The 115343-nt window shown below is 47.8% G+C and carries 114 protein-coding genes, 1 tRNA gene, 1 riboswitch and 4 other annotated features (1 of these 120 only partly in view); of the genes, 7 read left to right on the top strand and 108 right to left on the bottom strand.

Annotation, left to right across the window (positions count from 1 at the left end; all coding sequences use genetic code 11):
* Positions 1–226 precede the first annotated feature (226 nt).
* Genes yajC through ruvA form a run of 5 tightly spaced genes read right to left on the bottom strand, consistent with a single transcriptional unit; the run spans position 227 to position 4367 of the window.
* A complete protein-coding gene (gene yajC / locus AC4EHB_RS01220; RefSeq protein WP_490980467.1) occupies positions 227–502 on the bottom strand; it encodes a preprotein translocase subunit YajC in 276 nt (91 codons plus the stop codon).
* 37 nt (positions 503–539) lie between these two features.
* On the bottom strand, positions 540–1682 hold the full coding sequence (gene tgt / locus AC4EHB_RS01215) for a tRNA guanosine(34) transglycosylase Tgt (RefSeq protein ID WP_490973775.1): 1143 nt from the start codon (positions 1680–1682) through the stop codon (positions 540–542).
* A complete protein-coding gene (queA, locus tag AC4EHB_RS01210) occupies positions 1679–2731 on the bottom strand; it encodes a tRNA preQ1(34) S-adenosylmethionine ribosyltransferase-isomerase QueA (RefSeq protein ID WP_490980466.1) in 1053 nt (350 codons plus the stop codon). The genes tgt and queA overlap by 4 nt, the downstream gene beginning before the upstream one ends.
* Positions 2732–2746: 15 nt before the next feature.
* The gene (gene ruvB / locus AC4EHB_RS01205; RefSeq protein ID WP_490973773.1) at positions 2747–3751 is read right to left on the bottom strand and encodes a Holliday junction branch migration DNA helicase RuvB; all 1005 of its coding nucleotides are present in this window, start codon (positions 3749–3751) and stop codon (positions 2747–2749) included.
* A 19-nt stretch (positions 3752–3770) separates the two neighbouring features.
* On the bottom strand, positions 3771–4367 hold the full coding sequence (gene ruvA / locus AC4EHB_RS01200) for a Holliday junction branch migration protein RuvA (protein WP_490980465.1): 597 nt from the start codon (positions 4365–4367) through the stop codon (positions 3771–3773).
* 127 nt (positions 4368–4494) lie between these two features.
* On the opposite strand from ruvA, the gene AC4EHB_RS01195 reads away from it, so the two are divergent.
* The gene (locus AC4EHB_RS01195; RefSeq protein WP_490980464.1) at positions 4495–5028 is read left to right on the top strand and encodes a transcription repressor NadR; all 534 of its coding nucleotides are present in this window, start codon (positions 4495–4497) and stop codon (positions 5026–5028) included.
* A 226-nt stretch (positions 5029–5254) separates the two neighbouring features.
* Here AC4EHB_RS01195 and pheA read toward each other — a convergent pair whose 3' ends face one another.
* The 29 genes from pheA to AC4EHB_RS01050 all read right to left on the bottom strand — a co-directional run bounded on the left by pheA (position 5255) and on the right by AC4EHB_RS01050 (position 31620).
* Positions 5255–6124, bottom strand: coding sequence for a prephenate dehydratase (gene pheA / locus AC4EHB_RS01190; RefSeq protein WP_490980463.1), 870 nt, complete (start codon positions 6122–6124; stop codon positions 5255–5257).
* 15 nt (positions 6125–6139) lie between these two features.
* Entirely contained in the window at positions 6140–6592 is a 453-nt protein-coding gene (locus AC4EHB_RS01185; RefSeq protein ID WP_490973769.1) for an ACT domain-containing protein, read from the bottom strand.
* Positions 6593–6619: 27 nt separating this feature from the next.
* A complete protein-coding gene (gene obgE, locus AC4EHB_RS01180; RefSeq protein ID WP_490973768.1) occupies positions 6620–7909 on the bottom strand; it encodes a GTPase ObgE in 1290 nt (429 codons plus the stop codon).
* A 1-nt stretch (position 7910) separates the two neighbouring features.
* Positions 7911–8426 carry a Spo0B domain-containing protein gene (locus AC4EHB_RS01175; RefSeq protein WP_490980462.1) on the bottom strand — a complete coding sequence of 172 codons (516 nt, stop codon included), beginning with the start codon at positions 8424–8426 and terminating at the stop codon, positions 7911–7913.
* 127 nt (positions 8427–8553) lie between these two features.
* Positions 8554–8844, bottom strand: a complete 291-nt coding sequence (gene rpmA, locus AC4EHB_RS01170; protein ID WP_135500681.1) for a 50S ribosomal protein L27 — start codon at positions 8842–8844, stop codon at positions 8554–8556.
* A gap of 13 nt (positions 8845–8857) precedes the next feature.
* Complete coding sequence (locus AC4EHB_RS01165) at positions 8858–9187, bottom strand: ribosomal-processing cysteine protease Prp (RefSeq protein ID WP_490973766.1); 330 nt, start codon at positions 9185–9187, stop codon at positions 8858–8860.
* 3 nt (positions 9188–9190) lie between these two features.
* Complete coding sequence (gene rplU, locus AC4EHB_RS01160; protein ID WP_135500679.1) at positions 9191–9499, bottom strand: 50S ribosomal protein L21; 309 nt, start codon at positions 9497–9499, stop codon at positions 9191–9193.
* A 15-nt stretch (positions 9500–9514) separates the two neighbouring features.
* Positions 9515–9596 (bottom strand) — a sequence feature (ribosomal protein L21 leader region).
* Between the two features lie 291 nt (positions 9597–9887).
* The gene (minD, locus tag AC4EHB_RS01155; RefSeq protein WP_490973765.1) at positions 9888–10688 is read right to left on the bottom strand and encodes a septum site-determining protein MinD; all 801 of its coding nucleotides are present in this window, start codon (positions 10686–10688) and stop codon (positions 9888–9890) included.
* A gap of 1 nt (position 10689) precedes the next feature.
* Positions 10690–11355, bottom strand: coding sequence for a septum site-determining protein MinC (gene minC / locus AC4EHB_RS01150; RefSeq protein ID WP_490973764.1), 666 nt, complete (start codon positions 11353–11355; stop codon positions 10690–10692).
* Between the two features lie 22 nt (positions 11356–11377).
* Positions 11378–11908, bottom strand: a complete 531-nt coding sequence (mreD, locus tag AC4EHB_RS01145; RefSeq protein WP_490973763.1) for a rod shape-determining protein MreD — start codon at positions 11906–11908, stop codon at positions 11378–11380.
* Positions 11905–12792: a rod shape-determining protein MreC gene (gene mreC / locus AC4EHB_RS01140; RefSeq protein ID WP_490980461.1), complete on the bottom strand. Its 888-nt coding sequence runs from the start codon at positions 12790–12792 to the stop codon at positions 11905–11907. The genes mreD and mreC overlap by 4 nt, the downstream gene beginning before the upstream one ends.
* A gap of 15 nt (positions 12793–12807) precedes the next feature.
* Positions 12808–13836: a rod shape-determining protein gene (locus AC4EHB_RS01135; RefSeq protein ID WP_490980460.1), complete on the bottom strand. Its 1029-nt coding sequence runs from the start codon at positions 13834–13836 to the stop codon at positions 12808–12810.
* 89 nt (positions 13837–13925) lie between these two features.
* A complete protein-coding gene (radC, locus tag AC4EHB_RS01130) occupies positions 13926–14618 on the bottom strand; it encodes a RadC family protein (protein ID WP_490980459.1) in 693 nt (230 codons plus the stop codon).
* Entirely contained in the window at positions 14612–15220 is a 609-nt protein-coding gene (locus AC4EHB_RS01125) for a Maf family protein (RefSeq protein ID WP_490980458.1), read from the bottom strand. The genes radC and AC4EHB_RS01125 overlap by 7 nt, the downstream gene beginning before the upstream one ends.
* 275 nt (positions 15221–15495) lie before the next feature.
* A complete protein-coding gene (locus AC4EHB_RS01120) occupies positions 15496–16251 on the bottom strand; it encodes a prepilin peptidase (RefSeq protein WP_490980457.1) in 756 nt (251 codons plus the stop codon).
* 102 nt (positions 16252–16353) lie between these two features.
* Positions 16354–17313: a LysM peptidoglycan-binding domain-containing protein gene (locus AC4EHB_RS01115; protein WP_490980456.1), complete on the bottom strand. Its 960-nt coding sequence runs from the start codon at positions 17311–17313 to the stop codon at positions 16354–16356.
* On the bottom strand, positions 17310–18119 hold the full coding sequence (locus AC4EHB_RS01110) for a PilN domain-containing protein (RefSeq protein WP_490980455.1): 810 nt from the start codon (positions 18117–18119) through the stop codon (positions 17310–17312). Before AC4EHB_RS01110 ends, AC4EHB_RS01115 begins: the two co-directional genes overlap by 4 nt.
* Positions 18120–18121: 2 nt before the next feature.
* Positions 18122–19060, bottom strand: a complete 939-nt coding sequence (gene pilM, locus AC4EHB_RS01105) for a type IV pilus biogenesis protein PilM (RefSeq protein WP_490980454.1) — start codon at positions 19058–19060, stop codon at positions 18122–18124.
* A 27-nt stretch (positions 19061–19087) separates the two neighbouring features.
* Positions 19088–19549, bottom strand: coding sequence for a prepilin-type N-terminal cleavage/methylation domain-containing protein (locus AC4EHB_RS01100; RefSeq protein ID WP_490980453.1), 462 nt, complete (start codon positions 19547–19549; stop codon positions 19088–19090).
* Positions 19550–19681: 132 nt separating this feature from the next.
* Complete coding sequence (locus AC4EHB_RS01095) at positions 19682–20893, bottom strand: type II secretion system F family protein (RefSeq protein WP_490980452.1); 1212 nt, start codon at positions 20891–20893, stop codon at positions 19682–19684.
* A gap of 1 nt (position 20894) precedes the next feature.
* A complete protein-coding gene (locus AC4EHB_RS01090) occupies positions 20895–21941 on the bottom strand; it encodes a type IV pilus twitching motility protein PilT (RefSeq protein ID WP_490973752.1) in 1047 nt (348 codons plus the stop codon).
* A 4-nt stretch (positions 21942–21945) separates the two neighbouring features.
* Complete coding sequence (locus tag AC4EHB_RS01085) at positions 21946–23601, bottom strand: GspE/PulE family protein (protein ID WP_490980451.1); 1656 nt, start codon at positions 23599–23601, stop codon at positions 21946–21948.
* A gap of 22 nt (positions 23602–23623) precedes the next feature.
* Positions 23624–25141 carry a VanW family protein gene (locus AC4EHB_RS01080; RefSeq protein ID WP_490980450.1) on the bottom strand — a complete coding sequence of 506 codons (1518 nt, stop codon included), beginning with the start codon at positions 25139–25141 and terminating at the stop codon, positions 23624–23626.
* On the bottom strand, positions 25131–25625 hold the full coding sequence (locus tag AC4EHB_RS01075) for a hypothetical protein (protein ID WP_490980449.1): 495 nt from the start codon (positions 25623–25625) through the stop codon (positions 25131–25133). The genes AC4EHB_RS01080 and AC4EHB_RS01075 overlap by 11 nt, the downstream gene beginning before the upstream one ends.
* A 46-nt stretch (positions 25626–25671) precedes the next feature.
* Positions 25672–27210: a hypothetical protein gene (locus tag AC4EHB_RS01070; protein WP_490980448.1), complete on the bottom strand. Its 1539-nt coding sequence runs from the start codon at positions 27208–27210 to the stop codon at positions 25672–25674.
* Positions 27211–27229: 19 nt separating this feature from the next.
* The gene (locus AC4EHB_RS01065; protein ID WP_490980447.1) at positions 27230–27706 is read right to left on the bottom strand and encodes a prepilin-type N-terminal cleavage/methylation domain-containing protein; all 477 of its coding nucleotides are present in this window, start codon (positions 27704–27706) and stop codon (positions 27230–27232) included.
* A gap of 19 nt (positions 27707–27725) precedes the next feature.
* Positions 27726–28298 carry a type IV pilus modification PilV family protein gene (locus AC4EHB_RS01060; protein ID WP_490980446.1) on the bottom strand — a complete coding sequence of 191 codons (573 nt, stop codon included), beginning with the start codon at positions 28296–28298 and terminating at the stop codon, positions 27726–27728.
* A gap of 222 nt (positions 28299–28520) precedes the next feature.
* Positions 28521–30224 carry a sensor domain-containing diguanylate cyclase gene (locus tag AC4EHB_RS01055; protein WP_490980445.1) on the bottom strand — a complete coding sequence of 568 codons (1704 nt, stop codon included), beginning with the start codon at positions 30222–30224 and terminating at the stop codon, positions 28521–28523.
* Positions 30225–30432: 208 nt separating this feature from the next.
* Positions 30433–31620, bottom strand: coding sequence for a bifunctional folylpolyglutamate synthase/dihydrofolate synthase (locus tag AC4EHB_RS01050; RefSeq protein ID WP_490980444.1), 1188 nt, complete (start codon positions 31618–31620; stop codon positions 30433–30435).
* Between the two features lie 72 nt (positions 31621–31692).
* On the opposite strand from AC4EHB_RS01050, the gene AC4EHB_RS01045 reads away from it, so the two are divergent.
* Together AC4EHB_RS01045 and AC4EHB_RS01040 are read left to right on the top strand one after the other, a co-directional pair.
* Positions 31693–32556: an ATP-grasp domain-containing protein gene (locus tag AC4EHB_RS01045; RefSeq protein ID WP_490980443.1), complete on the top strand. Its 864-nt coding sequence runs from the start codon at positions 31693–31695 to the stop codon at positions 32554–32556.
* On the top strand, positions 32553–33341 hold the full coding sequence (locus AC4EHB_RS01040; protein WP_490980442.1) for an ATP-grasp domain-containing protein: 789 nt from the start codon (positions 32553–32555) through the stop codon (positions 33339–33341). Before AC4EHB_RS01045 ends, AC4EHB_RS01040 begins: the two co-directional genes overlap by 4 nt.
* A gap of 423 nt (positions 33342–33764) precedes the next feature.
* On the opposite strand, the gene AC4EHB_RS01035 is transcribed toward AC4EHB_RS01040, so the two are convergent.
* The 25 genes from AC4EHB_RS01035 to AC4EHB_RS00915 form a co-directional block, all read right to left on the bottom strand.
* The gene (locus AC4EHB_RS01035; RefSeq protein WP_490980441.1) at positions 33765–36395 is read right to left on the bottom strand and encodes a valine--tRNA ligase; all 2631 of its coding nucleotides are present in this window, start codon (positions 36393–36395) and stop codon (positions 33765–33767) included.
* A 66-nt stretch (positions 36396–36461) separates the two neighbouring features.
* Positions 36462–36682, bottom strand: a binding site (T-box leader).
* Positions 36683–36704: 22 nt separating this feature from the next.
* Positions 36705–37754 (bottom strand): AbrB family transcriptional regulator, encoded by a 1050-nt coding sequence (locus AC4EHB_RS01030; RefSeq protein ID WP_490980440.1) that lies wholly within the window; start codon positions 37752–37754, stop codon positions 36705–36707.
* Positions 37755–37990: 236 nt separating this feature from the next.
* The gene (gene hemL, locus AC4EHB_RS01025) at positions 37991–39277 is read right to left on the bottom strand and encodes a glutamate-1-semialdehyde 2,1-aminomutase (protein ID WP_490980439.1); all 1287 of its coding nucleotides are present in this window, start codon (positions 39275–39277) and stop codon (positions 37991–37993) included.
* A complete protein-coding gene (hemB, locus tag AC4EHB_RS01020; protein ID WP_490973738.1) occupies positions 39278–40258 on the bottom strand; it encodes a porphobilinogen synthase in 981 nt (326 codons plus the stop codon).
* On the bottom strand, positions 40251–40952 hold the full coding sequence (locus tag AC4EHB_RS01015) for a uroporphyrinogen-III synthase (RefSeq protein WP_490980438.1): 702 nt from the start codon (positions 40950–40952) through the stop codon (positions 40251–40253). Before AC4EHB_RS01015 ends, hemB begins: the two co-directional genes overlap by 8 nt.
* Positions 40945–41874 carry a hydroxymethylbilane synthase gene (gene hemC, locus AC4EHB_RS01010; protein WP_490980437.1) on the bottom strand — a complete coding sequence of 310 codons (930 nt, stop codon included), beginning with the start codon at positions 41872–41874 and terminating at the stop codon, positions 40945–40947. Before hemC ends, AC4EHB_RS01015 begins: the two co-directional genes overlap by 8 nt.
* 15 nt (positions 41875–41889) lie before the next feature.
* Positions 41890–42720 (bottom strand): cytochrome c biogenesis protein CcsA, encoded by an 831-nt coding sequence (gene ccsA / locus AC4EHB_RS01005; protein ID WP_490973735.1) that lies wholly within the window; start codon positions 42718–42720, stop codon positions 41890–41892.
* A gap of 84 nt (positions 42721–42804) precedes the next feature.
* Entirely contained in the window at positions 42805–44169 is a 1365-nt protein-coding gene (gene hemA / locus AC4EHB_RS01000; RefSeq protein WP_490973734.1) for a glutamyl-tRNA reductase, read from the bottom strand.
* 455 nt (positions 44170–44624) lie between these two features.
* Entirely contained in the window at positions 44625–45035 is a 411-nt protein-coding gene (locus AC4EHB_RS00995; protein ID WP_490980436.1) for an HIT family protein, read from the bottom strand.
* A gap of 68 nt (positions 45036–45103) precedes the next feature.
* The gene (gene yihA, locus AC4EHB_RS00990; RefSeq protein ID WP_490980435.1) at positions 45104–45685 is read right to left on the bottom strand and encodes a ribosome biogenesis GTP-binding protein YihA/YsxC; all 582 of its coding nucleotides are present in this window, start codon (positions 45683–45685) and stop codon (positions 45104–45106) included.
* Positions 45682–48009, bottom strand: coding sequence for an endopeptidase La (gene lon, locus AC4EHB_RS00985; RefSeq protein ID WP_490973731.1), 2328 nt, complete (start codon positions 48007–48009; stop codon positions 45682–45684). Before lon ends, yihA begins: the two co-directional genes overlap by 4 nt.
* Before the next feature lie 360 nt (positions 48010–48369).
* On the bottom strand, positions 48370–49641 hold the full coding sequence (gene clpX / locus AC4EHB_RS00980; RefSeq protein WP_490973730.1) for an ATP-dependent protease ATP-binding subunit ClpX: 1272 nt from the start codon (positions 49639–49641) through the stop codon (positions 48370–48372).
* Between the two features lie 172 nt (positions 49642–49813).
* On the bottom strand, positions 49814–51127 hold the full coding sequence (tig, locus tag AC4EHB_RS00975; protein WP_490980434.1) for a trigger factor: 1314 nt from the start codon (positions 51125–51127) through the stop codon (positions 49814–49816).
* 102 nt (positions 51128–51229) lie between these two features.
* Positions 51230–52210, bottom strand: coding sequence for a tetratricopeptide repeat protein (locus AC4EHB_RS00970; RefSeq protein ID WP_490980433.1), 981 nt, complete (start codon positions 52208–52210; stop codon positions 51230–51232).
* A gap of 97 nt (positions 52211–52307) precedes the next feature.
* Positions 52308–52706 carry a transcriptional regulator Spx gene (gene spx / locus AC4EHB_RS00965; protein ID WP_135500567.1) on the bottom strand — a complete coding sequence of 133 codons (399 nt, stop codon included), beginning with the start codon at positions 52704–52706 and terminating at the stop codon, positions 52308–52310.
* Positions 52706–53359, bottom strand: coding sequence for a TetR/AcrR family transcriptional regulator (locus tag AC4EHB_RS00960; RefSeq protein WP_490973727.1), 654 nt, complete (start codon positions 53357–53359; stop codon positions 52706–52708). Before AC4EHB_RS00960 ends, spx begins: the two co-directional genes overlap by 1 nt.
* Positions 53360–53670: 311 nt before the next feature.
* Positions 53671–53744: transfer RNA gene (locus AC4EHB_RS00955), tRNA-Arg, on the bottom strand.
* A 107-nt stretch (positions 53745–53851) separates the two neighbouring features.
* Positions 53852–54460, bottom strand: a complete 609-nt coding sequence (locus AC4EHB_RS00950; RefSeq protein WP_490973726.1) for an XTP/dITP diphosphatase — start codon at positions 54458–54460, stop codon at positions 53852–53854.
* Complete coding sequence (gene rph, locus AC4EHB_RS00945; RefSeq protein ID WP_490973725.1) at positions 54457–55206, bottom strand: ribonuclease PH; 750 nt, start codon at positions 55204–55206, stop codon at positions 54457–54459. The genes AC4EHB_RS00950 and rph overlap by 4 nt, the downstream gene beginning before the upstream one ends.
* A gap of 81 nt (positions 55207–55287) precedes the next feature.
* A complete protein-coding gene (gene racE / locus AC4EHB_RS00940; protein ID WP_490980432.1) occupies positions 55288–56091 on the bottom strand; it encodes a glutamate racemase in 804 nt (267 codons plus the stop codon).
* Positions 56092–56109: 18 nt separating this feature from the next.
* A complete protein-coding gene (locus AC4EHB_RS00935; RefSeq protein WP_135500562.1) occupies positions 56110–56562 on the bottom strand; it encodes a MarR family winged helix-turn-helix transcriptional regulator in 453 nt (150 codons plus the stop codon).
* A 74-nt stretch (positions 56563–56636) separates the two neighbouring features.
* On the bottom strand, positions 56637–57104 hold the full coding sequence (locus tag AC4EHB_RS00930; RefSeq protein WP_490973723.1) for an acyl-CoA thioesterase: 468 nt from the start codon (positions 57102–57104) through the stop codon (positions 56637–56639).
* A gap of 241 nt (positions 57105–57345) precedes the next feature.
* Positions 57346–58113: a succinate dehydrogenase iron-sulfur subunit gene (gene sdhB / locus AC4EHB_RS00925; protein ID WP_490973722.1), complete on the bottom strand. Its 768-nt coding sequence runs from the start codon at positions 58111–58113 to the stop codon at positions 57346–57348.
* A 24-nt stretch (positions 58114–58137) separates the two neighbouring features.
* Positions 58138–59886 carry a succinate dehydrogenase flavoprotein subunit gene (gene sdhA / locus AC4EHB_RS00920; RefSeq protein ID WP_490973721.1) on the bottom strand — a complete coding sequence of 583 codons (1749 nt, stop codon included), beginning with the start codon at positions 59884–59886 and terminating at the stop codon, positions 58138–58140.
* Between the two features lie 45 nt (positions 59887–59931).
* On the bottom strand, positions 59932–60546 hold the full coding sequence (locus tag AC4EHB_RS00915; protein ID WP_490975594.1) for a succinate dehydrogenase cytochrome b558 subunit: 615 nt from the start codon (positions 60544–60546) through the stop codon (positions 59932–59934).
* A 196-nt stretch (positions 60547–60742) separates the two neighbouring features.
* Here AC4EHB_RS00915 and AC4EHB_RS00910 point away from each other — a divergent pair, with 196 nt between their 5' ends.
* Both AC4EHB_RS00910 and AC4EHB_RS00905 read left to right on the top strand, forming a co-directional pair.
* The gene (locus tag AC4EHB_RS00910) at positions 60743–61144 is read left to right on the top strand and encodes a DUF2507 domain-containing protein (protein WP_490980431.1); all 402 of its coding nucleotides are present in this window, start codon (positions 60743–60745) and stop codon (positions 61142–61144) included.
* 169 nt (positions 61145–61313) lie between these two features.
* Complete coding sequence (locus AC4EHB_RS00905; RefSeq protein WP_490973719.1) at positions 61314–62306, top strand: glycosyltransferase family 2 protein; 993 nt, start codon at positions 61314–61316, stop codon at positions 62304–62306.
* A gap of 50 nt (positions 62307–62356) precedes the next feature.
* On the opposite strand, the gene AC4EHB_RS00900 is transcribed toward AC4EHB_RS00905, so the two are convergent.
* The 14 genes from AC4EHB_RS00900 to zapA form a co-directional block, all read right to left on the bottom strand.
* The gene (locus AC4EHB_RS00900) at positions 62357–63571 is read right to left on the bottom strand and encodes an aspartate kinase (RefSeq protein ID WP_490980430.1); all 1215 of its coding nucleotides are present in this window, start codon (positions 63569–63571) and stop codon (positions 62357–62359) included.
* Positions 63572–63715 carry a hypothetical protein gene (locus AC4EHB_RS00895; RefSeq protein WP_490973717.1) on the bottom strand — a complete coding sequence of 48 codons (144 nt, stop codon included), beginning with the start codon at positions 63713–63715 and terminating at the stop codon, positions 63572–63574. It abuts the gene before it with no gap.
* Positions 63714–63888, bottom strand: a riboswitch (Lysine riboswitch). It overlaps the preceding gene by 2 nt.
* Before the next feature lie 37 nt (positions 63889–63925).
* Complete coding sequence (gene uvrC, locus AC4EHB_RS00890) at positions 63926–65722, bottom strand: excinuclease ABC subunit UvrC (RefSeq protein WP_490973716.1); 1797 nt, start codon at positions 65720–65722, stop codon at positions 63926–63928.
* Between the two features lie 50 nt (positions 65723–65772).
* Positions 65773–66087, bottom strand: coding sequence for a thioredoxin (gene trxA, locus AC4EHB_RS00885; protein ID WP_135500553.1), 315 nt, complete (start codon positions 66085–66087; stop codon positions 65773–65775).
* Between the two features lie 517 nt (positions 66088–66604).
* A complete protein-coding gene (locus AC4EHB_RS00880; RefSeq protein WP_490973715.1) occupies positions 66605–67570 on the bottom strand; it encodes an electron transfer flavoprotein subunit alpha/FixB family protein in 966 nt (321 codons plus the stop codon).
* 66 nt (positions 67571–67636) lie between these two features.
* A complete protein-coding gene (locus AC4EHB_RS00875) occupies positions 67637–68410 on the bottom strand; it encodes an electron transfer flavoprotein subunit beta/FixA family protein (RefSeq protein WP_490973714.1) in 774 nt (257 codons plus the stop codon).
* 20 nt (positions 68411–68430) lie between these two features.
* Positions 68431–69204, bottom strand: a complete 774-nt coding sequence (locus tag AC4EHB_RS00870; RefSeq protein ID WP_490980429.1) for an enoyl-CoA hydratase — start codon at positions 69202–69204, stop codon at positions 68431–68433.
* 16 nt (positions 69205–69220) lie between these two features.
* Positions 69221–69850 (bottom strand): fatty acid metabolism transcriptional regulator FadR, encoded by a 630-nt coding sequence (fadR, locus tag AC4EHB_RS00865; protein WP_490973712.1) that lies wholly within the window; start codon positions 69848–69850, stop codon positions 69221–69223.
* 59 nt (positions 69851–69909) lie between these two features.
* Positions 69910–71601: an AMP-binding protein gene (locus tag AC4EHB_RS00860; RefSeq protein ID WP_490980428.1), complete on the bottom strand. Its 1692-nt coding sequence runs from the start codon at positions 71599–71601 to the stop codon at positions 69910–69912.
* Between the two features lie 392 nt (positions 71602–71993).
* Positions 71994–72407 (bottom strand): DUF350 domain-containing protein, encoded by a 414-nt coding sequence (locus AC4EHB_RS00855; protein ID WP_490973710.1) that lies wholly within the window; start codon positions 72405–72407, stop codon positions 71994–71996.
* A gap of 22 nt (positions 72408–72429) precedes the next feature.
* The gene (locus AC4EHB_RS00850; RefSeq protein ID WP_490980427.1) at positions 72430–74790 is read right to left on the bottom strand and encodes an endonuclease MutS2; all 2361 of its coding nucleotides are present in this window, start codon (positions 74788–74790) and stop codon (positions 72430–72432) included.
* Positions 74791–74802: 12 nt separating this feature from the next.
* The gene (polX, locus tag AC4EHB_RS00845) at positions 74803–76506 is read right to left on the bottom strand and encodes a DNA polymerase/3'-5' exonuclease PolX (protein ID WP_490980426.1); all 1704 of its coding nucleotides are present in this window, start codon (positions 76504–76506) and stop codon (positions 74803–74805) included.
* A 493-nt stretch (positions 76507–76999) separates the two neighbouring features.
* Positions 77000–77536 (bottom strand): CvpA family protein, encoded by a 537-nt coding sequence (locus AC4EHB_RS00840; protein ID WP_490973707.1) that lies wholly within the window; start codon positions 77534–77536, stop codon positions 77000–77002.
* Positions 77537–77541: 5 nt separating this feature from the next.
* Positions 77542–77802 (bottom strand): cell division protein ZapA, encoded by a 261-nt coding sequence (gene zapA / locus AC4EHB_RS00835; protein ID WP_490973706.1) that lies wholly within the window; start codon positions 77800–77802, stop codon positions 77542–77544.
* A gap of 84 nt (positions 77803–77886) precedes the next feature.
* Between zapA and rnhC the strand changes: the two genes are divergently transcribed.
* Entirely contained in the window at positions 77887–78816 is a 930-nt protein-coding gene (rnhC, locus tag AC4EHB_RS00830; RefSeq protein ID WP_490980425.1) for a ribonuclease HIII, read from the top strand.
* 184 nt (positions 78817–79000) lie between these two features.
* On the opposite strand, the gene AC4EHB_RS00825 is transcribed toward rnhC, so the two are convergent.
* From AC4EHB_RS00825 to AC4EHB_RS00770, 12 genes are all read right to left on the bottom strand, one after another.
* Positions 79001–80470, bottom strand: coding sequence for a hypothetical protein (locus AC4EHB_RS00825; protein WP_490973704.1), 1470 nt, complete (start codon positions 80468–80470; stop codon positions 79001–79003).
* Positions 80467–80946: a prepilin-type N-terminal cleavage/methylation domain-containing protein gene (locus AC4EHB_RS00820; protein WP_490980424.1), complete on the bottom strand. Its 480-nt coding sequence runs from the start codon at positions 80944–80946 to the stop codon at positions 80467–80469. The genes AC4EHB_RS00825 and AC4EHB_RS00820 overlap by 4 nt, the downstream gene beginning before the upstream one ends.
* A gap of 4 nt (positions 80947–80950) precedes the next feature.
* Positions 80951–81412 (bottom strand): type IV pilus modification PilV family protein, encoded by a 462-nt coding sequence (locus AC4EHB_RS00815; RefSeq protein WP_490981477.1) that lies wholly within the window; start codon positions 81410–81412, stop codon positions 80951–80953.
* 219 nt (positions 81413–81631) lie between these two features.
* Positions 81632–84031, bottom strand: coding sequence for a phenylalanine--tRNA ligase subunit beta (pheT, locus tag AC4EHB_RS00810; RefSeq protein WP_490980423.1), 2400 nt, complete (start codon positions 84029–84031; stop codon positions 81632–81634).
* A gap of 15 nt (positions 84032–84046) precedes the next feature.
* A complete protein-coding gene (pheS, locus tag AC4EHB_RS00805) occupies positions 84047–85084 on the bottom strand; it encodes a phenylalanine--tRNA ligase subunit alpha (RefSeq protein ID WP_490980422.1) in 1038 nt (345 codons plus the stop codon).
* Positions 85085–85122: 38 nt separating this feature from the next.
* Positions 85123–85350 (bottom strand) — a binding site (T-box leader).
* A gap of 44 nt (positions 85351–85394) precedes the next feature.
* Positions 85395–86162, bottom strand: a complete 768-nt coding sequence (locus tag AC4EHB_RS00800; protein WP_490980421.1) for a TrmH family RNA methyltransferase — start codon at positions 86160–86162, stop codon at positions 85395–85397.
* Positions 86163–86239: 77 nt separating this feature from the next.
* Positions 86240–86680, bottom strand: a complete 441-nt coding sequence (locus AC4EHB_RS00795; protein ID WP_490975592.1) for a small multi-drug export protein — start codon at positions 86678–86680, stop codon at positions 86240–86242.
* Complete coding sequence (locus tag AC4EHB_RS00790; protein WP_490973699.1) at positions 86680–87180, bottom strand: hypothetical protein; 501 nt, start codon at positions 87178–87180, stop codon at positions 86680–86682. The genes AC4EHB_RS00795 and AC4EHB_RS00790 overlap by 1 nt, the downstream gene beginning before the upstream one ends.
* Positions 87170–87385, bottom strand: coding sequence for a helix-turn-helix transcriptional regulator (locus tag AC4EHB_RS00785; protein ID WP_490973698.1), 216 nt, complete (start codon positions 87383–87385; stop codon positions 87170–87172). The genes AC4EHB_RS00790 and AC4EHB_RS00785 overlap by 11 nt, the downstream gene beginning before the upstream one ends.
* 335 nt (positions 87386–87720) lie before the next feature.
* Positions 87721–88683: a nuclease-related domain-containing protein gene (locus AC4EHB_RS00780; protein WP_490980420.1), complete on the bottom strand. Its 963-nt coding sequence runs from the start codon at positions 88681–88683 to the stop codon at positions 87721–87723.
* 152 nt (positions 88684–88835) lie between these two features.
* Positions 88836–89924 carry a M42 family metallopeptidase gene (locus AC4EHB_RS00775; RefSeq protein ID WP_490980419.1) on the bottom strand — a complete coding sequence of 363 codons (1089 nt, stop codon included), beginning with the start codon at positions 89922–89924 and terminating at the stop codon, positions 88836–88838.
* Between the two features lie 70 nt (positions 89925–89994).
* Positions 89995–90480 carry a dUTP diphosphatase gene (locus tag AC4EHB_RS00770; protein WP_490973695.1) on the bottom strand — a complete coding sequence of 162 codons (486 nt, stop codon included), beginning with the start codon at positions 90478–90480 and terminating at the stop codon, positions 89995–89997.
* Between the two features lie 90 nt (positions 90481–90570).
* Here AC4EHB_RS00770 and AC4EHB_RS00765 point away from each other — a divergent pair, with 90 nt between their 5' ends.
* Positions 90571–90957 carry a sigma-w pathway protein ysdB gene (locus AC4EHB_RS00765; protein WP_490980418.1) on the top strand — a complete coding sequence of 129 codons (387 nt, stop codon included), beginning with the start codon at positions 90571–90573 and terminating at the stop codon, positions 90955–90957.
* Positions 90958–90966: 9 nt separating this feature from the next.
* Here AC4EHB_RS00765 and AC4EHB_RS00760 read toward each other — a convergent pair whose 3' ends face one another.
* From AC4EHB_RS00760 to AC4EHB_RS00650, 23 genes are all read right to left on the bottom strand, one after another.
* Positions 90967–91239, bottom strand: a complete 273-nt coding sequence (locus AC4EHB_RS00760; RefSeq protein WP_490973693.1) for a DUF1294 domain-containing protein — start codon at positions 91237–91239, stop codon at positions 90967–90969.
* Positions 91240–91312: 73 nt separating this feature from the next.
* Positions 91313–91672 carry a 50S ribosomal protein L20 gene (rplT, locus tag AC4EHB_RS00755; RefSeq protein WP_135500315.1) on the bottom strand — a complete coding sequence of 120 codons (360 nt, stop codon included), beginning with the start codon at positions 91670–91672 and terminating at the stop codon, positions 91313–91315.
* Positions 91673–91846: 174 nt separating this feature from the next.
* Positions 91847–92047: a 50S ribosomal protein L35 gene (gene rpmI / locus AC4EHB_RS00750; protein WP_006831131.1), complete on the bottom strand. Its 201-nt coding sequence runs from the start codon at positions 92045–92047 to the stop codon at positions 91847–91849.
* A 27-nt stretch (positions 92048–92074) separates the two neighbouring features.
* Entirely contained in the window at positions 92075–92581 is a 507-nt protein-coding gene (infC, locus tag AC4EHB_RS00745; protein WP_490975591.1) for a translation initiation factor IF-3, read from the bottom strand.
* A gap of 84 nt (positions 92582–92665) precedes the next feature.
* Positions 92666–92801 (bottom strand) — a sequence feature (ribosomal protein L20 leader region).
* A 58-nt stretch (positions 92802–92859) separates the two neighbouring features.
* On the bottom strand, positions 92860–94788 hold the full coding sequence (gene thrS, locus AC4EHB_RS00740) for a threonine--tRNA ligase (RefSeq protein WP_490980417.1): 1929 nt from the start codon (positions 94786–94788) through the stop codon (positions 92860–92862).
* 727 nt (positions 94789–95515) lie between these two features.
* The gene (gene dnaI / locus AC4EHB_RS00735) at positions 95516–96451 is read right to left on the bottom strand and encodes a primosomal protein DnaI (RefSeq protein WP_490973691.1); all 936 of its coding nucleotides are present in this window, start codon (positions 96449–96451) and stop codon (positions 95516–95518) included.
* The gene (locus AC4EHB_RS00730; protein WP_490973690.1) at positions 96452–97822 is read right to left on the bottom strand and encodes a replication initiation and membrane attachment family protein; all 1371 of its coding nucleotides are present in this window, start codon (positions 97820–97822) and stop codon (positions 96452–96454) included.
* Positions 97823–97833: 11 nt separating this feature from the next.
* The gene (gene nrdR / locus AC4EHB_RS00725; RefSeq protein WP_490973689.1) at positions 97834–98310 is read right to left on the bottom strand and encodes a transcriptional regulator NrdR; all 477 of its coding nucleotides are present in this window, start codon (positions 98308–98310) and stop codon (positions 97834–97836) included.
* A 458-nt stretch (positions 98311–98768) separates the two neighbouring features.
* A complete protein-coding gene (gene speD, locus AC4EHB_RS00720) occupies positions 98769–99152 on the bottom strand; it encodes an adenosylmethionine decarboxylase (protein WP_490973688.1) in 384 nt (127 codons plus the stop codon).
* 311 nt (positions 99153–99463) lie between these two features.
* Entirely contained in the window at positions 99464–100480 is a 1017-nt protein-coding gene (locus tag AC4EHB_RS00715; protein WP_490973687.1) for a glyceraldehyde-3-phosphate dehydrogenase, read from the bottom strand.
* 100 nt (positions 100481–100580) lie between these two features.
* Positions 100581–101186, bottom strand: a complete 606-nt coding sequence (coaE, locus tag AC4EHB_RS00710) for a dephospho-CoA kinase (protein ID WP_490973686.1) — start codon at positions 101184–101186, stop codon at positions 100581–100583.
* Between the two features lie 9 nt (positions 101187–101195).
* Entirely contained in the window at positions 101196–102065 is an 870-nt protein-coding gene (gene mutM / locus AC4EHB_RS00705) for a bifunctional DNA-formamidopyrimidine glycosylase/DNA-(apurinic or apyrimidinic site) lyase (RefSeq protein WP_490980416.1), read from the bottom strand.
* Positions 102066–102080: 15 nt separating this feature from the next.
* A complete protein-coding gene (gene polA, locus AC4EHB_RS00700; protein ID WP_490981476.1) occupies positions 102081–104702 on the bottom strand; it encodes a DNA polymerase I in 2622 nt (873 codons plus the stop codon).
* Between the two features lie 80 nt (positions 104703–104782).
* On the bottom strand, positions 104783–105763 hold the full coding sequence (gene hflC / locus AC4EHB_RS00695; RefSeq protein ID WP_490973684.1) for a protease modulator HflC: 981 nt from the start codon (positions 105761–105763) through the stop codon (positions 104783–104785).
* Positions 105763–106722 (bottom strand): FtsH protease activity modulator HflK, encoded by a 960-nt coding sequence (gene hflK / locus AC4EHB_RS00690; protein ID WP_490973683.1) that lies wholly within the window; start codon positions 106720–106722, stop codon positions 105763–105765. The genes hflC and hflK overlap by 1 nt, the downstream gene beginning before the upstream one ends.
* Positions 106723–106893: 171 nt before the next feature.
* Positions 106894–108108 carry a carboxylate--amine ligase gene (locus AC4EHB_RS00685; protein ID WP_490980415.1) on the bottom strand — a complete coding sequence of 405 codons (1215 nt, stop codon included), beginning with the start codon at positions 108106–108108 and terminating at the stop codon, positions 106894–106896.
* A 14-nt stretch (positions 108109–108122) separates the two neighbouring features.
* On the bottom strand, positions 108123–109520 hold the full coding sequence (pnpS, locus tag AC4EHB_RS00680; protein WP_490973681.1) for a two-component system histidine kinase PnpS: 1398 nt from the start codon (positions 109518–109520) through the stop codon (positions 108123–108125).
* Positions 109517–110224, bottom strand: coding sequence for a response regulator transcription factor (locus AC4EHB_RS00675; protein ID WP_490973680.1), 708 nt, complete (start codon positions 110222–110224; stop codon positions 109517–109519). Before AC4EHB_RS00675 ends, pnpS begins: the two co-directional genes overlap by 4 nt.
* 44 nt (positions 110225–110268) lie before the next feature.
* On the bottom strand, positions 110269–110745 hold the full coding sequence (locus tag AC4EHB_RS00670; protein ID WP_490973679.1) for a MaoC/PaaZ C-terminal domain-containing protein: 477 nt from the start codon (positions 110743–110745) through the stop codon (positions 110269–110271).
* Positions 110746–111308: 563 nt separating this feature from the next.
* Complete coding sequence (gene mdh, locus AC4EHB_RS00665; RefSeq protein WP_490980414.1) at positions 111309–112247, bottom strand: malate dehydrogenase; 939 nt, start codon at positions 112245–112247, stop codon at positions 111309–111311.
* A 62-nt stretch (positions 112248–112309) separates the two neighbouring features.
* Positions 112310–113575: an NADP-dependent isocitrate dehydrogenase gene (gene icd, locus AC4EHB_RS00660; RefSeq protein WP_490973677.1), complete on the bottom strand. Its 1266-nt coding sequence runs from the start codon at positions 113573–113575 to the stop codon at positions 112310–112312.
* A gap of 114 nt (positions 113576–113689) precedes the next feature.
* Entirely contained in the window at positions 113690–114805 is a 1116-nt protein-coding gene (gene citZ / locus AC4EHB_RS00655) for a citrate synthase (protein WP_490980413.1), read from the bottom strand.
* A 185-nt stretch (positions 114806–114990) separates the two neighbouring features.
* Positions 114991–115343, bottom strand: the 3' portion of a protein-coding gene (locus AC4EHB_RS00650; protein ID WP_490980412.1) for an FxsA family protein. It continues 31 nt past the right edge of the window; 353 of the gene's 384 nt are visible here — the last part of the coding sequence; the start codon falls outside the window, past its right edge — the gene reads right to left on this strand; its stop codon occupies positions 114991–114993.

The following is a 115343-nucleotide window of genomic DNA, read 5'->3' as shown; positions in this document are numbered from 1 at the left end:
GTCTCATTGCTAAGAACTTTCTGCTTCTGTCTCTGCATCGCTGCGCTAGCTTCGAAGCAAAGGAAATGGGCCAAATTCCATTTGGCCATTTCCTTGCCTAGCCCCTTGACGCGCCATCGCTAAGATATCTCTCGATAAGGAATATCGACGATTGAAATATCATTTAACCTCAATGATTTTTTGACTCAAAAAAAGATCGCCTTCGGTATCGAAGGCGATCTTTTTGTTAGACCGTCGTTTTTACTGCATCCACAACGCGGGCGATTGCCTGACGTTCGAATTGCATGCGCGTGCCGTCTGCAACAGTTATGTAGATTGTTGCATCGTCGACTGCATCAACTGTTCCGTGGAGGCCGCCGATTGTCACGATCCGGTCTCCGCGGTGAAGTTCCTTCTGCATGTTAGCTGTCGCTTTCTGGCGCTTTTGTGCCGGACGGATGATGAAAAACCACATTAACAAGAACATTAATAGTAAAGGTGATAACGCAATAATTGTATCCATTTTTTCAAATTCCCCCCTTCGCTGTCTCTTTTTCTTATTAGAAATTCTTAGCGTTTGGCTTATTGAAACCGTAGGCTTCAAAAAATTCTTCGCGGAAATCTCCCAGGCGGTCTTCGCGTATTGCTTGTCGCACCTGTTCCATTAAGTTTAACAGAAAATGAAGATTATGATAACTAGTAAGTCTGAGTCCGAACGTTTCATCTGCGCGCAGCAAGTGATGAACGTAGGCACGTGAGTAATTTGTGCATGTGTAGCAGCTGCATTTATCGTCAAGCGGACCGAAATCATGCTTGAATTTCGCATTTTTGATGTTCAAGCGCCCTGTGCTCGTCATCAATGTGCCGTTGCGCGCGATGCGGGTCGGCAAGACACAGTCGAACATATCGACACCGCGGATCGAACCGTCGATCAACGAATCCGGTGATCCGACTCCCATCAGGTAGCGGGGTTTGTCAGCCGGCATAAACGGCGTCGTGAATTCCAATACGCGGTTCATAACATCTTTCGGTTCGCCGACAGACAAGCCGCCGATTGCGTAGCCTGGGAAATCAAGTGATACGAGGTCTTGTGCACTTTGACGGCGCAAGTCTTCGAATTCGCCGCCCTGGATGATGCCGAAAAGGCCTTGGTCTTCTTTGCGGGCATGCGCCGTGAGGCAGCGTTCCGCCCAGCGGGAAGTGCGGTCTACGCTTGATTTCATGTATTCATGCGTCGCTGGGTATGGTGGGCATTCGTCAAACGCCATCATGATGTCAGAGCCCAAATCATTCTGGATCTCCATCGCCTTTTCCGGGCTCAAGAATAATTTGTCGCCGTTCATGTGGTTGCGGAAATGGACGCCTTCTTCTTTGATGTTGCGGAATTCGCTCAAAGAAAACACTTGGAACCCGCCTGAATCCGTCAGAATCGGACGGTCCCAGTTCATGAACTTATGCAGGCCTCCTGCTTCTTTGATGACGTCATTGCCCGGGCGCAGCCATAGGTGATAAGTGTTGCTGAGGATGATGCCTGCGTTCATCGCTTTCAATTCTTCCGGTGACATTGTTTTGACTGTTGCCTGCGTGCCGACCGGCATGAAAGCCGGTGTTTCGAACGAACCGTGCGGCGTATGGACGATTCCAAGGCGCGCACCGGTCTGTTTGCATGTTTTTATGTGTTCGTACCATACTGCTTGTGTCATTGTTGTGTCTCCTTTTTCGCTGGTTCAATGAACATCGCATCTCCGAAACTGAAGAAACGGTAGCGTTCCTGAACCGCTTCTTGATAAGCGTTTAAAATGGCACCGCGGTTCGACAATGCGCTGACGAGCATGACCAAGGTCGATTTCGGCAAATGGAAATTGGTGATCAAGCCATCAATCGCTTTGAATTCATAGCCCGGGAAAATGAAAATATCCGTCCAGCCGCTGTCTTCCTGCAATTCGCCGCCGAATTTATTGGCCACGGACTCGAGCGTCCGCGTCGACGTTGTGCCGACTGAAATGACCCGGCCACCGTTGTTTCTCGTGTTGTTGATGAGGTCCGCCGTGTCTTGGTTGATGCGGTAGAATTCCGCGTGCATTTCGTGGTCTTCGATCGAATCAACCGACACTGGACGGAAAGTGCCAAGACCAACGTGCAGCGTGATAAACGCGATGTTGACGCCTTTTCCACGGATCTCGTCCAATAGCGCATCGGTAAAATGAAGCCCGGCAGTCGGTGCCGCGGCACTTCCGCGCTCTTTCGCAAAAACGGTCTGGTAGCGGTCCTGGTCTTCAAGCTTTTCACGGATGTAAGGCGGCAATGGCATTTCACCCAATTGCTCCAAAATCTCGTAGAAAATGCCGTCATAGACCATTTTGAAATGGCGGCCGCCGTGATCCAAGAGTCCGACGCATTCCGCTTTCAAAAGGCCTTCGCCAAAAGAAATAACGGTGCCGATTTTGACTTTTTTCGCTGGCTTGACAAGTGTTTCCCAGACGTCTTCGCCGATTTCTTTCAACAGCAGCAATTCAATGTTCGCGCCGGTGTCTTCTTTGACACCCATCATGCGCGCTGGCAACACGCGGGTATCGTTCAGCACAAGCGTATCGCCGGCATGGAGATGCTCAACGATATCGCGGAAATGGCGATGCGTGACATTGCCTGTTTTTTTATCCATCACCAAAAGCCGGCTCGACGTACGGTCAAGCAACGGCGTCTGGGCAATCAATTCTTCTGGTAGTTCAAAATCGAAATCATTTACGTTCATTTTTTAAAACTTCCTTTATTTAGATTCTGGCATTTCCATCTGAAAATGCTCATAAGCCATTGCGGTCACAACGCGCCCTCTCGGCGTGCGTTGGATAAAGCCGATTTGCAGCAAATACGGTTCGTAGACGTCTTCAATCGTCGTCGATTCTTCGCCGATGCTTGCCGCAATCGTATCAAGGCCAACCGGACCACCACGGAAACGGGTGATCATGCCGACCAGCAATTTATGATCGATGTGGTCGAGGCCGAGCGGATCGACTTGCAGCATTTCGAGCGCCTGGCTCGCCATGTCTTCTGTGATCGTACCGTTGCCGCGCACTTGCGCAAAATCACGCACGCGCTTCAGCAGCCGGTTGGCGATGCGCGGCGTCCCACGGGAACGCCTGGCGATTTCCACCGCAGCGTTCGGCGCAATATCCGCTTCAAAGAGCTTTGAGCTGCGCTCTACGATATCCGTCAGCGATTCCGTGTCGTAATAATCCAAGCGCGCATGCACGCCGAATCGGTCGCGCAGCGGTGCTGACAATGCGCCGGCGCGCGTCGTCGCACCAATCAGCGTGAACGGCGGCAAGTCGAGCCGCACAGATCGCGCAGTCGGCCCTTTGCCGACGACGATGTCGAGGCAGAAATCTTCCATGGCCGGATACAGCACTTCTTCGATCGAGCGGTTCAAGCGATGGATTTCATCGATGAACAGCACGTCGCCCGGTTCCAATGACGACACAATTGCCGCCAAGTCGCCGGGACGTTCGATTGCCGGACCGCTGGTCATTTTCACGCCGACTTCCATTTCATTGGCGATGACTGCAGCGAGCGTTGTCTTCCCGAGTCCAGGAGGCCCGTACAACAAGACGTGGTCCAAGCTTTCCTGGCGCATTTTCGCCGCTTCGATGAAAATCTCGAGGTTGTGCTTGACCTTATGCTGGCCGATATACTGCGACAGGAATTTCGGGCGCAGCGACTGTTCAAAGCGTTCGTCAAATTCCGATATTTCGCTGCCGATTACACGTTCTTCCATGCCGTTCGCCTCCTTTTCATCAAGATTGTTTCAGCAATAATTGCAGAGCTTTCTTCATATAACCTTCGGTGTTCAAATCCAGGTCTTTCAGCTGCGGCTTCACTTTCGTGATTTCACGCTCTGAATAGCCGAGTGCGCCAAGTGCCAGCATCGCTTCTTCCAGTTCGATATCGCCTTCAGCCAACAAGCCTGGCGCTTCGTTCGTCAAGAATGGCGCATCGAAAAACTCCGCCAGCTTGCCTTTTAAATCGAGGATCATTTGGCGCGCAGTTTTTTTGCCGACGCCCGGGAATTTCACCAGATACGACTCATCTTCCCGTTCGATCGCTTCGATGACGTGCTGCGGTTCGCCGCTTGCCAATATCGCAAGCGCCCCCTTCGGCCCGATGCCGGACACCGAAATGAGCTTGCGGAACAATTCGCGCTGCTCCAGCGTCGTAAAGCCGAATAGCAGATGCGCATCTTCCCTCACGTGATGATACAGGAAAACCTGCAATTCCTCAGTGCCGAATGAGTACGGGTTCGGCGCAAAAATCTGCCAGCCGATGCCTTGTTGTTCCACTACCAGATATTCGGGAGTCACACGTGTGACTATCCCTTTTATGTAATCGTACATAGATGTCCGCTCCTCCATTTTAACCTATTGATTATAGCATATTTGTTCGCCTTTTACGAAATAAACCCGTTAGGAAATTGTCCGTGGTAAAATGGATTTATCCTATCCGGAAAGCTGAGGTTGCATAATGAAAAAACTTTACGGAGAACAGCGCCGCCAGGTTTTATTGGAAAAACTGAAAACCGCCGAAGCACCGTTGACCGGCGGTGAGCTTGCCGCTTTCGCCAACGTATCGCGGCAAGTCATCGTCAGTGACATGACGCTCCTAAAAGCGCGCAGCGAGCCGATCATTGCAACGAGCTCCGGCTATCTCTTCCTCGCCGCCAGCGGCTCCAAAGAAGCGAGCAGGCAGATTGCATGCCGCCACCAGCCTAGCGACACGGAAGATGAACTGAAGATTCTCGTGCGCGCCGGTGCCACTGTGAAAGACGTCTCTGTCGAGCATCCCGTCTACGGCGAACTGACAGCCGGCATCCACGTCTCCGATGAAGCAGGCGTTGAAGCCTTCATGAAGCGCGTACGCGACACCGGCGCGAGCTATCTGCTGGAATTGACCGACGGCACACATCTCCACACCATCACCGGGGCAAATGAAAGCATTTTAGACGCAGCAGTAGCTGCCATGCGCGAGCACGGCTTCTTGCTGGAAGATAATGAATAGAACGCAGAATCCTCTTGAGGATTCTGTGTTTTTTATTGGACGGTGTTGTGTTACTTGCGGAATACGGCAGAATACTCGCAGCAAACCGAATTTACTTGCAGAATAACTAGTTTGTTTGCAGAATATCGGATTTGTTTGCGGAATCTTGCACTTTCTTTGCGGAATAACGAATTTGTTTGCAGCACCAATAAAAAACCCCGCAGCCAACACGGCTGCAGGGTTTAACTCAGGAATTCTTATACATATAATACGAGCCAAGCGTTTTAACTTCGCAGCCGATCGCCGCAAGTTCTTCGAGCGCGCCGCGCATCATTGTCGCATTTTCGTCTTCCAGCACGTCGACGATAAAGAAATAATCGCCAAGCCCGGTTTTCAAGGGGCGCGACTCAATTTTGCTTAAATTGAGCTGGCGCCACGCGAAGACGGAAAGGATTTGATGGAGCACGCCGGAACGGTCGTCTTTCGGCGGAGAGATCATCAACGTCGTTTTAATCTCGTTTTCATGCCCCGCGATTTCCAATTTATGATTCGTTTTCGACAGCACGAAAAAGCGCGTGTGGTTGAAATGGAAATCATGGATATCGCGGTGCAGGATTGTCAAACCGTATTTATGGGCCGCGAATTCATTGCCAATCGCTGCAATCGGGCGCTCTGGAAGCTCCGACACCATTTTAGCCGCCGCTGAAGTCGAGCTGTATTGCTCGAGCGGCGTGTTCCGGTACGTATAAAACAGGAATTTATGGCTTTGGGCAAGCGCCTGCGGGTGGGAGTAAATCGCTTCGAACGATTCGGCTTCAGCGTTTTCCGGATGCACCAGGAAATGCTGGCCGATCGGCGAAAGGACTTCCGCCGCCACATACAATTGCGCTTCATGGAATAAATAATCGACCGTCAACGACACAGAACCTTCAAGCGCATTTTCGAGCGGCACGACCGCGTAGTCGACGCGGCCTTCCGCTACTGCTTCAATGCATTCAGGAATCGTGGCAAACGGCACCAGCGTGCTTTCCGGGAACACCCGGACAGCCGCCAGATGGGTGAATGAGGCTTCTGGCCCCAAATACGAAATGCGGTCCTTCAAGTTTTCTCCAGCCATTCAACCACTCCTAAGTTAAGATGATCCGCTTGATACGACATCAGCCGACTCGACAAAATCGAGTTTTTTCAGCTGCTGCAAAAACGCATCCAATTCCAGGTCCATCGCCGTCACATCGAGCGACAGCGTAACGTTCGCACGCCCTTGGATCGGGATGGTCTGGTGGATGGTCAAAATATTGCAGCCGGCTTCAGCAACCGACTGCAGCAAGGTGGCAAGCGTTCCAGAGCGGTCTTCGAGCTGTAAAAACACCGTAAGGATCCGTTCTTTCACAATCGAATGGAATGGAAATACCGCATCCCGATATTTGTAAAACGCACTGCGTGATAGCCCGGCGTGATTGACAGCGTCCAAAATCGACATGCGGTCGCGCTGCAGCAGACGCTTTACTTCAAGCGTCTTTTGCATCGCTTCGGTCAACACGTCTTCACGCACCAAATAATACCGTTGTTCGGATACATCCTTCATTCAATAAACCTCCCAGAAATCTCTCAATCAGTCCATGAATTCAAATTCGAACTCAAGCAGGCGGACCGTGTCGCCGTTTTCAGCGCCGCGTTCACGCAAAGCATCATCAATGCCCATTCCGCGCATTTGGCGGGAGAAACGGCGAATTGAATCTTCACGCGAGAAATCGGTCATCTTGAACATACGCTCGATGGCGTAGCCGGACAAGACGAATGCACCATCGGATTCGCGTGTGATATTGAAGCCGTCTGATTCCTTCTCGTGCTTGTAGAGAACCGTGCTTTCCGATTCGTCCACTTCTTCGTCGATCAACGGGAATTCAGGCGTCACTTCGATAAGATCCGCAATCGCGAACAGAAGATTCGACAAGCCTTGTCGGCTTAACGCGGAAACCGGGAAAATTTGTGCGTCTTCCGGCATTTTTTCGCGGAATTTCTTCAAGTTCTCTTCAGAATCCGGCATATCCATTTTGTTCGCCACGATCAATTCCGGGCGTTCCGTCAAACGCATATTGTATTGTTTCAGTTCTTCTGTAATTGTCAGATAATCATCATACGGGTCGCGGCCTTCAAGAGCGGACATATCGATGACGTGGATGATAACGCGCGTGCGCTCGATGTGGCGCAGGAATTGATGGCCGAGGCCGACTCCTTGGTGCGCACCTTCGATCAATCCTGGCAAATCGGCCATAACGAAACTGCGGTGGTCTTCTGTTTCAACCATTCCGAGGTTTGGCACGATTGTTGTGAAATGATATTCAGCGATTTTCGGCTTCGCAGCAGAAACGACAGACAATAACGTCGATTTCCCGACACTCGGGAATCCGACAAGTCCGGCATCCGCCAACACTTTCAATTCCAGAACGACGTTGCGCTCAAAGCCCGGTTCGCCTTTTTCCGATAATTCAGGAGCTGGATTCTGCGGCGTGGCAAAACGCGAGTTACCGCGTCCGCCTCGCCCACCGCGTGTAATGATTGCTGTTTGGCCTTGTTCAACCAAATCGGCGATCGTTTCACCCGTATCGGCGTCTTTTACGACAGTGCCCGGCGGAACTTGGATAATCGTATCCTGTGCTTTCGCGCCGTGCTGGTTTTTGCTCATTCCGTGCGTACCGCGGTCCGCTTTGAAAATCCGTTTGTAGCGGAAATCCATGAGCGTGCGCAAGCCTTCATCTACCATAAATACGATGTTTCCGCCTTTACCGCCATCGCCGCCCGCAGGACCGCCATTTGGTACATATTTTTCGCGGCGGAACGCTACCATACCGTCCCCGCCGTCGCCACCTCTAACATAAACTTTTACGTGATCGACAAACATATTATCCCTCCATCTGTGGGCGGACGGCCACTTCTATGCCGTCGCTGCCACACTTTATTACTGCTGTGTCTAGCGAACTTTCCGGTAACTGCAGCCCCTGCCAGTCCCCGTTCAATGAAATCTTCATCGCAAGCGACTCGTTTTCATTCCAAATACTTATTGTACAAACATATTCAACAAACGGATCCATTTGAGGCCGGACCGTTTCGCAGAATTTTTCCAGCATTCCGGCAAACGCCCCGTCCAGCTTCGCAATGCCAGCTTCCGCCGTGCATTCGGTTTGGATCGCCAATTCCGGATAGCGCCATTTTGACAATAGCAGCCATTCTTCCGTTATGGGCATACCCAATCCCGCGAGCCGGCTCATGTGCACAGCCGCTTCGGCATGAGAGCGAATCATCGCTTTGGCCTTTTCCGGTTGCCCAAGGTCCAGGTACATGCCGATCAATTGCAACTCATTCAGAAAATCATGCCGCGCATGCCGAAGCGATTGTACCACTGATTTTGACACGTCCATAAGTCACTTCCTATTTCAGCTTCTTTTATCAGTATACCAATTTCGCAGCGCAATTTCCCGGATTTTAGCTGGCTGCTGCATCTATTCAAAATAAAAAGGACTGCCAAAGCAGCCCTTTTCTTTTTTATTAAGCTTCTTGTGCAACTGGGTATACGCTCACTTTTTTCTTGTCGCGTCCGTAACGTTCGAAACGTACGATTCCGTCGATTTTTGAAAATAGTGTGTCGTCTCCGCCGCGTCCAACATTTTCACCTGGATAAATTTTAGTACCGCGTTGACGGTATAAAATTGAACCACCAGTAACTAGTTGTCCGTCTGCACGTTTAGCGCCAAGGCGTTTTGATTCTGAGTCACGTCCGTTTCTCGTTGAACCTACACCTTTTTTGGATGCGAAAAACTGAAGATCTAATCTTAACATTCTGTCCCACCTCCTAAGCTGTGAAGGTTATTTTAATATATTGCCCATAATCGTGCTCAATCGTTTTTAAAGAAACAATCATTCCGCGCACCAGCAGTTGTACCTGCTCGTCCGTTTTTTCATCCAGTCCTGCCGGAAACACGACTTTCAATAAGCCGCTGCTTCCCTGCTCGATGTCAGGTTCGATTCCCGTAAGCTCCATTATGGCATTCACCGCTCCAAATGAGACAGCAGATGCGCCAGCGCAGACGAGGTCTTGCCCGTGTTCGGCATAGTCGGCATGCCCGGACATTTCAAATGACGAAATCCGGTTTGATGTTTCAGTTACGTTTACTCGTATCATGTCTTACAGGTTGATCGCGTCGACAGTCAATTTCGTGTATGGCTGACGGTGACCTTGTTTTTTACGGTAGTTCTTTTTAGCTTTGTATTTGAAGACTGTAATCTTTTTGCCTTTTCCGCTTTTCACGACTTTAGCAGTAACAGTAGCTCCTTCAACAAAAGGAACACCGAATTTAGATTCATCTCCACCTACAAATAGAACTTTGTCAAATGTGATAACGTCACCAGCTTCTCCAGTCAATTTCTCAACATAGATTTCTTGGCCCGCTTCTACTTTGATCTGTTTTCCACCAGTTTCAATAATTGCGTACATATTCTTGCACCTCCTCTTAGAATTAGGACTCGCCTATTCAGGTGATCCGCATTGCTGCCGATTCTTCAACACCTGATTCGAGCGGTTGTAGCACAGGTGCGCTACAAACATAACATTAGAATAATACCACGCCAGACAACCCGCGTCAATAGTTATTCGCAAGTGAGTGGCTGCGGAATAAAACTTGGTGTGGCTTTGTAGTTTTTGCAGTTTCTCTTATGTTCATTTTCCGGTTTACTGATTTACTTGCGGCATACGGTGCGTTGCTTGCAGAATATAAAATTCGTTTGCGCAAACCAGCGGTTTATTTGCAACACGTCTCAGACGCTGCGTCCCCCGAACCCAAAAATAAAACCCCCGCATCGCTGCGGAGGTCACTGGTCCATTCTTATTTCGTAAAGATCGCTTTGATTTTCGAGAAAACGCCTTGGCTCTTCTTGTCCATCGTCATCAACGGCACTGATTCGCCGAGGATGCGGCGGGCGATGTTGCGGTAGCCAAGCGCCGCTGGGTTCGCCGGGTTCATGACCACAGGCTCTCCACGGTTCGAGCTCGTGATGACGCTCTCGTCGTCTGCAACGATGCCGAGAAGATCGATCGACAAATGTGTCGTGATTTCATTGACGTCAAGCGCTTCACCGGCATTCATCAAATGCTGGCGGATGCGGTTGATGATCAATTTCGGCGGTTCGATGTTTTCTTCCATTTCAAGCAAACCGATGATGCGGTCGGCGTCGCGCACCGCTGAAATTTCAGGGGTCGTCACGACAATCGCCTTATCCGCACCGGCAACGGCGTTTTTATAGCCTTGCTCAATGCCTGCCGGGCAGTCGATGATGACAAAATCATAATCTTTCTTGAGTTCCGTCACCAATTCGCGCATCTGTTCCGGGTTGACATCGTTTTTGTCAGCTGTTTGGGCAGCCGGCAATAAATACAGCATGTCTTCAAAACGCTTGTCTTTAACAAGTGCCTGATGCACTTTGCAGCGTCCTTCCAAAACATCGATCAAATCGTAAATGATGCGATTTTCGAGGCCCAGGATGACGTCGAGATTGCGAAGGCCGATATCCGTATCGATCAAGCATACTTTCTTACCCTGAAGGGCCAATGCAGTGCCGAGATTGGCGGTTGTCGTCGTTTTACCGACGCCTCCCTTACCTGATGTAATAACGATAGCTTCTCCCACACTAGCTTCCTCCTTTAAACGTTGAAATTTCCGGCCGTAAGAATCTGAGTTCCTGCAAGCGGTCGATGATGATGCTTCCGTTTTTATGCAAATAAGCGCATTCCATTTCAGGCTGTTCCGATAAGACCGTCAATTCGTCAGTCATGATTTCCAACTCATCATCGATCTGAAGATGCGTCGCTTCAAGCCATGAGGCTGCGATTACAGCTTCCCGGTTGCCGTTCGTTCCGGCATGGGCAATCCCTTTCAGGCGCCCTAACACATATATATTGCCTCCAGCGGCAACGCGGCCGTTCGGATTGACATCGCCGACAACTACTAAGTCTCCGTCAGCTTTCACCACTTGCCCCGAACGCACAATGCCGACATAGGTCTCGGATTGGCGTTCTTGGATGCGGCGATTGCTTTCTTCTACTGTAATGACGTCGCTTCTTACCCGCGAAACGCGCAAATGCTCGTTCTTTTGGATAAGCGCGATGATTTCCTTGATCTGAGCTTCCGTGCAATAACGGTTGCCCAGCTGGAGTTGAACTTCAGCACTGCCGTCAAGCGCAGGATCCGACACCTTCGCCTGCAGTTCCGCCAGCAGATCGGCGTAAGAACACTGGTCATCGAGCTGCAGCACAAGCCCTTGTTTCGTCCCCTTGATATTGACAAGATTCTTCAAAAATGTGTCACCTGCGCTTCCTTTAGTATGCACTTGGATTCTTTTCCCGTTCGATGAGGCGGCCGACGATGACCGACTTGAACGCCCAGCCAAGAACGAACAAGAACAGCGAATTCGCTATCATGGTCGGCCAAAGGCGGGTCGCCAAAAATGTACCGAACGGAACGTCGGTCAGCGAAATCAACGTGAAAAACTGGTACAGCACGAACTCGAAAAGAGCTGTGAGCACCAACGTCAAAAGCGTCGCTACGAATAAATTCCGTTGCACCGTCTTTACCGTGTATCCTGCAACCACACAAATGGCCGGATACAAAAAAGAATATAATCCAATAATATCAATGAAAAAGACATCGTACAAGAGGCCGAAAAATAATCCATAATACATTGCGTGTTTTGTATCAAAATAAACCGATACGAAGATCAGGAACATGATCAAAAAACGCGGAACAATATAATAATATTCGCCGCTCAGCTTGAGCGGCGAAAAAAGGCCGAAGACCGGCTCCATGAAAAACAGCACCAAGCCGATCCCCAGAATCAGGTATCTCATCATGGGGCATCTTCCTCCGCCGTCTCGCCGTTATCCGCGCCGTCCACTTCCGGCATAACCCGGTCGGCGATGACAACGTGATTCAGGAGCGAAAACTCAGCCGCCGGTTTAACGTATGCCAATTTCGTCAAGCCGAACTCGTCAATCGCCACTTCGGTGATTTCGCCGATGATGATCCCTTTCGGGAAAATGCCGCCGAGGCCGCTTGAGATGACTTGCTGGCCTTCTTTGATGTCGATATCTGCATCAATGCGTTTCAGTAAAAGTTCACGGCGTTCGCTGTCATAGCCTTCGATCAAGCCGAACACATCTTTCTTGCCGCCGATGACCATCGCCGAGACCCGGTAATTCGGGTCTTGTGTCGAGATCAATTCGACTGTCGAAGTGAACGGTGTCGTCAGCGTCACTTTGCCGATCAGCCCCTGGGCCGTCATGACCGCCATGTTTTCGAGCACGCCGCTTGACGAGCCTTTATTGATAATGACTTTTTCTTCCCATTGGTCCGGGTTCCGTGCAATGACAGTCGCTTGGATCGGGTTATAATCCCGCATATCCGCTTTTTTGCCGACCAACGCTTTCAATTCGGTGTTTTCCGAGCGCAAGTTCGTCACTTCCGATTGCACCCCGGCGAATTCTTCGAGACGTGATTTCAAATACTTATTCTCCTGGTATGTATTCAAAAGAGAATCGACATTATCAAAAATTCCTGTGACAAAATGGGCGGGTCCGGAAAAGACCATTTGCCCGGCCCCGACGCCATCCTTGATGAGCTGTTCCGGCAGCGACACATTGTCACGGTCGCGCAAGGAAAATGAAATAAGCCCCACAAGGAGGATAACGCCGAGCAGCAGCAAAATCAGCCGCTTGTTTGAAAAAAAGTGGAACATTTGGGGCAATCCTCCTTATTTATGCGATTGCTGGCGTCGAATCTGGTTGATGTTGTCCAGTGCTTTGCCGGTGCCGATAGCGACACAGTCAAGCGGGTTGTCTGCAATAAAGACGGGCATATCCGTCTGGTCAGCGATCACTTTGTCGAGGTTCTTCAACAATGCTCCGCCGCCAGTCAAGACGATTCCGCGTTCCATCACATCCGCTGATAACTCAGGCGGCGTTTTTTCCAGTGTGCGGCGCACGCCTTCGATAATCGATGCAACCGATTCTTTCAACGCTTCAGCAATTTCTTCCGCGGTAATTTCAATCGTTTTCGGCAAGCCAGTCAAAAGGTCGCGTCCACGAATATCCATTTTAGCATTTTTCTCCGCTTCTGTTACTGTGCGCGCAGAACCAATTTCCATCTTAATCGCTTCAGCCGTCCGTTCACCGATTGTCAGGTTATAGGTTTTACGGATGAATTGCGTGATTGCAATGTCCATCGCATCGCCTGCGACGCGGACAGATTCGCTTGTAACGATGCCGCCAAGTGAAATAACAGCCACTTCAGTTGTTCCGCCACCAATATCGACGACAAGGCTTCCCGTAGGTTCCCAAACTGGAAGGTTTGCGCCGATAGCAGCCGCGAATGGTTCTTCGATTGTGAACGCTTCACGTGCGCCTGCTTGGCGGGCAGCGTCAATGATGGCGCGCCTTTCAACAGACGTGATGCCAGAAGGCACACAAATCATGACATTCGGTTTCGACCAAGAAGTGCCTGACGCTTTCATCGCACCCTTCAAGTAATACTGTATCATTGCCGTCGTCGTATCGAAATCCGCAATTACTCCGTCTTTCATCGGACGAATCGCGACGATAGACCCAGGAGTACGCCCTATCATATTACGTGCATCATTCCCAACAGCTACTATTTCATCTGTACTGGTATTTTTTGCCACTACGGACGGTTCCCGCAGGACAATCCCTTTATTTTTAATGAATACCAAAGTATTCGCAGTTCCTAAATCAATTCCAACGTCTTTCGTTCCAATTCCAAACAAGTCAAATCTTCCCTTCTTTATATGCAAAATTGCCATAGAGTAAACACAATACTACTCATTATAGACGATAAAGAAAAAAAGTAACAGTCCTACATGAACCCCTTTTCGTTTAAAGAAATGAATTGATGGTCCCCTATGATGATATGGTCTAAAAGTTCTATGCCGATGATGCTCCCTGCTTCCAATAGCCGTTTCGTGACAGCGATATCCTCAGGTGACGGAGCAGGATTGCCGGACGGGTGGTTGTGGGCGCAGACGATCGATGCCGAAGAACGCCGCACCGCTTCGCGGAAAATTTCGCGCGGGTGGACGATGCTGGCATTGAGGCTGCCGACAAAGATCGTCTGTTTGTGCATAACCTGGTTTTTGATGTTGAGGAACAGGACCACAAAATGCTCCTGTTTGAGCGAAGTCATGTCCGCCATCAAGTAATTGGCGGCATCTTTGGGGGAACGGATGGTGTATTTCGTGTCTGTCTGCTTAGAGGAAAGGCGTCTGCCCAGTTCGACTGATGCCAGTATCTGCACCGCTTTCGCCTGGCCAATGCCTTTGATAGCCGTGATTTCTTCAATCGTCGCGTCTTTTAAATGATGGATTTGTTCAAAGGAAAGCAAAACCCGATTTGCGAGATGCAAAACGGATTCCTGCTTTGTGCCGGTACGCAGCAAAATCGCAATCAATTCCTGATTCGACAAGCTCGTCGCCCCTTGGGAGATGAGCCGCTCGCGCGGACGGTCGGCTGAATGGACTTCGCGCATCATCAGCGCCCCTTCCGTCAGCATTCGACGCGGCTCCTTTGCAATTCGATATAACCGGACAATACGAGCTTCTGCGCAAGCGATGCAATCGGCAAGCCGACGACCGCATTGTAATCGCCTTCGATCGCTTTGACAAACAATCCCGACGCAGTCTGAATTCCATAGGCCCCTGCTTTGTCATACGGGTCCGGCGTCGCGGTATAAGCTTCGATCCATTCCTGCGGCAGATCGTGGAACGTCACACGTACGATTTCATGAAACGATTGCACACTGCCGCCTTTGATGATCGACACGGCAGTGATGACGTCATGCGTTTGGCCGGACAAGCGCCCAAGAAATTCTTTCGCCTGCGCTTCGTTTTCCGGCTTCAACAAGATGTCGCCGTCCAACACGACGACAGTATCCGAGCCGATGACGACCGCTTCCGGATGCCCTTTCGCAACGTCTTTTGCTTTTGCTAACGCGCATTCAATGACATAGCCCATCGCAGTGTGAAAGCTTTCCGGCGTCGGCTCTTCTTTTTGACTCGGCTCTACAGTGAAAGTGATGCCCAGCCCTTCTAGCAATTCACGGCGGCGCGGTGACGCGGACGCCAGGATGATTGGTTGTTTGGCTTTGAATTTCATGGATCGATTCCTCCCTTTTTTAGCATCATACCGAATTTTAGCGCTGTTGAAAATTGTAGCAAAAAAGGAAAAATGATTTTTGCCGGGAATAGCTGCTTCCAAAAATGAGATTTGGCACGGGATTTATCTGAGAATCGAGCCGCTGCGAGGTTTGAATAAATATTTTGTTTTTTCGTTGCGCCCCGTGTCAGCCACATATTATAAACATTTGTTACTTACCCCTGAGCGCGATTAAATAAGGTTTTTTGCAATAAAAAAAGATGAAGCGCAAGGCTTCATCCCCAGAAATTCATATACAAATTTAGTAGCGAGTCGCCCCAGAAATAGACGATGATGGCGCCGAGCGCAATCGACGGGCCGAATGGCACCGGCGTCTTGCGGCCTTGGTTCTTGATCCTCAGCATGATAATGCCGGCAATCGCACCGATCAGCGATGCGAAAAACAAGGTCATTAACGTACCAGACACGCCAAGTACAAGGCCGATGACAAAGAACAGCTTGATGTCGCCGCCGCCCATGCCGCCTTTCGACGCCATAGCAATAAGCAGCAAAATACCGAAGCCAACAACTGCACCAAGCAGCGAATCCCACCACGGATCGAGCGGGATAAACAGCCGCAAAACAAGCAGCAACGCGCCGATCGGCAACAACACTTTGTCTGGAATGAGCATATAAGCAATGTCCGAAACCGTGATGATGACGAGCAAAGACATAAACAAAATCGCAATGATTAGTTCCGGCTCAAAGCCGATCTTCCAGAATGAGATGGCGAACAGCACGCCGGTGACGAATTCCATTAGCGGATAGACCCAGTGGATTTTTTCACCGCAAGAGCGGCAGCGGCCCCGCAGGAATAAATACGAAAACACTGGGACCAAATCTAGAGCTGTCAATTGCCGGTCGCATTTTGTGCAATGAGACGGCGGAAACGCGATCGATTCTTTTTTCGGCACACGCAAGCCGACAACATTATAGAACGAGCCGAAGACGAGCCCGAAGATGGTGAAGAAAACTGTGTATGTAATTGCCATGCCTACCCTCATTTCTTGTGATGTTTTTCAACTGTGCTTAATAAAATTAAGTCTAATTTTATCTTAGCCTAAAAGAAAAAGGGAAATCAATGTGATTTCCCTTCAACGGCGTTCTGGAATGACCAGCGTCGTGCCGGCGATGACCGTTTTGTCGGCCATGCCGTTCGCTTGTTGGATCAGCGCTTCGCCGTCACGACTATTATAGTAGTTTAAGGAAATCGTGTATAAGGTCTCGCCTTTTTGCACTTTATGAAAGCCTGCGGTCTGCGTGCCGGCGACGTCCGGATTCGGTTCGACTGTTACTGCAGCGGAGTCGTCTTCGATTTCGATATCAACGTCGACTTCAACATCCGCGGCTGCTTCATCTGCCGGGACTGCCTCGTCTGGTGCAGTGAGGTCGGTGCCGTCATTCTGGGCGAGCGGGTTGACTTTTCCTGCCGGCGCCGGAGCGTCGACTTTCGGCAACGTATCAAGCAAAGCAATCAGATCCGGTCGGAAATACGCGGAGAAGCTAAGCGTGACATCGAGCAGTTCGCGCTCCTGGTCCGCCGTCGTGACTTCTTCCAATGCACCGAAATCAATCGAATCGACGATCAAGATACGGTCCATCGCTTCGATTTCTTTAATGAACGTCGTGATATTTTTGTAATCTGCGACTTCAATCGACACGGTCGTCTGCACTTCCTGCAAGTTCTCCAGGCCTTCGACCGGCACTGGCAATACGACCGGCTCTTCTGTAATCGCAATATTTGTCACAAGCGAATCCGACAACAATTCCGCCTGTTCAATCTGCAGGACAATCAATTCCGACAACGGTTCAATCGAAACTTTCTGTTGTAATTCGCTGGTGCTGATTTTTTCGCCTTCTGGCAATTCTTTCAGCTGCGTCTGCAATCCCATCAACACATCGCGCTCGGAACTTAATAATTGTTCGGCCTGCAATTTGGCCTCCCGAGCTGGGCTATAAACCATAAAATACGAATATGCGGCAAGCGCCAAGAGAAAGACGATCGCTAAGGCGATCAACGCTTTTTCTTTCTGGCTTTTTGTCATGCTGCTCATTGGCCGTCACCTTCCGTTCCATCTGCCGGCGCCGGAGCTTCTGTCGATGGTGTCGTTGGTGTCGTTGGCACCGTTGGCTCTGTCGGTGTTTCTTGTTCAACTTCAACATTGACGTCTACATCAGCTGTTGGAGCTTCTTCAGCCGGCGGCGTTTCCGCTGCTGGCTCCTCCGCCACAGGTTCTTCAACGATAATTTCGCCTTCTGGCGTCAGCGCAGGAACACGTCCATCGACGAACACCAATGTGTAAGTTGCCAGGTAGCGAGGGTTTAAAACAGGTGCGTCTTCATCGATAATGAACGTACCGTCTTCCACCGTTTCTTCTTCAAGCGCTTCTTGCACCACAGAATCCAATGTTGCCGATTCAAGCAGGCTCGACGTTTTCAGCTGAGCTAGATAATAAGCAGTTTCGCGTGCCGTATCGAACTGCACGCCCAAAGTCGCGACGTCCATGCCGACGTAAGAGAAGCTATCGAAAAATCCGCGCACCGGCAATTTCGATACCAATTCCGAAAGGAGCGGCAATGTATCAAATTGATAGCTTTCCGCCCAATCGACTGTCGCCTTCAATTGTTGTTCTTCGTTCATGCCCTGCACCGCTTCGAGCTGTTCGCGCAGCATCACCTGTTCAGCTTGCACTTGCGTTGTCTGCGCTGCCGCTATTGCCCCTTGTTCTTTGTGGCCGCTGGCGAGAAAGGCGAAAACCGCCCAAATGATCGCCGCCAGCAGTAAAATGGCAATCGCCGCAACGATCGAAGCGGGACGGTCCCGTTCTTTCTGCGGCAATAAATTAATATCAACTAACATCGTCACACCTCTTTCAGCGCAAGGCCAATGGCGCGGTTGAAACGGCCCGGTACATTTTTCGCGTTATCGGAAGGGATGTCTTCCAACACGACCGGTGCCACCGGCAGCGAAAACCGCTCTTCCAGGCGCGCCTTGAATGCCGGCCAATTATCGTATTCGCCGTTGCACACCACTTTCGTGATGCCTTGTTCGCCATCATTCATATTATAACGGTAGAAATTGGCGAGCTTTTCCGCCTCTTCTTCAACGATTTCCATGACCGACGCCGGATCTTCCAGAATCGTACCCGAAACGTCGAATTCCACCGGCCGCATGAACAGCGGAAAATGCTCATGGAAAATCGATACAGTCATTTTTTTCGACTGCAGGTCGATGAGCATGATGTGCTCGTCTTCCGCGAATTCGTGCTGTAGGTAAGCAAGCCTGTACAGCGCAAGCGGCGTAATGTCGGCGACAACCGCTTTTAATTTCGCAGCATCAAGCGCTGACTCGTAATCGTCGATAACCGACTCTTTCGACGCGATGATGATCACTTCCGGATTATCGCTGTCAGCACGATATGGCACCACATCGAAGACGGGATCTTCGAATGGCAAGTAAAGCGTAGAACCGATTTCGATGAAGAAATGGCCTTTAAGTTCATCGGCTTCAACGCCTTCGGGGTAAGGTACTTTGCGGATTGTAACGAATTCGTCAGGGGCGAGGAAGCGGACTGACTTCTTAGAGAGACCCCACTGATTGACAGCCTTACCGAGCTCCGATTCCAGCGCTTCCATGTCAGCCACTTTGCCGTCTTCAATGATGCCCGGCGGCAAAACCATCTCTTCCGCACAGCTCAATTGAAGAGGGGCAATCGACTTCAAGTCGACATGGCGGATCGCATCTTCTTCTATAGTAATGGTTGCGACTCGCGCTTTTCTCGATAAAAACGATAAGGCCATTTTCTCAGCTCCTAAAATTAGTAATTATTATGGTGTTACTACTGCTGCTCCAATTGTAACGCCAGTAAAATCAGCATTATCAATTTCACCTAATTGTGCATTTGTTAGAGGTACAGTAATTTGGTAATCCACTGCAGCATCATCGTCATTATCAGCTGTACCAATAATAGCAATAGAACCTGAGGCGTTTCTTGTAACTTCAACACCAGTCAATGAACCTGGATCTTCAATATAAGGGTCTAAAAGACCTAACTGCACAGTTGCAGTACCCGTTGGCAATGCACCTTCTTCAGTAACATAAAGATTTGCGGCTGCAATCGCTTGTTGGAAATCCGCTTTAACTGCTCCATTGCGACTATTTTGAATAATATTTCCAATCGCAGGAATAGCGATTGCCGCGATGATCGCGATAATGACGATTACAGCCAAAAGCTCGATCAACGTCATCCCTTTCTGGTCTTTCAATTTCTGTTGGATAAATTTCTTCATTTCTTTTCCCCCTCATATTTTCCTTATTTGTACTACGATGAGTACATTCCTATTATATCAATAGTACCAAAATAAACAATAGCAAATTTAGCAATTATTTAGAAAATTTTTCAATATTACTACTATTTAGTCCTATAACTTATCTACATTCTGGAACATTTCAAACATCGGCATCATAATAGCCAGTATAATAGTCCCAACAATGGCGGCTAATACGACAATCATCAGTGGTTCGATCAATGCTTTTAATTTATCGGTTTCGGCATCGACTTCTTGTTCATAGAACTCCGCAACTTTCGCAAGCATGTGGTCGAGCGAGCCAGTTTGTTCGCCGATTGAGATCATGTGCGGAATGAGCGGCGGAAACGCCCAGTGATCGCGCATCGGTTCGGTCAGCGAGCCGCCGCGTTCGAGCGAGTCACGCGCTGCGATGATGACTTTCGACATAACGGCGTTGCCGACAACTTTTTCGGTCATCGTCATCGCCTGCAAAATCGGCACAGAACTTGAAAATAGAGAACTCAATGTGCGCGTCAAACGCGCCAATGCGGATTTCTTAAAAATATTGCCGAATATCGGCATGCGCAACAGGAACGTATCTAGCATCAATTTGCCCCTTTCAGTGCGTTTCATGCCCCAGATCGTTCCAACGAATAACCCAATCGCCCCGAGTACGATATACCAATAAACTTTGACAAATTCACTTGCGCCTAAAACCAGCCGCGTGACCAACGGCAATTCGCCGCCGAAGCCTGCGAACATTTCCGCGAACATCGGTACGATTGAAGACAGCAGGAATATGACAACGCCCATGGCGATGACGCCAACGACGACCGGATAGGACATCGCCGATTTGACTTTCTGCTTTGTCTGGTAGGCTTTGTCGTAATGCGTCGCCAAACGTTCGAGCGATTCGTCAATGTTTCCTGATAGCTCTCCCGCCCGGATCAAGTTGACAGTAAGCGGCTCGAATATTTTCGGGAATTTTGCGAACGAATTCGAAAGCGAGTTGCCTTTGCGCAAATCTACGTCGATTTCCCCTAAGGTTTTCTGCAGCGCTTTCGAATCAACTTGTTGGGACAGGATTTTCACAGAATCGACGATTGTTACGCCGGAGCGCATGAGCGTCGAGAACTGGCGCAGGAACATGATGAACTGGTCTTTTTTAACCGCAGCTCCGAACGAGATGTCTTTTTGCAGCGCAGTGGCCGGCATTTCGCGGATGTCAATTACGCGGACGCCTTCGTCGCGAAGTTTCCGAACCGCTGCTTGCCGGTTATCGGCAGTAACGATACCGGAGCGAATTTTTTTCTTATCGCGCCCTTCGTATTTAAAACGCGCCATGCTACTCCTCCCCTTCCAGGTAAGGCTGGGCGATTTTTTGTGAGATTTTGCCTTTTTTTAACAATTCTTGCACCGATGTCGACATCATGTGCATGCCGGCGGCGCGATTTGTCAAGATGACGTTCGGAATTTGGTGGACTTTTTCCGTACGGATTAAGTTAGCGATGGCGGTGTTATTGATCAGGATTTCCGTCGCCGCCACGCGGCCTTTGCCGTCAGCGGTCGGCAGCAAACGCTGTGAAATGACTGCTTTCAAGATGCCGCCGAGCTGCGTGCGGATTTGCGCATGCTGCTCCGGCGGAAAAACATCGATGATCCGTTCGACTGTAGAAGCGGCACTCGATGTATGGAGCGTTCCCATGACCAAATGTCCTGTTTCCGCAGCAGTGATGGCGGTGGTGATTGTTTCCAAATCCCGCATCTCCCCGACGAGGATGACGTCCGGATCTTGACGTAATGCGGCGCGCAGACCGTTCGCAAATGACTTTGTATCAAAACCGACTTCACGCTGGTCAATGACTGACGTGCCATGCTTATGCATATACTCAATCGGGTCTTCGAGCGTGATGATGTGTTTCGTCATCGTCTCGTTCATGTATCGGATCATCGCCGCGAGCGTAGTCGATTTCCCGGACCCCGTTGGTCCTGTAACAAGGATGAGCCCTTGGTGGGTATCGGATAATTTTTTCAACGTATCTGGCATGTTCAAATCATCTATCGTCGGAATTTTCGTTGGAATTGTCCGGAACGCGTGCGAAATGGAGCCGCGCTGGTGGAACGAGTTGACACGAAAACGGGCCACGCCGGGGATAGAGTACGAATAATCCATTTCCCCTTTTTCAAGGAACGTATCCCAAAGTGCTTCCGGCATAAGGACCCGGGCAATTTCTTTCGTCACTTCCGGCAGCAGTTTTTCATCGCCATATTGTTTCATCGTGCCATGCATGCGGAATACCGGCGGAATGCCGGTTGTCATGTGGATATCGGAAACTTTCATTTCAGTGGCTGCAGTCAATACGGCATCTATAAAGGAAATTGTTGTATTCATAGGATTAATCAATCATGGCGACGCGTAGCACTTCTTCGGTCGTCGTCATGCCCTCCTTCACTTTTAATAAGCCGTCATCTATAAGGAAAATAGTGTTGTTGCGGATGGCGATTTCGCGGATTTCCGCCGCCGTGCCGCCTCTATTGATAACTTGCTTGATTGGTTCGTCAACAACAAGCACTTCATGGATCGCCATGCGCCCGCGGTAGCCGGTCATATTGCATTGCGAACAGCCTTTGCCGCGGGTAATGGTGTCGAGCACGATGTTGCGTTTCGCCGCAATTTCCTGTTCGCGGATCGTAGCCGGTTGGGTTTCCTTGCAGTCGCGGCACACCCTGCGGACAAGCCGCTGCGCGACGACCGCGTTGAGCGACGCCGTCACGAGGAACGGCTCGATGCCCATATCCATAAGACGCGTAATCGATGCGATCGAATCGTTTGTGTGGATCGTGCTGAGCACCAAATGCCCGGTCAGCGACGCCCGGATGGAAATTTCCGCGGTTTCCTTGTCGCGGACCTCACCTACCATGACGATGTCCGGATCTTGCCGGAGAATGGAACGCAGTCCGGCGGCAAAGGTCAGTCCGACATTTGTATTCACTTGAATCTGGTTAATGCCTTCAAGCTGGTATTCGACCGGATCTTCAACGGTGATGATGTTGACTTCTTCGCTATTGAGTTTATTGAGCGCGGCGTATAGCGTTGACGACTTGCCAGAACCGGTTGGACCGGAGATCAGCACAATGCCGTTCGGCTTATCGATTTCCTGCATAAAGCGCTCCATATTCAAGTCGGTGAAACCGAGCTTTGAGATGTCGGTCAAGTTATTGCTCAAGTCAAGAATCCGCATAACGATCTTTTCGCCATAGACGGTTGGCAGCGAAGACACGCGCAAATCGATCGCGCGAAAGTCTACATGCGTCTTGATGCGGCCATCCTGCGGCACGCGGTTTTCCGTGATGTCGAGGTTCGCCAGGATTTTCAAGCGCGCGGTGACCATTTGCTGCATCGTCTTCGGCAAGATGCGCTCGGTGCGCAGCGTGCCATCGATGCGGTAGCGCACGAGAATCTTGTTTTCCTGCGGATCCAAGTGGACATCACTCGCTTTCAACGAAACAGCGTTTGACAAGATTTGATTGACGAGCCGGACAATCGGTGCGTCGATGTCATTCAAGTCTTCCTGCTGCTCAGCTGACTGCGGCATGTCCTCAAGAAAATCGTCGTACGATTCTTCTTCGTAGTATTTCGCGATGGTGCGCATGACGTCTTCTTTCGACGCAATTGCTGGTTCAATCTGGAAGCCGGTCGTCAGCCGCAGATCGTCGATGGCGAAAAAGTCGGTCGGGTCGGTCATGGCAACGTATAATTTATCGCCTTCGGTTTTAAGCGGCACGAGCATTTTGCGTTTTGCGAAATCTTTCGGCACGACATTGAATAATTTCGGCTCGAACGGATAGCGGAACAACGATACGTGCGGGATGCCCAGCTGTACTTCAAGCGTTTCGATTAATTGCTGTTCGGTGATGTGGCCGCGCTGCACGAGCGCGTCGCCCAATTTCTGGTCATTCTGTTTGCCTTGTAATGCGCCTTCCAAATCCGCTTCTGTCAGCAGACCCAGTTCAATCAATATATCTCCTAATCGTTTACGAGTTCTTGCCAAAATACTTCCTCCTCAAAACCCGTTAAGGATCTACTAAATTTCCACCTTTGTCGCGTTCACCTTCGGTTGATGGCGTTGGTGCGACCGGCGGCTGCCAATCATGCAGCCCATCGCCGTCACCATCCACAAAGTCCGGATCGCCGGGAATCGGGGCTGGCGTCACGACAACAGGTGCATCATGTATGCCGTCGCCGTCCGTGTCGATAAAACCGAAATCTCCTGGCATCGGTACCACAACCGCTGCTGGTGTATCGTGTACGCCGTCGCCATTTGCATCAACAAAGCCGGGTTCTCCAAACTTAGGTACAATAACCGCTGCTGGTGTGTCGTGAATGCCGTCGCCGTTTGCGTCAACAAAGCCGGGTTCCCCCGGTTTCGGCACTGCAGCAGCTGGAACTTCCGCCGCTTTTAGCGCAAAAACTTCGATTTTATGGACTGGCGGGTAAAAGTCGGTCGATACCGGTTCAACTTGTAGCTCTTTGCCGTCCAAAAAGATGGTGCGGTTCACATTGACTCGCATGCCGTTGCGCCCTTCTTCTTTCACCACTTTGCCGGATGCTACGAATGAACTGAATTGTTTGATCAAGCGCGGCTCTACTTTTTCTTCTGCTCCAGTTTGAATTTCGTAATCATAGACGAGAGGCAATCCGCTTAGCTCCGCTTTGACGGTTGAACTGTCGAGAGAGACATTCAACGTGATCGAGCTTTCATTCGGATTGGTGAACACTAAATCGATGCCCATTTGGCGGTTGATCGCTGCTTCCTGTCCGAGCGGCACAGATACCGGCGCAGATGAGCCGATGCTGCGTTCGTCAACAGTGAGATTGCTTTGCAATACGGCCGAGTAAACAGCCGATGCAATTTGCGCCAGTTCGCCGTCCGTTATTTCAACGAGCGGCAATTCTATAATGAAATCAAGGAATGAAAACTGCATACCCGGCTCGATTACGAGGCCATTCAGCGCTGACGCCACTATCGTTCCTTCAGCGCTTTCAATAGAATGCGTAAATGCCGAAGACGCAATCACTTCGCGGTCGACCGTTAGCGTATCGTTACTGATTGCGACACGCGTCTGTGATTGTCCTTCTGATAACGCAGCTGCCAATTTGGCGTTGACCGTATCGACGTCTGCTGCAGAGAATGCTGCAACTGGGAAATGCTCCGCCAAGAACGCGGCGGTTGTTTCAGGGGACAGCCCGAAACGGAATCCGTTTTGCACGCCATCCTCCGAGTTCATCAATGTTTCATCAACTAAAATTTCAACGGTCTCAAGCGGATATTCAGCGGCAGCATCCTGGTAGGCTACTTGCAGGCTGGACGCCGAACGCCAAATGTCTGATTGGCTTGCAAAAAGCCCCTTCGCTTGTTCGACTTCCATATTGGAAACGTCGGTCGTGCCGATATAAGTGTTATTGCCGAACTCTTCGGCCGGGAACAGCCACGTGTCCACCGCGTATGCTCCGGCATTTGATGCACCGAAAACCAGCAGGCCTGATGACAGGACCGCGGCGAACGTTAACCCGAATGCTTTATTGTTCACGTGAATGCTCCTTTCCCATCGGCTGGATCGACTGCATGCCGAAACTCGGCGGTACGGTTTCTCTTTCCGGCTGGGTTTCTTCTATTGTTTCTTTCACTGTTGCTTGGACCGGTTCTTGCTGCACGTTGATTTTTTCAGCTTTAGGTGCGCTTTGAATCTTGCTTAACACCGGCTGAGCTTCTGCATCCGGCGCAATCAGCGATTGCCGGCGCTCTTTGCGCTCTTCAGCGAGGCGCTGATTTTCAACTTTCTCCCTTTCAAGCATTTTCTTGTACAGCATGGATGCTCCAAGTGACACCGCAATCAAAACCAATAATGCCATATACCACGAAAGCAAAAATTGGACGATAAGCGCAATTCCGGCAGCCGCAAGACCCCCGCCGCCAATCGCTCTTTTTTTATTAGCTGGCACTGATTTGAACTTCAGGATGAGGACCGCTGCTGCAATTGCTGCAATGATAATAAAAAACAAAAATTGAATCAAAATGTAACCCCCTGTAAAATAACTTGCTTATTAGCTTGCCGTTCCTTCAATATTCCACGTCGAACTCGAATCCAGGTTCAAGGACACTTGGCACGGAAACTTCTGTTTCTTCGTCAATCGTTTCGCTGATGGTCACGCCGCATGCGGCAAGGAAAGTAGTATATGTTGAAGTTGGCTCAGCCATTTGACGTACGTAAAGCGCTGTCCTTTCAGGATCATCAACATACGAATTCCCACTTTTCTTTTTCAGGATAAATTTATTACTGGCATCTCGGGTGTAATAGATGAGCGAACCACTATTGGTAAATTTCACTTCTTCCTTCAACCGAGTGAGATCTGCGGGAAGTATACGGTCTAAATCGATGCATAGCCTGGAATGGTTATCGATTTCAAAATTCTGCCCCCATTGCAATTTCGAAACGGCTTTGTCTGCTTGATCAGCCGGAACTTCTCTTCCGAGGACAAGAAAATTCGTATAATACATATTCTGGATATTACTTTCTACGTCGAGCTCTTTGACGATAACGGTCTGTTTGCTGCCGTTTTTCCCTAAGTTGGTTAAGTTATTGCCGGTAGCCAGTACGCCGTTAACTAGCAAATTGGCGTTGATCAGATTGTTCATGTTATTGAATGCACCTATATCGCCTTCTCTAACCACGATGTTAATCCCTTTCATATCGAGGGAGTTACAATTGGCTGAACACACTTCCGTTAAAAAATCGCTGATATAAACTTTAAAATCTTGTGGATCCAAGCCTGCATCTTTGATAGCTTCCAGGAATTCCGCCAGCGTTTGCCCGCCAGCAAGTTTGCATTCGTAAAGTGGATACAGCACTGGCGTTCCGCTTTTAACTTGGTCAAGCATTGCCTGACAAGAGATGGTGGGAGGAAGAACATCGAAAATGTCGGTATACGTGATATCATTTTTTGCCACCGGAGTTTCAGTATGGACGGTGAGCGATTCGTCTTCATCCAAAAAAGTCTCGGGAATTTCAATTGTAAAGAAAGCTTTCAATTCTTTCGTGACGGTTTTGGAAGTTCCAGACATTCCTAGATCGACTTTGATACTTTTCACATCATCGTTGTCGATGGCAGGGGCTCCCGCATCATCCAGTTTTTTCCCTGCAGCTGACAAGATTGTGTAATTTATCTGCCCGGTGTAAAATGGAACAATTTCATCCCCTGCCAAACTGTTCAACGCTGCAATTTTCGCAAAGATTTTATCGATATATACGGTTCTCATATCCGAGTCGATTTTGGCTTCTATCGCCGCAATTTTTGCATCGTCCGAACAAAGTGCTCCTCTCGGCGGCTGGATGCAGGCAATTAAATCATTGACAGCTATCTGTGTTTGTTGGGATACTTCCAGTTTGATAAGCTCAAGTTCCCTTTGGAAATCGGAAGTGAAATAATTCACACCCATCTCAGCTGAAGCAACCGATTGGTTAGTCGTATCCACCGTCTGTTCCTGTTTGGCATTATTTAACGAACCGGCCATGAAAGTCGCAGAGATGCTGAGGAAAAGTACAATGATTAACAAAACAATTAATAACGCGTAGCCTTGCTGGTTTTTTAAGTGCTTCATCGTTTTGCTCCCTTCAATTCTAATTGGTAAGAATCCTAGTCAACGCCGTTTTTATCGTTACCGAATTGTTAGAATTGTTCAGATCTGTGAGTTTCAAGATGACATCGGTATTTTTTTTCTTCGGCTCAATGTTTAGCACTTGATCAACCGGCGTAGAGTCATGCGAGTCGATGACCGTACCGTTGATGGTTGTGCCGCTAAAATCATATTTCTGATCCAAGATTTGGCTTGAGCAGCTGCCCGAGGCAGAGCACGTTTCAATCTTCAGTTTATTGCTTTCGAAAATCAATGAATAATTGCTGTTTCTCCGGTGCTCACTCGTCAAGGTCGCAATGATGATATTGGCGTCTTGCTGCATAAGTGTCTTCCCAGTTTCCACTGCCGTATGTTTAAACCCTATCGACAAAGCGGTCCAGGCAATCCCGGCAATGATGGAAACAAGTGCAAGAGCCGCCAGCAACTCTACAAGAGACACCCCTTTCTGGTTGAGCTTCACATTAATCACCCACACTTTCTTAAGGCGTTCCTTCGACTGCCTTATAGGAAATAAAAGAAAACGTTTCACTGCTCAATCGATAGGTTTCAGGGGTTGTGTCATTTATATCATAAATTTTCAAATGGACCTTGTGTAATTTAGTCGGTTCCAGCTTTGCACAAGTCCCTGCTGCCGGTGCTTCTCCGATAACCGCTGGATTTAAATAGGTTTCGCATTTCACGTAGACATCAGCTTCATATAAATAATCGGATTTTTTTTGGTACCTGTCGAAGTTGGCTTCTTTTGACGCTAGGACGTAGCCTTCAGCTGCCAATCCAGCAGCCATTTTGGCTTCGGACAGGTAATCCGGCAACCCTGTATCCGGTGTCACGGCACTGGATACCAATACCTTCTTCCATTTATCAGCAGCGACAAGATCCGCCATTTCCTGCCTCGCTAGATTCATCGTATCCAGTTTGGTTTCGGTTTTGTCATTAAAAAGAGTCATTTGCGGAAAAATAGTCATGATTCCAATGAAAACAATGCTTAAAATAACAAGCGCAGCAAGAACTTCAACCAATGTCAAACCCTTTTCGTCCTTAAAAGCCTTCAAATCGCTCCCCCCAGCTCACTAAGTAATGACTAGTATCCAGTTTTTTCTATAAAGTGATGTAATCTCTCAAAATATATCTATGCTTATTATTACATTTAATTTAGGATACTGCACTATATTATTACAGTAAAATCTATGTTATTTACTATTTTATTTCACATCACCTACCATAAATATAGGAAAAAAGGCTGTGAAATGAGTATTTATCCATTTCCCAGCCTTTTATTTAGCGTATGCCGCCACTTTATTGCGCCCTGCTTGCTTTGCGCCGATATACAATGCCCGGTCCGCATTGCGGATCAAGGCGTTTGGTTCATCGCTGTCGTCCGGCGCCGTCGATACGCCGATGCTGAGCGTAATATGGACTGCCACCGACTGGCGTTCCTCTCCAAGATCGGTTTGAATCATGAAGTCGTGCTTCTCTATCTTTTTGCGCAGCGCTTCAGCAAACAACATCGTCAATTCTTTGCCGTAGTTCGGGAACAAGACGACGAATTCTTCGCCGCCATAGCGCGCCACAGTTCCTTCCGTGCCAACTTGTTCCTTGATCATATTTGCAAGTTCAACCAAAATATCATTACCGCTTTGATGGCCGTAAGTATCGTTGATTGATTTGAAATGATCAATGTCCATCATGACCAGCGACAAGCTGTCGATTTCTCCCGACTTGACTTTCTGCATGCTCTTTTCTAGCTTTTCATCCAAATAGCGGTAATTGTAGAGCTGTGTTAAGCCGCAGCGCTCGCTCGTCGCGATTGCGCGCTGGACATAACCCGCTTTTTCCAACGAAACAGCGAAGTAGGTGCTGAGAATATCCAGGATCTTCAATTGATGCGCAGCGAACGCGAATTTTTTGCGGCTAGCGACGAGCAGCACACCTTCTATTTTATTGTTGCGGGCAATCGGCGTGCACATGATGCTTTCCGCGTCGACTGGGATATAGCCGGTGACGATGTCGTCCCACTCACTTTTCTTATCGTAAATTACTGGTGTGCCGGTGACGATGACGTTGCCCGCTATTCCTTTATTGTAGCGGACTGGCGGCACTTGGCTCTTGATGAACTCGCCGTTTTCGAACATGCGCAGCATCAGCAACTCGCCGTCCCGGTAATCGATGGCGTATGTGTAATCGAGGCGGAACATGTTCGTCACTTGGATGACGAATTGATCAAGCACTTCATCGGTCGACAGCCGGGCCGCGAGCTGATGCCCGATTTCACCCGCCTTCTTCAAATCGGTGTTGACTTTTTCAGAGCTGCTGTACATACGCAGCAAGCCAGCAATCATAAGAAACGGAATGCCAAGCAGGAACAGCGCGGTTGCTCCAATATAGGCTTCCGTAATATATAAGGTAATCGCATAAGGAAACACCAATAATGTAATCGCAAAGTCCCAAATGGTATCCAATGACAGGAACGATTTATTGGCCCTCATAAAAACATCATCCGTATAGAGGAATAAATGATTGGCGATAATGGAAATCATTTCGTAGATCAAACCGAACATCAGAATGTGGACGATCGACATCGAGCCGATTTCACCGCCGAGTTTCAAATAGGCGATGCCGGCGACCGCTGATACGACGAAAAACATCAGCGAATTGAACGGCAGCCGTACATGGCGCGGCTCATCGCTTCTGCTCCTGAACAACAAGATTAATACGGTCACTTGCGACAGGACGACTTCCGCGAACAAGCCGTACTTTAAAAACACGGCGATGGTCACACATTGGACCAAATACATCGGCGTGCCATTGATGTTCAACGGCATCAACGACGTCAGAATTGCCAAAATCCCAAATGCCGCGATGTTCCAGAAGTCCATTTCCGGCGGCGGGTAATATTGGTAAACCAGATACAATCCGAGTGGAACAATCGCAATCCAAAGCAGCCAGAGCACTATGCTTCTCTTTTTCGTATTAGGCATGCCATCTTCTCCCTTTTTATTTAATTGTTTTGTAGTTCGAAATTTTTGCTTGGACATTCCGCTCTCGGGTGACTTTCTTGCTGAAGTTCGTACGGGCTGCAGTTGTAGAAGGTTCCTTCCCCTGGGCAGGACGGTTTTTTCGCCGCCGGGCAAACAGGGGTGAATAAAGAAACTCTTGGAAACCAATTACCGAAACGCTTTTACGCATTCATTCGCGGAAATTCTGGAAAATACGGTAATGGTCTCTTTTGAATTTTGACAATAAATAGAGAGAACCAGTGACTATTGTCACTTCTTTTTGTTTACGTACAGGTAATATATCACATCTTTTTGCAATTGTCTTTATTTTACACCTATTTTCAGCAAATAAAGTTTCAGCAGGCAAAGCTCGAGCATTTTCAAAATCTACGAACGTGAAACGGCTTCCAAAAGATTCGAGCTGGCGCAGGATTGGGATATAATCCTTGTCTTTCAAAAGCCCCATCACGATATGAATCGGCCGGCCGGGAAAACATGTTTTCACCGTGTCGGCGAGTGCTTGGATGCTGGCTTCGTTATGGGCGCCGTCTAGGATGACATCCGGCAAAATCTCTTCGAACCGGAACGGGATGCTGGCCCCTGCCATCGCTTTTCGGGCTTTTGGCGCATCATATGCCAAACCCAGCAATTCTTTCGCAGCTTCGTCGGCGAGCGCAGCATTAAGTTTTTGATGTCTGCCTTTCAGCTTAAGCTCAATTTCTACAGGTCTCGCCGAGAGGATCACTTCTGCATGCAGCGCTTCAGCAGTTGCTTCAACTACTTGGTAAGCTTCTTGTGGCAGCAGTCCAACAACGATAGGTTTCCATTTTTTTATAATACCAGATTTATGTGAAGCAATTTTTTCCAAGGAATCGCCCAAGAAAATTACGTGTTCCATCGCAATGGATGTAATAATGGCGATTTCTGGGTCGATGACGTTCGTGCTATCGAAGCGTCCCCCCATGCCGGCTTCGATAATAACGTAATCAAGCCCATGGTCTTGGAACACCAGAAAAGCTGCTGCCGTCAACAATTCAAAATCCGTTAATGGCGTTTTGATGCTGGCAAGCCGCTCCATCGCTTTATCCAGATCTTTTGGCGACACAGGGACGCCATCAAGCTGGATTTGATCGTGCAAGTCTTCAATCGCTGGCGAGAAGAAATTGCCGACCCTTTGTCCGTGCTCACGCAATATGGAAGTTAAAAATGCGGCAGTGGACCCTTTGCCGTTCGTGCCGGCGATGTGGACGAACTTCCCCGTTTTATGCGGATCGCCTAATTCGGAGAGTGCCGCAGTGATCGCCTCCAAGCCCGGTTTGATTGCCGGATCCGATGGGAGCATCCATTTCTTTTTATAGCTATCGAGTCCATTTATCATTTTTAGCCTTCTTTCTGCGTGAAACATGATACACTTTTTTGAGACTTATTATATCACGAAGGTGGAGTGGAAATGACTACTTGTTGGGTTATTTATAATGGCAGTTTGGTTTCGGATAAATTCGCAGACCAGGCACGCCTTGTTGCGGACGCGGCTGAGCGTGCCGGCATTGAGGCGAGGGCCGTGAAAAATTATGAAGTGCTGATGGATTTGTCGGCTGAGTCCGCGCTGCCCGATTTCGCTGTGCTGCTCGATAAGGACATTCTCCTCGGCCATTTTCTGCAGAGCCGCGGCGTGCCGGTCTATAACGACCCGGCAGTCATCGGCCTTTGCGACAACAAGGCGACGCAATATATCCGCTTGGCCGAAGTTGGGCTGCCGATGCCGAAAACGATTGTCGCCCCGAAAGTTTATCCGAATTTTTCGATCTTGGAGTCCGGCTATTTCGAACGCGTCATCGCCGAGCTCGGCTTGCCGATGGTCATCAAAGAAGGCCATGGCTCGTTCGGTATGAAAGTTTATTTGATTGAAAATGAAACCGATTTCTACGCTAAAGTCGACGCGCTGCGCGGCGTCGATTTTGTGTTCCAGGAATTTATCGCGTCAAGCCGCGGGCGCGATATCCGCGTCAATATCGTCGGTGGCAAGATCGTTGCCGCGATGCAGCGGCATTCCGAAACGGATTTCCGCGCGAACATCACGAACGGCGGGCAGGCATCCCCTATCGACTTGACTGAAGCTCAAAAAACCGCCGCGTTGCAGGCCGCTGAAGCAGTCGGGGCTGAATTCGCAGGCGTCGATTTGTTGTTCGGCGAAGGCGGCCAGCCGCTCGTCTGTGAAGTCAATGCAGCGGCGCACATCCGCAACATTTTGGAAGTCACTGGTATCAATGTCGCAGACGCTATGATTGCCTACATACTGGAGGACTTGAAATGATTTTGCTTTATGAACCGGCGGACGCTGAACGCAATCGAGGGTTTATTCATGAATTGCGGCGCTTCGGCGATTTCGACTTGCTGCTATGGGATGATTGGTCAATTGGCGGCATGTCCGCGCTTGCCGCTAAATTGTCCGGCCTTTGGGTCCTGAACCGAACGCGGCAGCCCGAGGCGATGCGTTTCCTCGAGGACCACGGTGTGCGCTTAGTGAACCGTGCCGAAGTCAATCGCATCGCCAATGACAAATGGCAAAGTTTTGGGCTGTTGACGCTGCTTGGCGTACCGGTGACTCCGACCTACCGCGAGCCGCAGGCGTTTCCTTGCGTCATGAAGCCTGCTGGCGGACATGGCGGGCACGGCGTAGACATTATCCAATCATCTGCAGAGATACCAACAATCGCGCCTCCGCTCGTCTTCCAGCCAATCGTCGAACATATTGCCGACGTGCGTGCCTATGTCATCGGAAACAAAGTGGTTGGTGCGGTGAAACGCAGTTCACTCGAATCGTTCAAAGCCAATTACACGCTCGGCGGAGATGCAGCTAAATATGAATTGTCCGCTGAGCAGGAACAAGACATCTTGCGAATCGCCCGTGCGCTGAACAGTGATTACATCGGCATCGATTTTCTGTTGCTTCCGGATGGTCGGCATGTTTTTAACGAGATCGAAGATCCTGTGGGCGCACGCTCATTTTATGCGACGCATGACGAAAACATCGCCGAGCTGCTCGTGCAGCATGTGCGTGAGCTTGAACGGCAGCATCCGTTTCGCCCGAGTGAATGAATTGTTGCAGCTTGCCTCTTGGCAGGCTGTTTTTTTGTTGCTTTGAGATAGCTTGGTGCGTGAGTTTCATCTTTCTCTGCTTGAGTTTTTACATTCTCACTCTGAGTTACATCTTTCTCCCTTCGAGTTCCCACATACTCCTGTTAAAAACTATCTAAAGAACTTGATTGCCCAAAAGCATTCGCTTCGGCGAATGCTTCCTTTAGCGCTTTTCGCTGCAGGCGAAAAGCTAGGCAATAAGGGCTTACGGGGTTGATCTTTGCTTGCTTGGTGCGTGAGTTTCACCTCCTGCCTCTCAGTTACACCTTTCTATGCGGGAGTTCCCACATTCTCATTCTGAGTTCCACCTTTCTCCCCCGAGTTCTCAAATTCGTCAGAACACAAAAAAACCGCCTTCCCCATCAAGGAAAGGCGGTCTGCATATTAAAGGTTCTTCAATTCTTCAATGCGCTTTTCAACAGTTGCGTGTTTGTCGAGATAATCAGCTTGTTTCGCGCGTTCTTCAGCTACTACAGCTTCTGGCGCTTTTGATACGAAGCGCTCATTTGATAGTTTGCCTTGGACGAGTTTGACTTCTTTTGCCCATTTCTCAAGTTCTTTATTCAGGCGTGCGAGTTCCGCATCGATGTCGATGAGGCCTTCAAGCGGCATGAACAATTCGGCGCCGGATACGACTGCGGACATCGATTTTTCCGGTGCTTGGATGTTTTCGCCGATCGTCAATGTTTCCGGGTTGCAGAAACGTTCGATGTACGCGGCGTTCGCTTTAAGCACGGCATGCGTGTTCGCGTCTTTTGCCGAAATCGTCAATGCGACTTTCTTGCTCATCGGCGACTGAACTTCTGCACGGATCGTGCGCACAGCTGTGATAATGTCCATCAATAATTTCATGTTGGCAGACTCGCTTTGGTTTGTCAGCGAATTATCGACTGTCGGCCATGCTGCGATCGTAATCGACTCGCCTTGGTGCGGCAGGTTCTGCCAGATTTCTTCCGTGATGAACGGCATGAACGGATGCAATAAACGCATCGTGTTGTCGAGTACGTAAGCAAGAACCGAACGCGTCATTTTCTTCGCGTCTTCGTCTTCGCCGTAAAGCGGCAGCTTCGCCATCTCGATATACCAGTCACAGAAATCGTCCCAAATAAAGTTATAAAGTGCGCGGCCCACTTCGCCGAACTCGTAGCGTTCCGCTAAGTTCGTCACTTGTTCGATGGTTTCATTCAAACGCGTCAAGATCCATGAATCGGCGACCGAACGTTTGCCTGAAAGATCAATTTGATCGTATGTCATGCCTTCCATATTCATCAATGCAAAGCGTGAAGCGTTCCAGATTTTATTGGCAAAGTTCCAGATGCTTTCGACTTTTTCCATCGAAAAGCGCAGATCCTGTCCTGGGCTGGATGCTGTCGCCAGGAAGTAGCGCAGCGAATCCGCGCCGTATTCTGCGATAACGTCCATCGGATCGACGCCGTTGCCGAGTGATTTCGACATTTTGCGGCCTTCCGCGTCGCGAACGAGGCCATGGATCAATACGTCGTCAAACGGCTTCTCTTCAGTAAATTCAAGCGCTTGGAAAATCATGCGCGATACCCAGAAATTGATGATGTCATAGCCTGTTACCAGCACATCGGTCGGGTAGTATTTTTTCAATTCGTCGCTGTCTTCTGGCCAGCCAAGCGTTGAAAATGGCCAAAGCGCAGATGAGAACCACGTATCCAGCACGTCTTCGTCCTGCGTCCAGTTTTCGGCATCGGCCGGCGCTTCGTGGCCGACAAAGATTTCGCCGGTTTCGTTATGGTACCAAGCTGGAATTTGATGTCCCCACCAAAGCTGGCGCGAAATACACCAGTCACGGATGTTCTCCATCCAGTGCAGATATGTTTTCTCAAAACGTTCCGGTACGAAATTAACGCCGTCTTTGCCTTTTTGAAGGTCCACGGATTTTTGTGCCAACGGCTTCATGTCAACAAACCATTGCGTCGATAGATAAGGCTCGACTACCGCGCCGCTGCGTTCCGAATGGCCCACAGAATGCATATGCTCTTCAATTTTGAATAAAACACCCATGTCCTGAAGGTCTTTGACAATCGCTTTGCGGCATTCGAAGCGGTCCATGCCTTCGTATTTGCCTGCGTTTTCGTTCATGGAACCGTCTTCGTGCATAACGAGCACGCGCTCGAGGTTGTGGCGGTTGCCGACTTCGAAATCGTTCGGGTCGTGCGCTGGCGTGATTTTCACTGCGCCGCTGCCGAATTCCATGTCGACATAATCGTCTGCAACGATGTCGATTTCACGGCCGACAATCGGCAAGATGACTTTTTTGCCAACGAGGTGCTTGTAGCGCTCGTCTTTCGGGTGGACCGCAACTGCTGTATCACCAAGCATCGTCTCCGGGCGGGTTGTCGCCACTTCAATCGAACCGGAACCGTCCGCGAGCGGGTAACGCATATGGTAGAATCCGCCTTGCACGTCTTTGTAGATAACTTCGATATCGGAAATCGCTGTTTTCGTTGCCGGATCCCAGTTGATGATGTACTTGCCTCGGTAGATGAGTTTCTTCTCGTATAATTTAACGAAAACTTCCTGAACCGCTTTCGACAAGCCTGCATCCAATGTAAAACGTTCACGTGAATAATCAAGACCAAGTCCAAGCTTCGACCATTGTTCGCGGATATGCGCTGCGTATTCATCTTTCCATTTCCACGATTCCTCTAGGAATTTCTCGCGGCCGAGGTCATAGCGCGACTTGCCTTCTTCGCGCAGTTTGCCTTCCACTTTCGCCTGCGTTGCGATGCCGGCGTGATCCATGCCCGGCAACCAAAGAGCATCAAAGCCCTGCATGCGCTTCATGCGTGTCATGATGTCCTGCAGCGTCGTGTCCCAGGCATGGCCTAAGTGCAGCTTGCCAGTAACGTTCGGCGGTGGAATCACAATGGTATACGGCGTTTTGCCGCTTTCGGGTTTCGCTTCAAAGAATTTTTGGTTGATCCACCATTCGTAGCGCCCTTTTTCAATGGCTTGCGGATCGTACTTGGTTGGCATTTCAGTCATTGGTATTCCTCCTCTTGTTTTATTCGCCTGAGCGGTGTGCCGGAAAACAAAAAAACCCCTTCGTCTGAAAAGGACGAAGGAGTTGTTCGCGGTACCACCTTTATACCAAGCTGAAAAAGCCTTGGCGCTCAAGCCTGATAACGGATTTCACATCCGGTTTCCGCTACTCTAATTTCACGGGAACTGCTCCGAGGCGACATTCGAATGCTGGTCCATGGAAGCCTCTCACCAAACGGCTTCCTCTCTGATATGCACGCACATTCTACTATCCTCTTCAACGCATTGACTATCTAATTGATTCTATTGTACTCAATTTCCGCTTTTAGCGTCAAGTTTTTTTACAATGATTGTCACAATCGGCGACGCAATCAGCAGAATAAAAAACAGGCGGAACAACTGGAAGCTCGTAATCAGCGCCACATCGCCGCCAGTCGCGAGCGCTGTGATGGCCATTTCTGCGATGCCGCCGGGCGCCGCGCTCAGGAAGAAATCCAGGAAGATATAATCCGGCAGCATTTTTGCGAGAACGTAAGCAATAAATGCCGTGAAACTGATGAGGAGTACATTGTTCAAGACGATTGCCGCGCCTAAGCGGAAGGTCAGTTTGTCGCCGATTCCTTCCATCTGTAGGCCGAGCCCGGCGCCGATGCATACCTGCGCCAACGCAATCAGCCAATACGGCATGTCGATAAGGAGCTCGCCGGTCACTGTCTGGACAATCGCCAAGGTGAGAATCGGCGCGAGCAGTTCCGCTGCCGGGAACCCGATGCGCTTCATGCCGAGATAAAGGGTCCCTCCGACGGCAATTGCTGCGAGGAATGCGAGCGGCACGAATGTGAAAACGCGCTCGCCCATTTCTCCTTCTTCCCGGCCAGTAAGGAATACAGTAAGGAACGGAACGATCGTTACGACCATGAAGATGCGGATCGTCTGCATCATCGTGACGACTGTAATGTTTGCGGATTTCACTTCTTCCGCGATGACCACCATCTGCGCGAGCCCACCCGGAATCGACCCGAGGAGGCTCGTCGCTAAAGATTCATCAACCATCTTTTTGAACAGGAGCCCAAGAAGGATCGACAAACCGACGACTGATACCGTCATGAACGCCATATATGGCAGGTCGAGCCACATCAGGAACACCGCATCGCGCGTGAACGATGAGCCGATCTGGACGCCGAGCATGACAAGCCCCGCGGTTCGCAGCAATTTTGGCCAATGGAGCTCCATTTTTGTGAACTGGCTGACGAGCAGCAGCGCAATCATCGGTCCGAGCAGCCACGGCAGGAACATGCCGATCGTTTCAAACAAAAAGCCTGCTGCGACAGCGATGAATGCTGTTTTTAAGAAAACCGTCATGTTCCCACCACCTTTCGTATCCCGAAGGAGTTCTTTGTTCTATCGTACAGGAAAAAGAGACGGAAATCTCGCGAATGGCGGAAAATCTTCATTGATGGTTTTATTCACCGGCTCTGAAACCATTATCCCGGGTTTTTTTCAGCGAAAAGCCTTAAGTACAGGATGACTTGCAGCACCGCGAAATCAGCAAGAAAAAAGCCCGGCCACAAATTCTGCGGTCGGGCTGGAAGTTCTATTTAGCGTGCGAGTTTCGCGAAGACAGTGTGGAACGCTTCGACTGTTTTAGCGATTTGTTCTTCAGTGTGAGCTGTCGACAGGAACATGCCTTCGAATTGGGAAGGCGGCAAGTAAATGCCTTCTTCTGCCATCAAGCGGTAATAATCGGCGAACAAATCGGTGTCGGACGTTTTCGCTGTCGCGAAGTCGACCACACTTTCGTTTGTGAAGAAAAAGCCAATCATCGAACCTGCACGGTTAACTGTGTGCGGGATGTTGTATTTCTCAGCTGCAGCGCGGAATCCGGCTTCAAGCTGGTCGCCGCGTTCGATGAATGTGTCGTACGAGCTTTCATCAAGGCGGGACAAAGTTTCCAATCCAGCCGTCATCGCAAGCGGGTTTCCGGACAAGGTGCCTGCCTGGTAAATCGAACCGCTTGGTGCAACTTGCTGCATGATTTCACGCTTGCCGCCGAATGCGCCGACTGGCAAGCCGCCGCCGATGACTTTGCCAAGGCAAGTCATGTCTGGCGTAACGCCGTAATAGCCCTGTGCACAGTGGTATCCGACACGGAACCCGGTCATAACTTCATCAAAGATGAGGACAGTGCCGTTTTCCGACGTCAAGTTGCGAAGTTCCTGCAGGAAACCAGGGTTTGGAGGCACAACGCCCATATTACCGGCAACCGGTTCAACAATGACTGCTGCGATGTCATCGCCGAATTCCTGAAACGCCAAGCGGATGCTTTCAAGGTCATTGTAAGGTACCGTGATGGTGTTTTTCGCTACAGATTCGGGAACACCCGGTGAATCAGGCAAGCCCAGTGTCGCGACGCCTGAACCCGCTTTGATCAGCAAGCTGTCGGCATGTCCGTGGTAGCAGCCTTCGAATTTCAAAATTTTGCTTCGGCCGGTATAGCCGCGCGCAACGCGCAATGCGCTCATCGTTGCTTCCGTACCAGAAGACACCATTCGCACCATTTCAATGGACGGCACGCGTTTGATGACAAGTTCCGCCAATTCAGTTTCCAGCAAAGTCGGCGCGCCGAAGCTTGTGCCTGACTCGGCCGTTTTCTGAATGGCTGCGACCACTTCCGGATGGGCATGCCCTAAAATCAGCGGCCCCCATGACAGCACGTAGTCGATATATGTGTTGCCGTCGATGTCTGTGATTGTTGCGCCTTTGCCGGATGCCATAAATATTGGATCCATGTTGACCGATTTGAATGCGCGAACCGGGCTGTTGACGCCGCCCGGCATAACTTTTTTCGCTTCAGTGAATGCTGCAATCGATTTTTCGTAAGTCATTTATTTGCCCTCCAGCCAGCGTGCTGCGTCTTTTGCATGGTAGGTCATGATGATATCCGCCCCCGCGCGTTTCATGCTCAATAAGGTTTCCAAAACGATTTTCTCTTCGTCGACCCAGCCGTTCAGCGCGGCCGCTTTGACCATTGCGTATTCGCCACTGACGTTATAAGCGACGATCGGCAAATCGAAATTGTCGCGCACTTCACGGATGATGTCCAAATACGACAATGCCGGTTTGACAATCATGAAATCCGCGCCTTCTTCTACATCGGATGCGGCTTCGCGCAATGCTTCCAAGCGGTTCGCCGGATCCATCTGATAGGTTTTGCGGTCGCCGAATTGCGGCGTTGAGTGAGCAGCTTCGCGGAACGGCCCGTAATAAGCAGAAGAATATTTCACACCGTAAGACATAATCGGCGTGTTTTCAAATCCGGCTTCGTCCAGCCCGTAGCGGATCGCTGCTACGAATCCATCCATCATATTCGATGGCGCGATAATGTCCGCTCCGGCTTTCGCCTGCGACACTGCTGTGCGCGCCAATAAATCCAATGTTTCGTCGTTCAGGATAATGCCGTCTTCGATGACGCCGCAATGTCCGTGGTCTGTGTATTGGCATAAACATGTGTCCGCGATAACCACCAATTCAGGATGGCGCTCTTTCGCAAAACGGATTGCCTCTTGCGTGATGGCGTGATCATGGTACGCCTGTGAACCGACAGCATCTTTTTCGTTCGGCACGCCGAACAAGATGACCGATGGAATACCTAGTGACACCACTTCATCAAGCTCTGCGCCTAGCGTGTCCAAGGAGAAATGGTAAACGCCTGGCATCGAAGAAATCTCCGATTTAACGTTTTCTCCTTCTACGACGAAGATCGGGTAGATAAAGTCCTCTTTTTTGACGCTTGTTTCACGTACCATTGCGCGTATATTTGCAGATCCGCGCAAGCGGCGGTGGCGGTTGAATTTCAATTCAGTCATGTGTACAACTTCCTTTCGCGATTTCATTAACAAGATCGGTGTAAGTATATTTTTCGGGAATAAAGTCGGCGCGGCCGCCATGCGTGATGAGGGCCTCTTCCGTGACATGGCCGATCGCGGCAGTGCGGATGGCGTTGAAATCGCCGCCCACTTCCGCGTAGGCTCTGACTGCGGACGGGCTAGCAAACACAACGATGACTCCGCTCATGCGGCATAATTCCCGTGCATTCTCTATTTTAAGCGCCGTTTCGTAAATAATCCATTCATCCACCTGCAGCGGCATCCTTGCGATGGTGTTTTTCGCGAGCGATCCTTTGATGAACAGGCATTTTGCTTCGCCTGCCACTGCCGGGAATTCCTGTACGAAAACGTCCGCACTGTAGACGCTCGGTATGAAATCAGCTGTAAAACCGTATTGCGCTAATTTCTCGGCAGTTTTTTCGCCGACAGCGGCAATTTTTGCATGGGTCTGGATGTGCAGTTGGCCGAACGCATCCGCGCTTGTTGCGCTCGTGAAGATCAACCAGCCGTAACAGTCGAAATCCGGCAGTTGGGACTGCCGGACCGATGTTTCTATGAGCGGCAAATAAATTGCCTCACCGCCCAAAGACGCTGTCAGGGCCATGGCCCCTTCCGGCTCTTTTGACCCGGTGAAAATGATGGTTTCGCCTGTCAATGGCAGTTTATCAGACATTGCTCTCAGCTTTTACTTTTTGGATCAAGTCGTAGCCGCCTTGTGCACTGATGCGCGCAGCAACATCTTTGCCTGCTTCGATCGGGTCGCTGTGGACTGCTGATTCTTTGAATACCTGTTCAGCATCCGGGGAAGAAATCAAGCCTGTGAATGACACTTCGCCGTTTTCGACTGTCGCGTAGCCGGCAATCGGCACTTGGCAACTGCCGTCCATGTCTCTTAGGAATTGGCGCTCAGCGTTAACCGCTAATGCTGTATCGTCGTCGTTGACTTTTGCGAGTTCCGCAAGCAATTCTGCATCTTCTTCGCGGCATTCGATAGCGAGCGCCCCTTGGCCGATTGCCGGTAGGCATTGGTCGATTTCAAGAAACTCCGTAACGATTTCATCTTTCCAGCCCATGCGCTTCAATCCCGCAGCCGCTAGAATGATGGCATCGAAATCACCCGATTTCAGTTTCTCCAAACGTGTATCGATGTTTCCGCGAATCCACTGGATGTCGATGTCCGGGCGCAGCAATAATAATTGCGAACTGCGGCGCAGGCTGCTCGTACCGACAACTGCTCCGACTGGCAAGTCCATGAATTTCACATGATTATTGGCGATAAAAGCGTCGCGCGGGTCTTCACGTTCAGGGATGCAGCCGATAACAAGCCCTTCCGGCAGTACTGACGGCATATCTTTCATGCTGTGGACAGCAAAATCGATTTCCTTATCGAAAAGTGCTTGTTCAATTTCTTTGACGAATAAGCCTTTGCCGCCGACTTTCGATAACATGACATCAACGATCCGATCGCCTTTTGTGACGATTTCTTTGACTTCGAATTCGAACGGCGCGCCGGCCGCTTTTAATTTATCGATAAACTGGTTGGTTTGTGTCAACGCCAGCTTGCTTCTTCTTGAACCTACAATAATTTTTCTCAAATAAATCCTACCTTTCTAGTACCAGAAATGAAATTCAGATAAACGGCTGCCGAGGAAGAAATTCACCAGCAGCAATAAAAACGCATAGATATGGGCCATCGCATACGAACTGCCGTTCAATGCCCCTTTGCGGTGGCGGTACAGCAAAATGCTGTAGACGATCAGCAAGATGAACGAGCCGATGATTTTCACGTCCAACAGCGAAAACTGTTCAAGCGAGATATACGCCCATTGCAGCCCGAGCACGAGCGACACGAACAACAGCGAGATGCCGGTGAGGATTGAAATCGTCATGCCCTGTTCGGTCTGGCCGAGCGATGGTAAATTGCTCCATTGCTTCGTCCACTTCTTCTTTTTCAGCAGCCGGTATAAAACCATGTGCAGCGCTGAAAAGACGAACGACAGCGAAAATGCGACATACGATAAAATCGCAAACGTAATATGGATCAATAATAATTCCGACACCAGCGCTTCTCCTATCGGCGAACGTTCAATCTGCACCGGGGCGAATGTATGGATCGTCATAAAAATGAAGCCAATGATGTTAATGAAAAATACCGCAAAGTCGAAGCGATAGAATATCCGCAATACAAGCGACAGCGTCACCAACAGCCAGGCATAGAAATAAATGCCTTCAAACAGCGTTAATATTGGAAATCGCTGCGTCTCTATAATGTACAGCGTTAAAAAGACGGTCTGCAGCAGCCAGACGACGCCAAGCAGCGTCATCGCGATGCGGCTCGCCCGCTTTTCCTTATATAAATAATCGAAAAAATAAAAGACAAGGCTGACAGCATATAGAATAACCATAGCTTCGTGCAGCCTTGCCATTGTTATATCAGCCATCCTATTCCCCTTCGTTTCCATAGTTAAAGGCGTTCCGCATCTACATAGTAACATATAGATCCGTGAACGCCTCTTTAAGAAAGCTTAAAATGAATATCCGGGAGTTTCTTGTTTCCGCTGTTCCTGTGCTTTATCAGCTTTGGCTCTTACAGCGTTTGTCTGCTTCTCTATTTCAATTTCCACTTCATCTTCAATACCGAAAATCTGCTGGAACAATTCCAGCTGCTCACGCGATTTAGGCGCGCCGGCCATTTCCTTCGCTTGAAGGATCGGCTCTTTCAGCAATTGATTGATGATTGATTTCGTATGTTTGTTCAATATTTTCTTTTCACGGTCGGTCAAGTCAGGCATTTTGTTTTCGATGCTGGACATTGTCTCTGCTTGGATCGTCAAAGCTTTTTGGCGCAAAGCCGAAATGACTGGAACCACGCCGAGCGTCGTAAGCCAATCGTTGAACTGAGACGTTTCGCCATCGATCATCGTGACGATTTGGCGCGCTGCGCGTTCGCGTTCTGCAAGATTCGCTTCCACGATGCCTTGCATATCATCGATATCGTACAAGAACACGTTTGGCAAATCAGCGATACGTGGATCGATATCGCGTGGAACCGCAATGTCCACCATGAACAACGGTTTGCCTTTGCGCAATTTATCAACGAACTCCATCAATTGGAGATCAATGACGAAATCTGTAGCACCCGTTGAAGAAATCAAGATGTCCGCTTCCAGCAATGCACATTGCAATTGCGTCATCGGCTTCGCGTTGCCGTTGAATTTATCCGCAAGTATTTCCGCTTTTTCAAACGTCCGGTTAATGACCGTCACTTTATCAGCGCCGCTGCCTTGCAGATTCTTGATGGCCAGCTCACCCATTTTACCCGCGCCTAAGATGACGACATGCTTGTTTTTAAGCGTGCCGAAAATCTTCTTGCCGAGTTCAACAGCCGCATAAGAAACCGATACGGCATTCTCGCCGATCGCCGTTTCCGAATGCGCTCTTTTCGCAAGAGTCACTGCTTGTTTGAATAATTGATTGAAAACCGTTCCGGTCGTACCGAATTCTTGCCCTGATAGGAAGCTCGATCTCACTTGTCCGAGAATCTGCGTCTCCCCGAGGACCATCGAATCGATGCCGGCTGTGACGCGGAACAAATGTTCAACCGCTTCGTCTTTTTCATGAACGAATAAATACTGCGAGAACTCTTCTTGCGACAAACCGAAATAGTCCGCAAGAAATTGCTTCACATAGTAACGCCCTGTGTGAAGCTGGTCCACCACCGCGTAAATCTCCGTCCGGTTGCACGTAGAAACGATGACGTTTTCCAATATGCTTTTCTGGTTTTTTAACGCCTGCATCGCTTGTGGAAGATCCGTCTCGATAAACGAGAGTTTTTCACGAATTTCCAAAGGAGCTGTGCGATAGTTCACCCCGACCACTAAAGTATGCATGGGTTCAAAACACCTTTCACGTTCAATATTTCATATAACTTTATTATACCACTACTAAAGTTTTATAATCTTTCACAAATGTGAACAAGACATGAAAACTCGAGTTTATTTATATTCATTATAAAGTAAGTTTAGCAAAGGCCCGGTGCATCAACAAGCATAACGCTCTTAGTCGAAATAGTGCGAGAACTTGGAGTGTGCGTGTAGTAAATTGTGAGCGGATTAGGAGTTTGTTTGCGGAATAATTGATTTGTTTGCAGAATCCACCCGTTTGTTTGCAGAATAAACGATTTCTTTGCAGAATCCTAATTTACTTGCAGCATTCCAATTTTCACTTGCGCCATATCCGGGTTTATTTGCGGCAAACTCGTTTTAATTGCAGCAAAGGGATTTTCACTTGCGGCAAACTCCGATTTACTTGCAGCAGCCCTTCTCCCAATAAAAAACGCGCAAGCTCAGCTGCGCGTTTTTACTCGTTTATTGTCCGGCTGTTTGAGCCAGTGGCGCAAGCCTTTGCCGGCATGCGGCTCGTCGTTATAGCGCGGCAAGATGTGGAAATGGCTGTGAAGAATCGACTGGTTGGAAGCCGCGCCAACGTTCCAGCCGAGCGTGTAGCCGTCCGGTGCGTATTTCGCATCGAGCAACGTTTTCGCTTTGTGCAGCAATTCGAATGTATCCCGCCATTCTTCCGGCGTCAGTTCGAAGGTATCGACGCGATGGGCTTTTGGCACAATGACGCCGCTGCCTTCCAGGACTTCTTGTTCGAAGCTATGCTGCAGAAAGAAACAGCTGGCGTTTTCCAGCACGATTTGCTGATGCTTATCTTCATGTGGGTTGCAGAATGGGCAATTTTTTTCTAGGGCCATAATCAAACTCCTTGGATTTTTTTCCATTATATCAAAAAAAGCGCAGCCGAGGCTGCGCTTTTCCACTGTTACATTCTTTTCTCGATTTCTTGCCAAGCCACGTCTTTGCCAAGCCCTGTTTCAGAGGAAAAGACGATCAACGGATCGCGCTTGTCCATCTCGAGCGTTTCGCGGACGATTTTCTTATGCTTGTCCCATTTGCCTTTCGGAATCTTATCCGCTTTTGTGGCAATGATGATGCATGGAATGCCGTAATGCTTCATAAAGTCATACATCGCAACGTCTTCGCGGCTCGGCGCGTGGCGCAGGTCGACGATCTGGATGACCGCTTTCAGCTGTTCGCGGTCTGTGATATAGCGTTCGATCATCTTGCCCCATGCTTCGCGCTCCGATTTGGAGACTTTCGCGTAGCCATAGCCCGGTACATCGACATAGAAAAGCTGTTCTTCAATTTTATAAAAGTTGAGCGTCTGCGTTTTCCCAGGTTTTGAAGAAATGCGGGCCATACTTTTACGCCCAATCATTTTATTGATGAAAGACGATTTGCCGACATTCGAGCGGCCCGCTAAAGCGAATTCCGGTAAGCCGTCTTCCGGATACTGATCCGGGCGGACAGCGCTGATTACAAGTTCTACGTTATGGACAATCATTCACTTACTCCTTCTAATGCGATTTCAAGTGCTTCGTCAGCCTGGGAAACGAGTTTGAACGTCAATTCCTGGCGGACGCTTTCCGGAATGTCCTCGATGTCCCGCTCGTTGTCCAACGGCAAGATGATCGTTTTCAATCCGGCGCGGTGCGCACTCAATGTTTTCTCTTTGACTCCGCCAATCGGCAGAACCCGTCCACGCAACGTGATTTCACCAGTCATGCCGACTTCACGGCGGATCGGCCGTTTTGTCAAAGCGGATACTAACGCAGTTGCAATGGTGATGCCTGCGGATGGGCCGTCTTTTGGCACGGCGCCTTCCGGAACGTGGATGTGGATATCCTGCGTTTCATAGAACATCGGATCGATTCCAAGTTCTTCCGCTTTCGAGCGCACAAACGACAGCGCAGTCTGAGCGGATTCCTTCATTACGTCGCCCAGTTTACCAGTCAGTTGCAACTTTCCTTTGCCGGGTGACAATGACACTTCGATCTGCAGCGTATCGCCGCCGACTGCCGTGTAAGCAAGCCCGGTTGCAACGCCGACTTGGTTTTCCGTTTCAGCCATGCCGTAGCGGAATTTGCGTTTGCCGAGGTATTTCTCAACTTTTGCTGCATCCACTTCGACTTTCGCTTTTTCGCCTGATACGATTTCTTTCGTCACTTTTCGGCAGACGGAAGCAATTTGGCGTTCCAAGCCGCGGACACCCGCTTCACGTGTATAAAAGCGCACGATGTTCATCAAGCCGTCGTCTGTAAAATGCAGCTGCTCATCTGTCAGCCCGTGTTCTTTCAATTGCTTCGGTGCCAAATGGTTTTTAGCGATCATTTGCTTTTCAGCTTCTGTATACCCCGCTATCGAAATGACTTCCATCCGATCGCGCAATGGTCCTGGGATCGAACTCAGGTCATTTGCCGTCGCAATAAAGAGGACATTCGATAAATCATAGGTTTCTTCTATATAATGGTCGCTGAACGAATTGTTCTGTTCCGGGTCCAATACTTCAAGCATTGCCGAAGACGGATCTCCACGGAAATCAGATGACATCTTATCGATTTCATCCAGCAAGAATACCGGATTGACGGTTCCTGCCTTTTTCATCCCTTGAATGATGCGGCCAGGCATCGCGCCGACATAAGTCCGGCGATGGCCGCGGATTTCCGATTCGTCGCGCACGCCGCCAAGCGAGATGCGGACGAATTTGCGGTCCAGCGATTCTGCAATCGATTTAGCGAGCGACGTTTTCCCGACGCCGGGAGGCCCAACGAGGCAAAGAATCGGCCCACGCAACGATTGCGTCATCTGGCGCACCGCCAAATATTCAAGGACGCGTTCTTTCACTGTCTCCAAACCGTCATGGTCCCGGTCGAGGACGTCTTCCGCATGCTTGATGTCGAGGCGGTCTTCAGTAGATTCCGACCATGGAATCGTTACAAGCCATTCGATGTAATTGCGGATAATCCCGCTTTCCGCCGCAGCTGAAGGCAATTTTTCGTAACGGTCCAGCTCTTTAAGAGCAGCTTTCTCTGTTCCTTCCGGCATACCGGCTTCTTCGATGCGCTTTTTCAAGTCGACGATTTCAGCTGACTTGCCATCTTTGTCGCCAAGCTCAGACTGGATCGCTTTCATTTGCTCGCGCAAATAAAATTCTTTCTGCGTCTGCTCCATCGATTTTTTGACGCGCTGGCTGATGCGTTTTTCCAAGTCGATGACTTCTTGTTCATTGTGGAGGCGGCGAATCAGCGTTTCGAGGCGTTTTTCCACATCGAATAACTCCAGCACTTCCTGCTTTTCGGACAGTTTGAACGGCAGATGAGAAGCTACCATATCCGCCAAGCGACCTGGTTCTTCGATATCGGCAACGGTGTTATACGTTTCTGTCGTCACTTTTTTCGAAGCTTTGACGTATTTCTCGAAATGCTCAAGCAACAAACGCATCAATGCGTCTTGTTCTGCCGTTTTTTCTTCCTCATCCGGATAAGAAGACACATCAACCGCTGTATACGCGTCGCCTTCGTTGTAATTTTTCCACTTGCCGCGCTCGAGCCCTTCGACCAGCACACGGATTGTGCCGTTTGGCAGTTTCAGCATTTGCTTGACCTTCGCCAACGTCCCTATCTTATACAAATCATCTTTTCCGGGCTGTTCATTGCCCACTTCCGTTTGCGTTACAAGGAAAACGATGCTATCTTCCAGCATTGCCTGTTCGAGCGCCGCCACCGACCGTTCACGGCCGACATCAATATGCAGCACCATTGTCGGAAAGACCAATAGTCCCCGCAGCGGCAATAAAGGCACGCTCTTGCTTGTTTTTCTCTTAGCCATTGAAATACCCACCTCCGGGTTAAATTTAAAAACTGGTTGACATCGATAACTTGATTTAAATTTCGTTTTAAATAAATAATTGAGGAAAATAATACCTGATAATTAAAGAGAAAGCACCTGAGCACTGGAAATTTCGTCCTTGGCAAACCGGCAATTAAAAAACGGGCCTTCCTCTGAACGCGCGAAAACGCACGATCAGAGTCAGCCCGTATCATCCTTTGCCACCCAACTTTTACGGGCAAGTGATCCAGCTTGCGCGGAAGATCAATTGGCCGCTAAAGTCCGATTGGTCCACCAACTAACAGGGGGTTAAACTCCCCACTGATTGAAGTTTCACTTATATCCAACTATCATGCCGGATTATGCGGATGTTTTTTCGTTATTGCCTTCTTTAAATTCAGAGCCATCTTCCAAAATGAGTTTCGGCTGTGCTTTTTCAGTGATCGTTTCTTTTGTAATGACACATTCAACGATGTCTTCGCGAGAAGGCAAATCAAACATAACATCAAGCATCGTATTCTCGATGATTGAACGGAGTCCGCGTGCGCCGGTTTTGCGTTCAATTGCCAATTTCGCAATTTCAACCAAAGCGTCCGGTTCGAATGTCAATTCAACGCCGTCCAATTCCATCATTTTCTGGTATTGCTTGATCAATGCATTTTTTGGTTCAGTCAAAATCTGCACCAATGCGCCTTCGTCCAATTGCTCAAGGCTCGCCAATACCGGCAGACGCCCGATAAACTCAGGAATAAGGCCGAATTTCAGCAAATCTTCAGGAATCAATTGGCTAAGCAATGATTTGTCGTCCAATTCTTCTTTGTTCGGATCTGCACCGAAACCGATGATTTTACTGCCGAGGCGGCGTTTGATGATTTGTTCGACGCCGTCGAATGCTCCACCAACGATGAACAAGACGTTCGTCGTATCGATCTGGATGAATTCCTGATGAGGATGCTTGCGCCCTCCCTGTGGTGGCACGCTAGCAGTTGTTCCTTCAAGAATTTTCAGTAAAGCTTGCTGAACGCCTTCACCTGAAACATCGCGTGTAATCGATGGGTTCTCGGATTTACGAGCCACTTTATCGATTTCATCGATGTAGATAATGCCTTTTTCAGCGCGTTCTACATCGTAGTCCGCTGCTTGGATTAATTTCAGCAAAATGTTTTCAACATCTTCGCCTACATAGCCAGCTTCAGTCAATGAAGTCGCATCCGCAATTGCGAAAGGCACGTTCAAGATGCGGGCCAAAGTCTGTGCCAGCAAAGTTTTCCCGCTGCCTGTTGGTCCGATCAAAACGATATTCGATTTAGACAATTCCACATCGTCGATTTTGCTCTGGGAATTGACGCGTTTGTAATGGTTGTAAACAGCAACAGCAAGCGATTTTTTCGCTTTTTCCTGGCCGATTACATAGCCGCCGAGAATGTCCATGATTTCTCTTGGTTTCGGGACTTCCTTGAACTCGACTGCTTCTTCCGTACCTAGCTCTTCTTCTACGATTTCCGTACAAAGCTCGATACATTCGTCGCAAATATATACACCTGGTCCTGCGACCAGTTTACGGACCTGTTCTTGCGGTTTTCCGCAGAAAGAACATTTTAAATGATCTTTTTCGTCATTGAATTTGAACAATGTATCCACCCCTATTCAAGCCATTATCTTACAAGATTATGCTCATTGTAGCAACTAATTAGAATTCCTACAAAAAGTAAGCTCTTATGTAGTACGGCATTTGCGTTGTTCTATGTAGAGTAAAACAAGGCGCGATTGCCGCGCCTTGTTTTAAGCCTTGCTTATGTGTTAATTATTCAGCGCTTGGAGCGTCTGCAACATCTGTTGTGATTTTAGCGTTTTCCACTAGGAATTCAACAGTATTCTGCATGCGGATGTCGTTTTCAAGCATCTCAGTGCCGCCAAGTGCAGTTTTGATTTTTTCAGTGTCCATGTTGAACTGGGAAGACATCTTCTCAAGTTCAGCATTGATGTCGTCAGAAGACACTTCCATGTTTTCTGCAGCAGCAATCGCTTCAAGAACCAATGAGACGCGTACGCGTGTTTCTGCGTCGGTTTTCATTTGTTCGCGAAGTGCAGCCTCGTCCTGTCCAGAGAACTGGAAGTAAAGTTCAAGGTTCATGCCTTGCTGTGTCAAGCGTTGTTCGAAATCGCTCATCATGCGGTCAGTTTCTGAATCGACCATCGCTTGCGGGATGTCGATTGTTGCGTTTTCAGCCGCTTTTTGAACTAGTTCGTCGCGAAGTTGAGCGTCAGCGTTAGCTTTTTTCTCAGTCGCTAATGTTTCTTTCATTTTTGTGCGAAGAGCATCCAATCCTTCAACTTCAGGATCGATTTCTTTTGCGAACTCGTCATTAAGCTCTGGAAGTTCTTTAAATTTCACTTCGTTGATCTTCACTTTGAAAGTTGCAGCTTTTCCTGCAAGTTCAGCAGCGTGGTATTCGTCAGGGAAAGTAACCTCAACTTCTTTTTCTTCCCCTGTTTTAGCGCCGATCAATTGTGATTCGAAGCCTGGGATAAATGAATTCGAACCGATTTCAAGAGAATAGTCATCTCCTTGGCCGCCTTCGAATGCTTCTCCATCAACAAATCCTTCAAAGTTGATAACAGCAGTATCGCCTTCAACGATTGCTTCGTCTTCTTTGACAGCAAGTTCAGCGAAACGCTCTTGGTTTTCTTTCAATTGGTTTTCGATTTCTTCGTCAGTCACTTCAGCATCCTGTTGGGAAACTTCAAGGCCTTTGTATTCGCCAAGCTGAACTTCCGGTTTAACCGTCACTTTAGCTGTAAATACTAGAGGTTTGTTTTTCTCCATTGTTTCGATGTCGATTTCTGGACGGTCTACAGGGTTAATGCCTGCTTCTTCCACTGCGTTTGCGTAAGCGTCCGGCAAGATGAAATCCAATGCGTCCTGGTAAAGTGATTCTGTGCCGAAACGCTGTTCGAACATTTGGCGTGGCATTTTCCCTTTACGGAAACCTGGTACGTTAATTTCCTTAACGACTTTCTTGAATGCTTTGTCTAATCCTGCGTTTACTTGCTCCGCAGGCACTTCAATTGTAAGAGTTCCTGTGTTACCTTCTTGTTTTTCCCATTTTGCTGACATTTTATAAGCCCTCCAAACATTTTCTACAAAGTCATATTACGTTTTATACGATTTTTGACAACTTCCATATTATATCACACCTAGCGCCATGTTCAACTATTTCTACCCGTTGCGCAGCTCAAACCATTGTTCCGCGTGAAAAATGAGCGTTAAGAGCTCAGGCTCCACGGATTCCTTGGATTCTTCCGAAAACAACTTATCCAAATATCCCTTGTATGCGAACGCCACTTGTTCCGCGCTGAACGCTTCCCACATGAACGGATAAAACAAAAAAACATGCCGATCAAACAGCTCGAGCGCCATGTCTAGACGTGTCGGATCTTTTTGCATGGCGTCTTGCAGAATCGTTTTGACCGCAACAAGCTTGCTGTCATTTGCGGGATCGGGCAATTGTCGAATTGAATATGTTCCTTCAAAGCCGAATTTGTTAAGCCGGACCTCAGCGTCTATTTTTTCCTGATGCAGTTTGAATAATATGTATGTTTTCGCCAGCGAGTCCGTTTCCGGATGCTGGACCAGTTCAACCATGCTGCCTTTCATCACTTCTAACGAGCCAGTGGGCAGTTCGAGTACGCGCTGCTCCTGCTCAGCAGGCGGCAGCGCAACAAAATTCGCTGTTGTGTAAAGAATCGGATCGATTTTAACTGGTGCGGAGTTCGATGCGATGCGTTCGTTCAGCTCGCGCAATTGCTGGAATTGCTCCAGCCGTTCTTCCGGAAGTACCTTTTCCTCAATCAGCGCTTCAATCATTCGCTCCGCTTCGGCGAACTCCCGGACTTGCATCAGAATGCTTATGTATAATTCCATTGTTTCCAGATAATGCACAGGCCCTACTTTCAAGAGCTCCCTGCATACTTCAAGCGCTTCTTCGTATTCGCCAAGTTCAAATAAGCAATAAGCATATGCACCGAGCGCTCCCGGATGTTCAGGCTCGTAAGAAAGCACTTGGTACAGCTTATCGCGTGCACTGACATATTTTTCGTCTTTCAACAGGTTCATGCCTTCTGTCAACAGCACTTGCACCGTGTTTGGAAAAACAATGACATTGCCTTTCCGTTTCAGCTCCCTGTACTTTTTCCGCATACTAACACCCCATTTGTACTATTTATAATACCATAACGGGTTTTTGCGAGAAAACCAAACGTTGGTCTTCTGATCACATTTATTCGCAAGTTCCACCTCAATGGGGAATCGCTTTTAGCTTCTGGAATTGGCTGATACGGAACCAACGCGGCAAGAACTGTCGGATTTCGTCGTCGTTGTATCCGACTTGCAATTTTTTGCCGTCATGGAGGATCGGCAGACGCAAAATGCCCGGGTTTCCTTGAATGACTTCATACAGCTCCGGCATAGACAAGGTATCAAGGTCGACTTTCAGTTTTTTGATGGCGTAGGCTTTTTTCGAAATGATTTCCTCTGTGCCTTCATCCGTCAGCGACAAAATCTCCTGAATTTCTTCAACGGTAATCGGTGTGACCGAGATGTTTTTTTCAGTGTAAGGGATGTTGTATTCGTTGAGCCATGCAATCGCTTTCCGGCAGGAGGTGTTGCTCGTCGCGGTAAATAATTTCGCTTTCATCATGTCACATTCCTTTCGTTTAATGTGCCTTCCTTCATCTGTTTGATGATATCCGGGGGGAACAGCGTGCGGCAGAACACTTTCGCAAACTGCTGATAATCCACATCCAAGCCTTCGCTGTTGCGGACCTGTAATTTTTCGAGCAGCGACTGCAGGCACCATGTCAATGTTCCGATATCGATATCCGGCCACATGAGCCCTTTTCGCTGAAGCTTTTGAAGATGCTGCAGCACTTTTTTATGCATATGTGCTTTTGCGTCTTTGACTACGGCTGCCAGTTCGGCATCGCGAATCATCAGCTCCGGCATCAGTTTTCTTAAATTCGATTCGTTCATTTTGTGGTAATGCATTTCAAGGCGCCCAGCCAATAGCTTTTCGGGATCGCCGCTTTTCCATTCGAGATCAAGCGGCATGATGTCTTCCAGCTGATTTTCGATGAGCGACATCAATAATTGCCGCTTGTCTGAGAAATATCGGTAAAATGTGCCGGTGGCAACATGGGCTCTCGCAGCAATCTCTTTTGCCGTAGTGTGTTCGTAGCCCTTTTCGATAAAGAGGGATTTGGCACTTTCGATCAATGCCTCCCTTTTTAGCTTTGATCGTTGTTGTTTCGGAAATGTCGGAAAATCTCCGACCAAATTATCGTTCGGCATTTCGTCACCTCTAGTACTTAGAATAACACGCTCGCGCGCAAAACATGAACTCAGGTTCATGTTTCAGGAGCGTTTATTTTCAATCTTTTTCACATTTTCGCCATTTTATGCGAAAGCTCTTTACCGCTCCTGCAAAGATTAGATGTTTGCGGTTCGACCTCCTTTTCCAGAAGTTAAATTTACTTTTATTCTAACATTATTATTCTGAATATTCCGCACCCTTAAAATTATTTTTTCAGCAATAGGAAAACCCCTCCGATCCAAAATGGATCAAAGGGGTTTGCCATATTATTATGTAGTCATTTCTATAACGTCCCAGGAGAGATTCGAACTCCCGACCGACGCCTTAGAAGGGCGTTGCTCTATCCAGCTGAGCTACTGGGACATGGCTTTCTTTTGGAATAGATTCTCCAACGAAAGACAATTTTAATTATAGAAATGATTTCATAAAAAGTCAATGCTATTTTGCAAAAACATTAAATTGATTTTCTGCTATTCTTTAAAGCCGTTGAGCAACTTTGACAACGACAGTTGCATTTCTCTCATGGCATTGCCGCGATGCGAAATGGCCGCTTTTTCCTGTGGCTGCAGCTCAGCCAATGTCCGTCCCTCAGATGGTACCCAGAAGATCGGGTCATAGCCGAAACCATTTTCGCCAAAGCGTTCTTCAATAATATAGCCTTCGCAAGAACCCGAGAATGTCTTCGTTTCTTTGCCGGGAACCGCAATTGCAAGAACGCACCTGAAACGCGCATGGCGTTTTTCTTCCGGAATGCCTTTCATTTTCTCGAGCACTTTGTCGATATTGGCGCTGTCGCTTCTTTCGCCGCCAGCATAGCGCGCTGAATAAACGCCAGGTTCGCCGTTCAATGCATCAATTTCCAGTCCGCTGTCGTCTGCGATTACGGCTGTGTTGAGGAGTTTCGCAACGGTTTCCGCTTTTAGGATGGCATTTTCTTCAAAAGTGGTGCCTGTTTCTTCGACGTCAATTTCTTCTGCGATGTCGCGCAATGTCAAAACTTCATAGCCATATGGACGGAACAGTGCTTCAAAATCCTTTGCCTTGCCCAAGTTTTGTGTTGCAATGATCACTTGTTTCATAGGTTAGAATTCACCTCTTCCCCGACCCGGAGAGCAATACTCCCGAGTGCCTGTTTTTGCATTTCAATCAACTGTCTAATGCCTGCTTCGCCAAGGTCCAGCAATTCGTTGAGTTGTGCGCGGGTGAATGTCGACTCTTCCCCGGTGCCCTGCAATTCGACGAAATGGCCCGCCCCTGTCATAACCAGGTTCATATCCACTTCTGCCGTAGAATCCTCGACATAGTTCAAATCCAGGATGGCACCAATTTCATCATCGATGCCTACGCTTGTCGCCGCCAGGAAGTCTGTTACCGGGAAAGCCGGCAAGTCCAATTCCCCGATCGCCATCGTCATAGCAACGAAAGCGCCAGTAATGGAAGCCGTACGCGTTCCGCCGTCAGCCTGGATGACATCACAATCAATCCAAAGCGTGCGTTCTCCCAGCTTTTCCAAATCAACTACAGCGCGGAGTGCACGGCCGATCAAGCGCTGAATCTCCATCGTACGTCCACCCACTTTGCCTTGCGACGATTCACGGCGATTGCGTGAATTGGTCGCACGTGGCAGCATCGAATATTCGGCAGTGACCCAGCCCTTGCCTTGGCCTCTTAAAAACGGTGGGACCTTCTCCTCAATCGTTGCCGTACAAATCACTTTCGTCTGTCCAACTGTAATCAGGACCGACCCTTCTGGATGTATCAAATACTCTGTATCCATCTGCACCGGTCGCAATTCGCCCGTATGTCTGCCATCAATTCTATTCATTTAAATTTCCTCCTCAACTCTACATCATTAGATTACCATATTTGCAGAAGCTCGACCAAAAAAACCTGGCGGCGTAAGCCGTCAGGTTTTGGGAAAACGTATGGAATGGACGAATGGTTCTTCAATGCCAAGCCATTTCCGGATAATTGACCGGAAGATGGGAATCGATCCGGACGTATAGAAATGGTGAACTGGCGGCTTGGTGCGATTTGAAAGCTCGCCTTTGAAGCGCAAGTGGCGCTCAACGTCTTTCGCTGTCTCCTCAGCGGATGACAACACTTTCACCCCACTGCCGAACACGCCTTCGATAAAGTCTTGCAGCAACGGGTAATGGGTGCAGCCCAAAATAGCTGTGTCAAAAATTTCCCCTTCGAGCTGGGACAATGTTTCTTTCACCATTTTGCGGGCAAATTCCCCTTCGTACTCATCACTTTCCACGAGCGGAACAAATCTCGGGCACGCTAATTGAACAACATTCGACGAAGAAACGAGCGACTTCACAGCTTTTTCGTAAGCTCCGCTCTGGACAGTCCCAAGCGTGCCGAGGACCGCAATATTCTTCCCCGGAGAAGATTTGATGGCTGCGCGGGCTCCTGGAAAAATGACGCCGATTACGGGAATCGGCAGTTTTTTCTGGAGGGAGTCTAACGCTGCAGCAGTTGCTGTATTGCACGCAATCACCAGCATCTTGATTTTTTTCTTCATCAGCGCCTGTGCCATCTGCCATGTAAACTTCTTCACTTCTTGCAGTGAGCGGGGTCCGTATGGGCAGCGCGCATTGTCGCCTATATAGAAAATCTGTTCATTCGGCAATAATTTCATTATTTCCTTGGCTACGGTCAGTCCGCCTACCCCGGAATCGATAACACCTATGGGCGCATTCATGTTCAAATCACCACTATCCTATTTCATGTTTGTATGGAGCTTCTCAAGAAGCATTGAAAATTGCCCTGCTTCTTCTTCGCTGAAATTGGCCAGCACATTTTCCAAGTAATCCTGGCGCTTTTTAATCACTTCTTCAATGATCCGTTCGCCCTCTTTTAAAAGCTTGATGCGGACAACACGACGGTCCTGCTCTTCGCGGATGCGCACCACAAGTTCATTCTTTTCCATGCGGTCCACTAAGTCAGTTGTTGTGCTGAACGCCAGGTACATCTTGTTGGAAAGATCTCCGATTGTCATATCCCCGTGCTCAAAAAGCCATTGCAAAGCAATAAACTGCGGCGGTGTAATGGTATAGGAATTCAAGATTTCGCGGCCTTTTTGCTTAATGATGCCCGAAATGTAACGAAGTTCTTTTTCCATAAACGCTACCCGTTCCGGGTCATGGAGATTTTGTTTGGCATTTTCATTCATAGAATTCAACACTCCTTGGCTAAGTATCCTTCTCTCTATAGTGAAGGTTTTTTATGGATATGGCAAGAATCCGCTTATTTTTTTGTTGATATTAACCTTTTTGCTGTAAATAATTGCTTTTCCTCTTGGGTCCATGGATGGCCTTTGCCCGTATCTTTTGAGATCTGGACCATGATGCCGCGTCCCGTGAAACAAGACTGTCCCGCTTCATTGGTCACCCAATAATGGATATCGACCGAAGAATTGCCAACTTTCTCTGCTTTTACATGGACCGCCAATGTTTCATCGAAAAAGACCTGCTGCACGTAATCTACTTGCATATCCGCCACTACCGGCATCAATCCATCGCCTTTAGCCAGCCAGTTTTGCATAAGACCGAGGCTTTTCAAATATTCGATGCGAGCGAATTCGAAATACGTGATGGGTACCGTATTATTGACGTGCCCGAACATATCGGTTTCCGAAAATCGGACTTGCACCGGCACAGAAAAGTCGAATCCATTTTGCCAGTTTTCTCGATCTACTATGTAATTCGCTTTCATTTCAAGTCCTCCATTGCACTTTGTTTTCTTAGTATAGCAAATAATGGTCTATTGGGGACATGCAGCTAAAAATAGATAGAAAAAAACCCCGCATAAGCAGGGTCTATCTTTTTCAATGTCTAGCTCCAACGGCCAGGTTCTTGGGTCATAAGCCAACCCAACTGTGCGGCAAAGAACGCCACTTCGCTGGTCTGCCTTATGCCTTTCGAACCTAAACGGCCGTTTCCGCTTTTCATTTCAATCAAACATTATTATCGCTTCCGAAGAAGTTGCGGAACATTTGAACCGTTGTATCGCGGTTCAATGCTGCGATTGAAGCTGTCAAAGGAATTCCTTTAGGGCAAGATTCAACACAGTTTTGAGAGTTACCGCATCCGCCAAGACCGCCTTCACCCATGATTGAGTTTAAACGCTCATCACGGTTCATGGCACCTGTCGGATGGGCATTCATAAGACGCACTTGTGAAAGTGGCGCCGGTCCGATGAAGTCGGATTTATCGTTGACGTTCGGGCATGCTTCTAAGCATACGCCGCAAGTCATGCATTTTGATAATTCGTATGCCCATTGGCGTTTCCGCTCAGGCATCCGCGGGCCTTCGCCCAAATCATGCGTGCCATCGATTGGCACCCATGCTTTAACTTTTTTCAGCGAGTCGAACATACGGCTGCGGTCGACGATCAAGTCGCGGACTACAGGGAATGTTTTCATAGGCTGAAGGCGAATCGGCTGTTCCAATTGGTCGACAAGCGCCGTACAAGATTGGCGAGCTTTGCCATTGATGACCATAGAACAAGCTCCACAAACTTCCTCAAGACAGTTCATGTCCCATGTTACCGGGGTTGTTGTTTTCCCTTCCATGTTGACAGGGTTGCGTCGGATTTCCATCAATGCCGAGATGACATTCATGTTTGGACGATATGCTAATTCGAACTTCTCCCAATACGAATTTTCATCCGTAGAGTTTCTGCGTTCGACTTCAAATATAACCGTTTTTGCTGCTTCACCCATGGTAAATTAGCTCCTTTCTAAGTGCTATGCTTTCGCTGAATAGTCACGTTTACGCGGCGGAATCAATGAAAAGTCAACTTCTTCGTAATGGAAGATCGGCGCATCGTAGCCATTGAATTTCGCCATTGTCGTTTTCAAGAATTCCTCATCATTACGCTCCGGGAAGTCCGGTTTGTAATGGGCGCCGCGGCTTTCGTTGCGCATAAGCGCTCCGATAGTGATAGCTCGTGCTAAATGCAGCATATTTTTCAACTGACGCGTGAACATTGCGCCCTGGTTGCTCCAAAGTTGAGTATCAGTGATGTTGATGTGATTGAAACGCTCCAGCAATTCCTGGATTTTTTCATCCGTTTTTTGCAGGCGGTCATTGTAGCGTACAACTGTTACGTTGTCCGTCATCCACTCGCCAAGCTCTTTATGCAGGACATATGCATTTTCCGTACCGTTCAACGCAAGAATTTCTTCCCATTTGCGCTGCTCTTCCACTTGGGCTCTGTCGAAGATATCCGATGGAAGGTCTTCAGCCAAAACGTCCAAGCCTTTCATGTACTGGATTGCATATGGCCCTGCTACCATTCCGCCATAGATAGCGGACAATAGAGAGTTTGCGCCCAAACGGTTTGCACCGTGCTGGGAGTAATCGCATTCGCCTGCCGCAAGAACGCCAGGGATGCTTGTCATTTGATGGTCGTCAACCCACAGGCCGCCCATTGAATAATGAACTGCCGGGAAGATCTTCATCGGTACTTTGCGTGGATCGTCACCAGTGAATTTCTCGTAAATTTCAATGATTCCGCCAAGCTTAACATCCAATTCATGCGGGTCTTTATGGGAAAGATCCAAGTAGACCATGTTTTCGCCATTGATCCCAAGTTTCTGGTTAACGCAGACATCGAAGATTTCCCGCGTCGCGATATCACGCGGTACCAGGTTTCCGTATGCCGGATATTTTTCTTCCAGGAAGTACCAAGGCTTGCCATCTTTATAAGTCCAGATACGGCCGCCTTCTCCACGCGCTGATTCTGACATCAAGCGCAGTTTATCGTCGCCTGGGATTGCCGTCGGGTGAATTTGGATAAATTCGCCGTTCGCATAATAAGCTCCTTGCTGATAAACGATTGAAGCAGCTGATCCTGTGTTGATAACAGAGTTCGTCGATTTACCGAAGATGATTCCAGGTCCGCCAGTTGCCATGATAACGGCATCCGCGCGGAACGCACGAATTTCCATTGTCGACATGTTTTGGGCTGTAATCCCTTTGCTGACGCCTGCATCATCAAGGACTAGGCCAAGGAATTCCCATCCTTCGTATTTCGTTACAAGCCCAGCTACTTCAAAGCGCCGAACTTGCTCGTCCAAAGCGTAAAGCAATTGCTGGCCAGTTGTTGCACCTGCGAAAGCTGTTCTGTGGTACATCGTGCCGCCGAAACGGCGGAAGTCCAAAAGGCCTTCAGGCGTACGGTTAAACATGACGCCCATGCGGTCAAGCAAACGGATGATTTCCGGTGCAGCATCTGTCATCGCTTTAACCGGTTTTTGGTTAGCCAGGAAATCGCCGCCGTAAACGGTGTCATCAAAGTGAATGTCAGGGGAATCCCCTTCACCTTTTGTATTTACCGCTCCATTGATCCCGCCCTGCGCACAAACCGAGTGAGATCTTTTTACAGGAACGATTGAGAATAGGTCGACGGGTGAGCCTGCTTCTGCCGCTTTAATAGCAGCCATCAAGCCGGCAAGGCCGCCTCCTACGATAGTAAGTTTGCCTTTCGCCATTATGGTATTCACTCCTCTTTTAGTTCACCAATAATCGAAATTTTATTAAACGAACGCGAGTAGCGCTCTGATGCCGATAATAGACAAGACGACAAATACAAGCAACGTGAAGTACGTTGAGTATTTCTGTGCCTTTTCAGACTGCGTGATTCCCCAAGTAACTAGGAATGACCATAGGCCGTTCGCCAAGTGGAACGTCGCTGCCATAACACCCAAAATGTAGAATACCACCATAGCTGGGTTGTCGAGGATGTTTGCCATCATGTTGAAATCTGCCTCAGCTGCATTGCCGATAGCGACTTGGAAGCGTGTTTCAAACACGTGCCAAGCGATGAAGATTACCAGGAAAATCCCTGTATAGCGCTGTGCCACGAACAATGTGTTGCGCATGTAGCTGTAATGCCCCACATTATTTCTCGAAGTGAACGCTATGTATAACCCGTAGAACGCATGGTACATCAACGGCAAATAAATAACGAAGATCTCCAAGAAGATTACGAACGGCAAGCTCGCCATGAAATGAGAAGCTGTGTTAAACGCTTCCTCGCCTTGTGTCGCAAAATGGTTGACGATTAAGTGCTGCGTCAAGAACAATCCGATTGGAATGATTCCCAATAGTGAGTGCAGCCTGCGCATTAAAAATTCTCGATTATCCAAAATTTTACCTCCCTTAGGCGTTAATGGGCAGCAAAAAGAGCAATCGATATGTTACGAAAGCATCCATTGACTGCAATTATCATCATGATACAATAATATGACATATTTATTGTACTCCGCACCATTAGGAGCGTCAAGGCAACTAGCCTTATTCCAGCAGTTCCATCCTGTAATTTATTATACTGAAAGTGGGTTCAATATGACTGTCACAGACACAGATTTTAACGGCCAATTCGGCCAGGAAGTTCTTCGGAATCACGTGATTCCTGATATTCTCGGGCGCCACGAAGCGGACATCCTTTACTGGGCCGGCAAATCGCTGGCCCGCAAATTCCCGCTCGCGACGATGGACGACGCACCGGACTTTTTCCGCCAAGCCCATTTTGGGGAGCTGAAAATTGAACGGTCATCCAAGGGCGAAACCGCCTTCCACCTTGCTGTGCCTGGGTTGGAGCAGCGCTGCTTCAAGCTTGAAGCCGGATTTTTGGCACAGCAAAAACAGAATATTGACGGTTTTATGACAGAAGCTTTTGACGAGTCTCTGGGCAAGAAAAAAGGCATCCGCATCACATTAAAAACAGACCTTCGCGATAAGGTCTGAAACTGCCTGAGATCTTAGGTACAGGTTTTTTCTCCTGCTGTTCCTTTTAGCCTAAGAACAACGGCTCTTCCGGAATCCGTTATTTAATTGTAGTGTGAAATCAGAATAGTTCAGGTAATTCACACTTTAATCCATATCCTGGATAAGCATTTTTCGAAGGGGATATTTAATGACAAATATTTTAATTACTATTGGCATTCCGGTTTACAATGGCGAACGCCATATTCACAGCTGCATTGATTCTATCCTGAAACAGACGATGCCACAGGATGGGATTGAAATCATCGTTGTCAATGACGGTTCCACAGACCTTACAGCCGCTGTATTGGATTCCTATTCCATCCAGCATTCCAATATCCGAACCATTCACCAAACCAATACCGGTGGACCCGGCGCACCGCGCAATACAATCATTTCGGAAGCTCGAGGAGAATACATTTTCTTTGTCGATGCTGACGACTTCCTTGGGGAAGAAGCACTCGAGCGCATGCACCGGATGGCTGTAGACAACGGTTCCGATATCGTTCTTGGAAAGTTCATCGGCGTCAATGGCCGCGGCGTCGCCCAATCCATGTTCCATCACAACCAAACCAAAACGACCGCACTCCAATCCGATGTATTTGATGCCATAGGGCCGACTAAAATGTTCCGCAAGGAATTTCTCCTCAAAAAAGGAATCCGCTTTCCGGTTGGCATCTGCACTGCCGAGGATCAGCCTTTCATGGTCCATGCCTATATTCTCGCTGACATCATTTCCATCGTTGCCGACTACCCTTGCTATTACGTCGTCAACCATTCCGATAAAGAACATGCTTCGATCATGCCTGCCTCTCCTTCCGATTATTACGGTACACTGGATCAATCGGTACAGATCATCAAACGCTACATCAAAAACCAAGCACATCAAGATTTGCTGATTGCAAAATACTTGAAAAAAGAATTCACGACTGGACGCAGCGTTTCGTTGGCTTCCTCCATTATTAGCAAAGGTGAAAAGAAGGCCTGGCTCAGCGAATTGAACCGCTGCCTCTCCAGCTGGACCAATAAAAAAATCATCAGCCACCTTCCTGTCCCTTTGCAGCAGTTTGTAAGCTGCGCCAAGACGAATGACCTCCAGCAAGTGCTGGCATTTTTCTCTGACGACATCCCGGATGCCGGCTGAGAAGCATTTAAAAAGGCAAGTTCCGCTTAACTGCGGGACTTGCCTTTTTATTAACGGGATAATTCGTAAGCATCATGAAGTGCATTGGCGGAGAGTTTCATTTCCATTTCCGGTACAACAACGGAGATCTTGATTTCCGAAGTGGATACCATTTTCACAGGGATGCCTTCTATACGAAGAATATCAAACATTTGGGCAGCAACACCGGGATTGGACACCATGCCGGAGCCGACGATGGAAACTTTGGATAAGCCGACTTCATATGTCACCGACAGAAATCCAATTTCCTCCTGGCGCTCAAGCAAAACTCGGCGTGTTTCCTCCAGGCTGTCCTCTTTGATCGAAAACGACACCGATGGCGGCAATTCGTCAGTAATGCTTTGGACGATGATGTCAACATCAATATGGTGTTTCGCCAATGTCGTAAAAATATTCGCGAGCGAGCCATTGAACGCTTTTTTATAATTAACCGTCACGCGGGCGATTCCGGATTCGAACGCCACGCCTCTGACAATCAGATTTTTTTCCACAGTGATCACCTCTTGTATGATTGTTCCCGGTTCATCCGAATAACTTGCGCGGACCGATAAAGGGACATGGTTGTTTTTCGCAAATTCAACTGCGCGAGGATGAAGGACGCCGGCACCCAGATTCGCCAGCTCAAGCATTTCATCGTAGGAAATCTGCTCCAGCTTGCGCGCGCCCGTCACGAAGCGCGGATCGGATGTGTAAACGCCGTCGACATCGGTGTAGATTTCGCATTTGTCAGCATGCAAGGCAGCAGCAAGCGCGACAGCCGTCGTATCTGAGCCTCCGCGGCCCAGTGTCGTGATGTTGCCGATTTTGTCGACGCCCTGGAATCCGGCAACAACACAAAAGTATCCATCGGTCAGCGCCTGTTCGATGCGCTCTGTATGAATCTGTTCGATGCGGGCGTTGCGCGGCACGGATTCCGTTTCAATCCCGGCCTGCCAGCCTGTGAACGACAATGCTTCGTGGCCAAGCATCTTGAATGCCATCGCAAGCAGCGCAATCGTCACTTGCTCGCCGGTCGCGAGCAGCATGTCCATTTCCCGCTTCGGAGGCTCCGCCGAAATGTCCCCCGCCAATTGCAGCAGCGTGTCCGTGGTCTTGCCCATCGCCGATACGACAATGACGACGCGCAGCCCTTTTTCTTTTTCACGAATCGCACGTTTTGCGACCCCGATGATTTTTTCTGGTGTTGCGACGGATGTTCCGCCAAACTTCATGACTACAGTTTCCATTCAATCCACTCCCATAATGTAAGTGGCCCTCAACATGAATGCCGAGCTGGCCGAAACGGCAGCACGGCTAGACAATAAAAAAGGCAGCTCGCCGGATTGCCGGCAAACTACCTCTTTCGTCATGCACGAATAAAAAACGTCCATGTGAGATAGCCCTCCAGAGATTGACTCTGACAGCCCGGCATTTCTTAAATGCCGGACCAGCACACGGATTTGCAAGAATCCGTACACTTCGGCGACCGCCCCTTTCCCCATTCCTCACAGATTCTGCAAATCTCCGAATGGCTACTTTTGACGCCCGCTCCTCTATCATCACTTTTCCAAGTGATCTATATATGTTTTTACGATAACACGTTATTGTTCAGCTGGCAACGATTGCTGCGAAAAATGCTTCAGGATCTGATCCGCCAGCTTGTCCGGCATGCCCGCTTCTTTCAAGTCTTCCTTGCTTGCTTCTTTGATGCGCTTTACAGAACCGAAATGCTTCAATAACTGCTGTTTGCGTTTCGGCCCGACCCCTTCCAAATCGTCCAATGCGGACTGGATCGAGTTTTTGCCGCGCAGCTGGCGGTGAAACGTAATGACGAATCTATGGACTTCATCCTGGATGCGCTGCAGCAGGTAGAACGCTTCGCTCGTGCGTTTCAGCGGCACTGCTTCAACAGGATCCCCGTACAGTAGATGCGAAGTCTGGTGCTTTGCATCTTTTGCGAGACCGGCAATTGGAATAGACAGCCCGAGTTCATCCTCCACGATTTCACGGGCAGATTCGATCTGACCCTTGCCTCCATCGATAACGATCAAGTCAGGCAGCGGCAGACCGTCTTTTAAGACGCGCGTATAGCGCCGGCGGATAACTTCACGCATCGCTGCGTAATCATCGGGCTTCGAGGCATTGCGCGTTTTGTATTTGCGATAATCTTTTTTCGACGGTTTGCCATCGATGAACGTGATCATCGCCGACACTGCGTCTGCCCCTTGGATATGCGAGTTATCAAAAGCTTCGATGCGCAGCGGCGTGGCAATGTTCATTGCGGTGCCTAATTCTTCGCAAGCTCCGATCGTCCGCTCTTCCTGTCGTTCGAGCAGCCCGAATTTTTCTTTGATGGCGATTTCCGCGTTTGTTTTCGCGAGCTGCAATAAATCCTTTTTCTTGCCGCGCTGTGGTACCAACACCCGGATCTTCAGCCATTCGCGGATCAATTCCGCGTCGACGCCTTCCGGCAACAGCACTTCATTCGGTTTGACATGATGCGGCTGCTCGTAGAACTGGCCAATGAACGTCAGGAATTCTTCCTGCGGATCGCGGTATAACGGAAACAGCGACACGTCACGTTCAATCAGCTTGCCTTGGCGCACAAAAAAGACCTGAACGCACATCCATCCCTTATCGACGGCATAGCCGAAGATATCGCGGTCGGTAAAATCATTCATCGCCATTTTTTGTTTTTCCATGACGGTTTCGATATGCGCAATCTGATCGCGGTATTCTTTCGCCCGTTCGAATTCCAGATTTTCAGCCGCTTCGGACATCTTCTCGATCAGGTCTTGTTTGACCTCGCGGAAGCCGCCGTTCAGGAATTTCGTAATGTTGTCGATCATTTCCTGGTACGTCTCTTTTTCAACCGGTTTAATGCAAGGCGCCAAACATTGCCCCATATGGTAATAAAGGCACGCTCGGTCCGGCATTGTATAACATTTTCGCAGCGGATAAATCCGGTCCAGCAACTTTTTCGTTTCGCTGGCTGCGTATGCATTCGGATAAGGTCCGAAATACTTGCCTTTGTCTTTTTTCACTTGCCGTGTCGTAATGAGCTTTGGATGGCGCTCGCCTGTGATTTTCAAGTACGGATAGGATTTATCGTCTTTGAGCATGATGTTGTATTTGGGATCGTGTTTTTTGATCAAATTCAATTCAAGGATCAATGCTTCGATGTCTGAGGACGTGACAATGTATTCGAAATCCTCGATTTCACCGACGAGCCGCTGCGTTTTCGCATCATGGCTGCCCGTGAAATACGAACGCACACGGTTTTTCAGCACTTTTGCCTTGCCGACGTAAATGACCGTGTTTTGCCGGTCTTTCATCAAATAACAGCCTGGTTGATCAGGCAGGATTGCTAATTTATGCTGGATCAATGTGTTTGCCATTTTCTCACCCTATTAAAAAACCGGGTGCCATTTCTGGACCCGGTTAAGAATTATGCGTGTTGGTTAACCAATTCAGCCAATGCTTCTTTAGGGCGGAAGCCGACAACTTTATCTACTGGCTGTCCGTCTTTCATCAAAAGAAGTGTTGGAATTGACATAATGCCATATTCGCTGGCAGTGCCTTGGTTTTCATCCACGTCCACTTTCACGATTTTCACTTTGCCGTTCATATCTGCATCCAATTCTTCAAGTACTGGAGCGATCATTTTACAAGGTCCGCACCATGCAGCCCAGAAGTCTACTAGTACTAGGCCTTCAGAAATTTCTTGTGAAAAGTTTTGGTCTGTTCCTTTTACGATAGCCATTAATAATTCCTCCTTGGGTTATAAACAAAATCTAAAACGATTATATCATGCGCTAAATGGTCTAGCTATTTATATGCCTATTGATTAATTACCCTAATTTTATCGGAATAAACGAGGATATTTTCTGAGTACCAAAATGTGCAGCGGCATCCTTCTTTAATACGATATTCCGCAAAACAGCTACGGTTGCCGCGGGCGAGCGCCAAGCCTCCTCAGTCGCTTCGCTCCCTGCAGGGTCTCGGCTGTCTCGCTATCCCGCAGGCGTCTCCGCTTTTTGCTTCATATCGGGAAATAACATTGAAATACTGACAGAATATCTTTCAAGGTTTTCGACTAAAAAATAATTCGGTATTAAGTTTTACCCTAGAATGAATCGGAAAGCGTTCTTCTGTCTTTACATTGCTGCGCTAGTCTTAATACAAGAAAGTGTATTGCAGCAAAAATAAGAGGCTGCCGAAATTTTCTCGACAGCCCTTTCTTATAATTCTAAACCGGCATTTCTGCCAGGCTTGTTTTATTACATTACTTTTTTGAATTCTTCAGTCAACATTGGGATTACTTCGAACAAGTCACCGACGATGCCGTAATCCGCTACTTTGAAAATGTTTGCTTCTGGATCTTTGTTGATGGCAACGATGACTTTCGAGTTGGACATTCCCGCTAAATGCTGGATTGCGCCTGAGATGCCGGCAGCAATGTATAGGTCAGGTGTTACGACTTTGCCTGTTTGGCCAATTTGCAGGGAGTAATCGACATAGTCCGCATCACATGCTCCGCGGGATGCGCCGACTGCGCCACCTAAAAGGTTGGCAAGTTCTTGCAACGGTGCGAAACCGTCTGCACTCTTGACGCCGCGTCCGCCTGCTATGATTACTTTGGCTTCTGACAAGTCAACGCCTTCAGTCGATTTGCGGACAACGTTTTTGATGATTGTGCGCAAGTTTGTGATATCTACTGATAATGAAGAGATGTCGCCTGTGCGCTCTTCTTTTGCAAGTGGTGTGATGTTGTTCGGGCGGACAGTAATAAATGATACGCCTTCTTTGTTTTTCACTTTTTCAAACGCTTTGCCTGAATAGATCGGACGGACGAATACTGCGTCGTCGCCTTCGCCTTCGATTGACGTGACGTCTGAGATCAAACCTGTTTGAAGCTTAGAAGCGATTTTTGGAGACAAGTCTTTACCGACTGCTGTATGTCCGAAAACCAATGCTTCTGGGTTTTCCTGCTCCACAACAGCCATGAATGCCTGGCCATAGCCGTCAGATGTATAATGCTTTAAATGCGGGTGTTCAACCGTTACAACACGGTCTGCACCAAAGTTCACTAATTCTTGTCCGAATTCGCTGACTGCGTCTCCCAATAAGACCGCAACCACTTCTCCTCCGCCCGACATTTGCTTCGCAGCGGCAATCGCTTCAAATGATACGTTGCGCAAAGCGCCTTCGCGCGTTTCCGCCAATACTAATACTTTTTTTGCCATTGTCCGTATACCCCCTAAGTAGATGTGAAAATGCTTGGAATGATTTATCTAAACGATTTTATTGGATTAAATGACTTTTGCTTCGTTGCGCAACAAGCCGACTAGTTCAGTGACTTGAGCTGAAAGGTCGCCTTGTAGTACGCGGCCTGCAGCTTTTTTAGGCGGCAAGTAGATTTCGATTGTTTCTGTTTTTGCTTCAACATCGTCTTCTTCGATGTCGAGGTCATCCAATTCCAGTTCTTCAAGCGGCTTTTTCTTCGCTTTCATGATTCCTGGTAGTGACGGGTAGCGGGGCTCGTTCAAGCCTTGCTGTGCAGTTACTAGCAATGGCAATGACGTTTCAAGCTCTTCCGCGTCGCCTTCGATGTCTCTTGTGATTGTTACAGTTGTGCCGTCGATTTTAAGGTCTGTGATTGTCGTCACGTAGTTAATGCCTAGCAAGTCAGCAACGCGCGGTCCGACTTGGCCTGAACCGCCATCGATTGCAACGTTACCTGCAAGGATCAAGTCCGGGCTTTTATCTTTCAGGTACTCAGCTAATATGTATGCTGAAGTAAACTGGTCCATTTCTTCTACGTCATCTTCCGTGTTGATCAGAACGGCTTTGTCCGCTCCCATCGCCAACGCTGTGCGAAGCTGCTTCTCGGCTTCTTCTCCACCCATTGTGATGACAGTCACTTCGCCGCCGTGCGCGTCGCGTACTGTGATCGCTTCTTCAATCGCGTACTCGTCGTAAGGATTGATAATGAATTCCGCGCCGTCTTCCTGAATCTGGCCGTTGGAAATCACCAATTTTTCTTCTGTGTCAAAAGTGCGTTTTACTAATACATAAATGTTCATGAACGTAAACCTCCCAAGTATTATTTCCCTTTGAATTGTGCCTGTCTTTTTTCCAGAAATGCCTGGATGCCTTCTTTAGCGTCTTCCGAAACAAATACCGTCCCGAATGATCCGGCTTCCGCTTTAACCCCTTCATAATAAGAAGCAGGTTTTGCGTATTGGAGCATGTCGATTGCCGCTTTCACGGAAACCGGGCTCTTTTTCGCAATTTTCTTCGCGATTGTAAGCGTTTCCGAAAGCAAGTCTGCTTCAGGGTAGGCGCGGTTAGCCAGCCCAAGCTGAGCTGCTTCCGTTCCTGTAATTGGATCACTCGTCAATAGCATTTCGGCCGCTTTCGCTACGCCGACATATCTCGGAAGCCGCTGTGTGCCTGCAAAACCGGGAATCAGCCCTAGCTGTAACTCCGGTAATCCCAGTTTAGCATTTTCAGTGACAAATCGCATATGGCAACTCATCGCCAGTTCCAGGCCTCCGCCCAGAGCCGCTCCATGAATAGCTGCCAGTACTGGCTTATGGAACGTTTCCAGCCTTTCAAAAACTGCTTGTCCGCTCGCTGAAAGCTTCGAGAATTCTTCGCCTGAACTTACTTCAGTGAATTCCTTGATGTCTGCCCCGGCTGAAAAGAATCTGCCTTCTCCGTGAAGGACGATTGCGCGGACTTCTTCGTCCTCCGCTACCTCATCAAGCAAGTTGCCGACTTCGAGGATAAGTGAACGCGATAACGCGTTCGCTGGCGGACGGTTGATGGTCGCAATTGCAACGCCGTCCTCTTTTTTCCAACTGATAAATTCCATTCGATAAGCCCCTCTCTTATGCACGCATACCCTTCATCAATAGCCGATGAACTTTTGGCGCCAAACTGACCAAATCGTATTTGTGTTCATTCATCACCCAGGTGGTGATGGTCTCATCCATTGTACCAAAAACCATTTGCCTTGCTAAACGGATATCCATATCTTTATCAAATTCCCCGGTCTCCATCCCATTGATCAGGATTTTGTCCATTAATAATAAATACTCCCTCAACACGCCATTTATTTTTATACGGAGCTCATGGTTCGATTGCCGGAGCTCCAGTTGGGTGACGATGGCAAGGTGCAGATCATTCGCAAGCAAATCGAAATGGCTTTGGATCATCAACTGCAGCTTGTCCGAAGCGGACACTTCCTGTTCGAGGATATCTCCCAGCTTGCTGACGAACAGCCCCATCTTTTCCTGAAAGACCGATATCAGGATGTCCTCTTTGTTCTTGAAATATAAGTAAATGGTGCCATCTGCGACGCCTGCCTGTTTTGCGATTTTCGACACCTGCGCTTGATGGTAGCCATTTTCAGCAATTACGATTACGGCCGCATCGATGATTTGCTTGTATTTCGGTTTATCCTTCTTTACCAATTCATCACCACCCAAAAAAATATGAAAATATGAATGGCGGTTCATTCATATTTTCATATTATAGTTTAAGGAATATTGTGTCAAGCTTTAATGCGCTCTATCGCTTAAGAAGGAATCGCTTCGCTCTGTTTTGCGCGCTCTTCGTCGACCAGCGACCGCCGCAGGATTTTCCCTACTGCCGTCTTCGGCAATTCTTTGCGGAACTCGTAAATGCGCGGCACTTTGAATGACGCCAAGTGTTCGCGGCAATACTTATCGAATTCTTCTTCTGTTACAGTATACCCTTCTTTCAAAACAATGTAAGCTTTTACTGTTTCTCCGCGGTACGGATCCGGAATTCCAGCTACGACACATTCTTGTACTGCTTTATGCTCATATAGCACTTCTTCTATCTCGCGTGGATAGATATTGAATCCACCGGCGATGATCATGTCTTTCTTGCGGTCGACAATGAAGAAATGACCTTCTTCATCCATGTAGCCGAGATCTCCAGTCAGCAGCCATCCGTCGACTATTGTAGCGGCGGTGTCATCTGGGCGGTTCCAATAGCCTTGCATCACTTGTGGGCCTTTGATTGCGATTTCGCCGATTTCACCATGCGGTACTTCTTCCGTCGTGCCCGGCAAGAAGATCTTGCTGTCGGTATCCGGATAAGGATAACCGATCGATCCTTTTGTGCGTTCGCCCCAGACGAGGTTCGAGTGGCTGACTGGTGATGTTTCGGTCAAGCCGTAGCCTTCTACCAATTTGCCGCCTGTGATTTTCTCAAACTTCTCCTGCACTTCTGCTGGCAACGGAGCGGATCCGCTTAAACATGCTTCGATGGAAGACAAATCGTATTTCGCGATGTCCGGATGGTTCATCAATCCAATGTACAAGGTCGGTGCACCCGGGAATAATGTCGGCTTTTGTTTATTGATGGTCTTCAAAGTCGTTTCAGGATCGAATTTCGGAAGCAGCACCATCCGATTGCCCTGCATAACAGAAAGAATAAGAACCGTCGTCAAGCCGTAGACGTGGAATAACGGGATAATGCCTAAGATCGTCTCTTCGCCTTTTTTGGATTTATAAAGCCAGGCATCGCACATTGTCGCATTGGATATCAGGTTCTTATGCGTCAGCATGACACCTTTCGGTGATCCAGTCGTGCCGCCAGTGTATTGCAGCAATGCCAAATCGTGTTCGAAATCGAATTCCGGCTTTTTAACATCGGCCAAGGCAATTTTCATGATCTCCAGGAATTTATGGTTGATGCCGCGATGTTCGACTTTCACGCTGAGGCCGGTCTGGCGTTTTTGAATGAACGGATAAATGATGTTTTTCGGGAATGGCAGATAGTCTTTAATCGCCGTGACCACAACATTTTCCAGTTTCGTCTCTTTCAGCACTTTAGCAACGCGCGGGTACAAAAGATCCAACGTTACGATCAAACGTGCTCCAGCATCGTTCATTTGGTACGCAATTTCACGTTCCGTATAAAGCGGGTTCGTCATGACTACAACACCGCCTGCATACAAGATGCCGTAGAAACTGATGACTGCCTGCGGGCTGTTTGGCAGCATGATCGCAACGCGGTCCCCTTTTTGGATCCCGAGCTTCTGCAAATAACTCGCAAATTTCATCGCCGAATCAAACAGCTCGTTGTACGTCACATCTTTCCCTAGGAAATGGATGGCGACTTTCTCCGGAAACTGCTCGTGGGCCTGAGTTAAATACTCCTGAACCGGCATACTCGGATATTGAAGCGTGTGAGGAATTTCTGGCGGATAATGAGCGAGCCACGGTTTCTCTGTCATTCTTTTTTCCTCCTTTTAAAATAAAGAATAGTGAAAATATTCCTACTTTTATTATAATCGACATTGAAATGGCTTTCAACAAGAAAAGCGAAAGTGCTCGTATAGGCCCGATAAGCGCTGGAAGCATGGCCGGTAATGGCGCCCTTTGCCATTGCAGGACCCTCTGAAGCGACTCGAGGGGCTGGGCACTGCAGCTGGACATCAAGAAAAGCGAAAGTGCCCTTTTATCTCTGAAAAGCTCCATAAAAAACAAAAACTGCCCAGAAAAGTCAGAACGACTTTCCGGGCAGCCAGCTTATTTAAAAAACAAAAAGGAAGATGACTCCCACTATTACAAACAGCACGCAAAACACGAACAGTATTTTGATGAGGTTTTCCATCGTTTACAACTCCTATGAAATACTTGCTCCGATGACAAATGACAGCCCGACAGAAATCGTCAAGGAGATAAAGCCGACGGAACGGTTATCATTTTCTATTTCTTCGTCCACTTTAAATCGGGGGGTCAGGAATTCAAACAATAGATAAGCGAATATCAACAGCACAAAACCGTATAAGCCCCAGCCGATCATTTCTGCTAAGGAATTATGCTGTTCGATTGAAAAACGGAAAATATTCGTCACTCCGAAGATTTTGCCGCCTGTCGCCATAGCAACCGCAACATTCCCTTTTTTAATTTCTTCCCAGTTCTTGTATTTCGTGACGATTTCAAAAAGTACCATTGAAACGATCAAGCATAGCACGACTACACTGAAATATCCAGCTGTTTCAACGAGCGGATGGGTCCAAAAACCAGTTTCCGACATTCTCATTTCTCCCCTATATAACTTACTTCAACTCAGCAATCGTGACACCCGATCCGCCTTCGCCCGCTTCACCGAAACGATAACCTTTGATCCTCGGATGTTTTTTCAAGTATTGCTGGACTCCTTGCCGCAATGCACCTGTCCCTTTTCCATGGATGATTGACACTTGATGATAATTCGATAATAACGCATCATCAATGTACTTTTCAACCTGCATCAAGGCATCTTCGTAGCGTTCGCCGCGCAAGTCGAGTTCGAGCTTGACGTGGCTGTCGCGGTTTTGCAGCGTCGCCATCGTCCGCGTCTCTTTCTGTTTTTCAGGTTTCGTATAAGACAGATCGGATTCCGCGAGCTTCATTTTTAGGATGCCGATCTGGACAATCCATTCTTTGTCCGACACTTTTTCCACCAACGTGCCTTTCTGGCCAAATGAAATGACTTTCACTTCATCATTCACTTTCAGAACATGTTGCTGGTTCGCTTTCGCGGCTTTTTTCAGCACACGATTCTCTGGCATGGCCGCCTCAAGGCGTTTTTTCGCTTCGATCAATTGATGTTCTTTGACGCCAGACGATTGGTTCATCTGCATCTTGCGCAGTTCGGACATGACCGTTTCAGCTTCGCGCGTCGCTTCTTCCACGATTTTGCGCGCTTTTTCTTTTGCTTTATCTTCAAGTTTCTCTTTCTGGTTCTCGTAATCCTTCAATTGCTGCTCGAGGTCTTTTTTCAAATGTTCCGCTTCGGCAAGTAATTCAGCCGATCGTTCAGCGTCCTGTTCAGAATCTCTGCGGCTCTTTTCAAGTGAAGCAATCATCGAATCGACTTCCCTGCGGTCAGTGCCAGTAAAGCTCTTGGCGTGGCTGATAATGTGCTCTGGCAAACCGAGGCGCTTCGAAATTTCAAACGCGTTGCTGCGCCCAGGGACGCCAATCAATAAGCGGTAAGTCGGGCTTAATGTTTCCACATCGAATTCAACGCTGGCGTTCGCAACGCCTGGCCGGTTATAGCCATAAGCCTTCAATTCCGGGTAATGGGTTGTCGCAATGACACGCGCTCCTCGGCCATGGACTTCATCGAGCAACGATATTGCAAGCGCAGCCCCTTCCTGCGGATCCGTGCCGGCACCGAGTTCATCAAAGATGACCAATGAATTACTGTCGAACTTCGACAGGATGTCGACGATGTTAACCATATGAGATGAAAATGTACTCAAGCTTTGCTCGATCGATTGTTCATCGCCGATGTCGGCAAATACCTGATCGAATACTGCAAGCTCTGAACCGTCCAACGCCGGGACAGGAATGCCCGCTTGCGCCATCAGCGTAAACAGCCCAACGGTTTTCAGCGTTACCGTTTTACCGCCCGTGTTCGGTCCGGTAATGACGATTGCCGTGATGTCGCGTCCGAATTCGATATCGTTTGCCACCACTTCATCAGCTGGAATCAATGGATGCCGCGCTTTTTTCAATTTGATATAGCCTTCCGTGTTCATCTCAGGCTTCGTGCATTTATGGGCCGCTCCGTATTTCGCTTTTGCGAAAACGAGGTCCAATTCACCGAGCACTTCGACCAGCCCAAACAACTCATGAGCGACTTCCTGTACTTGTGAAGAAAGCATCTGGAGAATACGGTCAATTTCTTCTTTTTCCTTCATTTTCAAACGCCGCACTTCATTATTCGCTTGCACGACCGCATCCGGTTCGATGAACAAAGTCTGGCCCGATGACGACTGGTCATGGACAATGCCGCCGTAATGGCTGCGGTATTCTTGTTTGACCGGGATGACGAAGCGGTCGTTGCGAATTGTGACAATTGTATCCGACAGCATTTTCGCTGCGTTTTTGCCGCGCACCAGGCTTTCCAGTCGTTCACGGACCCGGCTTTCCTGAGCGCGCAATTGCTGGCGTATGGTCCGAAGGCCGGGGCTAGCGCTGTCGAGCACCCCGCCATTGTCATCGATGCACATATTAATATCGTGTTCCAATTGCGTCAAAATCGGCATCGCCTCTTTTTTCGCAAGGAAATGCGGAATCGAGATAGCACCTTCTTCCCGAATGCTTTCGAAGAATTGGCGCAAGATCCGGCTGGCACGGATGGTCGACGATACTTCCATCAATTCCATTGGGCTCAATGAACCGCCGATTTGTGCGCGTTTCGCGTGCATGCGGATATCAAAAATCCCACCCATCGGCACATTGCCTTTGGTGCGGATGATTGCCGCCCCTTCATCCATTTCTTCCAGCAGGCGGTTTACTTCATTTATTTCAATCGACGGCAATAATGCGTCGACATGTGCTTTGCCGAGTGAAGACGTGCAATACCGCGCCACTTCGCTGCGGATTTTGTAAAATTCCAGTGTTCTTAAAGCGCGTTCTGCAATCACGCGGGACACCTCCTACTTTTTGATAAACGCACGCAGCCGATCCAACGGCCACGTGTTAACGACATTGTCTTTCTTCAGCCAGGCTTTTTGGGCATGCCTTACCCCGATGGCCATGACCTCAAGCTGCTCGGCCGCGTGGGCGTCCGTGTTGATCGCCACAGGCACACCTTTTTCCTGAGCCATTTCCAAGTATTCAACGGCTAAGTCCAATCGGTATGGGCTGGCATTCAATTCAACGATTTTACCGTATTCTTTTGCCCAGTCGAGCAATTGTTCGACATCCGGATCATAGCCGCCGCGCTGGCCGACAATGCGGCCTGTTGGATGGGCAATCATATCGACAAGCGGATTTTTCATCGCTGTCAGGATGCGTTCCATAATCTGTTCGCGGGGCTGCTGGAAACTCGAATGGATGCTGGCAATAACAAAGTCAAGTTGTCCCAGCACTTCATCGTCAAAATCGAGCGAGCCGTCCGGCAATATATCCATTTCCGTTCCGGACAAAATGTCGAAATCACTGTATTTTTTATTTAACTCACGAATTTCCGCGTTTTGCTCCAACAGGCGCTCCGGCGTCAATCCATTTGCCACTTTTAAGTATTGTGAATGGTCAGTAATGGCCATATAGCTATAGCCCTTGCTGCGCACGGCTTCCACCATTTCCGGCAGCGAATGCGCGCCGTCCGACCAAGTCGTGTGCATGTGCATATCGGCTGTAATGTCTTCGAGGGCCACCAAATTCGGCAACTCTTCAAGCCGATCGATTTCCCGGCCGTCTTCCCTAACAGAAGGCGGAATGAACGGCAAACCGAAATGAGCGTAAAAGTCAGATTCAGAACTGAACGTCGCGACTGAACCGTCCGGCTGTTCCACACCGTATTCGCTGATTTTCTTGTTTTGCGATTTTGCCAATTGGCGCATCCGCACATTATGGTCTTTCGAGCCCGTAAAATGATGAAGCGCGGTAATGAATTCCTCCGGCGCCACCAAACGGAAATCAATATCGATAAGATCCTGGAATTCAACCGTCACCGATACCTTCGTATCGCCCGACGCAATTGTCTCTTGAACAGGCAATGCTGCGAGAAGCTTGTCTTTGACCGTTTTAGGGTGGGACGTTGCAATGATGAAATCGAGGTCTTTACTGGTTTCTTTCGTGCGGCGGTAGCTGCCGGCAACAGAATACTCACTGATGTCGTCGATTGACTCAAGAATTTCTTCGACGAATTTAACCGCTTCTTCTGTTTTCCAAATCGGATGGCGTCCCGGTTTTGACTCGAAATCGGTCAATTCTTTCAAAATCTTGTCTTCGGATTTTGGACCGAAGCCCGGCAGCTTTTGGATTTCGTGATCCAGGCAAGCCTGTTTTAAGGCTTCCGCAGAATCAATCCCTAGCTCTTTATACAATTTCGCAATCTTTTTGCCGCCCATGCCTGGCAATTTCAATAACGGTATCAGTCCTTTTGGGACTTCTTCCTGCAATTCCTCAAGCACAGATGACTTGCCCGTTGCGATCAAATCCGCAATGACTTCCCCAGTGCCTTTGCCGATGCCTTTCAGCTTCGTCACATCTTCGATTTCATCCAAGCTGCGCTGATCCAGTTCCAGCGCTTGTGCGGCTTTGCGGAAAGCACTGACTTTAAACGGGTTTTCCCCTTTGATTTCCATATAAACCGCTATTTTCTCAAGCATTCTGATAATGATTTTTTTGTTCATGATAAGCCTCCAGTAATATGACTTGTCTTTAGCAAACTTATTCATTAGATTTAAAATTTTAATATATCGATATTCCGCAAAACAGCCCCGCTTTCCTGCGGGCTTCCGCCGAACTAACTCGTGCTGACGCCTGAGTGGATTTCGACACTTTGCTATTCCGCGGAAGTTGGAGCAGTTTTGCTCCATAGCTGGGAAATCTCTTAGCGCCATCGCGTCCATGGGCTAGGCGAAGCTAGGAGATGAGAGCTCTTTTCGGCTCATAACGAGAGCCAAGGAGGTGCCAGGCACTTTTGGAAACTCCTTGGCGACGAGCTTGCGCAGGAGCAATCGTCTTTGCACTGCACATAGCGACTGAAGCAGAGTATAAAATTAAAATCTTAAGTTTAATTAATATATTTGATTTTTAATATACCGTTACCCTGCACAATCACACGGTAATCTTCGGACAGTAACAAGGAGCTGCCCCATTGGTGTCGGGGCAACTCCTCTCGCCTTACATATAAATATACCACCATTCCTTCACTTTCTCGGAGAAATAAGGTGTGTTTTCAAGAATCGATTTCGCAATTCCCGAATCTTCTAGATATGCTTGGATCATGTCCATAGGTAATAACGCCAGAACGTATAGGAGTATGAACAATATCAAGTACGCTTCGATAAAGCCCAATACCGCTCCCAAAATTTTGCTGAGGAAACCGAGCACTGGCAAATACTTTAGGAAATCGAACATCGATGCAATCAAATTCAATGCAAATTTAACCGCAAAGAAGATTAACGCGAAAGCGAATAGCTGATAGAACGTCTGGTCCAGATCAAGCTGTTCGATGGCAATCGTGAAACGCGAGTCGCTGTCGACTGCCGGGTAAGGAATCCACAATACAAAATACTCTGCTAGCGGCTTATAATAGATGTAAGCTACTATTAACGCGATGACAAATCCAACCATATGTACCAGCTGAAGCACGAAGCCCCGCTTAGCTCCTACAATGATACCGCCAATCAATAAAATCAATAAAATAATATCAAGCATTTACGTCAGCCCTTCAACTTTTTCAATTCATTTTCTAATTGTTCTACCTGCTCTTTAAGTTTAAGATAATCATGTACCGTATTGATTGCAGCCAATACAGCGAGCTTCGAACTATCGAGAGATGGATTCATCGCATGGAATTCCCTCATCTTCTCATCAACGATTGACGCTACTAGCCGCATATGGCCGGATGTTTCTGTGCCTGTAAGTTTATAGGTATAGCCGTAGATTTCGACCGATGTACGAATCTTATGTTGCTCTGACAATGCTCCACCCCTCCTTAGAAATCCTATACATAATCATAACATGAACCGAACTAGAATGTGAATTATTAGAAAGGGGACTCTCCAATGTCCAACACCGTGTTGAAACTTCCTGAGGAAAGCCTCCTCCAAATCATCAAGCATTATGAAAACCGCAAAACCGCTGCTAAGGTGCAGTACGTGCGCTTTACGGCGAAACTTTCCGATACCGTCATCACAGTTTACACGTCGGGCAAAGTGATGTTCCAAGGTGCTGGCGCCGAACGCGAAGCATCAAAATGGGGCTCCGTTTCTGCCTCAGCAGCCAAAACTTCTTCCGCTAAAGGCGACGAATTGCCCTCTGGTTTTGCCTCCAAATCCGTACTGGGTTCCGACGAAACCGGCACCGGAGATTTTTTCGGGCCAATCACCGTCGCCGCGTGTTTTGTCCCAAGTGAAGGAGTAGCTCTCGCGCATGAGCTCGGGGTCAAAGATTCTAAATTGCTGACGGACGATTACATGCGCAAAATCGCACCGGATTTGAAAGAAGCTTTTGTCCATAGCGTATTGACACTGAAAAATGATAAATACAATGCTGTGCAAAGCAAAGGCTGGTCGCAAGGAAAAATTAAGGCGCTTCTCCATAACCAAGCGCTGAAACATGTGCTCGGAAAAATCGCACCTGTAAAACCCGACGCCATCCTCATTGACCAATTCGCTGAACGTGGCATTTATTACAGGCACATCAAAGATGAGCCCGAGATTGTCCGGGAAAATGTCCTTTTCTCGACTAAAGCGGAAGGCCTGCACGTGTCAGTCGCCTGCGCTTCCATCATCGCCCGTGTTGCCTTTTTGGATGAAATGGACGCGCTCAGCCAAAAAGCCGGAGTGACCTTGCCAAAAGGTGCAGGTAAAATCGTCGATGAAGCCGCAGCGAAAATTTTGCTGAAGCACGGAGATGCTTTTTTGCAGTCTCTGACGAAAGTCCATTTTGCGAATACGAAAAAAGCCAAGGATCTTGCTGCGAAAAGACGGTAGTCACCAACTTTTACTTATGTCAAAGCTTAGGGAGAGATTCCTTGAGCTTTTTTATTTTGTTTTTAATTTTGCGAACATTCTTATATTAACATATCTTTGATGAAAAGAAAGTCTGTTTTAAGTATTTAGTACTAATAAATTTACAAATAAAAAAACGGAATCTGGGATTCCGTTTTCAACATATTTAATATTTTACATCCATATCCAAGTCCCATTCCAAATCCGAGATTTGTAGTGGAAGACCGAATATTTCAACCCCTTCTACATTATAATTGACGCCTATCCCACAATTTTCCAAATATTTTGCCGGATCATTGAAATAAACCACTTTAGCTGTAGTAGGCAGTACGGTTGCAGGACCAGTTTTTGAGTAAAGATAAATCTTGCCTGTACCTCTTACAGATAAACCATCACCCACATTCCCTGTCGCTTCGTTCATGTTTATAGTCGTAAATAAATTTGATGGCGATGGCGTTATTCCATCCAAGTTCACACATAGTTTTGAACCGTCATTGATTGTCACTTTTTTAGCCTCAAACACACTTTTCTCAATATTGCCTATATTGATGATTGTATTGCTTTTAATATCTTGACCAGTATTGAAAGTAATTAGCTCAGCAACAAAGAAGTTATTAACAGTTTTTTGGTTGAGATTCTGAATCGATAATACCCCTTTATAATATAGCGTCGTATCAATTAACGAGTTTATATTTGGAATAGTCGCAACAGAGCCGCTGGCACCAAGTATCGGAATATTATAGCCATTCGTTTTGTTTAACTGGCTATCAAAGTTAGTTGCTTTGATGTAGAAAGAGCCGTCAACATTGGCAGCTCTTAAGGCCTTCAAGTACTCTTCGCCTATCACACCTGCATATTCACAAGGAGCCATCTCCTTTGTAATATTACCGATTGCCGGACAGGCCGCTAATGGTTTATCCAGTAATTGTGGGAAAAAATTTGTCACTACAGTGATTTTTTCCTTCCATGGCACCTCTACTTGCGATACCGCTTCCTCGTTAAAGAAAGGAACTTCCGGAAAATTCAATTCTGTTGATAACAATTTTGATTTTAACACCGTTTTCGTTGCAACAGGCACTTGAGCGGCTTCGCTTTTTTCTCCGGTTACTTCCATTTTAAGTTTTATCGACTTGTCAGTAGCAGTCATAGGCAGGAGTGAGATGCTTGTTAGCTCATGTGACAAAGTACCGCTGATTTCCACTTCATTTTTGTTAACCAAGTTCAGTTGATTTTGCATTTCATTGAAAAATTCAGTTTTTAGCTCTTCATCAAACTTGTCGATGTTACATTTGATCCAGTCTTGCATCAAAGGTTTGCTTGCTTTCAAGCAGGTAGTATTCAAATTCGTATGATTCGGGTACTTATTCACTTCAGCTTCAAGTGCTTTCTTCTTAAGCAATGCCGATGCATTTACTTTGGCATAAGTCTTTGCAAAAGCATTCTCAGCTTCTTTCGAGTAATTCTCTACTCCCATTTCCGCTGCGGAAACTGCTAAGTTTCCTTGATCCACTGTCTGCTCCTGCGTTGCATGGCTTAAAGAAGCTTGAACAAAGACTGCTGACATCCCCATAAATAAAACAATCAATAAAAGTGCAATGATTAATGTATATCCGCTTTCTTCTTTAAGCTTGTTCATGGTCCACAGGCCCCTTCGGTCTTTATTCGTGAAATGGTCGAATTCAAAACAACTTCTCTCGTTCCACTCTCCACAGTAAGTTCCAATTTCAAATCGCATTTCTTGGGATTTCCAAGAAACCCATTCGTATTTATTTTGTACTCGTATAAATTATCGGTTACTGCTTCAACTGCCAGTTCTTCGGAACAAGGGACTGCTGTTCCGGTTTTATACGCTACAAAGAACAGTTTCCCTCCTGTTACTTTCAGGTTATAACATTCCCCACTCCGGTGTTTAGCGCTAATTTTAGCTATTACCAAATTCGCTTCTTGCTGCATCCTGAGTGTGTCGGAAGCTGAAACATTATGTTTGGCGCCGATTGAAAAAGATGTCATTAAAATTCCCATTACTAACGAGGCAAGCAAAAGTGCAGCGATAAGTTCGAGCAGTGTTACGCCTCTTTCATTATTTAACAACTTAAAGCCGATTTTCCTCACCCCTTCAATTCACTTCAATATAAGCAAATGTTTCACTATTAAATGCCTGTCCGGTCTTCACTGTCAAATGAACCTGATAAAGCTTCCCTAACGCAGCCTCGCCGGTGAACTTAGGCGTATCATAAAAACGCAATTCATACCTGTAGGTTCCATTGGTTTTCTCAAAATAATGGATTGTATCCCCACCTGGAGCTGTTTCATTTAAAAGGGGGTTTGGTGAATAAGCCATTAATGAATCCGTTTCGAGCTTTTGGCGTATTTCAACGGGTGTACCAGTGAAGGTCATCGCTTTCATTTCACTAATTTCCTGCCTCGCCAAATTCATCGTGTCTAATTTGGTATAGGTCTTTTCATTAAATAAGGACATCTGAGGAAAAATGGACATGACGCCTACAAAGACGATTCCAATGAGTGCCAGTGTCGCCAATATTTCCACCAAAGTTAAGCCTTTATTGTTTAGAAGCATGCTCTTCACTTCTTCTCATCTCCCATAAAACATTATTCTTCCTTTATCTTAGTACTTTCTACCGCTAAAATATTGCTCATGAATATATATTATCACACCAACAAAATAAAAATAGATACTTTTAACTAATTATATGAATTATTTTCCTTTTTTTAACTAAAGTACAAAAAGCGAAGCCATAGTGGCTTCGCTTTTTGATAGATCTAACTAGCTGATTTATTAACTGCGCAGTTCCGCTCCTGCATCTTTTAATGCCGCCAGAACTTTTTCGTGCACACGCGTCACTTCTTCGTCGGTCAATGTTTTCTCTGGATCGAAGTAAGTCAATGAGAATGCCACTGATTTTTTGCCCTCATCCATTTTATCGCCTTCGTATAAGTCGAAGACGCGGACTTGTTTCAATAACTTGCCGCCTGCGTTACGGATCGTATTTTCAATCGACCCCGCTTCGACAATTTTCGAAAGCACCAATGCGACGTCGCGGGAAATCGACGGATAACGCGGAACCGGCGTGTAGATTAACGCTTCGTGTTCTGCATTCAATAACACCGCCAAGTTCATTTCCAACACGATTGTCTCTTTCAAGTCGCGCGCTGTCTGTTCAGACGGGTGCAATTGGCCGATGACGCCGATGCGGTTGCCATCCTTGATGATGTACGCAGTACGTCCCGGATGCAAGCCGTCCATTTGGCCGCGCTCAAAGTCGAGTGCAATGCCAAGTTTCGCAGCGAGTCCTTCTACGATGCCTTTCAGAACGAAGAAATCTACTGATTTTTTCTCACCCTGCCAGCCATTGTCCAACCATAAGCCAGTCATGGCGACTGCCAAATGCTCTTCCTCATCCAATAATTCGCCATCTGTCTTCAAGAAGACGGCACCCGTTTCATATAAAGCGACCGAATCGCTGCGGCGTGCCGTATTGAACGATACCGATTCCAAAAGGTGCGGCAACAGGCTTTGGCGCAGCGTGCTGCGTTCTTCGCTCATTGGCATCAACAGGCGGGTCGTTTCAGTTTTCACTAAAGCGAATTGCTGCGCCGATTTACTGGAAGTCAACGAATACGTAATCGCCTGCAAAAGGCCTGCCCCTTCCAAATAATTGCGGACGATGCGGCGCTTATGCTGATACGGCGTCAAGCCGCCTGGCGTCGTTTCCATCTCCGGCAATGTAGTCGGGATTTCATCGTAGCCGTGCAAACGCGCAATTTCTTCCACGACATCTTCTTCGATTTGGATGTCTTGGCGGCGCGTCGGCACTGAAATCACCAATTGGCCGTTGATCGCTTCCGTATTGAATTTCAAGCGTTTCAAAATGCGCATCATTTCTTCAAATGAAATCTTCATCCCTAAACGTGCATTGATGAAGTCCGGCGATACTGTGACGATTTTCTCTTCTTTATCCAATGCGTCGAAAATGACCGAACCGGCCAATACTTCTCCGCCCGCAAGCTCAGCGATCAAACTTGCTGCACGTTCCGCAGCCGGGATGACGCGGTTCGGATCGACGCCTTTTTCATAGCGTGAACTTGCGTCGCTGCGCAAGTTATGGTCTTTTGATGTCTGGCGGATCGAGCCGGATTCAAAATAAGCGGATTCGATGACAATCGTTGTCGTCGATGCGCTGACTTCCGAGTTTGCACCACCCATAACGCCCGCAAGCGCCACCGGTTCTTCACCGTTCGTAATGACCAAGTTATGTGCGGACAGCTTGCGCTCCGCGTTGTCCAGTGTCGTGATCATTTCGCCTTCTTTGGCTTGGCGAACTGTGATCGTGCCGGTTTTCAACGAATCGTAATCGAACGCGTGAAGCGGCTGCCCGTATTCCATCAAGACGTAATTGGTGACATCGACGATATTGTTATGCGGGCGCACTCCAGCTGCCATCAAGCGCTGCTGGAGCCACATCGGTGACTCTTTCACTTCGATGTTGCGGATGACTTTTGCTACATACAATGGATTCGCTTCCGGTGCATCGATGTTCAGCGTCAACAGCGAGCTTGCCGGCTCGGCAGCTTCGGTATAGCTGATTTCAGGCAATTTCACATCTTCCGATAAAATGGCACCGACTTCATATGCGACGCCAATCATGCTCATCGCATCCGCCCGGTTAGGCGTCAGCCCCAATTCCAAAACAGTGTCGTTCAAATCGAAATTCGTGATGACGTCACTTCCCGTTTCAGCCTCTTCCGGCAATACGTAGATGCCTTCCGCGTAAGCTTTAGGCACCAGTTTGCTTTCGATGCCAAGTTCCTGAAGCGAACAAATCATGCCGTTCGATTCTTCTCCGCGCAATTTCGCTTTTTTGATTTTGATGTCGCCTGGCAATGTTGCGCCGGGACGTGCCACAATGACTTTCTGGCCGGCTGCGATGTTCGGTGCGCCGCAGATGATCTGATCCGTTTCTCCGCCGACATCAACTTGGCAGATCGACAGTTTATCCGCTTCCGGATGTTTTACGCATTCCTTCACGTAGCCGACAACAATATTGGTCATGCCGTGTGAACGGTCGATCACCGCATCAACTTCGATGCCGGACCGTGTGATTTTTTCGCCAAGGTCGGCTGGTGCCAAACCTTGTGTATCTACGTACTCTTGGAGCCATTTAATGGATACTAACATAGGTGATTTTCCTCCTTATACTTCAGTGCGTTGGAATTGGGATAAAAAGCGGACGTCATTCGTATAGAAATGGCGGATGTCTTCCACGCCATATTTCAGCATTGCGATGCGTTCCGGCCCCATGCCGAATGCGAATCCAGTCAAACGCTTGGAATCATAGCCGGCCATTTCAAGGACGTTCGGATGCACCATACCGGCACCCAAAATTTCGAGCCAGCCGGTTTTTTTGCAGACGTTGCAGCCGCTTCCGCCGCATTTGAAGCATGAGATATCCATTTCAACAGACGGTTCCGTGAACGGGAAGAAACTTGGGCGCAGGCGGATTTCCCGCTCATCGCCGAACATTTTCTTCGCGAATACAGATAAAGTCCCTTTTAAATCACTCATACGGATATCTTCGCCGATGACAAGGCCTTCAATTTGCGTGAATTGGTGGGAATGCGTCGCATCGTCATTGTCGCGGCGGTACACTTTACCTGGACAAATGATTTTGATCGGCTCTCCGCCTTTTGCTTCCATTGTACGCGCCTGGACCGGAGAGGTATGCGTACGCAACAGGATGTCCTCAGTTATATAGAAGGAATCCTGCATATCACGCGCAGGGTGGCCTTTTGGCAAGTTCAGCGCTTCGAAGTTGTAATAATCCTTTTCCACTTCCGGGCCTTCCGCAATTTCATAGCCCATCGAGATGAACAAGTCTTCAATTTCCTCGACGACACGCGTCAGCGGATGCGCATTTCCAGTTTGCACCGGACGGCCTGGCAAGGTCACATCGATCGTTTCGCTTTGCAGTTTTTCGTTGATCGCCTGTTCTTCAAGAAGAGCCATGCGCTCTTCAAGAGACGCCGTCACTTCTTCGCGGACGACATTCACCAATGCGCCCATTTTCGGACGTTCTTCGGCAGGCAGTTTCCCCATGCCTTTCAATAAGTCCGTAATCGGCCCTTTTTTACCGAGATATGCCACGCGGACGCCGTTCAACTCTTTAACATTCGCTGAAGCTGCGATTTTTTCCAACGCTTCTGTTTTCAATGCATGCAATTGTGCTTCCATTTTTTCTCCTCCTCTAAACATAGAAAAGCCCCGTCCCAAAAAGGGACGAGGCATTATTCGCGGTACCACCCTAGTTAATGCGCAAGCGCAATCACTCATTTACATAACGGCTCTTCACCGGCCCGACTTTACAGCATTCCTGCTGGTCCCGTCTGGCAGCTCGCGGGGTGAACTTCTGCGGCCCATGCATATCCACACTTTCAGTCAAGGTGTGGAATCCCTTCGATGCAATATGGCAACATACTTTTCCCGGTCGATGCTTTTGTTTATTTATTCATTTATTATACGAAACTTATGCTTCTTTATCAAATTAGTTTTTCGGAACCAAGCTATACAGCAAAATGCCGGCCGCCACTGCAACGTTCAGGGATTCAGCCGCGCCGTAAATCGGCACCACCAAATTCTCATCTGTCTGCTGCAATAAAACCGGATCCACTCCGCTGCCTTCATTGCCGACCATCAACGCGAACTTGTCCTGCGACTGTGCTTCGTGGACGGGCGTTGCATGGAGCAGTGCCGTGCCGAAAACCCGGACGCCCAGCTCTTTCAAAGCCGGAATCCATTCGGACAACTCACCTTTAACAACCGGAATCTGGAAATTCGATCCTTGCGCCGAACGCACCGTTTTCGGGTTGTACGGATCAGCCGAACCTTTCCCAAGAACGACTGCGTCAATGCCGCTCGCTGCAGCCGTACGGATCATCGTGCCGACGTTGCCCGGATCTTGTACTGCGTCAATCAGCAATACCTTCGTCCATGAGCGCTGTTCGTCTTCGCTGAATTCTGGCTGCGCGCAATGGGCGAAAATGCCTTGCGAATGCTCCGTCTCCGAAATCTCTTTCGCCACCGCAGCGGTCACGGAATATTGCGGGACATCCGAAATGTCCCAGGCTTCTGGTATGTCGACGCCTTCACGGACAATCACCGACTTGATCAAACTTTTCTTTTTCAACGCCTCTTCTGTCAAATGAAATCCTTCAACTAGGAATTCCTCAAACTTATCGCGTTCTTTCCGCGTCGTCCCAAGCTTTTTCCAATGCTTCACAAGAGAGTTCTGCACCGATTCAATTCTCTTCATATCGTTCACGCCTTTTTATCTAGAATAGCTCAAGTATAGCATATCGAAAAGCGCAAGCGCCCGTGTAGATTTTCGGCTTACGACGTGAACAAGTCGAACCCCAATGCTGTACCAAGCCCGAAAATCAGCGTCCATAATCCGATGCTCACTGTCAGCCAAATGGTCGTATTGCGTTTGGTTGCACCGAGCGTCATGCCAACGAATGCAGCGATGTGCGTGCCGATCAAAATCGGCCCCAGCAGTGCGAGGCCGGGAAGACCGTATTTGTTCATAATGTTTTTCGCACGCTCGCTTTTTTTCGAAGGCGTCTTGCCTTTTGCCTCTTGGCGCTTTTGATGCCATTCTTTAAATTTATCAAAACCGATGATGAGTGCCAGCACCGTCAGCAAATTCCCCACGAACGCCAGCACCATCACCCAAAACGGCGAAAGTCCCCAAACAACGCCTAGCGGAATGACCAATGCGATTTCCATCCACGGAATCGCCGCTCCCAGAAACACCAAGAAATATTCGTACATCATTCAATTTCCTCCTTCAAATGCTTTCGAACTTCGCTGAAATAAATCCAGTATTGGCCGAGCGCGATCAGCAGGATTCCAAAAATGATGTGAATTCTCGGCAATGACAGGGCAATCGCAAAACCTGCGAGAGCCGGCAAGCTCCATGTGATGAATGTGTAGACCTTTTGTGCTGCTTTCCGAGTGATGTAAGTCATGCCTTCATCTTGTTCCAAATACTCTGGCGGACGGATGGAGAACGGAGAAATCCGCTGTGCAGGATTTCTTTTATTATGCTTTTTGAGTTGGAGCAAGAAAATTGTCAGCATGATAGCGTAAATCACGATTGAACCAACTGCGAAAATCGTTCCGACAGGACCTAAGCTAATAACAATGCTTTGTTCAGTTTCAGTATTGATTATCTTGGTAAATGGCGAACTAAGGCCGTAAGCCAATAACCCCAATACAACGATAAAACCCATCATCCACAATGGATATTGCAAGCGAAAATCATTTTTCATCCTTTTCATCCCCCTCCAGCCAAAATAATTCATCCACATTCGTCTTCAGCGCTTTCGCGAGTTTTAATGCCAGCGTAATAGACGGCGAAAACTCCCCTTTTTCAATAAAGGCAATCGTCTGCCGCGTGACATCCACTTGCTTGCCCAGATCACTTTGCGTAAAGCCGTAGCGCGCACGCAGTTCCCTGACCCGATTGTTCAACATCCGCATCGCCCTTTCTTTCGGTTTATGTTTGGTTTATATTACATAATGTACATTATACTTAACATTAAGTAAAGTATTATTTACATATTTCTTTTCGGACCGCTGCAAGATGTGGCGCCGGCATTTAAAAAGCCTTCCGCTGTATGCGGAAGGCCTTGGGTTTTGTAATTAATAAATGTGTAAATATGCTTTTATAAACGAAATTCCTATTTTGTTTGCTGAATAATAGATTTGTTTGCGGAATATCACCATTTCTTTGCAGAATAATGGATTTGTTTGCGGAATAGTGAATTTGTTTGCAGAATCCGAAAATCCGTTCGAATTAAACAAATTTTTCACTCTTTCTGCTTTAATTTATAAGTACGGTTTTTTAATGCACCTGAAATTTCTAAGTCGAAATTCGCTAATAATCGTGAAGCTGTGTATGGAGATTCTAAATTACAAAACCTCCTTAGTCTTTTGTTGTCCAATTCATTATCAATTAGTGAAAAGTATTCTTGAACGGCACTGTGTATTGCCACGTCATCCCGCTTGTTGCATTTATTGCATATCCATCCAGCTTTGTGCTTTCGCATTATACTATGCTTCTTACAGTTCATACATAGGATTCCATTAATCAAGTCGGTTACGTCAATAAAGTATTGCTGGCACAGCGGATTACGTTTATAAGGAGTTTGGTGGTGTTGAAGTAACTTATCAATATTTGATAAATCCTGTCGAGTGAATTTTTCGGGGAAATTCTGAAGTATGTTGAATAGGTAGTCATTCATTTGGTAGGTTTTGCAGACATAGTTATTTTTCGGCTTCGAGAGAAACTCACATTGTTTAGAAGTAAAAACAACAAGACCATTTAACGGCAAATCTATACCATGGTACTTTAAATATTTTCCCATAAATCGCATATGCTTATTCAACTGTATAGTCGGATCTTCCATAACCGTCTTAACGCCTTCTAAATTAATCCTGGAAAACTCGCCTGTTTCTTCAATGAATTGAAGTTTGCCGCTGATGTTTTTTGATTCAATGACTATCGCTCCTCTTTCGGTCAGCAACAAGCCATCAATCTGCACTTTCCATTCACCAATCGACAAGTGGATGTTTCTTAAAAATTGATATCTTTCATCCAAATCAAATTCAACAAATTTCCTCGTTAAACGATTTTCTCCTCTTATTCCTGCAGTTCTTCTGTAAAGCTCCATCTCCAGAAATTTTCGCTGCGGATGAGATTCCGGCAATCGAAATAACAACCTCTCCAACGATTCAGTTTCCGTAAGCAAGCTTATCTCTTTTTTTGTCATATAAAACTTCCTTGTTGATTTATTGAAGTATAGCATTAAGATTTCTTAATCGTCTTCTAAAAATTTTAAGAATGGTTCATGTCAATTACTGTACCCGCAGTTTACAAACAAAAACCCCTCGCCAACCGGCAAGGGGCCATATTATCGGACAATCACTCAAACGTAATGCGAGCAACTGTGTCTTTATCCAATTTCTTGATGACTTCAATAATTAGTTTAACAGCGTTTTCGTAATCGTCACGGTGCAGGATGCCTGCATGCGAGTGGATATAGCGTGTTGCTACGCCGATAGATAACGATGGTACGCCGTTAGCCGTCAAATGGATTGATCCGGCGTCAGTTCCGCCGCCTGCAATCGTTTCGAACTGGTAAGGGATGCCCGCTTCTTCAGCCGTATCAACGACTAGCTCGCGTAAACCGCGGTGCGATACCATGGAAGCGTCAAACAGCAAAATCTGAGGGCCTGCACCCATTTTGCTTGTCGATTCTTTTTCAGTGATTCCAGGCGTATCGCCTGCAATGCCGACGTCGACCGCAAAACCGATGTCCGGCTGGATTTTAGAAGCAGCAGTCCGCGCCCCGCGCAAGCCAACTTCTTCTTGAACTGTGCCCACTCCGTAAACGATGTTCGGGTGGTCAACGCCTTTCAAGCCTTTTAACACATCGATTGCGATTGCGCAGCCGATACGGTTGTCCCAAGCTTTTGCCAACAATAATTTTTCGTTGGTCATCACCGAGAATTCGAAATACGGCGTTACCATGTCTCCTGGTGTTACGCCCCACTCTTTCGCTTCATCGCGGGAAGATGCACCGATGTCGATGAACATGTCCGTGATTTCAACCGGCTTTTTGCGCGCTTCCGGAGTCAGGATATGCGGCGGCTTTGAGCCGATGACCCCTGTGATTTCTTTGCCGCTGCGCGTTGTGATTGTGACACGCTGTGCCAGCATGACTTGCGACCACCAGCCTCCAACAGTTTGGAACTTCAAGAACCCTTTGTCATCGATTTTGGAAATCATGAACCCAACTTCGTCTAAATGGCCAGCTACCATGATTTTCGGTCCGTCCGCGGCACCTTCTTTTTTCGCGATCAAGCCGCCCAATCCATCCATTTCGATAGAATCAGCGAAAGGTGCTATGTATTTTTTCATGACTTCGCGCGGTTGGCGCTCGTTGCCCGGTATGCCGTTAGCATCTGTCAATTCTTTCAGCATTTCAATTGTTTCATCCATTTTGCTCATTATTTCGACCTCCTAAGTATTCGTTCATTTTCATTATAAATGAAAGCCGTTCCATTATCAAAAAATTCATTTAATAGCCTTCATGTTGGCGTTCGTAGTTGGTCTGATTCTTTGCCAGGTAGGCATCGAATATATCTTCGTAGGAAAAGCCGAGTTCTTCCGCAATCCCTCCGTACCAGCTCCACAAGTCCTGATAATTGGCCATCGAATAATCTTCAAGAAAATCCAGGATTTCGCGTTGGGTGCCGATGAATAATTCCGTCAAGTCCCTTTCACTAACGCGTTCAGGCCATTCTTCGAGCATATTCAGGTTCTTTTCAATCCCAAGCGACAGCAGGAAATGAATCGAGTCAACATACTCTTCCAGAATGACATTACGTTCTGATGGACCTTTTTGGCTCCAGAATTTGAAACAGCGAGTTTCATTTGCCAGTTCTGCCAACTCGATCAGCAGCGCGAGCCCTTTTTTCCGGAACACATCTTCGTTGATGCCTTGATTCGACTGGATAAAGCGGTCCAGTTCTTCCTGCATTTTAAATAATTTCTGCAAATTCATGCTATCACTCCTTTTTCGATAAAATCTTGAAACCATACCCTTTTCCGTTCGTATTATACAGTAGAACTCGGGGAGAGAGGGCGATTTTGCATGGCATTTTTAATTCGTTTAATTGTAATCGGCTTGATCATATACTTTTTTTACCGCTTGATCCGCTATATTCTGGACCCTAAGCGCAAAATCGATTCAGCAATCGAATCCGGCAATTATTATTTTTACGATGATGTCACTAACGTACAGAAAAATTTCTTCATTGCGATGCGCGGTGTATTATTCGAAGGGGAAAAATATTTGGGGACGACTGTGGATGCATTTGAAGTGGTATCGATTTTCGTCTGGACTGAAAATCCGGCCAAACTGCAGGGCTTTTCGAAAGAAGATTTCAATTTTCTCGAAAAAGAAATTCACATGAATTATCCGAATGCGAGAATCGATTGGAAAAGCCCTATCGGCCAGTTGATGAATAAAGTGGAGTGAATGCCGCCTTTACATGAATGTCTGATAGCTCCATACAAGTATTGCAGCATCGATTACGGCAAGCATGAGAAACCCGACGCGGAAATTCGTGTGCTTCGTTTTATGCCGGAAAGCCATCATGCCGGCGTAAGCGCCAATGCCCCCGCCGAATATAGCTGCAGACCATAGGTTTTTTTCAGGAATCCGCTGCCCTCTGCGCTGTGCCTGTTTTTTATCGATGAGCATCATGAAGAATGCCAATAGCGACAAGGCCAGGAAATAGCCTGCGATGATCAAGAACATGTTGTTTCCCCCCTCTGTCATATAAAAAAGACTGGCGAAAATTCGCCAGTCTTTTCTTATGGTCTATCTTTACTTATTTGTTCAATGCTTTTTTAGCTTGGTCAGCCAATACTGTGAAAGCAGCTGCATCAGTTACAGCGATTTCAGCAAGCATTTTGCGGTTGATGTCGATGCCGGCAACTTTAAGGCCGTTCATCAAACGGCTGTAAGAAATCTCGTTCATACGAGCAGCCGCGTTAATGCGTGTGATCCACAATCTGCGGAAATCACGTTTCTTGTTGCGACGGTCACGGTAAGCATAGTTACCTGACTTCATCACCTGTTGGTTTGCTACTTTGAAAAGGATGTGCTTCGCACCGTAATACCCTTTTGCTAATTTTATGACCTTCTTACGACGCTGGCGCGTCACTGTTCCGCCTTTTACGCGTGGCATAATTCATTACCTCCTGCTTGAATATAAAAAATTCGATTTTTTGTTCGGTTTATGTCCAGACTTCAACGGCCAACTCCTCGGACTTAAGCTGTCCTTCCTGTGCGGCAAAAACCGCCGCTTCGGAAGTTCACTTTGAGCCTTTCGGAGCTGAACGGCCGTTTACGCTTTTCGTTATTACTTCATGTTGTAGATCAAAGATTTGATGCGTTTCAAGTCGCCTGAAGAAACAAGTTTCCCTTTGCGAAGTTTACGTTTTTGCTTAGTTGATTTGTTTGCAAATAAGTGGCTAGTGTGTGAGCTGTTGCGTCTGACTTTACCAGTACCCGTTTTTTTGAAACGTTTAGACGCACCGCTATGGCTTTTCATTTTCGGCATTTCGAATTCCTCCTAAACAATAATCTCTTATTCTTTTTCGTTGACTGGAGCAAGCATTAAGAACATGCTGCGACCGTCCATTTTAGGGCGTTGCTCAACCGTAGCGACTTCTTTGCATGCTTCTGCGAAGCGTTCAAGGACGCGCTGTCCGATTTCTTTGTGCGTGATCGCACGGCCTTTAAAACGAATTGAAGCTTTTACTTTGTCGCCTTTTTCAAGGAACTTGATCGCGTTGCGAAGTTTCGTATCAAAATCATGATCGTCAATAGAAGGGCTCAAACGAACTTCTTTCACGATGATCACTTTTTGGTTTTTACGAATTTCACGATCTTTTTTCTGCTGTTCGAACTTGAATTTCCCGTGGTCCATAATACGTGCGACCGGCGGTTTAGCTTGAGGAGCCACTAGAACAAGATCCAAGTTGACACGTGCAGCAATTTCAAGTGCTTCGATACGTGTTTTAATTCCGAGTTGTTCACCGTTTTGATCAATAACCCGTAACTCACGTGCACGAATACCTTCGTTTACATTAATGTCTTTGCTAATATTAATCCACCTCCGGATAGTGTCGCGAATATCTTAAATGCTCGAACCGACGATTGCCGGCTTACAGGTTCCGATGCAAAACAAAAGCGGATGGACCACAGAGGTCCACCCGCCTAATATGACAACACGCACGCGTGTAGTAGTCAATCGTGTATACCTGCCAACAATCGGTCGATCAGGTGAGAAGCGGGTGCTCCTGCTTTGCACATATAAGTATTCTATAACCTCAACTATAATATCACGTGTGTGTTGGCATGTCAACCATGTTAACGAAGTTCGCTTTTAATCAAGCTAAGGAAGTCGTCAAACGGCATGCTTTCAGACTTTTGCTCGCCATATTTACGGACGTTCACTGAGCCATTCTCTAGTTCCTGGTCGCCAATTACAAGCATATAAGGGACTTTCTGCATCTGTGCTTCCCGGATTTTATAGCCAAGTTTTTCATCGCGCGTATCGATATCGACGCGCAAGCGGTTTAACTGAAGCTTTTCTTGTACTTGTTTTGCATACTCGCTGTGTGCGTCCAAAGATACTGGAATCAATTCGACCTGCACCGGTGCGAGCCATGTCGGGAATGCGCCTTTGTATTCTTCGATCAAGAAAGCTACAAAGCGTTCCATCGTCGACACCACGCCGCGGTGGATGACAACTGGACGGTGTTGTTTGCCATCTTCGCCGATATAGGAAAGGTCAAAGCGTTCAGGCAATAGGAAATCCAGCTGCACAGTTGATAATGTTTCTTCTTTGCCGAGTGCCGTTTTCACTTGCACATCCACTTTCGGTCCGTAGAACGCAGCTTCCCCTTCCACTTCAGTGTAAGGAAGCGCCAATTCGTCCATTGCTTCTTTCAGCATCGCTTGCGCGCGGTTCCACATTGCATCGTCGTCAAAATATTTCTCTTTGTCTGCCGGATCGCGGTAAGACAAACGGAACGAATAATCCTTGATATCAAAATCCTTATAAACTTCAATCACCAAATTGACAACGCGCTTGAACTCTTCCTTGATCTGGTCGGGACGGACAAAGATATGGGCATCGTTCAGCGTCATGCCGCGAACACGTTGCAGGCCGGAAAGGGCGCCGGACATTTCATAGCGGTGCATAAGCCCGAGCTCCGCAATGCGGATCGGCAAGTTGCGGTATGAATGAATGCCTTGTTTGTAAATCATCATGTGGTGAGGGCAGTTCATTGGGCGAAGCACCAAGTCTTCGTTGTCCATCTTCATAACAGGGAACATATCATCCTGGTAATGGTCCCAGTGGCCGCTTGTCTTGTAAAGCTCCACACTTCCCATTACAGGTGTGTAGACGTGATCGTAGCCAAGGCTTTCCTCTTTGTCGACGATATAGCGCTCGATGATGCGGCGGATTGTCGCGCCTTTCGGCAACCACATCGGCAAGCCTTGGCCGACTTTCTGGGAGTTCATGAATAAATTCAATTCTTTTCCGATCTTGCGGTGGTCACGTTCTTTCGCTTCTTCAAGCATGGCTAAATGAGCTTTCAAGTCGTCTTTTGTAAAGAAAGCAGTGCCGTAAATGCGCTGCAGCATCTTATTGTCGCTGTCGCCTCTCCAATACGCTCCGGCCACGCTCAGCAATTTGAATTCTTTCAATTTGCCAGTTGATGGCACGTGAATGCCGCGGCACAAGTCAAAGAAATCTCCCTGCTCATAGATGGAAACTTGGTCATCTTCAGGAATCGCTTCAAGAAGCTCCAATTTATACGGATCTTCAATCGCCGCAAATCGTTCTTGTGCTTCTGCACGAGTCACATCGTGGCGTATAATTTCAACGTTTTCATTGATGATTTTCTTCATTTCTTTTTCGATCACTGGCAAATCTTCTGAAGTGATTGCTGACGCTGTATCGATGTCGTAATAAAAGCCGTTTTCAATAACCGGACCCACTCCAAGCTTAGCGTCCGGATACAGCCGCTTGATCGCCTGTGCCAATAAATGCGCCGTGCTGTGGCGTAAAACTTCCAACGCTTCATCCGATTCAGGAACGATGATAGCGATGTCTCCATCTTCTTTTAAAGGCGCGCGCAAGTCGACCAATTGGCCGCCTACTTTTCCAGCCAATGCTTTTTTGCGCAATCCCGGGCTGATTGATTGTGCGATTTCTTCAGTAGTTGTGCCCCGTTCGAACTCTTTTACCGCTCCGTCCGGGAATTTTAGTTGAATCATGTCTGCCATGCCAATCTCTCCTTTTTCTCTGTTGTCGCTGAAGCACCTGGATTCACAGGGTCTGAACAGGTGCTTGCGTTTCCGCTTTTCTTGTTTAGCTGCACCGGCCTGCTCCTCGGGTCGTAAGCTGCCCTTCCTGTGCGGCAAAATGCGCCACTTCGGAAGTTCATCTTACGCCGGTCGGAGCATAACGGCCGTTTCCGCTTTTCTTGTCTAGCTGCAACTGCCTGCACCTCGGGTCGTAAGCTGCCTTCCTGTGCGGCAAAAAACGCCGCTTCGGAAGTTCATCTTACGCCGGTCGGAGCATAACGGCCGTTTCCGCTTTTCTTGTCTAGCTGCAGTGCCCAACCCCTCGAGTCGCTTCAGCCTATCCAGCGTTTGTCGGGACTAACCGGGCACTTTCGCTTTTCTACTTTTCAACACAAAAAAGCCTCATCCCAAAGGGACGAAGCTCTGTTCGTGGTTCCACCCTTCTTCTATTCCGGCCAGAAAAAATTCTGTGCGGAACGAAGCTCTGCATCGGCTAACGGGCCGGTACCGTCAGCTGCTACTAAAAAAGTTCACAGCTGCTGCTCTAAGGGGGTAAGCGTCTTGCCGGTACTTAAGAAGCTTGCAGCCAGGGCTTCTCTCTCTGAAAGTCGTACAGTCCGCTATTGTCCTTGTCAACGCATGTTAATTCATATTTCGATTGTTTTTACTATACTGTGTAAATTATGAAAATGCAATAGCCGAAATGTCAATTTCTACGGTTTTTGCCGTCCAGCTTCACTGGGGTCGTCAAGGCACGGATTCGTTCCATGACGCGCGCAGCTTTTAAATCTTCTTTTTCGCCGCGCTGGGAATAAGTGAGATGGTGCTGCAATTCAGAATAGCTGAAGTTCGACGTCATGAACGTCGGCAGTTTCTCTGCCATGCGGTAATGCAGGATGGTGCCGAGGACTTCGTCGCGCGTCCAGCTCGACATCGCTTCTGCTCCAATATCATCAAGCATTAGAACATCGGCTTTTTTGACGTAATCGACTTTCTCTTGCAGCGTCTGGTCCCCGATTGCCTGTTTCATTTCGCGCATGAATTCTGGCACGAAAACCAAGACCGAGCGGATGTCCATATCCGCAAGTTCATTGGCGACAGCACTCAGCAAATAGGATTTGCCGACGCCGAACTTGCCATAGAGGTACAAGCCTTTTTCCGGCATGTGGCCCGGTCCAGTCGTTTCATCCAGGAACTTGCCGACCGCGCGGAATGATTCCATCCGGCTGTCGTCCGGCTCGAATTCGTCGAGCGTCGCTTGCATGACCTCTTTCGGCATGTACATGCTGTGGATCATCGAAGAAGCCTTGCGTTTATTGTCATGGGCATTTTTCAATCGGCATGCCGTATAGGAAATGCCAATTGTGCCGCGTTCAAGCACGAGATTCGGTTCGAACCCTTTCAAGTGGTTGACGCAGCCTTCAAAGCTCGGGCATTTATGGCAGTCATGGGATTGGTCAATATACTCGTATAATTTGTGAAGCCCGCGGTCAACCGTGCTTTTGTCGATTTCCGAGGAATGCTGTTCCAGGAATTTTTGGACGCCGGGATGCTCCAGCACTTCCTTGCGCATGTCGTTATAGCGCTCTGAAAAAGCGGGTGCGTTCACAACGCGTTTTAATGTTTCGCGAATTGGCTCCATTTAATCACCTTTCCCTTTCTTCATCGCCAATTTAGCGAGAAGCTTTTGTTTCTCGATTTCCAGACTTTCGTTTTTCGGGCCGGAAGCCGCAGGCGTTTCTTCTTTCGTGTAAAACCATTCAGGCAGTTTCTCTTCGCGCAGCGGCTTGCCTCTGTTCTGGCGCGCAGGTGCTTTCGATGATGCTGACGGAGATCCTTCTGCTTTCCATTTTACATATTGCTCATGTTCAATGCGCGCAAGCTCCATCGCTTCTTTTGCAGTCGTGACATTTTTGCGCAGCCAATGCGACGCTATTTTCTCGACGTACGCTTTCGTCAACTTCATATCGGTGCGCAGCAAGACGTATTGCAGCAGCACATTGACAACTGCTGGCTCCATGCCATGCTGCATAACCAGCTGATTCGCTAACTGGACATCTGCAGGCAGTGGTTCATTGCCGTTAGCGATGTCCCGCAAAACTTCTACAGGCGCAGCCGATTCCAAATAAAGAATCAGCTCATCTTGCCGGGTTCTCGGCTCGTTTTGCTGTTCCGGAAGCTTTTCTTCCTTCTGCACATGGACAAGCTGCGGCGCGGTCGTTGCAACCGTCAATTTATAATATTCCGAAGCCGCTTTTTTCAAGCTTTCGGCCGTAATTTTATAATCTTCGTCAATCGCCAGCAAAACCACTTTTTGCATTTCCAGCGGCCCCCAGCTGTATAAATACGCTAACTTCCCGATGGTATCCCTAATAGAAGCAGTTAGGACGCGTTTCGGCACCAGCTGTTCGGACAAACCTTGCTGCAATAAGCTGAAATCGAAATCGGACTCGGTCTGGTACTCCCCTTTTTTGCGTTCATGCAAATCTTTTGTTTCCGCCGGATAGCCGGCTTTCGCATGAACAGGACGAAAAATGTCCGTGAATGTGCGGGACACTTCTTCAAATCCTTCACCGATATCGGTCGGATTCAAGAACCGCTCCCGCACTTTGCGGTAAGCCGATTCCCCAATCTTGCTGAACAAGAACATCGACAGCAAAGGATCCTGAAAAAAATTTTTCGGGTCAAGCGGCGGACATAGTTCATAGATGAACGACCGGTGACCGTTGTCTTTCTTGAAGGTTTTCATCAACCCAATCGCTTCAAGCTGGATGCGGGATTCAAAAAGCTTGGCGATTGAAATGCCCAATGTGTTCATTAATGCGTAATGGGTCGTTTCTTCGCTCGGAGCTTCCCCTTCTGCCCACAGCGTCAAATAGAAAGCGGTTGCTTCCGCCCCGATCATCGGCTGATACAAAAGCGTCAAAAGCTGGCGGTCGTAATTTGAAAACGGGTACGGCAGCCGGATCTTAAACGAATCCGGAGGCTGCAGTTCTTTATAAAGTGCAGACATATTACACCACCTTATTCGGGTTTCTTGCCATTCGGGCTTTTATCCAATAAATCCTTCAATTCATCGATAAAGACCGTAATGTCTTTAAACTGACGATAAACCGAAGCGAAGCGGACATACGCCACTTCGTCAATTGCCGCAAGGCGGTTCATGACAAGTTCTCCGACTTCTTCGGATTTCACCTCGGCATTGCCTGTGCGGCGAAGTTCCTTCTCAATATCAAAAACAAGATTCTCCAGTGTCTCCAAAGGAACTGGACGTTTTTCGCAAGCACGAATCAAGCCGCGCAAAACTTTCTCGCGGCTGAACTCTTCACGTGAGCCATCTTTCTTCACGACAATCAGCGGCATTTCTTCCACTTTTTCAAAAGTCGTATAACGGTAGCCGCACGCTTCACATTCTCTGCGCCTCCGAATGGATTTATTATCATCTACTGGCCGCGAATCCACTACGCGTGTACCATTATGCTGGCAAGCCGGACATCTCATATTGGACCTCTCCCTAAACATTGTTTCTCGTAACTCCAGTATAACAAATTTAAGGCTCCATTAGTTGCGATATAGATAGAACGAAAGATTTCGAGTAGTGGATACTGCGCAAAACTGCCTCGCTTGCCGCGGGCGAGCACTGAGCCGCTTCGTCGCTAGCGCTTCTGCAGGGTCTCAGCTATCTCGCTTTCCCGCAGGCGTCTCGGCAGTTTGCTCCGTATCCACAAGTATCTCCAAAATAGCAGAGCCACGTAAACCTTTCTATTTTCATAAAAATTTCCCAGTGAAGGCGCGAACAAGGGCTAGGCGGAGCAGAAAGACAAGCGTTCTTTGCTTGGTTTTCTGTGTAAGCCATGCCCTGAGCGACCGAAGCGACATACAACAATTTTCATCTATCCCAAGAAAACAGAAAAAGCAGGGGATCAGATCCCCTGCTTCGTATCGTTCATGTTAATGGATTATGCATTTACTGAAACTTTGGACTTTTCAACACTGACCGGGCCCATACCGCGCGGAATTTCTACAAATTCGCGAGCACCAGAATTCAGCGCTTCTGCAATGTAATTAGCTGCAATAGTTGGATCAAGATCGCCGCAAGTATATACATCGATACTAGCATAGCCATGTTCCGGGAAGCTGTGGATCGTTAAATGCGATTCAGAAATGATGACTACCCCGCTTACGCCTTGAGGTGCAAATTTGTGAAAAGCTACTTCTCTGACTTCAGCTCCGGCTTTTAGTGCTGCATCAACAAAAGTTTGTTCGATAAAATCCATATCGTTTAATTTGTCAAAATCACACTGCCAAAGTTCTGCAATTACGTGACGTCCCATTGTTTCCATGGTTCGTTTCCCCCTTTGATATCATTTTGTTTTAGTGCGCAAAATATTCAAAGTTGACTACCACGGGGGAAAGTTAGTCCAAAGAGGTCCTAACCCTTTAAGCAGTCATGTGAATAAATATTGCTCCGTCCGCTCCCTTATCAAGCACTCAGAAACGAAGAAGTACGTAGCCGTTTTTTGACTACGAGTGTTAGTATATGATGTATTGATATGAAATGCAATCATAATAACTTAAAATACCTTATTTTTTTATGGGATTTTTTTCATGAAAAAGCCGCATGCCATTTTACAATGGCTGCGGCTTGTATTAATTATCGGGCATAAACCAATGATTTTGCCACTTTTTTGGTTAAATCCACCACTCGCGCAGAGTAGCCCCATTCGTTATCATACCAAGCTAGAACTTTCACTTTGCGGCCGCCGATCACCATCGTCGACAATCCATCTACGATCGCCGATTGTTCGGTCGTGTTGAAGTCGATTGACACCAAAGGCTCCATTGTTAAGCTCAAGATGCCTTCAAGGCCATTCAAGGAAGCAGCTAGGAAAGCAGCATTCACTTCTTCTATTGTCACGTCCTGCTTCAAGTCCACCACAAGATCCACTAAGGATACGTTTGGAGTCGGTACGCGAAGCGACATGCCATGAAGTTTGCCTTCAAGTTCAGGAAGTACCAATGATAGCGCTTTCGCGGCGCCCGTAGAAGTAGGGATGATCGACTGGCCACATGCACGCGCACGGCGGAGATCTTTATGCGGGTTATCCAAGTTCTTCTGGTCATTCGTGTAAGAATGGACGGTGGTCATCAAGCCGTTTTCAATCCCGAACGCATCGTTCAAGACTTTCGCTACCGGTGCAAGGCAGTTAGTCGTGCAGCTGGCATTTGAAATAACGTCGTGCTTATCGATTTCAAGTGCGCCGTCGTTGACGCCCATCACAATTGTGATGTCGGCATTTTTGCCAGGAGCTGATAAAATGACTTTCTTGGCTCCAGCATCCAAATGCAATGCCGCTTTTTCGCGTGCATTGAACTTGCCTGTCGCTTCAATGACGATGTCGATGCCCATTTCACTCCAAGGAAGCAGTAAAGGATCACGTTCATTGACGAGCTGAACCCGTTTTCCATTGACAATTAATGCATCTTCTTCATGAGAGACTTCGCCCTGGAAGGTGCCGTGATTTGTGTCATACTTAATCAGATGCGCTAGTGTTGCAGCAGGATAGCCGGCATTAACAGCTACAATATTGATGTCATCCATTAAAATAGCTTGTCTGAAAACCATACGGCCGATGCGGCCAAACCCGTTAATCGCAATAGAAACTGTCATTTATGAGTCCCCCATTAAATAAGTTATACTTTTATTTTTAATTCGTTATATAGTATAACACATTTTACGAATACTGGAACCTTAAACTTCACTTCAGCTATTATTGTTCCGATATGCCCGCATCCCACTTTTCAAGGATGCGGTTGAGCTGCCATTTCGTTTCTTCTATTGTGCCATTATTATAAATTACGGCATCTGCACCTTCTTCTTTCACTGACATCGGCAATTGCGAGGAAATCCGCGCAAGTGACTCCTCTTCGGACAACTCGTTGCGTTCCATGAGGCGCTTCAGCTGATTTTCCTCGGTGACACTGACGACCAGGATCTTGTCCACGAAATGCTGGAGCTTGCTTTCAAACAGCAGCGGGATATCCATGATGACCACTTTTTGGCCTTCTGCCACATACGCCGCCCGCTGGCGCAGCATTTCTTGGCGGATTGCCGGATGGATGATATCATTCAAGCGTTTACGGCTGGCCGGATCGCTGAATATGATGTCCCCCACTTTTTTGCGGTCAAGCGAACCGTCCGGCAAAATGACATCTTCACCGAACGCCCCCTTAATTTTTTCCAGCGTTTCACTGCCGGGTTCTACTACTTGGCGAGCCACTAAATCAGCGTCGACAATCGGATAGCCCAACTCCTTCAACATCTGCGAGACGGTGCTTTTTCCGCTCGCTATGCTTCCTGTTAACCCAATGATCATTCTAATCCCTCATTTTTGGCAAGTCGGACAGTAGACTGAAGTGCGCCCCGAAATTTGAAGGGACTTCGTCGCTGTGCCGCATTCCATGCATTGTTTTTTGCCGTACATGCCGAAGCGGTCTTGCATCCGTCCTGATTCGCCGTTAATGTTGCGGTAATCCGAAATGGTGCTGCCACCAGCCTCGATGCTTTCAAGCAGAATCGCCGCAACCGCTTTGAACAGCTGGATTTTCCTGGCGCGGCTGATGCGCCCCGCTGCTCGGTTCGGATGGATTTTCATCCGGAACAGTGCTTCGGTTGCATAGATATTACCGCAACCTGAAATCACTTGCCCGTCCATAATGACTTCCTTGATCGGCTTTGCGCTGTATTTTGGGCGTTCCGCCATATGGAGAAAATGGTCGAGCGCTTCTTCAGCGAACGGTTCAGGCGCCATTAAGAGCAGCGGCGGAAAATCCGCTTCGCCGTTCAGCAAGCGCATCTCGCCGAAACGCCGGATATCCGAGTAGGCCAATAGATTGCCGTCGTCGAGCGTCAGCACGACGTGGACATGGCGCCGGAACTTTTCTTCCGTAATGGACAACAAGCTGTCGACGTAAAACCACGCTCCCGACATGCCCAAATGGTTGACCAATAAAAATTCCCGGTCTTTTTGCATGGTGAAATAAATATATTTGCTGCGCCGTTCCACACTGGAAATTTCCGCTCCGACCAACCGGCTGATAAATGCATCTGCATCCATCTTTTTGATGATTGCTTCCTTGCCATTTGCCTTTGACAGGCGGATGGTATCGGAAACGAAAACATCACGGATTGTTTTCCCGGCTGCGGCCGGGCGGATTTGGCGAACGACGCCTTCCACTTCAGGAAGTTCCGGCATCTGTCAGCCCTCCCGTCATTTTGTATCGTACCAAGTATCGCCGTATGCGAAGTCGACTTTCAGCGGCACATTCAAGGTGACGGCCGATTCCATCGCCTGTGGCACTAAAGTCTTCAATTTTTCAAGTTCATTTGGCGGCGCTTCAAAAATCAATTCATCGTGTACTTGAAGCAACATGCGTGTCTGCATGTTTTCACGCTTCAAAGCATCTGCCATATCGATCATCGCTTTTTTAATGATGTCCGCGGCGCTTCCTTGAATTGGTGTATTCATTGCTGTGCGCTCCGCAAAACTGCGCAAGTTGAAATTCGAGCTATTGATGTCAGGCAAATAGCGGCGGCGGTTCATGATTGTTGTTACAAAGCCATTTTTCTTCGCCATCTGTATGCTCTCGTCCATGTATTGCTTAACTCCAGGAAAGCTCTTCAAATACGTGTCGATGAATTCTGCCGCTTCTTTGCGGGTAATGTTCAAATTCTGAGAAAGTCCGTAATCGCTGATGCCGTAGACAATGCCGAAGTTGACGGCTTTTGCGGCGCGGCGCATATTCGGCGTCACTTCTTCCGCTCCGACGCCATAGACGTCCATCGCCGTTTTCGTATGGATGTCCATGTCGTTCTTAAAGGCTTCAATCAGGCTTTCATCTTTCGACATATCTGCCAGCACGCGCAATTCAATCTGCGAGTAATCGGCAGCGACCATGACCCAGCCTGGCTGAGACGGCACGAATGCTTTACGAATTTTCCGCCCTTCTTCCAAGCGCACCGGGATGTTCTGCAAGTTCGGGTTGATCGAACTCAAGCGTCCCGTCGTCGTCAGCGCCTGCTGGAACCGCGTATGGACTTTGCCGTCTTCATGGATTTCTTTCAATAAACCTTCTATATAAGTGGAACGGATTTTGCCCAATTGGCGGTACATCAGAATATAGGAAATGACTTCATGCTTGCCTTCGAGTTTCTCCAATACATCCGCAGCCGTAGAATAGCCCGTTTTCGTCTTTTTCTGCACCGGCAATCCAAGCTTCTCAAAAAGAAGCGTGCCCAGTTGCTTTGGCGAGTTGATGTTGAAACGTTCTCCAGCAAGACCATAAATATCGAACTCGATCTTCTCAAGTTTATGGGACAAGTCTTTGCCCATTTCCTCCAATTGCTCTTTGTCCACTTTAACGCCGAAAGACTCCATTTCACCTAAAATGGTGGCAAGCGGCAGCTCAAGCTTGTTGTACAAATCGAATTGCTCGTTTTCTTGGAGCTTCTTCAAGACCATCGGGCGGACTTCCCAAATTGTCCGTGCTTTTCTGGCCATATGCTCGTTGAGGATATCCGCTTCAGGCACCGCTTTTTTCGCACCTTTGCCGTAAATCTGCTCGTTTTGGGCAACATCCGTATAACCGTATTCCTGGACGATATTTGCCAAGTCCGTATACGTCAACGACGGGTTGACAATATAAGCGCCGAGCATCAAATCGAAATCGACACCTTCCACGCCTAGGCCATAACGGTAAAAGGCGGCCGTTGCGGCTTTCGAGTCCGACATGTATTTCTTCTTCGAATCGTCTGCGAACCACTCTTTGAACGCTTGGGATTGCTTGATCGTTTCCATCGGCACGACGTAGGTCTTGTCAGCAGTCGCCAATGAAACCCCGAGCAAGTCGCACGTGTGGTATTGTTCGTCGTACATTTCCAGGTGGATTGCCATTTCGTCTTCCAGAATCGATGCATCAAGTTCCGTCAGCACTTCGAATTCCAATTCTTTTTTGGTTGTTTCTTCTGCCGTGTAATCGAGTTTTTCCAAGAGCGACTTGAACGCTAGCTCATTCCATACTTTGATCAATTCATCGTGGTCCGGACCTGGATACGACAATTCCTCGATGGAAACTTCCACAGGCGCACCGCGTTCGATCGTCGCCAATTTCTTGCTGATATATGCGAGATCTTCATTGGCAACCAGTTTTTCTTTCATCTTGCCTTTTTGTTCGTCGATCGCTTCGTAGACCCCTTCAACGCTGCCATGTGCTGCCAGCAGCTTTAACGCGGTTTTTTCGCCGATTCCCGGAACGCCCGGAATGTTATCCGATGCATCGCCCATAAGGCCTTTCATATCAATGATCTGCAAAGGCGTCAGGTTGTATTTTTCACGGATGTGATCGACCGTGTATTTCTCGATGTCCGTTATCCCTTTGCGGGTGATGTATACCGTAGTCGAAGGCGACGCCAATTGCGTCAAATCCTTATCACCAGAAATGACGATGACTTCGTCGCCTTCTTTTTCCGCTTCCAAGCTCAAAGTTCCGATAATGTCATCCGCTTCGTAATTCGGTAATTCATACGTTTTGATGCGGTAAGCATCAATCAGTTTCCGCAAATATGGAAATTGTTCAGACAGTTCCGGCGGCGTTTTTTGGCGTCCGCCTTTGTACTCCCCGAACATCTCATTGCGGAACGTCGTTTTCCCAGCATCGAAGGCAACAATCATATGCGTAGGCTGTTCTTCTTCCAGTATTTTTTGGAGCATCATCGTAAAGCCGTATACAGCATTCGTATGGACCCCTTGCTCATTCGTCAAAAGCGGCAACGCGAAAAACGCGCGGTACGCCAAACTATTTCCGTCTAATAATAAAATCTTCTTTGCCACAATATTACCCCTCTCATAAACAAAAGCCGTCATTCCTATCATTTTACCACGCGGGCAAAAAGAAGAGAAATAACGGCTTGCGGCTATTCCAAATTCCCGGAAAGAATTTGGGCGTATGGTGAATCGGACGGCAGGATGATCACCGTGTCCTCGCCGATTGTTTTGGTGTAGGACTGAAGTGAACGATACAGCTCATAGAATTCCGGATCTTTTGAAAAAGACTTATTGTAGATTTTAGCAGCTTCGGATTCACCTTCCGACTGGATCAACGCCGCTTCTTTTTTGGCGGAAGCAATCACTTCCTGCGCTTCGCGGTCAGCTTGCGCCTCGATTTCACGTTTTTTCGCATCGCCTTGGGACAAATAATCCTGCGCGGTCGAATCACGTTCTGAAATCATTCGGGTATACACGGACTGTTCGTTTTCTTCCGGCAAGTCCGTGCGTTTCATACGAACATCCACAACGCGGATACCGTATTGGTCTTTCTCCAGCAATTCATTGACGCGGGCTGTGACATTGTCATTCAAGCTGCCGCGCGAAGAATTTTCATCGTTGATGATTTCATCGTAATTCAATTGGCCAAGTTCGGTCCGCACAACAGAGTAGATAAATTCCTCCATGCGCGATTCTGCGTTGACGATCGTTACAGCGTTGGTGATCAGCTCACGCGGGTTGACGACATGCCACACCGCGTAATTATCGATAATGATGCGCTTTTTGTCTTTCGTGTTGATTTCCGCTTCGGAAACATCATAGGTCATTTGATATTTCGGCAGCGTGCTGACACTCTGCACAAAAGGGATTTTCATGCGGATGCCCGGCTCTTCATAGATGCCGACAACTTCACCGAATTGGCGCACCACCCGGTATTCGTTTTCTTTCACGACATAGACATTGGTCAACAGGATGATCAAAGCGAAAAGCGCCAGCGACAAGACCGTTATCAATTTCCAATATTTCTTGAAATTAATCGGTTCTCTCGGCGTTTTTGGTTTTTTCGGTTTTAGTGGCTTTTCCCACGGGTTCGGTTTTACTGGATTGTTCTGCGGCTTAATCGGCTCCATCAGTCTCCTCCCCCTTCTTCTGCTGCCGGCGGCACGATTGTCTGTGCCTCATTTAATGGCAAGTACGTCATTGTTCCGCCTTCGTCGTTCATGATGTAAAGTTTGGCATTAGGCAACACAGTCTCGAGTGTTTCCATAACAATACGCTGGCGCGTCACTTCTGGATTAGTTTCATATTCCGCATATAATTTATCAAACAATGCAACGTCTCCGAGGGCTTGCTCGACGCGGGCAACTTTCTGCCCTTCGGCACGTGAATTGATGGCTGCTTTTTCACCCAATGCTTCATTGCGCTTCTGGTTTTCATATTTTCGTGCTTCGTTTATTTTTGTGTTCATCGTCTCGCGTGCATCCGTCACGTTGGTGAATGCCGCGCGGACTTCTTCATTCGGCAGCTCGACGTCCTGCAGCTTAACGGCTAGAACGGTGATGCCGAAATCGTATTTATCCATCAATGAAGCGAGCAAGTCTCTTGTCTCCGCTTCAATTTCCGCTTTCCCGGAAGTCAGCGCGTCATCGATGAGCGAACTGCCGATGATTGAGCGGATGGAAGCCGAAGTGGCATCGTGCAGCACATCTTGCGGGTTTTCGGCATTGAACAGGTATTTTTTCGGATCGGTGATTTTCCACTGTACGACCAAATCGGTCAATACGATATTTTCATCCCCTGTAATCATTTTCGTTTCTTTGTCAAAAGCGACGATTTCTCCGTCTTCGTTTTGGTTATAGCCGAATTGGAGACTGTACGTTTCTTTCGATAGGATTTCTGCTTTTTGTATCGGCCAAGGTATCTTGAAATGCAGACCCGGTTCGACAATCGTCTCATTGGCGACACCGAATGTGACGATTACCGCCTGCTCGGATTCATCTACTGTATACCATGATGTGAACACTGCAATCAGCAACAGGATTCCGAAAATGGACAATCCAATAATGGCTAAGATTTTTTTAACGGACATTTTTATTCCCCCTTTTTCTCTTCTATTTCATATACGGCAAAATCTTGAAATAGTTTCAGAAAATAGAAAAAGAGCCCCGGGGAAGGGCTCTTTTTCCCTTCATGCGGTTGAAGGGGGTTCTATTAAACAATAACATCCGTTTGTGAAGCCAGTGTTAATCTAATGTTAAACTTACCACTGATTATTCTTATATTTCTTATAATAATTGACTTGACGCGCGAATAAGTATAACTTGCGCTTTAAATGCGTGTCTTTCTTATAAAATAGCGGATTGCCGTATTTCCCTTTTTTCAGCAGTTCATCGATGTCCCGTTGAACCGCTTTGTTGTTGACGAATTTGCGGAGTACGATTTTCGGCACTACCGTGAAGAGGAAGTCTTCGTTCAAGTACGTCACCGGCTTTTCAACGTGGTAAATCAAGTCATCAACCAGGTACGACGCCATGTTATGCCCAAGTGCCGTCACGTAATAGCTCGAACGCCCTTGGCGGATGTTCACTTCAAAAACTTTGAACTTGCCGTCGCGTTCATCGAATTTCAAATCGAAATTCGCGAAGCCGTTATAGCCGACCGCTTCAAGGAAGTTCTGCAGCTTGACCATCATTTCCTTGTTGTAACGGGTGATCAGGGCTGTGTAATTGCCGATTGCGGTCACCGTATGTTCTTGCAGCACTACTTGCGCAAACGTCACTAGCTGAGTCTTGCCTTTTGAACTTGCGTAAATGACGGAATCCCACATGTACGTGTCGTCGCCCGGGATGAAATCCTGGATAATCAGCTCATCATCATAGCCGCTGCTGACGATTTTATTGATGACGTTCTGCAGTTCACGCGGGTTTTCCACTTTATAGACTTTTTGCTGGCCTTCGAATTTGTTTAAGTTATACGCGATGCCGTTGCTTGGCTTAACGATAACAGGATACATCATCTGTTCTTCGAAAGGCGTGTTTGAACGGCAATCGTAGAAATAAGTCGTGGGCGTATCGATGCCGTGCTCCGCACATAATTTATAAAAATTCGATTTGACTTGCAACTGGTTCATCAAGTCTTCGGAGATATAATTAAAGACAAAAAATTCTTTTAGCATTGCTGCGTTCTCAATGATCAAGCGCACGTACAAATCATTGGTGCCGACAAGCAGCAAGGTCTTGCCAGGCGTTCTGTATTTTTGAGCGATATCGGTCATGATTCCGGCAAATTGTGCGGAATCCGATAAGCCCGACCGTAATTCGATCGTTTCAGTAATTGTGCTCATTGCAGTGAACGACAACGGTTCTTTGCCGACCAATATTGGTTTAATGCCATAAGCTTCGTGAAAAGAGATGGCCATGTTGTAAGCGTTCATGTCTGTGCCAATAATAATAGGCAAAAATGGGTTTGTTTCCATATGTTCCTCCTAGATTAACTTGCTAAAGGCAAGTGGATGATAAACGTTGAGCCTTTGCCGACTTCACTATTGACTTCCACTTTGCCATGATGTGCTTCAATCAAATGTTTGACAATGGATAATCCCAGTCCGGTTCCGCCAGAATTTCGGCTTCGCGCACGGTCAACCCGGTAAAAACGTTCAAATAAACGGCTGAATTCAGCTTTTGCGATGCCGATTCCTTGGTCTTCTACTTCAATAATGGCTTCTTTGCCGCGTGAAAATAACCGTATGGTAATCACCGTTTGCTCCGGCGAATAAGTCATGGCATTGACCAATAAATTCATCATGACCTGGACAAGCCGATTCGGGTCTCCTTGTACAATAACGGGTTCGAGCTGGAGATTCAACTCGATCCTTTTGTCTTCCAGTTTTTTCTGCACCATTTCCCTCACTTGGTAAATGATCGCTTCCATATCGGTTGGAAGGGCGTCCACTTTAAAGCCGGACTGCTCTACCCGGGAAAGTTCCAACAGGTCTTCAATCAGCATTTCCAACCGATTGCTTTCTTTATGAATGATTTCCAAAAACGATTCACACGTGGCGGGATCTTTATAGGCCCCGTCCAAAAGCGTCTCAGAAAACCCTTTTATCGAAGTGACTGGCGTCCGCAATTCATGCGATACATTCGCCACGAAATCTTTCCGGATCTGCTCTAAACGCTTTAATTCTGTGATATCGTGCAACACAATGACAATGCCATGCCATTGCTCCTGTTCCCCGATCACCGGTGCACCATAGACGTCAATATGGCGGCTGCTCAGCCCTTGGGTGAAAGCAAGCTGTTCTCGTGCAGGTTTTTCCATCATAAAGACCCGCTCGATAAAATCCTGCAAACCTTGTGGAATTTGAACTTCTTTGTAGAATTTTTTGTCGACATCCATTTCCGTTAATTCGAATTCATACATGAACGATTTATTGACAAGCGACACTGCTCCTTGGCGGTCGATCATAATCAATGCACTGCCCATGTTTTCAATCAGCGTTTTCAGCCGTTCTTGTTCCATTTCCCGGACTGCAGTAATTTCCTGCAAGTTTCTTGCCAGTACATTGATGGTGGAGCTGAGTTCGACTGTACCGATGTTGCTGTATTCGTATGCACGCGCCTGATAATTTCCTTTGGCCAGCTCCAACGCGGTTTCTGTCACGTTTTCAATCGGCATAGCCTGGACCTTGATGATCTGGTAGCCAATAATAGCCGAAAAAATCATGGCCAGCGCAAAAATGAGCGCAAGCCAGATCCATAATTGCATTTGATTTCCGGATTCTGCGTAAATGGGAAAAAGCTGGCCAATGATGATCAACAGGCCAGCCAGCAATATACCGAGCCACAAAAGGATAGTCCTCAACAAGCGATGCTGAAATGACCTCATCCCGCTTTCGGCTCCTCAAATTTATAGCCCAGCCCCCGAATAGTCTTAATGAAGACCGGTTTGCGGCTGTTTTCCTCGATTTTTTCACGCAGGTGGCTGATGTGCACATCTACAATCCGTGTATCACCTGCAAAATCATATTTCCAGACAGCACTCAATAACTGGTCGCGTGTCAACACTCGGTTTTTGTTTTCCATCAAGTAGACAAGAAGTTCGAACTCTTTCGGAGTGAACTCAAGCTGTTTTTCATCTAGAAAAACCTCGAACCGATCTGGAAACACTTTTAAGCTGCCAAGCACCAAAGGCGCGGAAGTTTCCCCTTTTGGAGTCGGAGTAGTGACCGAACGCCGCAGCACCGCTTTGATGCGAGCCACAACTTCCCTTGGGCTGAATGGTTTTGTCATATAATCATCGGCTCCAAGTTCTAGCCCGAGCACTTTATCGAATTCATCATCTTTTGCGGTCAGCATAATGATGGGAATATTCACTTTCTCTTGGCGAAGAGCTTTGCACACTTCCACACCGTCCATTGATGGCAACATTAAATCAAGGACGATGAGCGATGGTTTTTCGCTTAACGCTAAATCGTAGCCTTGCTTCCCATCGTTCGCAACAATCGTTTCAAACCCGGCTTGCACCAGATTATAAGATAGGAGCGTAGCAATTGAATGTTCATCTTCGATAATCAGTATTTTATTCAGCATTTGACATCCTCCACATTCAGTTTGAAACCCCCATCTCAAACCGTTTAGAAATTATCCATTGCATGTGTGGCCAGCTGATTCAGCAACTGCGGCGGATTAACTTGCACCGTTCCTTCAACAACGGTGTTGCCGTTTTCATCAGTTGCTTCTACCCGTACGCTTACCAGGTTATTTTTTTCGTCAATCTCAACGATTTCCAGCAAAAAGTCGATCGTTGAATAATGGTATACCGGTTTGACAAATTTTAAACGCTGTTCAGTGATATACGAGCCTGGGCCCGGCAAGTATTTGGAGATTGCTGAAATGATAATGCCCGTCAGCATGATGTTCGGCACAACCGGTTTTTCAAATGCGGTCTGCGAAGCAAAATCGTGCTGGATATACAGCGGATTCCCGTCATTCGTCAACCCCAGATAAAGAAGGAGATCTTTGTCTTCAATCTTCTCTGTGAGTTTCAACTTTTCCCCGACATTCATATCCTCGATTTTTCGGCCTAATTTACGTTTCTTACCAAGCAACAATAAATTCCCCTCCTAAATCTTGCTACCCTTATAGTATCAAGTAATGGCTTGATAGCGCAAGCAGGTATAATAGCCCTGGCGGAGTACTATAAAAGTACAAATAATGATTATTATCCTTAGATGATTCGAGTTTCAAGTGAAAATATTGATTTAATCTTTTCATTTAGCTTCAGGCGGACGCGTTCCGCGGACCTGGCTTCAGTCTCCTCGTCGCTAGCGCTACTGCGGGGCCTTCAGCTCAGGCTTTGCCCGCAGGAGTCGCCGCCTTCCGCTTCATTCAAAGGTATTTCTTAATAGAGCGTTATTTCTTTTACTCAAGAACACGAAAGATACACTCTCTGTAGTTTCTTCCATGTTCTCCAGATATGAAGCAAAACAGCGGAGACGCCTGCGGGAAAGCGAGACAGCCGAGACCCCGCAAGGAGCGAAGCGACTGAGGAGGCTTGGCGCTCGCCCGCGGCAAGCGCAGCTGTTTTGCGGAATATCGAATTATAAGTTGAATATTTTTTTACATTTTTAAAAATAAAAACCGGACAGAAAAATTCCTGCCCGGTTCATAGCATTTACGCTAAGAGATCCATTACTACTTTCACAGACTCGGCTGATTTGTTCAGCAAAGCCCGCTCTTCCTCGTTCAAATCGATTTCGATGATTTTTTCGATGCCGCCTGCACCAAGAATGGTCGGCACGCCGAGGTAGATTCCATCCAAACCGTACTCGCCTTCCAAATAAGCGATGGACGGCAAAATGCGGCGTTGGTCTTTGATAATCGCTTCGGCCATTTCCACTAATGAGGCGGCTGGCGCATAGTAGGCAGAGCCGTTTCCAAGAAGGTTGACGATTTCTGCTCCGCCTTTGCGAGTGCGGTCAACGATTTCGTCAAGACGCTCTTTTGCGATGAGCGTTTCCAATGGTATGCCGCCAGCGTACGAATAGCGAACCAGCGGCACCATGTCGTCGCCGTGGCCGCCCAGGACGAATCCGGTAACGTCTGTGACCGAGACGTTGAGCTCTTCTGCAACAAATGTGCGGAACCGTGCAGAATCCAATACACCTGACTGGCCGATAACACGTTCTTTCGGCAACCCGGATGCTTTATAAACGGTATATGTCATCGCATCGACTGGATTCGTCAATACGAGGATGGAAGTGTCGGGAGAATATTTGACGATTTCTGCCGTGACGGACTTCATGACGTTCTGGTTCGTCTGCACAAGATCGTCCCGGCTCATGCCAGGTTTACGGGCGATGCCTGCAGTGATAATTACCAAATCGGAGTTTTTTGTATCCTCGTAATTCGAAGTTCCGGTTATACGCGCATCAAATCCTTGGACAGGCCCAGCTTCTGCCATATCAAGGGCTTTGCCTTTTGCCGGGTTTTCCATTTGTGGAATATCGACCAATACGACATCACCCAATTCTTTTTGCGCTAACAGAAATGCGGCGGTTGCGCCAGTGAAGCCTGAACCGATCACAGAAATCTTTTTACGTTTGAATGTCATAGAAACTCTCCTTTGAATTCGAATTTGGGTAAATAAAAAAAGAGGGGTTTCCCCCTCCATTCTTAAAGATTTTTAATTAATTCGTCAGCGAATGCAGAACATTTCACTTCGGTAGCGCCGTCCATAAGACGTGCAAAGTCATAAGTTACTACTTTAGAAGCGATAGTTTTCTCCATTGAAGCCATGATTAATTTAGCCGCTTCGGTCCAGCCCAAGTGCTCAAGCATCAAAACGCCTGACAAGATGACTGATGAAGGGTTTACTTTATCAAGACCAGCATATTTAGGAGCTGTACCGTGAGTAGCTTCGAAAATCGCATGTCCAGTCAAGTAGTTGATGTTTGCTCCAGGAGCAATACCGATTCCGCCTACTTGTGCAGCCAATGCGTCAGAGATGTAATCGCCGTTCAAGTTCATTGTTGCAACAACGTCGAACTCGCTTGGGCGTGTAAGGATCTGCTGAAGGAAGATATCAGCAATTGAATCTTTGACAAGGATTTTGCCAGAGTCAAGAGCTTCTTTTTGTGCTTTATCAGCAGCTTCAGTGCCTTGCTCGTCTTTGATCTTGTCGTATTGGTTCCATGTGAACACTTTATCGCCGAACTCTTGCTCAGCAACTTCGTAGCCCCATGTCTTGAAAGCTCCTTCAGTGAACTTCATGATGTTCCCTTTATGGACAAGCGTCAATGATTCGCGGCCTTCAGTGATTGCATAGTTGATCGCAGCGCGAACTAAGCGTTTTGTTCCTTCTTCTGAAATCGGTTTGATGCCGAGTCCTGAAGTTTCTGGGAAACGGATGTTTTTAACGCCCATTTCGTCAGTAAGGAAAGCAAGCAATTTCTTAACTTCATCAGAACCTTGAGCGTATTCGATGCCCGCATAGATATCTTCCGTGTTTTCGCGGAAAATGACCATATCCGTGTCTTCAGGGCGTTTAACCGGTGAAGGAACACCCTCGAAATAACGTACAGGGCGCAAGCATGTGTAAAGATCCAATTCTTGGCGCAAAGCAACGTTCAATGAACGGATACCGCCGCCGATTGGCGTAGTAAGAGGTCCTTTGATAGCGATCAAGTATTCGCGGATAACGTCAAGCGTCTCTTCTGGAAGCCATTCGCCAGTTTGGTCGAATGCTTTTTGTCCGGCAAGAACTTCTTTCCAGACGATTGATTTTTCACCGTTATAAGCTTTTGTTACAGCTTGCTCAAGAACGCGTGAAGCCGCATTCCAGATGTCCGGCCCAGTACCATCACCGATGATAAAAGGAATTACTGCATTATTAGGGACGTTTAAAACGCCGTTTTCTACTGTGATTTTTTCGCCTGTCATTTAAAATAGCCTCCTGTAGTCAAGTAATAGGGCGGCAAAAGTTGCCCGCCCTAAATTTAAGTGGTTTTACCGGCACATCGCTGATCGATATGCCCGTTGAACACGTATTGCTGTTTATCTTTCGTTTACTGGAACATATTTTTGCATTCCAGGCCCGATGTATTCAGCACGCGGACGGATTAGGCGGTTGTTTGAATATTGCTCCAAAATGTGGGCAAGCCAGCCTGAAGTACGTGATACTGCGAAAATCGGCGTGAACAAGTCATGCTCGATGTTTAAAGAATGGTAGACGGATGCCGAATAGAAGTCGACATTCGGCGGAAGATTTTTCTGGCCGCTGACGATTTCGTCAATCTTAATCGACATTTCGTACCATTTTTCTTCTCCGCGGATTTTCGTCAATTTCTGAGACATTTCACGCAAGTGTTTTGCACGTGGGTCGCCTTTGCGGTAAACGCGGTGGCCAAAGCCCATGATTTTTTCCTTGTTCGCCAATTTCTCATTGATGAAGGTTTCTACGTTATCCACTGAACCGATTTCAGTCAACATTTTCATCACCTGTTCGTTTGCTCCGCCATGCAATGGGCCTTTCAAAGCGCCGATAGCTGCAGTTACGCCCGAATAGACGTCTGAAAGAGTAGCGACTGCAACGCGAGCAGTAAATGTAGATGCGTTCAATTCGTGGTCAGCGTGAAGCACTAACGCTTTGTTGAATGCTTCTTCTTCGATGTCCGCTGGAACGTTTCCAGAAAGCATGTAAAGGAAGTTCGCCGCGAAACTCAAATCATTTTTCGGTGCAACCGGCTCTTGGCCGCTGCGAACGCGTGCGAAGGCAGTCACCAAAGTAGCAATCTTGGCCTGGATGCGGATCGCTTTGCGGTAGTTCGCTTCAGGGTTCATCACTTCAGCTTCTTCATCGAACAAGCCAAGCATCGATACGGCTGTACGCAATGCCGCCATCGGATGAACTTTTTTGATTTCGTATGTTTTAAAATGATCCAATACTGCCTGCGGCACTGACATATTATCAGCCAATTGCTGTTTTAGTTCAGTTAACTCATTCGCTTTCGGCAAGCGCTGGTGCCATAATAGATAAATCACTTCTTCAAAGCTGGCATTGTTTGCCAAATCATCGATATCGTAGCCAACGTATGTAAGAGTGTCATCAATAATTGAACTGATGGCTGATTGTGTAGCTACTACACCTTCTAAACCTTTTGACGATGTCATTAAAATCGCTCCTTTTACTGTATTTCACCATTCCAAAAAAAAACCCCGAATGATGGGTTATCCACTTTTTTCGAGCATGAATAAATTTCCTTACCTAGCCATTATAATCAACATTGTAGAATTTGTGAATGAAAACGCTTGTTTTTGTGAAACTTTTCTCAAAATAACGATAGGTTCACTCGGGATTATCTCACGATAACCCGAGTGCCACTCATCTTTTTCTGAATTATTTTGCCGGCAATCGGCTTGTAGATTTTTTGGGTTGGTTTGAACAGCAGCGATAGCCCGATTGCATCGGAGATGAATCCAGGAGTCAAAAGCAAAACGCCGCCGACCAGCACAAATGCCGCGTTAATTAGGTGTTCGCCTGGCGGCTGCAAGCGCCCCATGCTGTCCTGGATGTCTCTAAGTGCTTTTAATCCTTGTTTCTTAGCCAAAAAAGCACCCAACAACCCTGTCGCTATGATCAATCCAAGCGTCGGGAAGATTCCCATGGCGTCGCTCGCCCATAAAAGCAGCGTAAGTTCCAGTGTCGGGA

It is taken from the genome of Planococcus sp. TJ-302, from assembly GCF_058268455.1.
This window is presented reverse-complemented; position numbering and strand designations above follow the sequence as displayed.

Bases quoted from the DNA above. Each gene is read 5' to 3' on its own strand.
- coaE (WP_490973686.1), bottom strand. From the start codon at position 101,186: ATGATCATTGGGTTAACAGGAAGCATAGCGAGCGGAAAAAGCACCGTC.
- AC4EHB_RS00935 (WP_135500562.1), bottom strand. From the start codon at position 56,562: ATGAATGAAAATGCCAAACAAAATCTCCATGACCCGGAACGGGTAGCG.
- AC4EHB_RS00910 (WP_490980431.1), top strand. From the start codon at position 60,743: ATGACTGTCACAGACACAGATTTTAACGGCCAATTCGGCCAGGAAGTT.
- nrdR (WP_490973689.1), bottom strand. From the start codon at position 98,310: ATGAGATGTCCGGCTTGCCAGCATAATGGTACACGCGTAGTGGATTCG.
- AC4EHB_RS00960 (WP_490973727.1), bottom strand. From the start codon at position 53,359: ATGCCGAACGATAATTTGGTCGGAGATTTTCCGACATTTCCGAAACAA.
- AC4EHB_RS00795 (WP_490975592.1), bottom strand. From the start codon at position 86,680: ATGTACGAATATTTCTTGGTGTTTCTGGGAGCGGCGATTCCGTGGATG.
- AC4EHB_RS01175 (WP_490980462.1), bottom strand. From the start codon at position 8,426: ATGGACGTGTCAAAATCAGTGGTACAATCGCTTCGGCATGCGCGGCAT.
- mutM (WP_490980416.1), bottom strand. From the start codon at position 102,065: ATGCCGGAACTTCCTGAAGTGGAAGGCGTCGTTCGCCAAATCCGCCCG.
- mdh (WP_490980414.1), bottom strand. From the start codon at position 112,247: ATGACATTCAAACGTAAAAAGATTTCTGTGATCGGTTCAGGCTTCACT.
- pilM (WP_490980454.1), bottom strand. From the start codon at position 19,060: ATGGCCTTATCGTTTTTATCGAGAAAAGCGCGAGTCGCAACCATTACT.
- AC4EHB_RS00765 (WP_490980418.1), top strand. From the start codon at position 90,571: ATGGCATTTTTAATTCGTTTAATTGTAATCGGCTTGATCATATACTTT.
- AC4EHB_RS00840 (WP_490973707.1), bottom strand. From the start codon at position 77,536: ATGCTTGATATTATTTTATTGATTTTATTGATTGGCGGTATCATTGTA.
- AC4EHB_RS01095 (WP_490980452.1), bottom strand. From the start codon at position 20,893: ATGGCGCGTTTTAAATACGAAGGGCGCGATAAGAAAAAAATTCGCTCC.
- AC4EHB_RS00790 (WP_490973699.1), bottom strand. From the start codon at position 87,180: ATGAAAAATGATTTTCGCTTGCAATATCCATTGTGGATGATGGGTTTT.
- AC4EHB_RS00800 (WP_490980421.1), bottom strand. From the start codon at position 86,162: ATGAAGAGAATTGAATCGGTGCAGAACTCTCTTGTGAAGCATTGGAAA.
- polX (WP_490980426.1), bottom strand. From the start codon at position 76,506: ATGAACAAAAAAATCATTATCAGAATGCTTGAGAAAATAGCGGTTTAT.
- AC4EHB_RS00970 (WP_490980433.1), bottom strand. From the start codon at position 52,210: ATGCGGAAAAAGTACAGGGAGCTGAAACGGAAAGGCAATGTCATTGTT.
- AC4EHB_RS00995 (WP_490980436.1), bottom strand. From the start codon at position 45,035: ATGGCCCTAGAAAAAAATTGCCCATTCTGCAACCCACATGAAGATAAG.
- AC4EHB_RS01165 (WP_490973766.1), bottom strand. From the start codon at position 9,187: ATGATACGAGTAAACGTAACTGAAACATCAAACCGGATTTCGTCATTT.
- AC4EHB_RS01050 (WP_490980444.1), bottom strand. From the start codon at position 31,620: ATGATAAATGGACTCGATAGCTATAAAAAGAAATGGATGCTCCCATCG.
- AC4EHB_RS01110 (WP_490980455.1), bottom strand. From the start codon at position 18,119: ATGTTAGTTGATATTAATTTATTGCCGCAGAAAGAACGGGACCGTCCC.
- yihA (WP_490980435.1), bottom strand. From the start codon at position 45,685: ATGATTGTCCATAACGTAGAACTTGTAATCAGCGCTGTCCGCCCGGAT.
- AC4EHB_RS00715 (WP_490973687.1), bottom strand. From the start codon at position 100,480: ATGACAGTTTCTATTGCGATTAACGGGTTTGGCCGCATCGGCCGTATG.
- ccsA (WP_490973735.1), bottom strand. From the start codon at position 42,720: ATGGCTGATATAACAATGGCAAGGCTGCACGAAGCTATGGTTATTCTA.
- AC4EHB_RS00870 (WP_490980429.1), bottom strand. From the start codon at position 69,204: ATGGAATTTATCAGTTGGAAAAAAGAGGACGGCGTTGCAATTGCGACC.
- AC4EHB_RS01115 (WP_490980456.1), bottom strand. From the start codon at position 17,313: ATGAGCAGCATGACAAAAAGCCAGAAAGAAAAAGCGTTGATCGCCTTA.
- AC4EHB_RS00900 (WP_490980430.1), bottom strand. From the start codon at position 63,571: ATGGAAACTGTAGTCATGAAGTTTGGCGGAACATCCGTCGCAACACCA.
- ruvB (WP_490973773.1), bottom strand. From the start codon at position 3,751: ATGGAAGAACGTGTAATCGGCAGCGAAATATCGGAATTTGACGAACGC.
- AC4EHB_RS01090 (WP_490973752.1), bottom strand. From the start codon at position 21,941: ATGAATACAACAATTTCCTTTATAGATGCCGTATTGACTGCAGCCACT.
- pheS (WP_490980422.1), bottom strand. From the start codon at position 85,084: ATGGAAGCACAATTGCATGCATTGAAAACAGAAGCGTTGGAAAAAATC.
- AC4EHB_RS00815 (WP_490981477.1), bottom strand. From the start codon at position 81,412: ATGCTTCTAAACAATAAAGGCTTAACTTTGGTGGAAATATTGGCGACA.
- pheT (WP_490980423.1), bottom strand. From the start codon at position 84,031: ATGTTAGTATCCATTAAATGGCTCCAAGAGTACGTAGATACACAAGGT.
- AC4EHB_RS00825 (WP_490973704.1), bottom strand. From the start codon at position 80,470: ATGAACAAGCTTAAAGAAGAAAGCGGATATACATTAATCATTGCACTT.
- AC4EHB_RS01015 (WP_490980438.1), bottom strand. From the start codon at position 40,952: ATGTCTGATAAACTGCCATTGACAGGCGAAACCATCATTTTCACCGGG.
- mreC (WP_490980461.1), bottom strand. From the start codon at position 12,792: ATGTTCCACTTTTTTTCAAACAAGCGGCTGATTTTGCTGCTGCTCGGC.
- obgE (WP_490973768.1), bottom strand. From the start codon at position 7,909: ATGTTTGTCGATCACGTAAAAGTTTATGTTAGAGGTGGCGACGGCGGG.
- tgt (WP_490973775.1), bottom strand. From the start codon at position 1,682: ATGACACAAGCAGTATGGTACGAACACATAAAAACATGCAAACAGACC.
- trxA (WP_135500553.1), bottom strand. From the start codon at position 66,087: ATGGCTATCGTAAAAGGAACAGACCAAAACTTTTCACAAGAAATTTCT.
- speD (WP_490973688.1), bottom strand. From the start codon at position 99,152: ATGGAAACAATGGGACGTCACGTAATTGCAGAACTTTGGCAGTGTGAT.
- ruvA (WP_490980465.1), bottom strand. From the start codon at position 4,367: ATGTACGATTACATAAAAGGGATAGTCACACGTGTGACTCCCGAATAT.
- sdhA (WP_490973721.1), bottom strand. From the start codon at position 59,886: ATGGCGAAAGGCAAACTTACTATCGTAGGAGGCGGCCTTGCCGGCTTG.
- AC4EHB_RS00880 (WP_490973715.1), bottom strand. From the start codon at position 67,570: ATGGCAAAAAAAGTATTAGTATTGGCGGAAACGCGCGAAGGCGCTTTG.
- racE (WP_490980432.1), bottom strand. From the start codon at position 56,091: ATGAATGCGCCCATAGGTGTTATCGATTCCGGGGTAGGCGGACTGACC.
- lon (WP_490973731.1), bottom strand. From the start codon at position 48,009: ATGGCTAAGAGAAAAACAAGCAAGAGCGTGCCTTTATTGCCGCTGCGG.
- AC4EHB_RS00875 (WP_490973714.1), bottom strand. From the start codon at position 68,410: ATGAACATTTATGTATTAGTAAAACGCACTTTTGACACAGAAGAAAAA.
- AC4EHB_RS00950 (WP_490973726.1), bottom strand. From the start codon at position 54,460: ATGAAACAAGTGATCATTGCAACACAAAACTTGGGCAAGGCAAAGGAT.
- AC4EHB_RS01120 (WP_490980457.1), bottom strand. From the start codon at position 16,251: ATGGCAATTACATACACAGTTTTCTTCACCATCTTCGGGCTCGTCTTC.
- rpmI (WP_006831131.1), bottom strand. From the start codon at position 92,047: ATGCCGAAAATGAAAAGCCATAGCGGTGCGTCTAAACGTTTCAAAAAA.
- AC4EHB_RS01125 (WP_490980458.1), bottom strand. From the start codon at position 15,220: ATGAAATTCAAAGCCAAACAACCAATCATCCTGGCGTCCGCGTCACCG.
- AC4EHB_RS01070 (WP_490980448.1), bottom strand. From the start codon at position 27,210: ATGAAGCACTTAAAAAACCAGCAAGGCTACGCGTTATTAATTGTTTTG.
- AC4EHB_RS01035 (WP_490980441.1), bottom strand. From the start codon at position 36,395: ATGACTGAAATGCCAACCAAGTACGATCCGCAAGCCATTGAAAAAGGG.
- AC4EHB_RS00770 (WP_490973695.1), bottom strand. From the start codon at position 90,480: ATGAATTTGCAGAAATTATTTAAAATGCAGGAAGAACTGGACCGCTTT.
- uvrC (WP_490973716.1), bottom strand. From the start codon at position 65,722: ATGGCAAACACATTGATCCAGCATAAATTAGCAATCCTGCCTGATCAA.
- tig (WP_490980434.1), bottom strand. From the start codon at position 51,127: ATGTCAGCAAAATGGGAAAAACAAGAAGGTAACACAGGAACTCTTACA.
- mreD (WP_490973763.1), bottom strand. From the start codon at position 11,908: ATGATGAGATACCTGATTCTGGGGATCGGCTTGGTGCTGTTTTTCATG.
- sdhB (WP_490973722.1), bottom strand. From the start codon at position 58,113: ATGGGTGAAGCAGCAAAAACGGTTATATTTGAAGTCGAACGCAGAAAC.
- yajC (WP_490980467.1), bottom strand. From the start codon at position 502: ATGGATACAATTATTGCGTTATCACCTTTACTATTAATGTTCTTGTTA.
- AC4EHB_RS00685 (WP_490980415.1), bottom strand. From the start codon at position 108,108: ATGGAAACAAACCCATTTTTGCCTATTATTATTGGCACAGACATGAAC.
- AC4EHB_RS00775 (WP_490980419.1), bottom strand. From the start codon at position 89,924: ATGAGCAAAATGGATGAAACAATTGAAATGCTGAAAGAATTGACAGAT.
- hemA (WP_490973734.1), bottom strand. From the start codon at position 44,169: ATGCATACTTTAGTGGTCGGGGTGAACTATCGCACAGCTCCTTTGGAA.
- hemB (WP_490973738.1), bottom strand. From the start codon at position 40,258: ATGACTGAATTGAAATTCAACCGCCACCGCCGCTTGCGCGGATCTGCA.
- dnaI (WP_490973691.1), bottom strand. From the start codon at position 96,451: ATGGAGCCAATTCGCGAAACATTAAAACGCGTTGTGAACGCACCCGCT.
- queA (WP_490980466.1), bottom strand. From the start codon at position 2,731: ATGAACGTAAATGATTTCGATTTTGAACTACCAGAAGAATTGATTGCC.
- AC4EHB_RS01045 (WP_490980443.1), top strand. From the start codon at position 31,693: ATGACTACTTGTTGGGTTATTTATAATGGCAGTTTGGTTTCGGATAAA.
- pnpS (WP_490973681.1), bottom strand. From the start codon at position 109,520: ATGAGGTCATTTCAGCATCGCTTGTTGAGGACTATCCTTTTGTGGCTC.
- thrS (WP_490980417.1), bottom strand. From the start codon at position 94,788: ATGGCAGACATGATTCAACTAAAATTCCCGGACGGAGCGGTAAAAGAG.
- AC4EHB_RS01195 (WP_490980464.1), top strand. From the start codon at position 4,495: ATGAAAAAACTTTACGGAGAACAGCGCCGCCAGGTTTTATTGGAAAAA.
- AC4EHB_RS01040 (WP_490980442.1), top strand. From the start codon at position 32,553: ATGATTTTGCTTTATGAACCGGCGGACGCTGAACGCAATCGAGGGTTT.
- AC4EHB_RS00930 (WP_490973723.1), bottom strand. From the start codon at position 57,104: ATGAAAGCGAATTACATAGTAGATCGAGAAAACTGGCAAAATGGATTC.
- spx (WP_135500567.1), bottom strand. From the start codon at position 52,706: ATGAAAGCGAAATTATTTACCGCGACGAGCAACACCTCCTGCCGGAAA.
- citZ (WP_490980413.1), bottom strand. From the start codon at position 114,805: ATGACATCGTCAAAAGGTTTAGAAGGTGTAGTAGCTACACAATCAGCC.
- AC4EHB_RS00855 (WP_490973710.1), bottom strand. From the start codon at position 72,407: ATGTCGGAAACTGGTTTTTGGACCCATCCGCTCGTTGAAACAGCTGGA.
- rplT (WP_135500315.1), bottom strand. From the start codon at position 91,672: ATGCCACGCGTAAAAGGCGGAACAGTGACGCGCCAGCGTCGTAAGAAG.
- hflC (WP_490973684.1), bottom strand. From the start codon at position 105,763: ATGGAGCCGATTAAGCCGCAGAACAATCCAGTAAAACCGAACCCGTGG.
- icd (WP_490973677.1), bottom strand. From the start codon at position 113,575: ATGACAGGCGAAAAAATCACAGTAGAAAACGGCGTTTTAAACGTCCCT.
- rnhC (WP_490980425.1), top strand. From the start codon at position 77,887: ATGTCCAACACCGTGTTGAAACTTCCTGAGGAAAGCCTCCTCCAAATC.
- AC4EHB_RS00730 (WP_490973690.1), bottom strand. From the start codon at position 97,822: ATGTCTGCACTTTATAAAGAACTGCAGCCTCCGGATTCGTTTAAGATC.
- pheA (WP_490980463.1), bottom strand. From the start codon at position 6,124: ATGGCTGGAGAAAACTTGAAGGACCGCATTTCGTATTTGGGGCCAGAA.
- rph (WP_490973725.1), bottom strand. From the start codon at position 55,206: ATGAATAGAATTGATGGCAGACATACGGGCGAATTGCGACCGGTGCAG.
- rplU (WP_135500679.1), bottom strand. From the start codon at position 9,499: ATGTACGCAATTATTGAAACTGGTGGAAAACAGATCAAAGTAGAAGCG.
- AC4EHB_RS01030 (WP_490980440.1), bottom strand. From the start codon at position 37,754: ATGACGGTTTTCTTAAAAACAGCATTCATCGCTGTCGCAGCAGGCTTT.
- fadR (WP_490973712.1), bottom strand. From the start codon at position 69,850: ATGAACCGCCATTCATATTTTCATATTTTTTTGGGTGGTGATGAATTG.
- radC (WP_490980459.1), bottom strand. From the start codon at position 14,618: ATGCTGACGGAAGGGGCGCTGATGATGCGCGAAGTCCATTCAGCCGAC.
- AC4EHB_RS01100 (WP_490980453.1), bottom strand. From the start codon at position 19,549: ATGAAGAAATTTATCCAACAGAAATTGAAAGACCAGAAAGGGATGACG.
- AC4EHB_RS00675 (WP_490973680.1), bottom strand. From the start codon at position 110,224: ATGCTGAATAAAATACTGATTATCGAAGATGAACATTCAATTGCTACG.
- AC4EHB_RS00895 (WP_490973717.1), bottom strand. From the start codon at position 63,715: ATGGACGTTTTTTATTCGTGCATGACGAAAGAGGTAGTTTGCCGGCAA.
- hemL (WP_490980439.1), bottom strand. From the start codon at position 39,277: ATGACTTACGAAAAATCGATTGCAGCATTCACTGAAGCGAAAAAAGTT.
- AC4EHB_RS00760 (WP_490973693.1), bottom strand. From the start codon at position 91,239: ATGTTCTTGATCATCGCAGGCTATTTCCTGGCCTTGTCGCTATTGGCA.
- rpmA (WP_135500681.1), bottom strand. From the start codon at position 8,844: ATGTTAAGATTAGATCTTCAGTTTTTCGCATCCAAAAAAGGTGTAGGT.
- AC4EHB_RS00785 (WP_490973698.1), bottom strand. From the start codon at position 87,385: ATGTTGAACAATCGGGTCAGGGAACTGCGTGCGCGCTACGGCTTTACG.
- AC4EHB_RS01055 (WP_490980445.1), bottom strand. From the start codon at position 30,224: ATGCCTAATACGAAAAAGAGAAGCATAGTGCTCTGGCTGCTTTGGATT.
- AC4EHB_RS00780 (WP_490980420.1), bottom strand. From the start codon at position 88,683: ATGACAAAAAAAGAGATAAGCTTGCTTACGGAAACTGAATCGTTGGAG.
- AC4EHB_RS01185 (WP_490973769.1), bottom strand. From the start codon at position 6,592: ATGAAGGATGTATCCGAACAACGGTATTATTTGGTGCGTGAAGACGTG.
- AC4EHB_RS00905 (WP_490973719.1), top strand. From the start codon at position 61,314: ATGACAAATATTTTAATTACTATTGGCATTCCGGTTTACAATGGCGAA.
- AC4EHB_RS00860 (WP_490980428.1), bottom strand. From the start codon at position 71,601: ATGACAGAGAAACCGTGGCTCGCTCATTATCCGCCAGAAATTCCTCAC.
- hflK (WP_490973683.1), bottom strand. From the start codon at position 106,722: ATGTCCGTTAAAAAAATCTTAGCCATTATTGGATTGTCCATTTTCGGA.